Annotated in this window: 104 protein-coding genes, 1 other RNA gene and 2 pseudogenes (1 of these 107 running past the window's edge); 49 read left to right on the top strand and 58 right to left on the bottom strand. The window is 59.7% G+C overall.

Going from position 1 to position 112,628, the window contains the following annotated elements:
* Positions 1 to 68: 68 nt before the first annotated feature.
* From ACM6I5_RS22260 to ACM6I5_RS22270, 3 genes are all read right to left on the bottom strand, one after another.
* Complete coding sequence (locus ACM6I5_RS22260) at positions 69 to 707, bottom strand: peroxiredoxin (RefSeq protein WP_017341365.1); 639 nt, start codon at positions 705 to 707, stop codon at positions 69 to 71.
* 293 nt (positions 708 to 1,000) lie between these two features.
* Positions 1,001 to 2,368, bottom strand: coding sequence for an OprD family porin (locus ACM6I5_RS22265; protein ID WP_414884735.1), 1,368 nt, complete (start codon positions 2,366 to 2,368; stop codon positions 1,001 to 1,003).
* 375 nt (positions 2,369 to 2,743) lie between these two features.
* Complete coding sequence (locus ACM6I5_RS22270) at positions 2,744 to 4,096, bottom strand: OprD family porin (protein WP_414884737.1); 1,353 nt, start codon at positions 4,094 to 4,096, stop codon at positions 2,744 to 2,746.
* A 414-nt stretch (positions 4,097 to 4,510) separates the two neighbouring features.
* Between ACM6I5_RS22270 and tauA the strand changes: the two are divergent.
* Positions 4,511 to 4,763 (top strand): annotated as a pseudogene (tauA, locus tag ACM6I5_RS22275) (taurine ABC transporter substrate-binding protein); the annotation flags it as partial.
* Between the two features lie 154 nt (positions 4,764 to 4,917).
* Here tauA and argA read toward each other — a convergent pair.
* Positions 4,918 to 6,216 carry an amino-acid N-acetyltransferase gene (argA, locus tag ACM6I5_RS22280; protein WP_017341369.1) on the bottom strand — a complete coding sequence of 433 codons (1,299 nt, stop codon included), beginning with the start codon at positions 6,214 to 6,216 and terminating at the stop codon, positions 4,918 to 4,920.
* Between the two features lie 182 nt (positions 6,217 to 6,398).
* Positions 6,399 to 7,562 (bottom strand): acetylornithine deacetylase, encoded by a 1,164-nt coding sequence (gene argE / locus ACM6I5_RS22285; protein ID WP_017341370.1) that lies wholly within the window; start codon positions 7,560 to 7,562, stop codon positions 6,399 to 6,401.
* Between the two features lie 156 nt (positions 7,563 to 7,718).
* Here argE and ACM6I5_RS22290 point away from each other — a divergent pair, with 156 nt between their 5' ends.
* On the top strand, positions 7,719 to 9,086 hold the full coding sequence (locus tag ACM6I5_RS22290) for an inorganic triphosphatase (protein WP_017341371.1): 1,368 nt from the start codon (positions 7,719 to 7,721) through the stop codon (positions 9,084 to 9,086).
* Between the two features lie 113 nt (positions 9,087 to 9,199).
* Here the strand turns inward: ACM6I5_RS22290 and ACM6I5_RS22295 are convergent, their stop codons facing one another.
* The gene (locus tag ACM6I5_RS22295; protein ID WP_017341372.1) at positions 9,200 to 9,670 is read right to left on the bottom strand and encodes an Lrp/AsnC family transcriptional regulator; all 471 of its coding nucleotides are present in this window, start codon (positions 9,668 to 9,670) and stop codon (positions 9,200 to 9,202) included.
* 126 nt (positions 9,671 to 9,796) lie between these two features.
* On the opposite strand from ACM6I5_RS22295, the gene ACM6I5_RS22300 reads away from it, so the two are divergent.
* The 5 genes from ACM6I5_RS22300 to ACM6I5_RS22320 all read left to right on the top strand — a co-directional run bounded on the left by ACM6I5_RS22300 (position 9,797) and on the right by ACM6I5_RS22320 (position 13,883).
* Positions 9,797 to 10,135: a hypothetical protein gene (locus ACM6I5_RS22300; protein WP_017341373.1), complete on the top strand. Its 339-nt coding sequence runs from the start codon at positions 9,797 to 9,799 to the stop codon at positions 10,133 to 10,135.
* A gap of 90 nt (positions 10,136 to 10,225) precedes the next feature.
* Positions 10,226 to 12,010 (top strand): GspE/PulE family protein, encoded by a 1,785-nt coding sequence (locus ACM6I5_RS22305; protein WP_414884738.1) that lies wholly within the window; start codon positions 10,226 to 10,228, stop codon positions 12,008 to 12,010.
* A gap of 108 nt (positions 12,011 to 12,118) precedes the next feature.
* Positions 12,119 to 13,039 carry an SPFH domain-containing protein gene (locus ACM6I5_RS22310; protein ID WP_008150402.1) on the top strand — a complete coding sequence of 307 codons (921 nt, stop codon included), beginning with the start codon at positions 12,119 to 12,121 and terminating at the stop codon, positions 13,037 to 13,039.
* A gap of 8 nt (positions 13,040 to 13,047) precedes the next feature.
* The gene (locus tag ACM6I5_RS22315) at positions 13,048 to 13,497 is read left to right on the top strand and encodes an NfeD family protein (RefSeq protein WP_017341375.1); all 450 of its coding nucleotides are present in this window, start codon (positions 13,048 to 13,050) and stop codon (positions 13,495 to 13,497) included.
* A 68-nt stretch (positions 13,498 to 13,565) separates the two neighbouring features.
* Positions 13,566 to 13,883, top strand: coding sequence for a DUF2388 domain-containing protein (locus tag ACM6I5_RS22320; RefSeq protein ID WP_017341376.1), 318 nt, complete (start codon positions 13,566 to 13,568; stop codon positions 13,881 to 13,883).
* 78 nt (positions 13,884 to 13,961) lie between these two features.
* On the opposite strand, the gene gcvP is transcribed toward ACM6I5_RS22320, so the two are convergent.
* Positions 13,962 to 16,835 carry an aminomethyl-transferring glycine dehydrogenase gene (gene gcvP / locus ACM6I5_RS22325; protein WP_414884739.1) on the bottom strand — a complete coding sequence of 958 codons (2,874 nt, stop codon included), beginning with the start codon at positions 16,833 to 16,835 and terminating at the stop codon, positions 13,962 to 13,964.
* A gap of 426 nt (positions 16,836 to 17,261) precedes the next feature.
* Between gcvP and ACM6I5_RS22330 the strand changes: the two genes are divergently transcribed.
* Both ACM6I5_RS22330 and ACM6I5_RS22335 read left to right on the top strand, forming a co-directional pair.
* The gene (locus ACM6I5_RS22330; RefSeq protein WP_414884740.1) at positions 17,262 to 17,948 is read left to right on the top strand and encodes a hypothetical protein; all 687 of its coding nucleotides are present in this window, start codon (positions 17,262 to 17,264) and stop codon (positions 17,946 to 17,948) included.
* A 174-nt stretch (positions 17,949 to 18,122) separates the two neighbouring features.
* Positions 18,123 to 18,818: a hypothetical protein gene (locus ACM6I5_RS22335; RefSeq protein WP_414884741.1), complete on the top strand. Its 696-nt coding sequence runs from the start codon at positions 18,123 to 18,125 to the stop codon at positions 18,816 to 18,818.
* Between the two features lie 89 nt (positions 18,819 to 18,907).
* Here the strand turns inward: ACM6I5_RS22335 and gcvH are convergent, their stop codons facing one another.
* The 9 genes from gcvH to ACM6I5_RS22380 form a co-directional block, all read right to left on the bottom strand.
* On the bottom strand, positions 18,908 to 19,291 hold the full coding sequence (gcvH, locus tag ACM6I5_RS22340; protein ID WP_414884742.1) for a glycine cleavage system protein GcvH: 384 nt from the start codon (positions 19,289 to 19,291) through the stop codon (positions 18,908 to 18,910).
* Positions 19,292 to 19,341: 50 nt separating this feature from the next.
* Complete coding sequence (gene gcvT, locus ACM6I5_RS22345; RefSeq protein WP_017341379.1) at positions 19,342 to 20,424, bottom strand: glycine cleavage system aminomethyltransferase GcvT; 1,083 nt, start codon at positions 20,422 to 20,424, stop codon at positions 19,342 to 19,344.
* Positions 20,425 to 20,580: 156 nt separating this feature from the next.
* Positions 20,581 to 22,197: an ABC transporter permease gene (locus ACM6I5_RS22350; protein ID WP_414884743.1), complete on the bottom strand. Its 1,617-nt coding sequence runs from the start codon at positions 22,195 to 22,197 to the stop codon at positions 20,581 to 20,583.
* Between the two features lie 140 nt (positions 22,198 to 22,337).
* Entirely contained in the window at positions 22,338 to 23,342 is a 1,005-nt protein-coding gene (locus ACM6I5_RS22355) for an extracellular solute-binding protein (protein WP_017341381.1), read from the bottom strand.
* Positions 23,343 to 23,518: 176 nt separating this feature from the next.
* On the bottom strand, positions 23,519 to 24,736 hold the full coding sequence (locus ACM6I5_RS22360; RefSeq protein ID WP_193393011.1) for a 2-octaprenyl-3-methyl-6-methoxy-1,4-benzoquinol hydroxylase: 1,218 nt from the start codon (positions 24,734 to 24,736) through the stop codon (positions 23,519 to 23,521).
* Between the two features lie 9 nt (positions 24,737 to 24,745).
* A complete protein-coding gene (locus tag ACM6I5_RS22365) occupies positions 24,746 to 25,231 on the bottom strand; it encodes a DUF4442 domain-containing protein (RefSeq protein WP_017341383.1) in 486 nt (161 codons plus the stop codon).
* A complete protein-coding gene (gene ubiH, locus ACM6I5_RS22370; protein ID WP_414877921.1) occupies positions 25,224 to 26,411 on the bottom strand; it encodes a 2-octaprenyl-6-methoxyphenyl hydroxylase in 1,188 nt (395 codons plus the stop codon). The genes ACM6I5_RS22365 and ubiH overlap by 8 nt, the downstream gene beginning before the upstream one ends.
* Positions 26,408 to 27,742, bottom strand: a complete 1,335-nt coding sequence (gene pepP / locus ACM6I5_RS22375; RefSeq protein ID WP_017341385.1) for a Xaa-Pro aminopeptidase — start codon at positions 27,740 to 27,742, stop codon at positions 26,408 to 26,410. Before pepP ends, ubiH begins: the two co-directional genes overlap by 4 nt.
* Positions 27,743 to 27,769: 27 nt before the next feature.
* On the bottom strand, positions 27,770 to 28,330 hold the full coding sequence (locus tag ACM6I5_RS22380; protein ID WP_017341386.1) for a YecA family protein: 561 nt from the start codon (positions 28,328 to 28,330) through the stop codon (positions 27,770 to 27,772).
* 127 nt (positions 28,331 to 28,457) lie between these two features.
* On the opposite strand from ACM6I5_RS22380, the gene ACM6I5_RS22385 reads away from it, so the two are divergent.
* From ACM6I5_RS22385 to ACM6I5_RS22400, 4 genes are all read left to right on the top strand, one after another.
* Entirely contained in the window at positions 28,458 to 28,667 is a 210-nt protein-coding gene (locus ACM6I5_RS22385; protein ID WP_007942437.1) for a TIGR02449 family protein, read from the top strand.
* Positions 28,664 to 28,981, top strand: coding sequence for a cell division protein ZapA (locus ACM6I5_RS22390; protein WP_017341388.1), 318 nt, complete (start codon positions 28,664 to 28,666; stop codon positions 28,979 to 28,981). The genes ACM6I5_RS22385 and ACM6I5_RS22390 overlap by 4 nt, the downstream gene beginning before the upstream one ends.
* A 30-nt stretch (positions 28,982 to 29,011) precedes the next feature.
* Positions 29,012 to 29,190, top strand: a non-coding RNA gene (gene ssrS, locus ACM6I5_RS22395) — 6S RNA.
* Between the two features lie 85 nt (positions 29,191 to 29,275).
* Entirely contained in the window at positions 29,276 to 29,881 is a 606-nt protein-coding gene (locus tag ACM6I5_RS22400) for a 5-formyltetrahydrofolate cyclo-ligase (protein ID WP_017341389.1), read from the top strand.
* Between the two features lie 34 nt (positions 29,882 to 29,915).
* On the opposite strand, the gene ACM6I5_RS22405 is transcribed toward ACM6I5_RS22400, so the two are convergent.
* Positions 29,916 to 30,068, bottom strand: a complete 153-nt coding sequence (locus ACM6I5_RS22405; protein WP_017341390.1) for a hypothetical protein — start codon at positions 30,066 to 30,068, stop codon at positions 29,916 to 29,918.
* Positions 30,069 to 30,269: 201 nt separating this feature from the next.
* Here ACM6I5_RS22405 and ACM6I5_RS22410 point away from each other — a divergent pair, with 201 nt between their 5' ends.
* From ACM6I5_RS22410 to ACM6I5_RS22425, 4 genes are all read left to right on the top strand, one after another.
* Positions 30,270 to 30,719: an EVE domain-containing protein gene (locus tag ACM6I5_RS22410; RefSeq protein WP_414884744.1), complete on the top strand. Its 450-nt coding sequence runs from the start codon at positions 30,270 to 30,272 to the stop codon at positions 30,717 to 30,719.
* Between the two features lie 132 nt (positions 30,720 to 30,851).
* Positions 30,852 to 31,817 (top strand): HlyD family secretion protein, encoded by a 966-nt coding sequence (locus ACM6I5_RS22415; RefSeq protein ID WP_414884745.1) that lies wholly within the window; start codon positions 30,852 to 30,854, stop codon positions 31,815 to 31,817.
* Entirely contained in the window at positions 31,814 to 34,537 is a 2,724-nt protein-coding gene (gene rbbA / locus ACM6I5_RS22420) for a ribosome-associated ATPase/putative transporter RbbA (protein ID WP_414884746.1), read from the top strand. The genes ACM6I5_RS22415 and rbbA overlap by 4 nt, the downstream gene beginning before the upstream one ends.
* Positions 34,537 to 35,655 (top strand): ABC transporter permease, encoded by a 1,119-nt coding sequence (locus ACM6I5_RS22425; RefSeq protein ID WP_017341394.1) that lies wholly within the window; start codon positions 34,537 to 34,539, stop codon positions 35,653 to 35,655. The genes rbbA and ACM6I5_RS22425 overlap by 1 nt, the downstream gene beginning before the upstream one ends.
* A 61-nt stretch (positions 35,656 to 35,716) precedes the next feature.
* On the opposite strand, the gene ACM6I5_RS22430 is transcribed toward ACM6I5_RS22425, so the two are convergent.
* A complete protein-coding gene (locus ACM6I5_RS22430) occupies positions 35,717 to 36,124 on the bottom strand; it encodes a flagellar basal body-associated protein FliL (RefSeq protein WP_031319172.1) in 408 nt (135 codons plus the stop codon).
* 150 nt (positions 36,125 to 36,274) lie between these two features.
* Here ACM6I5_RS22430 and ACM6I5_RS22435 point away from each other — a divergent pair, with 150 nt between their 5' ends.
* Positions 36,275 to 37,252 carry an NADPH:quinone oxidoreductase family protein gene (locus tag ACM6I5_RS22435; protein WP_414884747.1) on the top strand — a complete coding sequence of 326 codons (978 nt, stop codon included), beginning with the start codon at positions 36,275 to 36,277 and terminating at the stop codon, positions 37,250 to 37,252.
* A gap of 96 nt (positions 37,253 to 37,348) precedes the next feature.
* On the opposite strand, the gene ACM6I5_RS22440 is transcribed toward ACM6I5_RS22435, so the two are convergent.
* Positions 37,349 to 37,963, bottom strand: coding sequence for an energy transducer TonB (locus ACM6I5_RS22440; RefSeq protein ID WP_414884748.1), 615 nt, complete (start codon positions 37,961 to 37,963; stop codon positions 37,349 to 37,351).
* A 329-nt stretch (positions 37,964 to 38,292) separates the two neighbouring features.
* Between ACM6I5_RS22440 and glpT the strand changes: the two genes are divergently transcribed.
* Positions 38,293 to 39,642, top strand: coding sequence for a glycerol-3-phosphate transporter (glpT, locus tag ACM6I5_RS22445; protein WP_017341398.1), 1,350 nt, complete (start codon positions 38,293 to 38,295; stop codon positions 39,640 to 39,642).
* On the opposite strand, the gene ACM6I5_RS22450 is transcribed toward glpT, so the two are convergent.
* The 7 genes from ACM6I5_RS22450 to ACM6I5_RS22480 all read right to left on the bottom strand — a co-directional run bounded on the left by ACM6I5_RS22450 (position 39,618) and on the right by ACM6I5_RS22480 (position 47,766).
* On the bottom strand, positions 39,618 to 40,286 hold the full coding sequence (locus ACM6I5_RS22450; protein WP_017341399.1) for a gamma-glutamylcyclotransferase: 669 nt from the start codon (positions 40,284 to 40,286) through the stop codon (positions 39,618 to 39,620). The genes glpT and ACM6I5_RS22450 overlap by 25 nt on opposite strands.
* A gap of 219 nt (positions 40,287 to 40,505) precedes the next feature.
* A complete protein-coding gene (locus tag ACM6I5_RS22455; RefSeq protein WP_017341400.1) occupies positions 40,506 to 41,474 on the bottom strand; it encodes a CDP-6-deoxy-delta-3,4-glucoseen reductase in 969 nt (322 codons plus the stop codon).
* The gene (ubiD, locus tag ACM6I5_RS22460) at positions 41,474 to 42,940 is read right to left on the bottom strand and encodes a 4-hydroxy-3-polyprenylbenzoate decarboxylase (RefSeq protein WP_017341401.1); all 1,467 of its coding nucleotides are present in this window, start codon (positions 42,938 to 42,940) and stop codon (positions 41,474 to 41,476) included. Before ubiD ends, ACM6I5_RS22455 begins: the two co-directional genes overlap by 1 nt.
* Before the next feature lie 61 nt (positions 42,941 to 43,001).
* Positions 43,002 to 44,957 carry an acyltransferase family protein gene (locus ACM6I5_RS22465; RefSeq protein ID WP_017341402.1) on the bottom strand — a complete coding sequence of 652 codons (1,956 nt, stop codon included), beginning with the start codon at positions 44,955 to 44,957 and terminating at the stop codon, positions 43,002 to 43,004.
* A 142-nt stretch (positions 44,958 to 45,099) separates the two neighbouring features.
* Positions 45,100 to 46,359 (bottom strand): transcription termination factor Rho, encoded by a 1,260-nt coding sequence (rho, locus tag ACM6I5_RS22470; RefSeq protein ID WP_007942421.1) that lies wholly within the window; start codon positions 46,357 to 46,359, stop codon positions 45,100 to 45,102.
* 249 nt (positions 46,360 to 46,608) lie between these two features.
* A complete protein-coding gene (trxA, locus tag ACM6I5_RS22475) occupies positions 46,609 to 46,938 on the bottom strand; it encodes a thioredoxin TrxA (RefSeq protein WP_003206727.1) in 330 nt (109 codons plus the stop codon).
* A 120-nt stretch (positions 46,939 to 47,058) separates the two neighbouring features.
* Positions 47,059 to 47,766 carry a FadR/GntR family transcriptional regulator gene (locus ACM6I5_RS22480; protein WP_017341403.1) on the bottom strand — a complete coding sequence of 236 codons (708 nt, stop codon included), beginning with the start codon at positions 47,764 to 47,766 and terminating at the stop codon, positions 47,059 to 47,061.
* A 255-nt stretch (positions 47,767 to 48,021) separates the two neighbouring features.
* On the opposite strand from ACM6I5_RS22480, the gene ACM6I5_RS22485 reads away from it, so the two are divergent.
* From ACM6I5_RS22485 to ppx, 5 genes are all read left to right on the top strand, one after another.
* Positions 48,022 to 48,807 carry a transporter substrate-binding domain-containing protein gene (locus ACM6I5_RS22485; protein ID WP_414884749.1) on the top strand — a complete coding sequence of 262 codons (786 nt, stop codon included), beginning with the start codon at positions 48,022 to 48,024 and terminating at the stop codon, positions 48,805 to 48,807.
* Positions 48,808 to 48,828: 21 nt separating this feature from the next.
* The gene (locus ACM6I5_RS22490) at positions 48,829 to 49,497 is read left to right on the top strand and encodes an amino acid ABC transporter permease (RefSeq protein WP_414884750.1); all 669 of its coding nucleotides are present in this window, start codon (positions 48,829 to 48,831) and stop codon (positions 49,495 to 49,497) included.
* A complete protein-coding gene (locus ACM6I5_RS22495) occupies positions 49,494 to 50,144 on the top strand; it encodes an amino acid ABC transporter permease (protein ID WP_414884751.1) in 651 nt (216 codons plus the stop codon). The genes ACM6I5_RS22490 and ACM6I5_RS22495 overlap by 4 nt, the downstream gene beginning before the upstream one ends.
* Entirely contained in the window at positions 50,131 to 50,868 is a 738-nt protein-coding gene (locus tag ACM6I5_RS22500; RefSeq protein WP_414884752.1) for an amino acid ABC transporter ATP-binding protein, read from the top strand. Before ACM6I5_RS22495 ends, ACM6I5_RS22500 begins: the two co-directional genes overlap by 14 nt.
* 164 nt (positions 50,869 to 51,032) lie before the next feature.
* Entirely contained in the window at positions 51,033 to 52,535 is a 1,503-nt protein-coding gene (gene ppx / locus ACM6I5_RS22505) for an exopolyphosphatase (protein WP_017341408.1), read from the top strand.
* Positions 52,536 to 52,631: 96 nt separating this feature from the next.
* On the opposite strand, the gene ppk1 is transcribed toward ppx, so the two are convergent.
* Together ppk1 and hemB are read right to left on the bottom strand one after the other, a co-directional pair.
* Complete coding sequence (ppk1, locus tag ACM6I5_RS22510; RefSeq protein WP_017341409.1) at positions 52,632 to 54,854, bottom strand: polyphosphate kinase 1; 2,223 nt, start codon at positions 54,852 to 54,854, stop codon at positions 52,632 to 52,634.
* Positions 54,855 to 54,872: 18 nt separating this feature from the next.
* Entirely contained in the window at positions 54,873 to 55,886 is a 1,014-nt protein-coding gene (gene hemB, locus ACM6I5_RS22515) for a porphobilinogen synthase (RefSeq protein WP_017341410.1), read from the bottom strand.
* A 208-nt stretch (positions 55,887 to 56,094) separates the two neighbouring features.
* Between hemB and ACM6I5_RS22520 the strand changes: the two genes are divergently transcribed.
* Complete coding sequence (locus tag ACM6I5_RS22520) at positions 56,095 to 56,727, top strand: DedA family protein (protein ID WP_414884753.1); 633 nt, start codon at positions 56,095 to 56,097, stop codon at positions 56,725 to 56,727.
* On the opposite strand, the gene ACM6I5_RS22525 is transcribed toward ACM6I5_RS22520, so the two are convergent.
* The gene (locus ACM6I5_RS22525; protein ID WP_414884754.1) at positions 56,708 to 57,943 is read right to left on the bottom strand and encodes a sterol desaturase family protein; all 1,236 of its coding nucleotides are present in this window, start codon (positions 57,941 to 57,943) and stop codon (positions 56,708 to 56,710) included. The genes ACM6I5_RS22520 and ACM6I5_RS22525 overlap by 20 nt on opposite strands.
* 115 nt (positions 57,944 to 58,058) lie before the next feature.
* Here ACM6I5_RS22525 and elbB point away from each other — a divergent pair, with 115 nt between their 5' ends.
* Entirely contained in the window at positions 58,059 to 58,727 is a 669-nt protein-coding gene (gene elbB / locus ACM6I5_RS22530; protein WP_017341413.1) for an isoprenoid biosynthesis glyoxalase ElbB, read from the top strand.
* Between the two features lie 108 nt (positions 58,728 to 58,835).
* Here elbB and ACM6I5_RS22535 read toward each other — a convergent pair whose 3' ends face one another.
* Positions 58,836 to 59,291: a YaiI/YqxD family protein gene (locus ACM6I5_RS22535; protein ID WP_414884755.1), complete on the bottom strand. Its 456-nt coding sequence runs from the start codon at positions 59,289 to 59,291 to the stop codon at positions 58,836 to 58,838.
* 105 nt (positions 59,292 to 59,396) lie between these two features.
* Positions 59,397 to 61,295, bottom strand: a complete 1,899-nt coding sequence (locus ACM6I5_RS22540) for an FTR1 family protein (protein WP_414884756.1) — start codon at positions 61,293 to 61,295, stop codon at positions 59,397 to 59,399.
* A gap of 313 nt (positions 61,296 to 61,608) precedes the next feature.
* Here ACM6I5_RS22540 and ACM6I5_RS22545 point away from each other — a divergent pair, with 313 nt between their 5' ends.
* The 4 genes from ACM6I5_RS22545 to ACM6I5_RS22560 are packed head-to-tail and all read left to right on the top strand — an operon-like array spanning position 61,609 to position 64,761.
* Positions 61,609 to 63,006, top strand: coding sequence for a COG3014 family protein (locus ACM6I5_RS22545; RefSeq protein WP_017341416.1), 1,398 nt, complete (start codon positions 61,609 to 61,611; stop codon positions 63,004 to 63,006).
* 15 nt (positions 63,007 to 63,021) lie between these two features.
* Complete coding sequence (locus ACM6I5_RS22550; RefSeq protein WP_017341417.1) at positions 63,022 to 63,393, top strand: YcfL family protein; 372 nt, start codon at positions 63,022 to 63,024, stop codon at positions 63,391 to 63,393.
* Positions 63,394 to 63,426: 33 nt separating this feature from the next.
* A complete protein-coding gene (gene lpoB, locus ACM6I5_RS22555) occupies positions 63,427 to 64,014 on the top strand; it encodes a penicillin-binding protein activator LpoB (protein ID WP_017341418.1) in 588 nt (195 codons plus the stop codon).
* A gap of 3 nt (positions 64,015 to 64,017) precedes the next feature.
* On the top strand, positions 64,018 to 64,761 hold the full coding sequence (locus ACM6I5_RS22560) for a penicillin-binding protein activator LpoB (protein WP_414884757.1): 744 nt from the start codon (positions 64,018 to 64,020) through the stop codon (positions 64,759 to 64,761).
* A 172-nt stretch (positions 64,762 to 64,933) separates the two neighbouring features.
* Here the strand turns inward: ACM6I5_RS22560 and rhtB are convergent, their stop codons facing one another.
* From rhtB to ACM6I5_RS22575, 3 genes are all read right to left on the bottom strand, one after another.
* Complete coding sequence (gene rhtB / locus ACM6I5_RS22565) at positions 64,934 to 65,566, bottom strand: homoserine/homoserine lactone efflux protein (RefSeq protein WP_017341420.1); 633 nt, start codon at positions 65,564 to 65,566, stop codon at positions 64,934 to 64,936.
* A 143-nt stretch (positions 65,567 to 65,709) separates the two neighbouring features.
* Positions 65,710 to 66,291 (bottom strand): mechanosensitive ion channel family protein, encoded by a 582-nt coding sequence (locus tag ACM6I5_RS22570; RefSeq protein WP_017341421.1) that lies wholly within the window; start codon positions 66,289 to 66,291, stop codon positions 65,710 to 65,712.
* Complete coding sequence (locus tag ACM6I5_RS22575) at positions 66,291 to 68,201, bottom strand: ATP-binding cassette domain-containing protein (protein WP_017341422.1); 1,911 nt, start codon at positions 68,199 to 68,201, stop codon at positions 66,291 to 66,293. Before ACM6I5_RS22575 ends, ACM6I5_RS22570 begins: the two co-directional genes overlap by 1 nt.
* Before the next feature lie 50 nt (positions 68,202 to 68,251).
* Between ACM6I5_RS22575 and ACM6I5_RS22580 the strand changes: the two genes are divergently transcribed.
* Positions 68,252 to 68,716, top strand: a complete 465-nt coding sequence (locus tag ACM6I5_RS22580; protein WP_414884758.1) for a TIGR02444 family protein — start codon at positions 68,252 to 68,254, stop codon at positions 68,714 to 68,716.
* Here the strand turns inward: ACM6I5_RS22580 and ACM6I5_RS22585 are convergent.
* On the bottom strand, positions 68,713 to 69,882 hold the full coding sequence (locus ACM6I5_RS22585) for an AlgP family protein (protein ID WP_414884759.1): 1,170 nt from the start codon (positions 69,880 to 69,882) through the stop codon (positions 68,713 to 68,715). The genes ACM6I5_RS22580 and ACM6I5_RS22585 overlap by 4 nt on opposite strands.
* Positions 69,883 to 70,074: 192 nt before the next feature.
* Between ACM6I5_RS22585 and ACM6I5_RS22590 the strand changes: the two genes are divergently transcribed.
* The gene (locus tag ACM6I5_RS22590) at positions 70,075 to 70,740 is read left to right on the top strand and encodes an FKBP-type peptidyl-prolyl cis-trans isomerase (RefSeq protein WP_414884760.1); all 666 of its coding nucleotides are present in this window, start codon (positions 70,075 to 70,077) and stop codon (positions 70,738 to 70,740) included.
* Between the two features lie 65 nt (positions 70,741 to 70,805).
* Here the strand turns inward: ACM6I5_RS22590 and ACM6I5_RS22595 are convergent, their stop codons facing one another.
* The 8 genes and pseudogenes from ACM6I5_RS22595 to ACM6I5_RS22630 form a co-directional block, all read right to left on the bottom strand.
* On the bottom strand, positions 70,806 to 71,264 hold the full coding sequence (locus ACM6I5_RS22595; RefSeq protein WP_007899333.1) for an Rsd/AlgQ family anti-sigma factor: 459 nt from the start codon (positions 71,262 to 71,264) through the stop codon (positions 70,806 to 70,808).
* A 178-nt stretch (positions 71,265 to 71,442) separates the two neighbouring features.
* Complete coding sequence (locus ACM6I5_RS22600) at positions 71,443 to 71,994, bottom strand: disulfide bond formation protein B (protein ID WP_414877939.1); 552 nt, start codon at positions 71,992 to 71,994, stop codon at positions 71,443 to 71,445.
* A 298-nt stretch (positions 71,995 to 72,292) separates the two neighbouring features.
* Entirely contained in the window at positions 72,293 to 73,531 is a 1,239-nt protein-coding gene (locus ACM6I5_RS22605; protein WP_414877940.1) for a heme biosynthesis protein HemY, read from the bottom strand.
* Positions 73,528 to 74,682 carry a uroporphyrinogen-III C-methyltransferase gene (locus ACM6I5_RS22610; RefSeq protein ID WP_017341428.1) on the bottom strand — a complete coding sequence of 385 codons (1,155 nt, stop codon included), beginning with the start codon at positions 74,680 to 74,682 and terminating at the stop codon, positions 73,528 to 73,530. Before ACM6I5_RS22610 ends, ACM6I5_RS22605 begins: the two co-directional genes overlap by 4 nt.
* A gap of 16 nt (positions 74,683 to 74,698) precedes the next feature.
* Positions 74,699 to 75,466 carry a uroporphyrinogen-III synthase gene (locus tag ACM6I5_RS22615; RefSeq protein ID WP_414884761.1) on the bottom strand — a complete coding sequence of 256 codons (768 nt, stop codon included), beginning with the start codon at positions 75,464 to 75,466 and terminating at the stop codon, positions 74,699 to 74,701.
* A complete protein-coding gene (gene hemC / locus ACM6I5_RS22620) occupies positions 75,463 to 76,404 on the bottom strand; it encodes a hydroxymethylbilane synthase (protein ID WP_414877941.1) in 942 nt (313 codons plus the stop codon). Before hemC ends, ACM6I5_RS22615 begins: the two co-directional genes overlap by 4 nt.
* 138 nt (positions 76,405 to 76,542) lie before the next feature.
* Positions 76,543 to 77,289, bottom strand: coding sequence for a LytR/AlgR family response regulator transcription factor (locus ACM6I5_RS22625; protein ID WP_017341431.1), 747 nt, complete (start codon positions 77,287 to 77,289; stop codon positions 76,543 to 76,545).
* Positions 77,286 to 77,492, bottom strand: a pseudogene (locus ACM6I5_RS22630) (sensor histidine kinase); the annotation flags it as partial. The pseudogene ACM6I5_RS22630 and the gene ACM6I5_RS22625, both read right to left, overlap by 4 nt.
* 244 nt (positions 77,493 to 77,736) lie before the next feature.
* Here ACM6I5_RS22630 and argH point away from each other — a divergent pair.
* Positions 77,737 to 79,131, top strand: coding sequence for an argininosuccinate lyase (argH, locus tag ACM6I5_RS22635; protein ID WP_017341432.1), 1,395 nt, complete (start codon positions 77,737 to 77,739; stop codon positions 79,129 to 79,131).
* 129 nt (positions 79,132 to 79,260) lie between these two features.
* Here the strand turns inward: argH and ACM6I5_RS22640 are convergent, their stop codons facing one another.
* Positions 79,261 to 79,920, bottom strand: a complete 660-nt coding sequence (locus tag ACM6I5_RS22640; RefSeq protein WP_414877942.1) for a glutathione S-transferase family protein — start codon at positions 79,918 to 79,920, stop codon at positions 79,261 to 79,263.
* Positions 79,921 to 80,045: 125 nt separating this feature from the next.
* On the opposite strand from ACM6I5_RS22640, the gene ACM6I5_RS22645 reads away from it, so the two are divergent.
* From ACM6I5_RS22645 to ACM6I5_RS22655, 3 genes are all read left to right on the top strand, one after another.
* A complete protein-coding gene (locus ACM6I5_RS22645; RefSeq protein WP_017341434.1) occupies positions 80,046 to 80,342 on the top strand; it encodes a hypothetical protein in 297 nt (98 codons plus the stop codon).
* Between the two features lie 350 nt (positions 80,343 to 80,692).
* Positions 80,693 to 80,938 (top strand): TIGR02647 family protein, encoded by a 246-nt coding sequence (locus ACM6I5_RS22650; RefSeq protein ID WP_017341435.1) that lies wholly within the window; start codon positions 80,693 to 80,695, stop codon positions 80,936 to 80,938.
* Between the two features lie 194 nt (positions 80,939 to 81,132).
* The gene (locus tag ACM6I5_RS22655; RefSeq protein ID WP_414884762.1) at positions 81,133 to 83,976 is read left to right on the top strand and encodes a class I adenylate cyclase; all 2,844 of its coding nucleotides are present in this window, start codon (positions 81,133 to 81,135) and stop codon (positions 83,974 to 83,976) included.
* A gap of 8 nt (positions 83,977 to 83,984) precedes the next feature.
* Here the strand turns inward: ACM6I5_RS22655 and rnk are convergent, their stop codons facing one another.
* The 3 genes from rnk to cyaY form a co-directional block, all read right to left on the bottom strand.
* Positions 83,985 to 84,395: a nucleoside diphosphate kinase regulator gene (gene rnk / locus ACM6I5_RS22660; RefSeq protein WP_017341437.1), complete on the bottom strand. Its 411-nt coding sequence runs from the start codon at positions 84,393 to 84,395 to the stop codon at positions 83,985 to 83,987.
* A gap of 276 nt (positions 84,396 to 84,671) precedes the next feature.
* Positions 84,672 to 84,890 (bottom strand): DUF1289 domain-containing protein, encoded by a 219-nt coding sequence (locus ACM6I5_RS22665; protein WP_017341438.1) that lies wholly within the window; start codon positions 84,888 to 84,890, stop codon positions 84,672 to 84,674.
* A 4-nt stretch (positions 84,891 to 84,894) separates the two neighbouring features.
* A complete protein-coding gene (gene cyaY, locus ACM6I5_RS22670) occupies positions 84,895 to 85,227 on the bottom strand; it encodes an iron donor protein CyaY (protein WP_017341439.1) in 333 nt (110 codons plus the stop codon).
* A gap of 369 nt (positions 85,228 to 85,596) precedes the next feature.
* Between cyaY and lptM the strand changes: the two genes are divergently transcribed.
* Genes lptM through ACM6I5_RS22700 form a run of 6 tightly spaced genes read left to right on the top strand, consistent with a single transcriptional unit; the run spans position 85,597 to position 90,205 of the window.
* Positions 85,597 to 85,770 carry an LPS translocon maturation chaperone LptM gene (gene lptM, locus ACM6I5_RS22675; protein WP_017341440.1) on the top strand — a complete coding sequence of 58 codons (174 nt, stop codon included), beginning with the start codon at positions 85,597 to 85,599 and terminating at the stop codon, positions 85,768 to 85,770.
* A 10-nt stretch (positions 85,771 to 85,780) separates the two neighbouring features.
* Positions 85,781 to 87,028, top strand: a complete 1,248-nt coding sequence (gene lysA, locus ACM6I5_RS22680; RefSeq protein WP_017341441.1) for a diaminopimelate decarboxylase — start codon at positions 85,781 to 85,783, stop codon at positions 87,026 to 87,028.
* 4 nt (positions 87,029 to 87,032) lie between these two features.
* The gene (gene dapF, locus ACM6I5_RS22685) at positions 87,033 to 87,863 is read left to right on the top strand and encodes a diaminopimelate epimerase (protein WP_017341442.1); all 831 of its coding nucleotides are present in this window, start codon (positions 87,033 to 87,035) and stop codon (positions 87,861 to 87,863) included.
* Positions 87,864 to 87,876: 13 nt separating this feature from the next.
* Complete coding sequence (locus ACM6I5_RS22690) at positions 87,877 to 88,602, top strand: DUF484 family protein (protein ID WP_017341443.1); 726 nt, start codon at positions 87,877 to 87,879, stop codon at positions 88,600 to 88,602.
* 2 nt (positions 88,603 to 88,604) lie between these two features.
* Positions 88,605 to 89,504 carry a tyrosine recombinase XerC gene (gene xerC / locus ACM6I5_RS22695; protein WP_414884763.1) on the top strand — a complete coding sequence of 300 codons (900 nt, stop codon included), beginning with the start codon at positions 88,605 to 88,607 and terminating at the stop codon, positions 89,502 to 89,504.
* A complete protein-coding gene (locus ACM6I5_RS22700; protein WP_017341445.1) occupies positions 89,501 to 90,205 on the top strand; it encodes an HAD family hydrolase in 705 nt (234 codons plus the stop codon). Before xerC ends, ACM6I5_RS22700 begins: the two co-directional genes overlap by 4 nt.
* 200 nt (positions 90,206 to 90,405) lie before the next feature.
* Here the strand turns inward: ACM6I5_RS22700 and sutA are convergent, their stop codons facing one another.
* From sutA to glnK, 4 genes are all read right to left on the bottom strand, one after another.
* The gene (gene sutA / locus ACM6I5_RS22705) at positions 90,406 to 90,726 is read right to left on the bottom strand and encodes a transcriptional regulator SutA (RefSeq protein ID WP_017341446.1); all 321 of its coding nucleotides are present in this window, start codon (positions 90,724 to 90,726) and stop codon (positions 90,406 to 90,408) included.
* A gap of 101 nt (positions 90,727 to 90,827) precedes the next feature.
* The gene (locus tag ACM6I5_RS22710) at positions 90,828 to 91,253 is read right to left on the bottom strand and encodes a secondary thiamine-phosphate synthase enzyme YjbQ (RefSeq protein WP_017341447.1); all 426 of its coding nucleotides are present in this window, start codon (positions 91,251 to 91,253) and stop codon (positions 90,828 to 90,830) included.
* Positions 91,254 to 91,466: 213 nt separating this feature from the next.
* Positions 91,467 to 92,804: an ammonium transporter gene (locus tag ACM6I5_RS22715; protein ID WP_017341448.1), complete on the bottom strand. Its 1,338-nt coding sequence runs from the start codon at positions 92,802 to 92,804 to the stop codon at positions 91,467 to 91,469.
* A 35-nt stretch (positions 92,805 to 92,839) separates the two neighbouring features.
* The gene (gene glnK, locus ACM6I5_RS22720; RefSeq protein ID WP_002555808.1) at positions 92,840 to 93,178 is read right to left on the bottom strand and encodes a P-II family nitrogen regulator; all 339 of its coding nucleotides are present in this window, start codon (positions 93,176 to 93,178) and stop codon (positions 92,840 to 92,842) included.
* 417 nt (positions 93,179 to 93,595) lie between these two features.
* Here glnK and ACM6I5_RS22725 point away from each other — a divergent pair, with 417 nt between their 5' ends.
* From ACM6I5_RS22725 to ACM6I5_RS22735, 3 genes are all read left to right on the top strand, one after another.
* Complete coding sequence (locus ACM6I5_RS22725) at positions 93,596 to 93,856, top strand: accessory factor UbiK family protein (protein ID WP_017341449.1); 261 nt, start codon at positions 93,596 to 93,598, stop codon at positions 93,854 to 93,856.
* A 421-nt stretch (positions 93,857 to 94,277) separates the two neighbouring features.
* On the top strand, positions 94,278 to 94,802 hold the full coding sequence (locus tag ACM6I5_RS22730) for a Bro-N domain-containing protein (protein ID WP_017341450.1): 525 nt from the start codon (positions 94,278 to 94,280) through the stop codon (positions 94,800 to 94,802).
* A gap of 270 nt (positions 94,803 to 95,072) precedes the next feature.
* On the top strand, positions 95,073 to 96,566 hold the full coding sequence (locus ACM6I5_RS22735) for a YifB family Mg chelatase-like AAA ATPase (RefSeq protein ID WP_017341451.1): 1,494 nt from the start codon (positions 95,073 to 95,075) through the stop codon (positions 96,564 to 96,566).
* A gap of 4 nt (positions 96,567 to 96,570) precedes the next feature.
* On the opposite strand, the gene ACM6I5_RS22740 is transcribed toward ACM6I5_RS22735, so the two are convergent.
* The 3 genes from ACM6I5_RS22740 to ACM6I5_RS22750 all read right to left on the bottom strand — a co-directional run bounded on the left by ACM6I5_RS22740 (position 96,571) and on the right by ACM6I5_RS22750 (position 101,112).
* The gene (locus tag ACM6I5_RS22740; RefSeq protein WP_414884764.1) at positions 96,571 to 97,785 is read right to left on the bottom strand and encodes an aldose 1-epimerase family protein; all 1,215 of its coding nucleotides are present in this window, start codon (positions 97,783 to 97,785) and stop codon (positions 96,571 to 96,573) included.
* A 248-nt stretch (positions 97,786 to 98,033) separates the two neighbouring features.
* On the bottom strand, positions 98,034 to 100,010 hold the full coding sequence (locus ACM6I5_RS22745; protein ID WP_017341453.1) for a methyl-accepting chemotaxis protein: 1,977 nt from the start codon (positions 100,008 to 100,010) through the stop codon (positions 98,034 to 98,036).
* 181 nt (positions 100,011 to 100,191) lie between these two features.
* Entirely contained in the window at positions 100,192 to 101,112 is a 921-nt protein-coding gene (locus ACM6I5_RS22750) for a LysR substrate-binding domain-containing protein (protein WP_414884765.1), read from the bottom strand.
* Between the two features lie 159 nt (positions 101,113 to 101,271).
* On the opposite strand from ACM6I5_RS22750, the gene ACM6I5_RS22755 reads away from it, so the two are divergent.
* Positions 101,272 to 102,669 carry a NorM family multidrug efflux MATE transporter gene (locus ACM6I5_RS22755; protein WP_414877948.1) on the top strand — a complete coding sequence of 466 codons (1,398 nt, stop codon included), beginning with the start codon at positions 101,272 to 101,274 and terminating at the stop codon, positions 102,667 to 102,669.
* Between the two features lie 60 nt (positions 102,670 to 102,729).
* Here the strand turns inward: ACM6I5_RS22755 and ACM6I5_RS22760 are convergent, their stop codons facing one another.
* On the bottom strand, positions 102,730 to 104,403 hold the full coding sequence (locus tag ACM6I5_RS22760; protein ID WP_017341456.1) for a putative bifunctional diguanylate cyclase/phosphodiesterase: 1,674 nt from the start codon (positions 104,401 to 104,403) through the stop codon (positions 102,730 to 102,732).
* A 265-nt stretch (positions 104,404 to 104,668) separates the two neighbouring features.
* Between ACM6I5_RS22760 and rep the strand changes: the two genes are divergently transcribed.
* Both rep and ACM6I5_RS22770 read left to right on the top strand, forming a co-directional pair.
* A complete protein-coding gene (rep, locus tag ACM6I5_RS22765; RefSeq protein ID WP_017341457.1) occupies positions 104,669 to 106,678 on the top strand; it encodes a DNA helicase Rep in 2,010 nt (669 codons plus the stop codon).
* Between the two features lie 70 nt (positions 106,679 to 106,748).
* Entirely contained in the window at positions 106,749 to 107,321 is a 573-nt protein-coding gene (locus ACM6I5_RS22770) for a xanthine phosphoribosyltransferase (protein ID WP_010465159.1), read from the top strand.
* Between the two features lie 125 nt (positions 107,322 to 107,446).
* Here ACM6I5_RS22770 and ACM6I5_RS22775 read toward each other — a convergent pair whose 3' ends face one another.
* Positions 107,447 to 108,595, bottom strand: coding sequence for a hypothetical protein (locus ACM6I5_RS22775; protein WP_414877949.1), 1,149 nt, complete (start codon positions 108,593 to 108,595; stop codon positions 107,447 to 107,449).
* A gap of 452 nt (positions 108,596 to 109,047) precedes the next feature.
* Between ACM6I5_RS22775 and ACM6I5_RS22780 the strand changes: the two genes are divergently transcribed.
* Complete coding sequence (locus tag ACM6I5_RS22780; RefSeq protein WP_017341461.1) at positions 109,048 to 109,971, top strand: hypothetical protein; 924 nt, start codon at positions 109,048 to 109,050, stop codon at positions 109,969 to 109,971.
* A 209-nt stretch (positions 109,972 to 110,180) separates the two neighbouring features.
* Here ACM6I5_RS22780 and ACM6I5_RS22785 read toward each other — a convergent pair whose 3' ends face one another.
* Positions 110,181 to 112,103, bottom strand: a complete 1,923-nt coding sequence (locus ACM6I5_RS22785; protein WP_017341462.1) for an acetyl-CoA hydrolase/transferase C-terminal domain-containing protein — start codon at positions 112,101 to 112,103, stop codon at positions 110,181 to 110,183.
* Between the two features lie 139 nt (positions 112,104 to 112,242).
* Positions 112,243 to 112,628, bottom strand: partial view of a c-type cytochrome gene (locus ACM6I5_RS22790; protein ID WP_017341466.1) — the 3' portion only. It continues 28 nt past the right edge of the window; 386 of the gene's 414 nt are visible here — the last part of the coding sequence; the start codon falls outside the window, past its right edge — the gene reads right to left on this strand; its stop codon occupies positions 112,243 to 112,245.

Genomic DNA, 112,628 nt, shown 5'->3' on the forward strand with positions numbered 1-112,628 from the left:
TAAAAAAGGCCGTCGAAACGGCCTGAAATCCCCTGTTGTTCGGATAACTTGAACCATGTGCTGAACGTTTACTTGTTCGGTTGCGGCGTCAGACGCAGGTACGGCTTCACCGCGCGATAGCCCTTGGGAAAGCGTTTCTTGATTTCGTCCGGGTCCTGCAGCGACGGCACGATCACCACTTCTTCACCGTCCTTCCAGTTGGCCGGGGTGGCCACCTTGTAGTTGTCGGTGAGTTGCAGCGAGTCGATCACCCGCAGGATTTCATGGAAGTTACGGCCGGTGCTGGCCGGGTAGGTGATGGTCAGCCGAACCTTTTTGTTCGGGTCGATCACGAACAGCGAACGCACGGTCAAAGTGTCGTTGGCGTTCGGGTGAATCAGGTCGTACAGGTCCGACACCTTGCGGTCAGCGTCGGCCAGGATCGGGAAGTTGACGGTCGTGTTCTGGGTTTCGTTGATGTCCTCGATCCACTTGTGGTGCGAGTCCACCGGGTCCACGGACAGCGCAATGGCCTTGACCCCGCGCTTGGCGAATTCATCCTTGAGCTTGGCGGTGAAGCCCAGCTCGGTGGTGCACACTGGGGTGAAGTCTGCCGGGTGGGAGAACAGCACGCCCCAACTATCGCCCAGCCATTCATGGAAACGGATGGTGCCGACGCTGGAATCCTGCTCGAAATCGGGGGCGATGTCGCCGAGTCTGATGCTCATGGTGGGCTCCTGATGAGTGTGATGTAGAACTCAACTGTAGCTCGTGTTGGGGATCATACAAAAAGAATATATATCTCGATTATTAGACCGAAAATGAATATTAAATAACTGTTCACTGGACCCGCCAATCCATCGCGACGACTATCGTTTCCAAGGTTCGAGAAGGCCTTGAGTTGCTGCAAAAGAGGGAAATCAGGGCGGGATTACGGGGGTGACCCCGCCCTGGAAACGCAAAAGCCCCGCCCGGCGTGATGCCGGGCGGGGCTTTTTTTTCAGCGGTTACGCGAGCGCTATTACAACAGCGGGATCGAGTAGCTGACGATCAGGCGGTTTTCGTCCTGGTCGCGTTGACCTGGGATGTCGTTGCGCCAGGTAGCGTTTTTCCACATCAGGCCCAGGTTTTTCAACGGGCCTTCCGGTACGACGTAACCAATGGTCAGGTCGCGTTCCCACTCGGAGCGGCCAGTAGCGTTGACGTTGACTTGGCGGGCGCCTACTTTACCGGAGGTGTCGATGTTATCGCCACGCAGGTAAACCACACCGGCGGTCAGGCCAGGAACGCCAACCTTGGCGAAGTCGTACGAGTAGCGAGCTTGCCATGTACGTTCACCGGCACGGGCGAACTTGGCGATCTGCATGTCAGTGGTGATGTAAGCCGACGAACCGTCACCCTGGTTAAGCCAAGGGAAGTCGCTGTTACCGTTGCTGACCTGGTAGCCACCACCGAAGGTATGACCTGAAACGGAGTACAGGAACAAGCCGCTGTACAGGTTGTTGTCAACCTTGCCTTTGGTGATGCCAGTGCCGTAGTCACCGGTGGTGTAGTAGGCAGAGTCATGGCCATTAGCGCCATCATCACGGCTGTTGAAGTAACGGAAGTCAGACTTCAACACACCCGGACCGATTGCCCAGTTGTGAACCAGACCCAGGAAGTGCTGCTTGTAGAAATCTTCCAGGTTGCCGTAGTAGTACTGGGCAGTCAGGTCTTTGGTGATTTTGTAGTCACCGCCACCATAGATGAACTTGTTGCTGTCCCGACCGGCTGCGGTGTGAGCGTTGGCACCCGCAATCGACAACTCTTCGTTGTTGCTGGAGTTACGGCCCTTGGCGTGCTCGATCTGACCACCAACCAGTGTCAGGTCCTTGATGTCGTTCGAAGTGATCTGGCCACCTTGGAAGGTTTGCGGCAGCATGCGACCGTCGTTGGTCACGATAACCGGCAGTTTTGGCTGCAGGGTGCCCAGCTTCAGTTCGGTCTGGGAGATCTTGGCTTTGGCAGTCAGCCCCAGGCTGGAGAAGTTATCAACCGCTTCGCCGTTGGATTTGCTTGGAAAAACAGTGCCGCCGTACGAAGTCGAAGTGGCACCGTTAGTACCGCCGCCCGAATCCAGACGCACGCCCAGCAGGCCGATAGCGTCGATACCGAAGCCGACAGTGCCTTGGGTATAACCGGAGGTGAAGCGCAGATCGAAGCCTTGGCCCCATTCTTCTTGCTTGTTCTGAGCCTTGGCAGCTTTGGTATCGCCGTCACGGTTATCGGTATTGATGTAGAAGTTACGCAGCCCCAATGTAGCCTTGCTGTCTTCGATGAAACCGGCGGCGCCTGCCTGCTGCGCCAAAACCCCTACGGCCACGGCCAGGGCCAAAGTGGACTTGTTCATTGTTTCGCTCCTCTCGTTTCTAATTTTTTCGGTCCTGAGTCGAATGCTCTGGATCCTGAAATGCGCGTGTGCCGCTGTCCGCGATCCGCACGCCACTCAACCGAAGGCTCTAAGTCAACGGTCTGACTGCGAAAAATGGGCCGGCATGGTAAACGGAAAAAACTCGATTCATTCTTTTTTAATGCCGTACGGGAATAAAAAACGGCATTTTGATCGCCAAGGGACACTAGTATCGGCCCCGACGGGATTCACTTTAGGGATTTATCTTAAAAGCTAAAAAGAATATTAAATTACTGATCAATGCCTAATTCGAATATGAAAAAAAACGCAAAAAAAAGCCCCGCCGACCGGCGAGGCTCTCTTGCAAAGCTTGTTTTACATGAAGCTGTAGGTGTAATTGAAGATCAGACGGGTCTGGTCTTGGGCAGCAATGCGTGACGAGTTCGAGGTCGCGTTCGGAGTGTCACCACGGTATGTGCCATGACGTAGTGTGGTGCCGAAACCTTTCAATGGACCCGTTTGAATCACGTAATCCACACGCAGGTCGCGCTCCCACTCGGTCAGGTCCTTACCCACGCCATTGGAAGCTTTGATGTTTTCGCCACGCAGATAGACGGCCGACGCCTTCAGGCCCGGAACCCCCAGAGAGGCGAAGTCATAAGTGTACTGACCGAAGGTGGTGTTTTCGCCAGCACGGACGAAGCCGTTGATCATCGAATCAGTGAACAGATAGAAGCTGGCGCCCGCCGCCCCTTCGTTGCGACCATTGCCATCGACCACGTTGCCCTGGTTCAGATAAACGAAACCGCCGTCGTCGCTGACACGCTGGTGACCGACCAGGAAAGCGTTGCCACCCAAGGTATAAGTGAACATGGCGCTCCAGGTCTTGTTATCGACCTCGCCTGGGTTCTTGGCGTATCCACCGTTATTGTTGAAGCGATAACCCACGTCACCGTTCTTGCCGTCGGAGCTGCTGTCAAAATAACGCAGGTCAGTCTTGAAGGACTGGTTGGCGCTGATCGGGTAGACGTGTACCAAGCCGAAGAAATTCTGCTTGTAGTAGTCTTCCAGATTCGCATGGTAATACTGCAGGGTCAGGTCTTTGGTGACCTTCCAGTCTGCACCGGCATAGCGGAATTGGTTGCTTTCCTGTACACCGCCACCCACCGCGAGACCCGTGGTGTTCGACGACGCGCGACCTTCAGCGTGCTCAAGCTGGCCTACGTTGAAAGTGAAGTTGTCGATTTCCTTCGAGGTGATGGTGCCACCCTCGAAAGTCTGTGGAAGCAGACGGCTGTCGTTCGCGACCAGGATCGGCATGTTGGGTTGCAGCGCACCACCCAGGTGGGCCTCGGTTTTCGAGAATCGCGCCTTGACGTTACCCGCTACGCGGCTCCATGGGTCGGATGCCGAGCCGTCGCTGTCGCTTGGGAAAAAGCTGTTGTTGTCCGGGTGATGACCGCGGCCGCCATCCAGATGGATGCCCACCAGCGCCTGAGCGTCAAAACCAAACCCAACTAAGCCTTGAGTGAAACCGGACAGGTAATCGAACTTGAAGCCTTGAGCGGTTTCTCGCTGATCGTTGGCAGTCCCTTCGCGGGTATCAGCGTTGTAATACATCGTCCGAGAACTGACGGAAGCCTTGCTGTCTTCGATGAAACCGGCGGCGCCTGCCTGCTGCGCCAAAACCCCTACGGCCACGGCCAAGGCCAAGGTGGACTTGTTCATTGTTAAGCTCCTCTCGTTTCTAATTCTTGTAGTCCTGGTCCTGAGTTCAAACGCTCGGGATCCTAGGATTGGCGATTAGCGCCAGACCGTGACCTACAAGTCAATCGTAACTATCTGTGTCTACGACCATGGTCTAACCCCCGTCAATTCGGTCCATGCGGGTTTATGACGTCGCCATAAACCTAAAAAGAAGTCTGTGCTTCTTTTTCATACCCTTTGGGAATGAGCTCACTGAAAAAACCCTTCCAAAACTAATTCCCAAAAGGTATTTAATTTTATTTTTTTAGATGAATTGGGTTTAAAAAAACCGCTTTCAATCTCATTTAAAGCAACGCCATGACGGCCAAGCGCGCACTATCCAGATCAATTGTTACAGTTTGTGTATCGGTATTATTTCTTTGAGTGCTCCAAACCAGCTGGACCGCTGATTCGGTACCGGTGCAGAAAATCGCCAAACTGACCGGTGCCAATACCGCCGATGTGCCGGAACTGCTGGCCGGTTCAGCTTTCCCGGATGCCAAGGCACAACAGACCACCGCGCTGCTGGACGGCGGCACGGCGAAGGCCATGGGTGAGACGGCGAAGTTCTTGAAGGAACAAGGGAAGGTTGAGACGGTGCTGCCAGATTACTCGCCGTATATTCAGCGCGAAATTCGTCGCCGGGTAACACACAAACCCTGTGGCGAGGGAGCTTGCTCCCGCTGGGGGCCGAAGGACACCCAAACCCGGCAACGCGATAAGTCAGACATAACGCGTTTGCCTGTTTTGGGGCTGCTGCGCAGCCCAGCGGGAGCAAGCTCCCTCGCCACAAAAGCCTGTGGTTACAGGGCTTTTTCGAAGATCTTCGAATTACGCTGATAGTTGTACAGCGACGCCCGCGCCGACGGCAGGCGCTCGACGCTGCTCGGCACGAAGCCACGCTCGCGGAACCAGTGGGCGGTCCGGGTGGTGAGGACGAACAGCGTCTTCAACCCCTGAGCCCGAGCGCGGGTTTCGATCCGCTCCAACAGCTCATCCCCACGGCCACCATGCCGGTACTCCGGGTTCACCGCCAGGCACGCCAGCTCCCCCGCATCCGAATCGGCAATCTGATACAGCGCCGCACACGCGATGATCATGCCTTCGCGCTCGACCACACTGAACTGCTCGATTTCGCGCTCCAGCACTTCGCGCGAACGACGCACCAGAATCCCCTGCTCTTCCAGGGGGCTGATCAGGTCCAGCAGACCGCCAACGTCTTCAATCGCGGCTTCACGCACGACTTCGAATTGTTCCTGCGCCACCAGCGTACCGCCACCGTCACGGGTGAACAGTTCGGTCAACAGTGCGCCGTCTTCGACGTAACTGACGATATGACTGCGCGCCACGCCGCCACGGCAAGCTTCAGCCGCAGCGTCCAGCAATTCGCCCTGATAGTTATTGCCCAGACGCTGCAAATGCGCCGGCACTTGCTGCGGACGCAGTTCACGCACCAGACGCCCGTTTTCATCGATCAAACCCAGGTCGGCACCGAACAGCAGCAGTTTATCGGCCCCCAGATCAATGGCCGCGCGGGTCGCCACGTCTTCACACGCGAGGTTGAAAATCTCACCGGTCGGCGAGTAACCCAACGGCGACAGCAACACGATGGAGCGCTCGTCCAGCAGGCGATTGATGCCTTTGCGGTCAACCCGGCGCACTTCGCCGGTGTGGTGATAGTCGACACCTTCGAGCACACCGATCGGCCGTGCGGTCACCAGGTTGCCGCTGGCCACCCGCAGGCGCGAGCCCTGCATCGGCGACGAAGCCATGTCCATCGACAGCCGTGCTTCGATGGCAATGCGCAGCTGGCCGACGGCATCGATCACGCACTCGAGGGTCGCCGCATCGGTGATGCGCATCCCGTGGTGGTAATGCGGGGTCAGGCCACGCGCGGCCAGGCGGGTTTCGATCTGCGGGCGGGAACCGTGAACCAGCACCAGTCGCACGCCGAGGCTGTGCAGCAGCACCAGGTCGTGGACGATATTGCCGAAGTTCGGGTGCTCCACCCCGTCGCCGGGCAGCATGACGACGAAGGTGCAATCGCGGTGGGCGTTGATGTAAGGCGAAGCGTGACGAAGCCAATTAACGTATTCGGGCATGAACCTGGGCCTGTAAATAAATAGCAGCCAAAAAATGGGCGAAACGGAAAACGCACAGCGGGCTGATGGTTATCGTCGGAACAGGCTTGGCGACACGCGCGCTCTCCTCATGAATACGGGTTGGGGCATTGGCAATTTATACCTGTAGGAGTTGCCGAAGGCTGCGCCTACAAGGGTCGCGCTCAAGCCATTGGCGCTTGAGCCGGTGTCAGGCAGTAATGTTCGATCAGTTGCCGTAATAGATGCACGGTAGGCTGCAAACGTGACATTTCGAGGTATTCCCCCGGTTGGTGCGCGCAGGCAATGTCGCCCGGGCCTAACACCACTGTTTCGCAGCCAAGACGCTGAAGATAAGGCGCTTCGGTGCCGAACGCCACTGCTTCGGCGCGATGACCCGTAAGCTTTTCCGCGACGCGCACCAATTCGGCGTCCTCGGCCTGCTCGAAGGGCGGCACTTCGGGGAACAGCGGCGCGTAATCGATCTTTACCTGATGCCGTTCGGCAACCGGGTTGAGTTTCTTCAGAATCTCCGCGCGCAGCATCTTGGGGTCCATGCCCGGCAGCGGACGCAGGTCGAATTCCAGCGAGCACTGGCCACAGATGCGGTTGGGGTTGTCCCCGCCATGGATGCAGCCGAAGTTCATGGTCGGCACCGGTACGCCGAACTGCGGATTACGGTATTCGCGCTGCCACAACAGGCGCAGCCCGCGCAGTTCGCCGATGGCATCGTGCATGGCTTCGAGAGCGCTATGACCGAGGCGCGGGTCCGAGGAATGGCCGCTCTGACCGAGGATGTCGATGCGCTCCATCATGATGCCTTTGTGCATGCGGATCGGTTTCAGTCCGGTCGGCTCGCCGATTACCGCCGCCCGGCCCAACGGGCGTCCTGCTTGAGCCAAGGCACGGGCACCGGACATCGAGCTTTCTTCATCGCAGGTGGCGAGGATCAGCAACGGCTGTTTGAACGGCTGGTCGAGCAAGGGCTGGACGGCTTCGATGGCCAGGGCGAAAAAGCCTTTCATGTCGCAACTGCCCAGACCGACCCAGCGGCCATCGACTTCGGTCAGTTTCAGCGGATCGGTCTGCCATAGCGCGCCATCGAACGGCACGGTATCGCTATGTCCGGCAAGCACCAGACCACCGGGGCCGGAACCGAAACTGGCCAGCAGATTGAATTTGCCGGGGCTGACCTGCTGGATATCGCAGGCAAACCCCAGGTCGCCGAGCCACGTCGCCAGCAAATCGATCACTGGACGGTTGGATTGATCGAGGCTGGCCTGGGTACAACTGACCGACGGCGTGGCAATCAGCGCAGCGAACTGATCTTTCATGGACGGCAAAGGCATCGCTGACTCCAACTCGCGAATTGAAGTCCATCATAGAACCATCCGGCGACAGGAATAAACCGTCGCGGCACCTAGGAACGTTCACTCCTGTACACTGCACGACCTTGGCAGCCACACATTCCCCCGGCTGCGCTCCCGATCCTGGATTTTCCGGCCATGCAGAAAGAAACCGAAATCAAACTCCGCGTCAGCCGCGAAACCCTCGCCGCCCTGCGCGAGCACCCGCTCCTGAAAAAACGCAACAAAAGTGGCTGGGAACGCCGTGAACTGATGAACCAGTACTTCGACACGCCTGAGCGTGACCTGGCCCGCGCCAAGGTTGCCCTGCGCCTGCGCCGCGATGGCGAAGAAGTGATCCAGACCCTCAAGACCCGTGGCCAGAGCGTCGCCGGTTTGTCCGAGCGTAACGAATACGACTGGAACCTGCCCAAAGCCAAGCTCGACGTGAAAAAACTCGATGGCGAATGCTGGCCTGAAGAGCTGGCCGAGCTGGACAAGAAAACCCTCAAGCCGATTTTCACCACCGATTTCGTCCGCGAACGCGCCGAAATCGCCTGGGGCCGTGGCAAGACCAAAGTGGTGATCGAAGCCGCGCTGGACCTGGGCCACGTCGTGGTCGGCAAGCAGAAAGAAGAAATCTGCGAACTGGAGCTGGAGCTACGCGAAGGCGAACCGGCCGCACTGCTGGAACTGGCCGCCGAACTGGCCGCGACCCTGGCCCTGATGCCGTGTGACATCAGCAAGGCCGAACGCGGTTATCGCTTGTACGACGCCAACAGCTATTCGTTGAGCCTGCCGGCGCCGCAGATCAGCGCCGAAATGCCGCTGGACGACGCGTTCGCCGCGTTGAGCTGGCACTTGCTGAGCAGCAGCCAGCGTCTGGCCGAGCAATATCGCTTCAACGGCCACTGGCGTCTGTTGCAGGACTGGGTCGAAAACCTTGCCGAATTGCGCGCCCTGCTGAGCAGCCTGGGCCAGGCCGCCCCGCGTCAGTCGACACACGACCTGCGCCTCGCACTGGATGCGTTGCTCGAAGACTGGCGCCCTCTGGTACAGGCCGGTCAGGACGACGAAGACGTGCGTAAAGCCGCGCCGGAGCAGTTCCTCGAAGAACTCGAAGACCCGCGCTGGGGCCTGTTCTCGCTGAATACCTCGCGCTGGTTGCTGGCCCGCACCTGGGCCGCCGATCGCAATGTTCGCGGCAATCGCCAGGGCGCTGCGCAATTGGGTAGCTGGCTGCCGCGCTTGCTGGGTGAAGAAGCGACCTCCCTGCAGTTGCAGCGTTACCAGCAGCAGCCGGAAGATCTGGCCGAGCAACTGCCGCGCATCGAGCGCATCCAGGCCTGGTTGCACCATGCCCGCAACGTGCTGGAGATCCCGGAAATGGATCGACTGTACGGCGAGCTGAAGCAGCTTGCGCAACTGGCCAACGAACCGATCACCGATGAATCGCTGGATGCGCGAAAGCAGCAGGCGATCGCGGTTTATCAGAACCGTGCCTGGAAGATGTTGCTGCGCATGTAAGTCCTTGTGGCGAGGGAGCTTGCTCCCGCTGGACTGCGCAGCAGGCCCATTTTCGGGGCCGCTCCGCTGCCCAGCGGGAGCAAGCTCCCTCGCCACAAAAACCCTCTGTCGAATCAGCGCAACACCGGCAAGCTGGTGGTCGACTTGATTTCCGACAACGCCACAATCGAGTTCACCTCCTGAATTCCCGGCACCATCGACAGCTTCTCAAAGAAAAACCGCTCATACGCCTCGATGTCCGCCGTCACGATCCGCAACAAGAAATCCACTGACCCCATCAGCACATAACACTCCAGCACTTCGGAAAAGCCGCGAATCGCCTCGGTGAACTCCGTAAAGTTCGAACGCCCATGTGCGTTGAGTTTGACCTCGGCAAAAATCTGCGTGTTGAGCCCGATCTTCTTCCGGTCCAGCAGCGTCACCTGACCGCGAATGATCCCCTCCTCCTTCATCCGCTGAATCCGCCGCCAGCAGGGCGACTGCGAAAGCCCTACCTGCTCGGCGATCTGCGCGCTGGAGAGCGAAGCGTCCTCTTGCAGCAACGCGAGAATCTTGCGGTCGTAGCCATCCAGTTCGCTTTGCATAGAAAAACCTGTAATCAATGTTTTGTTGAATCACATGATTCGATAGATCGCCAATAAGACCCATCATAGATAAGAAATACCCGGCATCGAATGTAAAAATTCCTCCAGTGATTTTGGAGACCGATCATGCCGCATCTCGAAGCCGTGAACACCCCGCCTACCCGCGCCGATGTCTGGAACGCCAGCAATGCCCACTGCCGCGTCCACTATCAATTGCTCGCCGAGGCAGAACCGGATCTGTTGTGCCGTGCGCTCAACCTGTTCGCGTTGCAATGCCTGACACCGCAACAGGTCAACGTGCAGCGCACGGACGATTGGCTGTCGCTCGACATCGTCATGGACGGGCTGAGCTGGCACCGTGCGCAAGTGATTGCGGAAAAATTACGTAACCTGATCAGCGTCTGTTCGGTTGAACTGCAAGCGGCTGATTTTGCGCGGGTTGAAGCGACTCAGGCGACGGGCTGAAAAAACCCGATACGGCTTCGTCGGGTAGTGGCCCAACGGTCAGCGGGTCCACGACTATCCTTTGCGAACTGTTGTTCACGAGGAGCCCGCATGTCCGTTCAACTCGCCATTCAGGACCGCTGGCTGGATCTCAATGATTTGCTGCGCGAGCTGGTCGCCCAGGGCTTTATCAGCCAGGATTCGGCCGAGCACGCGCTCAACGCCCGCCGCCGTCACGCCGCCAATGGCCAGCTGCACCCGCTGGAGTTCATCGCCAGCCAGCAGCTGGACGACCTCAGTCGTCCCGGCAAACACCTTGACCTGGAAAGCCTGACGCTGTGGTTGTCGCAGCAGGCCGGCCAGCCCTACTTGCGCATCGACCCGCTGAAAATCAACGTCGCGGCCATTACGCCGCTGATGTCCTACGCCTTCGCCCAGCGCCACAAGATTCTCGCGGTGTCCATTGATCGCGACGCCGTGACCGTGGCCAGCGCCCAGCCCTATGTCAAAGGCTGGGAAGCCGACCTGACCCACGTTCTGAAGTTGCCGATCAAACGGGTGGTGGCCAACCCGGTCGACATCCAGCGTTTCAGCGTAGAGTTTTTCCGCCTGGCCAAATCGGTCAGTGGCGCGACCAACAACGATCAACAGACCAGCACCCTGGGCAACTTCGAGCAACTGCTCAACCTCGGCGCCAGCGACCAGGAGCCGGACGCCAACGACGCGCACATCGTCAATATCGTCGACTGGTTGTTCCAGTACGCCTTCCAGCAGCGCGCCAGCGATATCCACATCGAACCCCGTCGCGAGCAAGGCACGGTGCGCTTTCGCATCGACGGTGTGTTGCACAACGTCTATCAGTTCCCGCCACAGGTGACCATGGCCATCGTTAGTCGGCTCAAGAGCCTGGGACGGATGAATGTCGCGGAAAAACGCAAACCCCAGGACGGTCGGGTGAAAACCAAGACGCCGGACGGTGGCGAAGTCGAGTTGCGGCTGTCGACGTTGCCAACGGCGTTTGGCGAAAAAATGGTCATGCGGATCTTCGATCCCGAAGTGCTGCTCAAGGACTTCGATCAGTTGGGCTTTTCCGCGGATGATCTGCGCCGCTGGCAGGACATGACGAGTCAGCCCAACGGCATCATTCTGGTGACCGGGCCGACCGGCTCGGGCAAGACCACCACGCTCTACACCACCTTGAAGAAACTGGCGACGCCGGAGGTCAACCTCTGCACCATCGAAGACCCGATCGAGATGGTCGAGCCGGCGTTCAACCAGATGCAGGTCCAGCACAACATCGAACTGACCTTTGCCGCCGGCGTGCGCGCGCTGATGCGGCAAGACCCCGACATCATCATGATCGGCGAGATCCGTGATCTCGAAACGGCTGAAATGGCGATCCAGGCCGCGCTCACCGGTCACCTGGTGCTCTCGACGCTGCACACCAACGACGCACCCAGCGCCATCAGCCGACTGCTGGAGCTCGGCGTGCCGCATTACCTGATCAAGGCCACGGTGCTCGGCGTCATGGCGCAGCGACTGGTCCGAACGTTGTGCCCGCACTGCAAGGCACCGCTGACGCTGAGTGAAGAAGACTGGCAAACCCTGACCAAACCCTGGCAGGCACCGCTGCCCGGCAATGCCCAGCGCGCCGTCGGTTGCCTGGAATGCCGCGACACCGGCTACCGCGGCCGCGCCGGGGTCTACGAAATCATGCAACTGACGGATGGCCTCAAAGCACTGATCAACCCCGACACCGATCTGCTGGCGATCCGGCGTCAGGCGTTCAAGGAAGGCATGCGCAGTCTGCGGCTGTCGGGCGCGCAAAAGGTAGCTGCAGGGTTGACGACAATCGAGGAGGTGCTGCGGGTGACACCGCAGAGTGAGCAGAAATGAAACCTTTTATGTCTCCTGATGATGCAAAGACCGACAAACGATTCTTATCCCCGAGCCGCGCCGTTACACTCCTGCGATCGCAACTTCAATGATCAACAGGGAATCGTTATGCAGATCGGTAGCGTGCTTTTACTTTTTGTCGGCCTGGTGGTCGCCATTCTGTTCATGGGCTTCAAGGTTGTGCCGCAGGGTTATCAATGGACGGTCGAGCGATTCGGCCGTTACACCAACACCCTCAAACCGGGCTTGAACATCATCATTCCAGTGATGGACCGTATCGGTCGCAAGATCAACGTCATGGAAAGCGTGCTGGACATTCCGCCTCAAGAGGTCATCACTGCGGACAACGCCACGGTGCAGATCGACGCCGTGTGCTTCTTCCAGGTGGTCAATACCGCCCAGGCGGCCTACGAGGTGAACAACCTCGAACACGCCATCCGCAACCTGCTGCAAACCAATATCCGGACCGTGCTCGGCTCCATGGAGCTGGACGCGATGCTCAGCCAGCGTGACGGGATCAACGAGAAACTGCTGCGCACCGTCGATGAAGCCACGGCGCCATGGGGCATCAAAATCACCCGGATCGAGATCAAGGACATCAGCCCGCCAGCAGACCTGATGGCGGCGATGTCGGGGCAGATGAAAGCCGAGCGGATCAAGCGTGCGCAAATTCTCGAAGCCGAAGGCCTGCGTGCCGCAGCGATTCTGACGGCCGAGGGCAAGAAACAGGCGCAGATCCTCGAGGCGGAAGGCGGTCGTCAGGCCGCGTTCCTCGAAGCCGAAGCCCGTGAGCGTCAGGCCGAAGCCGAAGCCCAGGCGACCAAAGTGGTGTCCGAAGCCATCGCCGGCGGCAACGTGCAAGCGGTCAACTATTTTGTCGCGCAGAAGTACATCGATGCGCTGGGCAAACTGGCCTCGGCCAACAACAGCAAAGTCATCCTGATGCCGCTGGAAGCCAGTTCGATGATTGGCGCGGTCGGCGGCATCGGCGAAATCGTCAAGGCCACGTTCGATAACAAGAAAGCCTGAGGCACGTTATGTGGGCATTCCTGCAGCATTTATCGTTCTGGGACTGGCTGGCATTGGGTACCGTGCTGCTGATTCTCGAAGTGTTTGGCGCTGGCGGCTATCTGCTGTGGATCGGCATGGCGGCCGCCGCTGTTGGCGTACTGACATTCGTAGCACCGGACATGTCCTGGGAACTGCAGTTTCTGCTGTTCGGCCTGCTCTCGATCGCTACCGCCCTGTATTGGTGGCGACGCCAGCGCAGCGCGGTGCGCCAGAGTGACGAGCCGAACCTCAACTTGCGTGGCCAGGAACTGATCGGCAAAACCTTTGTGGTGCATGAGTCGATTGTCGACGGGCGCGGAAAAATCAAAGTGGCTGATAGCGTGTGGATGGCCCGTGGCCCGGATGCCGTCATCGGGAGCCGTGTTCGGGTGACCGGACAGCAAGGCGCCATTTTGCTGGTGGAACCGGCTCAATGACCGGTGATGGAACTCGGCTGGGTACTTGGCAATCAAACGCCGTAGTTAACCCAGTGGAGTCACCCATCATGCGTTTCAAACTTGCTGTCGCTACCATCGCCGTGTTGTCCCTTCCAGTCGGTTCGGCGATGGCCGACAGCTTTTGGCGTAACGTCATCTCGTCCGGTGCAACCACCGGTTCGACTTACCTGACGTTCAAGGATCACAAGCTGATCATTGCCGCACAGGACGATGCCGGCAGTTTTGTTGCCAGTGACGGCGGCATCCGCGGCCCGTACCTGGAAGCCGCGATGCAAAAGGTTCGCGCCGACAACCCTGGCCTGCAGGCCACGGACATGGAACTGGCGAATGCGATCCTGGCAAAGAATGCCGTAGCGTCGGAATAAGTTTTACTGATGAACAAAAATGCCGCTCACATGAGCGGCATTTTTTTTGCCCCACAGGGTTACGTGTCTTGTGGTATTTCAGCGGTAATCATCCACGGGCACGCACGCGCAAAACAGGTTCCGATCCCCGTAAACGTTATCCACCCGATTCACCACCGGCCAATACTTGTGCGCCTTGGTGTGCGCGTCCGGTGTCACCGCTTGTTCGATACTGTACGGCCGCTCCCAAACCCCGGTGATGTCGGCCAGTGTGTGCGGCGACCGTTTCAGCGGGTTGTCCTCGGCCGGCCAGTTGCCATTCTGCACCTCGGTGATTTCTGCGCGAATGCTCAGCATCGCCCCGATAAAGCGGTCGAGTTCAGCCTTCGATTCACTTTCGGTCGGCTCGACCATCAAGGTCCCCGGCACCGGAAACGACATGGTCGGCGCATGGAAGCCATAGTCCATCAGACGCTTGGCCACGTCCTCTTCGCTGATGCCGGTCAGAGCCTTGAGCGGCCGCAGGTCGAGAATGCATTCGTGAGCCACCCGCTCGTTGCGCCCGGTGTAGAGCACCGGGAATGCACCGGACAAATGTTGCGCCAGGTAATTCGCCGCGAGGATCGCCACTTCGCTGGCGTCTGCCAGTTGCGGCCCCATCATGGCGATGTACATCCAGCTGATCGGCAGAATGCTCGCGCTGCCCCAGGGCGCCGCGCTGACTGCGCCGTTCTGCGGCAACGGACCGTCAATTGCCACCACCGGGTGATTGGCCACGAACGGCGCCAGGTGTGCCCGCACACCAATCGGCCCCATGCCAGGCCCGCCACCTCCGTGGGGAATACAGAAGGTCTTGTGCAGGTTCATGTGGGAAACGTCGGCACCAATGTCCGCCGGCCGCGCCAACCCGACTTGCGCATTGAGGTTAGCGCCATCCATGTACACCTGGCCGCCATGGCTGTGGATCACTTCACAGATCTCACTGATGCCTTCCTCATACACGCCGTGGGTCGAAGGATACGTCGCCATCAGGCAAGCGAGTTTGTCACCGGCAGCCGCCGCTTTTTCCTTCAGGTCATCGAGGTCGACGTTGCCCGCTTCATCGCACTCGACGATCACCACTCGCATCCCGGCCATTTGCGCCGAGGCAGGATTGGTCCCGTGGGCCGAGGACGGAATCAGGCAGATGTCCCGCGCACCTTGATGACGACTTTCGTGGTATTTGCGGATCGCCAGCAACCCGGCGTATTCGCCTTGCGCGCCGGAATTGGGCTGCATGCAGATCGCGTCGAAACCAGTGATCGCGCAGAGCCAGCGCTCCAGCTCTTCGATCATCAGTGCATAACCGACCGCCTGCTCTTTTGGCACGAACGGATGGAGATTGGCGAACTGCGGCCAGGTGATCGGGATCATCTCGCTGGTGGCATTGAGTTTCATGGTGCAGGAGCCCAGCGGGATCATGGACTGGTTGAGGGCAAGGTCCTTGTTTTCGAGCTGCTTGAGGTAACGCAGCATTTCGGTTTCGCTGTGATGTGCGCTGAATACCGGGTGACGCAGGTAAGGCGAGGATCGCTGCAGTTCGCCAGGGATGCCGGAAGGAAGCGTTTCAGCGTCCAGTTCGTCTACGTTGATCCCATGATCGGCGCCGAGGAACACATCGAACAGTTTGGCAACGGTGGACTCGTCGGACGTTTCGTCGAGGCTCAGACCCAGCTGACCGCGTCCGAGAATGCGCAAATTGATTTGCGCGGCCTGGGCGCTTTCGATGATCACCGTCTGAGTGCCGCCGACCTCCAGCGTAAGGGTGTCGAAAAAGTGCGTGTTGAGGCGGGATATGCCGTGGCGTTCCAGGCCCGCCGCGAGGATGCACGTCAATCGATGAACTCGCTGGGCAATACGTTTGAGCCCTTCCGGCCCGTGATAGACCGCATAGAAACTGGCGATATTGGCCAGCAGCACCTGGGCAGTGCAAATGTTCGAATTCGCCTTCTCCCGGCGAATGTGTTGCTCACGGGTTTGCAGGGCCATCCGTAATGCCGTGTTGCCGCGCGCGTCTTTCGAGACGCCGATAATCCGCCCGGGAATCGCCCGTTTGTATTCATCGCGACTGGCAAAAAACGCCGCGTGGGGCCCGCCGTAACCCATGGGCACACCAAACCGCTGGGACGAGCCGAACACCACGTCGGCACCCAACTCTCCCGGTGGCGTCAGCAACAACAGGCTCAGCAGATCGGTGGCGACGCAGGCCAGGGCTTGCTGGGCGTGCAGGTGATCGATCAACGGACGCAGGTCGCGAATCTCGCCGTGGGTGTCGGGATACTGCAGCAGCGCGCCGAATACCTGGTGCTGTTTCAAGTTATCCACAGTGTCGATGATCAGCTCGAAACCGAAACCTTCGGCACGGGTCTGCACCACGGAAATCGTCTGCGGATGACAATTTTCATCCACAAAAAACAGATTGCTCCTGGACTTGGCGACACGCTTGGCCAGGGCCATGGCTTCCGCCGCCGCCGTGGCTTCATCCAGCAGCGAGGCGTTGGCCAGCTCAAGGCCCGTCAGATCGATGGTCAGTTGCTGGAAATTCAGCAAGGCTTCGAGTCGGCCTTGGGCAATTTCCGGTTGATACGGTGTGTAAGCGGTGTACCAACCGGGATTTTCCAGCACGTTGCGCAGGATGACCGCCGGCGTGATCGTGCCGTGGTAACCCATGCCGATCAGGCTGGTCCAGACCTGGTTCTGCTCGGCGTAACCGCGCAACTTGGCCAGCGCGGCTTCTTCGTCGAGGGCGGGCGGCAGGTCGAGCGCCCGGTTCAGGCGTATCCCCGGCGGCACCGTCTGCTCGATCAGCTCGACGCGGCTACCGACGCCGAGGCTGTCGAGCATCGCCTGCTGCTCGGCGGCATCGGGCCCGAGGTGGCGGCGAAGGAAGGCATTGGGGTCGCGTAACTGGCTCAAGGACGGCAACTGGGACATGACGGGCTCTCTCTGGACTGGCGCTCAGCGTCGATGCAACACGGTCAAACCAGCATAGCTCCCCCTGCGCGGCGCGCGCGGCAAGGCGGCTTTGCACCGGAAAACTCGTTATGTATGGCATTGCATGCATTTCAGCAATATAGATAGTTGCTGATCGCTATTAACCATTATCTATTCGCCAAAAATAAAACCCTTAATAAACCTCCACTGAAACGACACCTGCAAATATGTGAAAAATCTGCATATATCAAAACATTAAACTTCCTGAAAAAACCAAACGCGATAGACAGAATCAAACAATAGCCAATAGATCTATAGAATAAAAATTCGCATGCTATGTTTGTTCAGGACTGGGCAACGGAACCAAAACGCCACTACCCAGTTACAACAACCCAAGCTACGCCTTATTCGAAATGGAGTTCAAAAATGAGCCAACAAATAATTCTGTACATTGAAGAAGAACAGCTGATTGCACAAAAGGAAAACAACTACAGTCTTTACCTAGCCAAAAAGGTAAATAATGACTTTACTGTTATCTGGCAATCAAAGGGCGCCGTGGCCACTGTCCGCAAGCCTAGCTATCAATATCGCAATACGTTCGATATCGATACGCCATCCTTCAACGTCAACTTCACGAACGATCCGGTACAACAAGGTGATGTTACCTTCACTTCCGGCGGGAAAAATCTGCCCATCAGTACCGGGCAAACAACAACACTGGATCAAAACGGTGTTTTTTCACCGGCCAAAAACGGCGGCGTTCCATCAGATGTTCTGATCTACAACCAACTGCAAGGTAATCCCCACGAGATACTGCTGGATTCCAATGGCAACAATATCTGGGTGAATCGCCAGAGCGGCATGAACATCGGCACCGCTACGCTGACACCAAAAAGCCAATACCAACTGTGGTTCGGAAACCTTCAGGAAACAGGCTCGCTGATTGCCCAAAACCTATCCAATGCCTATGTGGCAACCTTGAAGGATGGAGGCAGCATCACCCTCACCTATGACGACAGTGGCAACTGGGTGACTGGCGAACCGGCCAAACGCCTCAGCGACAAGGAAGTCGCGGCGCTGCTTGCCAGAGTGGAAAACAAAGTAGCGGCATAGCATGGGAGGCAACTCGAGCACGGTTTGCACAATGGACTGAAAGCAATTCGCCTTACCGTCGCCAGTCTTCAACGCGCAAACCTGTCTCAAAAAACCCTGTACATCCCGGATCTACAGGGTTTTTTATTTGACTGTACCAACGCTGTAGCAATATCGACCGAATGGAAATCAGCCATGAGTGACCAGCAAATCATTGTTTATATCGAAGAGGCACAATTGATCGCCCAAAAAATCAATAATTACAGCCTCTACCTTGCCAAAATGGTGAATAACAGTTTTTCCGCCATCTGGTTATCAAAGGGGCCCAAAGCCACAACAGGCCAGCCAAGCTATCAATACATGAACACCTTCGATATATCAAACCGTTCATTTATGGTTAATTTCACAAACACGCCAATACAAGAAGGTGATATTACCTTTACTTCCGGAGGTAAAAATCTGCCTATAAGCATGAGACAAAAAACAACACTCAATGAATACGGTGTGTTCAGCCCCGCTACAAATGGTGGTAATCCTGAAGATATTTTAATCAACAACCAATTACCCGCCAATCCTCGGGAAATCCTGCTGGATTCCGGAGGCTGCAGTGTCTGGGTTAATTGTTCAGGCGGCATGAGTATAGGTGCAACCACCATGACGCCCAAAAACCAGTTTCAACTATGGTTCGGCGCGGCGCAAGCGACGGGCTCTTTAATCCCGCCCAATGTATCCAACTTCTACGTCGTAACAGTAAATGACGGAGAAACCAAAACGATCACTTACACCGACAGCGGTGTGTGGGCTCCGGGTGAACCGGCAAAGCTACTGACACCCGAACAGATAACGGCACTTCACGCCAGGGTCAACAAAGCTGTTGCGATGGCGGAGTGAACGCTCAGACAACTTACTCATTCACTGCTTTAAACGAAAAACGCCGCGCTCTCCCATCAAGGGAGGCGCGGCGCTCTTTTCGGCAGTGCTTACTCGCCGATGGCGGCCTTGTAGCCCGCGGCATCAAGCAGCTTGTCCAGATCGCCAGCGTTACTTGGCTTGAGCTTGAAGATCCAGGCACCGTACGGGTCGGAGTTGAGCAGTTCCGGATTAGCGCTCAGTTCTTCGTTGACCGCAATCACTTCACCGGCAACCGGGGAATAGATGTCGGATGCGGCTTTAACCGATTCAACCACACCGGATTGATCACCGGCAGCGAAGACGGTTCCGACTTCGGTCAGCTCGACGAATACCACATCGCCCAAGGCTTCCTGAGCGTGATCGCTGATGCCCACGGTGACGGTGCCATCGGCTTCCAGACGGGCCCATTCGTGACTTTCGGCAAAACGCAGGTCGGCAGGGATATCGCTCATGTTCTGTGTCCTCAAGAAAATTGTCAGCGGTCTTTGCCCGCCAGAAAAGGTTAGATCAAGGTTTTGCCATGGCGTACGAAGGTCGGTTTGACCACTCGGACCGGGTACCATTTGCCACGGATTTCCACTTCAGCGCGGTCGGCAGTCGCCATCGGCACGCGCGCCAGTGCAATCGACTTGCTAAGCGTAGGAGAGAAACTACCACTGGTGATCTCCCCTTCGCCAACATTGGCGATGCGGACCACTTGATGAGCGCGCAAAACCCCGCGCTCCTCAAGGACCAGACCGACCAGTTTGTGTTGTACGCCGCCGGCGCGTTCGGCTTCCAGGGCAGCACGGCCGATGAACTGACGAGCGGCCGGCTCCCACGCAATGCTCCAGGCCATGTTCGAGGCCAGCGGCGAAACGTCTTGATGAATGTCCTGACCGTAGAGGTTCATGCCGGCTTCGACACGCAACGTATCCCGCGCCCCGAGCCCGATCGGCGAAATACCCGCGCCCACCAGATCGTTGAAGAAGCCCGGCGCCTGATCGGCCGGCAGAATGATTTCCAGCCCGTCTTCGCCGGTGTAACCGGTGCGCGCGATGAACCAGTCACCGTCAGGCTGACCTTCGAACGGCTTGAGTAGCTGGATCAGGTTGCCGCGAGACTGGGTGACCAGCTCAGAGATTTTGTGTCGGGCATGCGGGCCTTGTATGGCCAGCATCGCCAACTCCGAGCGCTCGATGAGCTGCACATCGAAGCCGACAAGATGAGCCTGCATCCACGCCAGGTCCTGATCGCGGGTAGAGGCGTTGACCACCAGGCGATACCCGTCATCGAGGCGGTAGACGATCATGTCGTCGACGATACCGCCGCGCTCATTGAGCATGGTGCTGTACAAGGCACGGCCGGGGCTGTGCAGGCGCTCGACGTCATTGGCCAGCAAATGCTGAAGCCAGGCCTTGGCCTGAGCGCCGCTGACATCGATCACGGTCATGTGGGATACATCGAAAACCCCGCAGTCGCGGCGCACCTGATGGTGTTCCTCGACCTGCGAGCCGTAATGCAGAGGCATATCCCAACCGCCAAAATCGACCATCTTCGCGCCGAGGGCGAGATGAAGGTCATACAGAGGCGTACGCTGTCCCATGGGTTTCTCCTTCCGGGCGTGGCGAGGGTGCGGGCCAGTGCTGCACGGGGTGAAAGCCTTGAATTAGAAGGCTTTCAGCCGATTTCAGCGACCGGGTCTGTAGGACGGACCGCACCGAATGCCGCGCATTGTAGCCTCAAGGTGTAGGACTGACACCTAGGTGTTTCGATGCGCCGAACGTCGAATCAATCCGATGACCGGTAATAACCCGACCAGAACCAGCGTCAACGCCGGCAACGACGCCCTCGCCCACTCGCCTTCGCTGGTCATTTCAAAGATGCGCACAGCCAGCGTGTCCCAGCCAAACGGGCGCATCAGCAAGGTCGCGGGCATTTCCTTGAGCACATCAACGAACACCAGCAGCGCAGCACTCAATGTGCCGGGCAGCAATAACGGCAGATACACTTTGAAAAACAGTCGTGGCCCACTGACCCCAAGGCTACGTGCCGCTTCGGGCAAAGATGGCCGTATTCGCGCCAAACTGCTTTCCAGCGGCCCATAGGCCACCGCAATGAAACGCACCAGATAGGCCAGCAACAAGGCCGACAGACTGCCCAGCAGCAAAGGTTTTCCGGCTCCGCCCAACCATCCCGACAGCGGAATCACCAGCTCGCGATCCAGATAACTGAAGGCCAGCATGATCGACACCGCCAGCACCGAACCCGGCAACGCATAGCCGAGGTTGGCCAGGCTGACACCGGAGCGAATCGCCCGGGTCGGCGCCAGGCGCCGGGCAAAGGCCAGCACCAGCGCAACGCTGACAGTGATCAACGCCGCCATGCCGCCCAGATACAGCGTATGAACAATGAGCCCGGCGTACCGCTCATCCAGGTCGAAGCGCCCGCGCTGCCAGAACCACACCACCAGTTGCAGCACCGGAATGACGAACGCGCAGGCAAACACCAGCCCACACCAACTCATCGCCGCCAACGCCTTGAAACCGCGCAGGTGATACAACGCCTTGACCCGCGGCCGCTCGTTGCTCGCCCGATTGGCACCCCGGGCACGGCGCTCGCCGTACAGCACGAGCATCACCACCAACAGCAACAGACTGGCCAATTGCGTGGCGGTGGAAAGGCTGAAAAAGCCATACCAGGTTTTGTAGATGGCGGTCGTGAAGGTGTCGAAATTGAACACCGACACGGCACCGAAATCCGCCAGGGTTTCCATCAGCGCCAACGCTACGCCAGCACCAATGGCGGGCCGCGCCATCGGCAGGGCGACTCGCCAGAACGCTTGCCACGGCGATTGCCCCAGGACTCGCGCCGCTTCCATCAAGCCTTTGCCCTGCGCGAGGAACGCGGTGCGTGCCAACAGGTAAACGTAGGGATAAAAGACCAGCACCAGAACGAGGATGACACCGCCCGTGGAACGCACTCGCGGCAATCGCACGCCGGTGCCGAACCATTCGCGCATCAGGGTTTGTACGGGACCGGCGAAATCCAGCAGGCCGACGAAAACGAAAGCCAGCACGTAGGCGGGAATGGCGAACGGCAGCATCAACGCCCAATCCAGCCACTTTCTGCCGGGAAACTCACAAAGGCTGGTGAGCCAGGCGAGACTGACGCCCAACAGCGTGACACCGACACCGACGCCGAACACCAGGGTCAGCGTGTTGCCCAGCAACCGCGGCATCTGGGTGTCCCAGAGGTGCGACCAGATTTGATGATCGATGGCTTGCCAGGACAGCAACAAAACGCTGAGGGGCAGCAGGACCAGCGCAGCGATGGCGAAGACCAGGGGATACCAGCGGCGTTGGGCGGGGTGGGCCAAGGAGGTCTCTCGCAGGGAAATCGTGAAGTGTAGGGAAAACGCAAAAAGATCGCAGCCTTCGGCAGCTCCTACATTGGGATGGTGTACACCCGGTAGGAGCTGCCGAAGACTGCGATCTTTTGCTCTTTAAAGCCGCAGACTCAGTTCCAGCCAGCTCGATCCATCAAGCGAATCGCTTCGGCCTGACGTTTGCCGGCGACTTCCACAGGCAACGTATCGGCGACGAACTTGCCCCAGGCGGCGACTTCCGCGGACGGCGGTACCGCAGGGTTGGCCGGGAATTCCTGGTTCACGTCGGCAAAGATCTTCTGCGCCTCAGGCGTGGTCATCCACTCCACCAGGGCTTTGGCGGCTTCCGGATGCGGCGCGTACTTGGTCAGGCCGATGCCGGACAGGTTCACATGCACGCCACGATCACCCTGATTCGGCCAGAACAGCTTCACCGCCAGATCGGGCTTCTGCTTGTGCAGACGGCCGTAGTAGTAGGTGTTGACGATGCCAACGTCGCATTGGCCGGCGTTGATTGCTTCCAACACCGCGACATCATCGGAGAATACGTCGGTGGACAGGTTGTTGACCCAGCCCTTGAGGATCTTTTCGGTTTTCTCGGCACCATGCACTTCGATCATGGTGGCAGTCAGGGACTGATTGTAGACCTTCTTCGCCGTACGCAGGCACAGGCGACCTTCCCAGTTCTTGTCGGCCAGACCTTCGTAAGTGCTCAACTCGCCCGGCTTCACCCGCTCCGTGGAGTAAGCGATGGTCCGCGCCCGCAGGCTCAGGCCGGTCCAGGCATGAGAAGCCGCGCGGTATTGCAGCGGAATGTTGGCGTCGATGGTTTTCGAGGTGAACGGTTGCAGGATGCCCATCTGCTCCGCTTGCCACAGGTTGCCGGCGTCGACGGTCAGCAGCAGGTCGGCGGTGGCATTCTCGCCCTCGGCCTTGATGCGCTGCATCAGCGGCGCTTCCTTGTCGGTGATGAACTTCACCTGCACACCGGTTTTCGCGGTGTAGGCATCGAACACCGGTTTGATCAGCTCGTCGATACGCGAGGAGTAAACCACCACCTCGTCAGCGGCCTGGGTGGCAGTGCTGCCGATCAGGGTCAGGGCGAGTGCGGTCAGTAGACGCTTCGGTGCCAACATGTGAGCGATCTCTCGATTGGAAAAGTAAGACCAAATGATAAGGACTCACATTTAGGTTCTCAATCGATCAGTTGGCGGAGAAGTTACCAGATGTTGCATGGCATGAGACATGGGATCGTTTTACCGGCCCCTTCGCGGGCAAGCCCGCGATGAGGCCATCAGCCGCAGTGAAAATCTCAAGCCTTGGCAAGTGCCGGCAAATCCCCGATCAACCCCAGCGCCTCACGCACAAACAACGCCTTGGCCTCCGGCATCTGGTCAATCATCTTCAACCCGGCATTACGCAGCCAGCGCACCGGCAACGGATCTGCCTGGAACAATCGCTCGAAGCCTTCCATCGCCGCCATCAACGCCAGATTGTGCGGCATGCGCCGACGCTCGTAGCGGCTCAGCACTTTTACGTCGGCCAACCGTTCGCCACGCTCTGCCGCTTGCAGCAGCACTTCGGCGAGCACGGCGGCATCGAGGAAACCGAGGTTCACGCCCTGCCCGGCCAACGGGTGAATGGTGTGCGCCGCATCGCCGATCAGCGCCAGGCCTTCAGCCACGTAGCGCTTTGCATGGCGCTGGCGCAGCGGCACGCACAGCCGTGGATCGGCGCTTAGAACCGAACCCAAACGACCCTCAAAGGCTTGCTCCAACTCGCGACAGAAACCTTCATCATCCAGCGCCATCAAGCGTTCGGCCTCACTCGGCGTGGTCGACCAGACGATCGAACACCAATCCTGCCGACCGTCCCGCTCCAGAGGCAGAAACGCCAATGGACCATGATCGGTGAACCGTTGCCAGGCCGTCATCTGGTGGGGTTGTGAGCTGCGCACGCTGGTGACGATTGCGTGGTGCAGATAATCCCACTCGCGCGTGGCCACGCCGGTCAGGCGCCGCACCGCCGAGTTGGCACCGTCCGCCGCGATCACCAAAGGCGCACGCAAGGTGCGACCATCGGCCAGGGTCAGCAGCCAGTCGTCACCGGAGCGGCGCATTTGTTCCAGACGCGCATTGGCCAGCATTCCCAGGTCGCAGTCGTGCAAGCGGTCGAGCAAAGCGTCCTGAACCACGCGGTTCTCGACGATATGCCCGAGCACCTCGGCGTGAACGCTGGAGGCCGAGAAGTGGATTTGCCCGGTGCCGCTGCCGTCCCAGACGTGCATGTCGGTGTAAGGACTGCTGCGCCGGCTGGCGATGCCATCCCAGACCCCCAGCCGTTCGAGAATCCGCTGGCTGGCGGCCGACAAGGCGCTCACTCGCGGCTCGAACGGCGCCTGCCCGTCGAAGGGTTTGACGCTCATCGGGCTGCCGTCCAGCAGCAGGACTTCCAGCCCGCTGTCCTGCAACGCCAGCGCCAGGGCGCTGCCGACCATTCCGGCCCCGACAATCAGCAGATCTGCGCGCATTTCCATGCTTTAAGCCTGTCTCGCTTGCGGCTTGAGCCGCACGTAAAGGGTTTTCCGGACACGGGCCACCAGGGTGCCGGCGCCGTCGTGGATATCGACCTGCAATTGCGGCAGGTATTTTTCGCCGTTCGCCGTTTGTTGGCGGATCTCGTCGAGCAAGGTTTCGTCGATCCTGAAACTGGCGAACACCGGACCTTTGCCCGGCGAGATGAAATCGATGTCCGCCGCTTTGTCCCAGACGATGAACCGACGGCCGAGGTTTTCCATCAACATCAACATATAGAACGGATCGACCATCGAATACAGGCTGCCACCGAACTGAGTGCCGACGTTATTGCGGTTGTACCAGCCCAACCCCATGGACACCTTGATGTCCCGGAAGTCATCGCTGATGTGCCGCACGCGGACCCCGGCGCCAAGGTACGGCGGGTAGAACGTCATGAACCAGCGCAACAATCGTGCCTTGCCGAACCGGCTCGTCAACCACTCAAGCATCGGGACGCGTACCCAGGCCCATGGCCTGCCGGGCGAACCAACGCTTGGCCGGTGGCAGCAGATCGAGGCCGAGCAGGCCGATGTTTCGGCCCAGCGAGACCAGCGGTTGAGTACTGCCGAACAACCGCGTGACCTGATCGGAAAATCCCACGGTCAGGTTTTGATCCAGACGCTGACGCTCGCGGTAAGCCTGCAAGGTCGCAAAGTCGCCGGGGGCTTTCTCGCTCGCGAGCAGCGCATCCGCCAACGCCTGCGCATCTCGCAGGGACAGGTTGAAACCCTGGCCGGCAATCGGGTGCAGGCTGTGAGCGGCGTTGCCGAGAATCGCCAGATGCGGACGCACCTGCTCTTCGGCTTCAATCAGTGTCAGCGGGTAAAGATGCCGCGCGCCGACCTGTTTCAAGGTGCCGAGGCGATAACCGAACACGCCCTGCAATTCGCTGAGGAAACTGCGTTCATCCAGGGCGGCCAGCCGTTGCGCGTCCATGCCCAGACGGGTCCAGACCAGGGCACAGCGGTTTTCCGGCAGCGGCAACAACGCCATCGGGCCATCGTCGGTGAAACGTTCGAAGGCCATGCCGTTGTGCGCTTCGCTCGGGGTGATGTTGGCGATCAGCGCACTCTGGTTGTACGGGCGTTGTTTGATACCAATCCCCAGTTGCTCGCGCAGGCCGGAACGGCCGCCATCCGCCAGCACCGCGAGGTCGCATTCCAGGGTGGTTTCATCATTGAGGGTCAGGCGATAGCCATCGGTCAGCGGCTCCATGCGCGTGACTTCCGCCGGGCAGCGCCAGGTGACCACGTCCTTGTCCAGACCTTGCCAGAGGCATTGGCCGAGCCAGGCGTTTTCCACCACATAGCCCAGCGCCGGCACGCCCTCTTCCATCGCCGACAATCGCGCGGTGGAGAAACGACCACGGTCGGAGACGTGGATCTGCTTGATCGGCTCCGCGCGGCGGGAGATTTCCTGCCACGCGCCCAACCGTTGATAAATCTGCTTGGCGCCGTAGGACAACGCCGAGGACCGGGCATCATAGCTCGGTTGGTAGGTGTGGCCGGGGGCAAACGGCTCGATCAGCACGATCTTCCAGCCGCGAGCCTTGGCCCCGGCCTGCAGCGCCAATGCCAGGCTCGCGCCGACCAGGCCGCCACCAATGATTGCAAGATTGATTCGACTCATGCCGCTTTTGTCCGCGCTTCAGCCATCAAGGCCTCGATCTCGGCGACCGTTTTCGGTACGCCGCTGGTCAGGATTTCACAGCCGGTTTTGGTGACCACGACGTCGTCCTCGATGCGCACGCCAATGCCGCGCCATTTCTTCGCTACGTTCTGGTTGTCCGGGGCAATGTAGATCCCCGGCTCCACGGTCAGCGCCATGCCGACTTCCAGCACGCGCCATTCGCCGCCGACCTTGTACTCGCCGACGTCATGCACATCCATGCCCAGCCAGTGGCCGGCGCGATGCATGTAAAACGCTTTATAGGCTTCGCTGGCGATCAACTCGTCGACGTCGCCCTGCAACAAACCCAGTTTCACCAGCCCGGCAGTGATGACTTTAACCGTGGCTTCGTGCGCCTGGTTCCAGTGTTTGTTCGGGGCGATTTCGGCAAATGCCGCTTCCTGGGAAGCCAGCACCAACTCGTAGATCGCCTTCTGTTCCGCGGAATACTTGCCGTTGACCGGCCAGGTGCGCGTAATGTCGCTGGCGTAGCAGTCGATCTCGCAACCGGCGTCGATCAGCACCAGATCGCCGTCCTTGAGCACCGCGTCGTTCTGCTGGTAATGCAGGATGCAGCTGTTGCGCCCGGCCGCGACGATCGAACCATAGGCCGGCATCTTCGCCCCGCCCTTGCGGAACTCGTAATCGAGCTCGGCTTCCAGACTGAACTCATGCAACCCGGCCCGGCAGGCCTGCATCGCACGGATATGCGCCTGAGCGGAAATCCGCGCGGCTTCGCGCATAACCTTCACTTCTGCCGCCGATTTATACAGACGCATGTCGTGCAGCAGATGATCCAGGGCAACGAATTCGTTCGGCGGCTGGGCGCCGAGGTGCGCCTTGGAGCGGATCACGTTGATCCAGTCCATCAGGTGCCGATCGAATTCCGGATTGCTGCCCATGGCCGAATACACCCGGTCGCGGCCTTCGATCAGGCCCGGCAGGATGTCGTCGATGTCGGTAATGGGGAAAGCATCATCAGCACCGAAGTCACGGATCGCGCCTTCCTGACCGGCGCGCAGGCCGTCCCAGAGTTCTCGCTCGACGTTGCGTTCACGGCAGAACAGCAGGTATTCGCCATGCTCACGACCCGGCATCAGCACGATAACGGCTTGCGGCTCGGGGAAACCGCTGAGGTACTGGAAGTCACTGTCCTGGCGGTAAACGTGCTCGACATCGCGATTGCGGATGGCAACCGCGGCGGCGGGCAAAATGGCGATGCTGTTGGGTTCCATCTGCGCCATCAAGGCCTTGCGGCGACGGCTGTATTCCGATTTCGGGATATGAATCATGGGCAGATGGCTTTTCCTGGCTCGCGATTAATGCAACGACGGTTTGGCGGCAGCCGGCGCGTCCGGCTTTTTGGTTTCGGAGAACAGCAGCAGCGGTGCGACGCGCAGGTACTCCATGACTTCCATGTAGTCGCTTTCGCCGTCGTCGGACTCTTCCAGCGCGTCTTGCACCTGGGCGATGGCCGCCAGATCCTGCAACACTTCGGTGGCCTCGGTGCTCAGCATGCTGCTGTCACGGCAGTTCAGGCCGAAACCGCTGAGGAAGCCCTGGCACCATTGGCCCAGTGCCGCGGCACGATCAGCCAGCGGCTCGTCATCGGTCGGCAGCAGCAGAACGACGGTCACGTCGTCGCCGGTGAGCTCGCCCTTGACCATCTCTTGCAGGCCGATCAAGGCATTGCGAACGTTGTCTTGCGGCTCGCCTTCTAGCAGCTCGGCGGCATCGACCAGCCAGCCTTCGGCATCGAAACCGGCACCGGCGCAGCTGCGGCCGAGCAGCAGGCCATGCAGTTCGGCAGGCGAGACGTTATGACCGCTGGAAGTCAGCAGGGTGGCGAAGGCTTTGTACGGGGAATTCTGAATGGGCATGGGCAGCTAGGCGCCAGACGGCGCTATGTCTAGAATGAAGGCCTTGTATCCTACATCGACAGACTCGCCAAGACTATTAAAGGCTGTCCGCCAGCTACCACCCATCAGATGAATCTCAGTGGACAAAATGGAAGACACCGACCTGCAAGCGCTGATGGCCAGACTCGAACTGCTAATTAGCCGAGTCGAGCAACTTAAGAGTCAAAACGGACTCCTACTAGCTCAGGAAAAGACCTGGCGCGAGGAACGCGCGCACCTCATTGAAAAAAACGAAATCGCGCGGCGTAAGGTCGAATCGATGATTTCGCGCCTCAAGGCCCTGGAGCAAGACTCATGAGTTCAAGCAATAGCGTTACCGTGCAGATCCTCGACAAAGAATACTCGATCATCTGCCCCCAGGAAGAGCGCAGCAATCTGGTGAGCGCTGCCCGTTACCTGGACGGCAAGATGCGTGAAATCCGTAGCAGCGGCAAAGTCATCGGCGCCGATCGCATCGCCGTGATGGCGGCGCTGAACATCACGCACGACCTTCTGCATAAGCAAGAAAGTCCGGATGTACAGGTCAGCGGCTCGACCCGTGAGCAGGTTCGCGACCTGCTGGATCGCGTCGATCTGGTGCTTGCCACCGATCCGGACGTCACCAAGGGCTGATTCGCCGGACCGCTTGGGTTATACTCGCAGCACTCCCTGGGGTGCTTGCCAGTTGACCACGTCCCTGAGCCGATTCGCACTACCCTGGAGGCTGCACGTTGGGCTGGTGTGCATGTCCGCTAGACGGAAAGCCTTAAAGCCTACTGCATCTTCCACCTTGAACTTTCGGGTTCAAGGGCTAAGTCAGCAGCGGTTCATCCGGGGAGCCTGATTCCAGTCCGATGCCGGTTCAATACCGGCATCGGCTTTTTTACGGGTACGCTTTGTGTACCCGCACTGCCGAAGCCAGAATCCATGACCGAACCTGCGCTGCTGCCCCGCCCGCAACTTCGACGCATGCTGCGCAAGGCCCGCCGCGCACTGACACCCAGTCAACAGCGCCAGGCCGCTCGCGGGCTGTACAAGCAATTGTCCCAGCAGCCGTTGTTTCGGCGCGCAAAACATATCTCCCTGTACCTGCCCACCGACGGTGAAATCGACCCGCGTCTGTTGCTGCGTGCCGCGCAACGTCGAGGCAAGGCGACTTATTTGCCGGTGCTCAGTGCCTGGCCGCGAACCAAAATGGTGTTCCAGCGAATTCGCCCCGGCGAAAAACTCAAGCCCAACCGTTTTCGCATTCTCGAACCCCGGCACAACCTCGCCCGGCAACGCAAAGTCTGGGCCCTCGACCTGGTGCTGTTGCCGTTGGTGGGATTCGACGATGTCGGCGGGCGACTCGGCATGGGTGGCGGTTTTTACGATCGAAGCCTGGCGTACCTGGCGCGACGGAAAAACTGGCGCAAGCCGACGCTGTTAGGGCTGGCCCATGAATGTCAGAAGGTCGAACGATTGGCTCAAGCGAGCTGGGATGTGCCGCTGCAAGGAACGGTGACGGACAAGGCCTGGTATTACGCAGGCTAGACGCCACTGGAATCAGCGGCGTCGAAAAGCAGGTTCAGCGCTTGAAGGCCGACGGCTGTTGTTGCTGCGCGATTTCAACCGGCGCATCGGTCTTGTTGTTCCACAGGCTTTGGGCATAGCCCGTGGTCACGACGCCAAGGCCGAACAAAATAACCAATATCCATAGTAAATCCGGTTTGCGTTTCATCGATTGCCCCCCAAAGGCACATCAACACGATGACAGCAGCGGTTTCCGTTGTAGGTGTAGGCCGTGCAGCAGCGTCAAGCTTAGAAGGCCGGCATTTTGCGACAACGTGAACCGACACGCAAACGCTGGCGTCAACCGACTGTCGGTTTGTCATAAAATTGCCCGACAACTTGCCCACCCGATTCGCAAGGAGCAAAAACCATGGCCTATTGGCTGATGAAATCCGAGCCCGACGAACTCTCGATCAAAGGTCTGGAGAGGCTTGGCAAAGCGCGCTGGGACGGGGTTCGCAACTACCAGGCGCGGAATTTTCTGAGGACCATGGCGGTCGGCGACGAGTTCTTCTTCTACCATTCCAGCTGCCCTGAGCCCGGGATTGCCGGGATCGGCAAGATTGTCGAAGCGGCCTATCCGGACCCGACCGCACTGGAGCCCGAGAGTCATTACTACGACCCGAAGGCCACCGCCGAGAAAAACGCCTGGAGTGCGATCGATGTGGCCCACGTCGAAACGTTCACGAACGTCCTGAAACTCGACTACCTGAAACAGCAAACCGCGCTGGCCGAGATGCCCCTGGTGCAGAAAGGTTCGCGGCTGTCAGTGATGCCAGTAACCGCCGAGCAATGGGCGGCGGTCCTCGATTTACGTTAAATAAGGCAGAACCACCCGGTCATTCTCTTTTCCCCGCCCAATAGGGTTAGGCTTGACCCTCAGTTGACTGGCATCAAATCGCCTTGGCGTTTGATCAGCCAGACTAGGACGTAACATACGCAGGATGCTCGCATGTCTACGCACAGCCGCTCTTCGATTTTTTTTGCCGGTTCTTTAATGGTTCTGCTCCTGGCCGCCGGCGGTTTTGGCTACTGGAAGTCGATGCATGACCGTCTGCCCGAAGGCCTGTATGTCGGCAACGGCCGCCTCGAAGCCACCGAAGTGCAGATCGCCAGCAAAACACCGGGGCGACTGGCCGAGGTGCTCGTCGACGAAGGCGACAAAGTCACCAAGGGCCAACTGCTGGCCCGGATGGACACTCGCACCCTTGAAGCCCAACGCCGCCAGGCGGAAGCAGAAGTGTTGCGCACCCGGGAAAACCTCGCCGCCGCACAAGCCAACGTGCAATTGCGCCTGAGCGAACAACTGCTCGCTCAACAGGAACTCAATCGCTCCCAGACGCTGTTCAAGCATGGTTTCGTCAGCGGTCAGATCATCGATCAACAGCAGGCGCGTATCGGCACTGGCAATGCCGCCGTCGCCGCCGCTCGCGCGCAAGAGTCCGCGGTGGGTGCGGCGATTGGCGCCGCTCAGGCACAAGTCGCACAGTTGACCAGCGAAATCGATGACAGCAGTTTGCGAGCCCCCATCGACGGGGTGATCCAGCTGCGCATGGCCGAGCCCGGCGAAGTATTGGGCGCCGGCGGGCGCGTATTGCTGCTGATCGACCCAAACGATCAATACATGAACCTCTACCTCCCGGCCTCCGTAACCGGGCGCTTGGCCGTTGGCGACGAAGCGCGGATTTTGCTCGATGCCCTGCCTGATCACCCATTGCCGGCAAAAATCAGCTTTGTGGCAGCCAAGTCGCAATTCACCCCTAAAGAAGTCGAGACTCGCGACGAGCGGCAAAAACTGGTATTCCGCGTCAAGTTACGCCTGACTGATCCCAGCGCCCTGCCCCAGGCCAAACCCGGCATGCCCGGTGCCGGCTATGTGCGCACCGCCTCTGTTGGCTGGCCGGCCAATCTGCAATGACCGAACTGGCGGTTCATGCGACCGGCATCAATCATCGCTACGGCAAACAACAGGCGCTGAGTGATATCGCGTTCAGCCTGCCCGCCGGGACCCGTTGCGGCCTGATCGGCCCCGATGGTGCCGGCAAATCGAGCCTGCTGGGGCTGATCGCCGGGGTGAAAACGCTGCAGCAAGGACAATTGGAGGTGCTCGGCGGCTCGATCCAGGATCGTCGCCATCGCAACACCCTCTATGCGCGCATCGCCTTCATGCCCCAAGGCTTGGGCGGCAACCTTTATCCAGAGCTGTCGATCAGCGAGAACATCCACTTTTTCGCTACCCTGTTTGGCCTGTCAAAAGCCGAATGCGATCAGCGCATGCGCAATCTGTTACTGGCTACCGACCTTCTGCGTTTTGCCGATCGCCCCGCCGGCAAACTGTCCGGCGGCATGAAGCAGAAGCTGGGCCTGTGTTGTGCGTTGATCCATGAGCCGGACCTGCTGATCCTCGACGAACCGACCACCGGCGTCGACCCCTTGTCCCGTCGACGTTTCTGGGAGTTGGTGGACGATGTGCGGCGTCAGCGGCCGCAACTGACACTGCTGGTCGCCACCGCGTACATGGAAGAGGCCGAGCAGTTTGAACATTGCCTGATGCTCGACGGCGGCAAGCTGATTGCCACGGGCTTGAGCAAGGAATTGGCGGCAGTCACCTCGAGCGGCAAACTCGACGAAGCCTTCACCCACTATCAGGGCGACAGTACCCACGACAATCAGCCCCTGGTAATTCCGCCTCGAACCGGCACCACCTCCGACATCGCCATCGAAGCCCACGATCTGACCCTGCGTTTCGGCGACTTCACGGCTGTAGACAACGTCAGCTTTGCCATCGGTCGCGGCGAAATTTTCGGCTTCCTCGGCTCCAATGGCTGCGGCAAGACCACCACCATGAAAGTCCTCACCGGGCTGATGCCCGCCAGTGAAGGCAGTGCCACGCTGCTGGGCAACCCGGTGAATGCCAAGGACCTGGCCACCCGCAAACGGGTCGGGTTCATGTCACAGAGTTTTTCGCTGTATGGCGAACTCAGCGTGCGGCAGAACCTGGATTTGCACGCACGGCTGTTCGATCTGCCAAAAACCGACAGCGCGCAACGCATTGACGAGCTGATCCAGCGCTTCAATCTGGGCAGTGTTTGCGATCAACAGTCCGGGGCGTTGCCTTTGGGCTTGCGCCAACGGCTGTCACTGGCGGTGGCGGTGCTGCATCGTCCGGAAGTATTGATCCTCGACGAACCGACTTCCGGCGTCGATCCGGCGGCACGGGACGACTTTTGGCGACTGCTGATCGAGCTGTCGCGCGAGCAAGGCGTGACGATTTTCCTCTCCACTCATTTCATGAACGAAGCCCAGCGTTGCGATCGCATCTCGCTGATGCACGCTGGCAAAGTGCTTGCCTGCGATACGCCAACAGCGCTTCAACAGCAGTACAAGGGCGAGACGCTGGAAGCTGGATTCGTCACGTGCCTGGAACAGGCCCAGGACACCCCCGAGCCTTCAAAACCTTCAGAGCCTGCGAATGCGCTCGCCATGCCGGCGCTGCCAACCAAGGATCGCGGTTTCAGCCCAGGACGCCTGTGGGCGGTGGCGAGTCGTGAAGGCAAGGAACTGCTGCGCGACAAAGTGCGGATGGCCTTCGCCCTGCTGGGGGCCATTTTCATGATGGTGATTTTCGGCTACGGCATTTCTCTGGACGTAGAGCAACTCGCCTTCGCCGTCTATGACCAGGATCAGACGCCACAAAGCCGCGCCTACCTGGAAGCCTTTCGCGGCTCTCGGTACTTCGACGAGCAGCCCCCCATCCGCGATGCCAAAGAGCTGCATCGCCGCCTGCAGCGCTCGGAAATCAAACTGGCGCTAGAGATTCCACCCGGTTTTGGCCGGGATCTGTACGCCGGGCGCCAACCGGCTGTGGCAGCCTGGCTCGATGGCGGCATGCCGTTTCGCGCCGAGACCAGCCGTAACTACGTCGAGGCGGTGCACCAGGCCAATATCGAACAACTGGCCGAACAGAGCAGCCCCGCGCGGAACCGGCCAGCCGCCGCCCGACTGGAAACCCGCTTCCGCTACAACCAGGACGTGGTCAGCGTCAACGCCATCGGCCCCGGGGTCATGGCGCTGATCCTGGCGTTCATCCCCGCCATGCTGACGGCGCTGGGCATCGTGCGCGAGAAGGAACTGGGGTCAATCACCAACTTCTATGCCACGCCGCTGACCCGGCTCGAATTTCTGCTGGGCAAACAGGCACCGTATCTGGCTGTCAGCCTGATCAACCTCGCGGTACTGGTCGCGATGAACCGATGGCTGTTCGGGGTGCCGTTCAAGGGCAGCTTCCTGACGCTGACCTTCGGCGGGCTTCTTTATGTGCTGGCGACAACCAGCATGGGCCTGTTGATCTCGGCATTCACCCGAACCCAGATCGCCGCCATTCTCGGCACCATGATCATCACCAGCCTGCCGACCATCCAGTTTTCCGGACTGATCGTGCCGCGCTCATCCCTCGAAGGCGCGGCGGCAGTAATGGGGATGCTGTTTCCAGCCGGTTACTTCCTCGACATCGCCGTCGGCACGTTTACCAAAGCGCTGGACCTGCGACAGTTATGGCCGCAATGCCTCGCATTGTTCGGGTTCTTCCTCGCATTCACCGGGCTCAGCCTGGTCATGCTGAAAAAGCAGGAGGTCTGATGCATAAGCTCGCGCACATCCTGCGCCTGGGTCTCAAGGAACTCACCAGCCTGCGGCATGACAGCGTCCTGCTCCTGTTCCTCTTTTACGCCTTTACGGTTGCGATCTACATGCCGGCGGCGGGCTCGGTGATCGGCGTGCATAACGCCAGCGTGGCCATCGTCGACGAAGATCACAGCCTGCTGTCGCGACAACTGACCCAAGCGCTGCAACCTCCGGAATTCCAACGCCCGGTCCCGCTGCCATATGAGCAACTGGACCAGGTCATGGACAGTGGCCAGTACACCTTTGTCATCAATGTACCGGCGAGTTTTCAGACGGATCTGCTGGCCGGTCGTCAACCCGCCGTGCAAGTCAACGTCGACGCCACCGCCATGAGTCAAGCGTTCATGGGCGCGGGCTACATAGGACGAATTTTCCAGCGCGAATTGTTGAATTACAGCGGCCAGAGCGATGTGGCGAGTAAAGCACCGGCGCTGCTGACCACTCGCGCGATGTTCAACACCAATCTGGAAGGCGGCTGGTTTCTGGCGGTGATCCAGATCGTCAACAACATCACCATCCTTGCCATCATCTTGACCGGCACCGCACTGCTGCGTGAACGCGAACACGGCACCCTCGACCATTTACTGGTGCTGCCGCTGACGGCACTTGAAATCATGCTGGCGAAAATCTGGAGCAACATGCTGGTGGTGGTGCTGTGCACCTGGCTGTCGCTGGAGGTCATTGTCAAAGGCGCGCTGGGCGTGCCGCTGGCCGGCTCCCTGAGCCTGTTTCTGCTGGTGACCGCGGTTTACCTGTTCGCCAGCACGGCACTGGGGATTTTTCTCGCGACCCTGGCTCGTTCAACGCCCCAATTCGGTCTGCTGGCGATTCCAGTGATCATCCCGATGTTGCTGCTGTCCGGTGGCAGCACGCCGCTGGACAGCATGCCGCAATGGCTGCAGTGGGTGATGCAGGGCTCGCCGTCGACGCATTTTGTCAGCCTGAGCGCCGCGATATTGTTTCGCGACGCCGGCATCACTGTCGTCTGGCCCGATTTGCTGGCGCTCACGGCCATCGGCCTGCTGTTTTTCGCGATTGCGCTGATGCGGTTTCGCAAGAGCCTGGCGTCCTGAGAGACCGTGTCGCCCCTATCGCGAGATGGCTCGCGAAGAGGCTTACCCGGATGGCAAGGACTTACTGAATGATGAGGTTGTTGAACAACAAATCCTCAACCACCGGCTTGCCGGTTTCATCGTTCATGATCTGCTGGGTCTGCTTCAACGCTTCCTGACGCAGCTTTTCCTTGGCCTCGACGTTGTTCATCGCCTCGGTCGTCTGCTGGGCAAACAGCGCCACCAGTTGATTACGAATCAGCGGCTCGTTGGCTTTCACCAGCTGGGTCGCTTCATCGCCCGTCACCCGCAGTGCCACATCAGCCTTGTAGACCTTGAGCTTCGGGGTGCCGTCCAGCCCATAGTTACCCACGAACGGAGGGCTCAGGGTGATGTAGTTAACCTTTGGGGCTGCACCTTCTTTGGCTTCTTCAGCCACTGCTGCCACAGGCAGAGACAGGGCCAGCAACAACATGATCCACGCTTTCACAATTCGCTCCTTATCCGGTTTGCGGCCTAGCATAACGACCCGCCACGCAAGCACAAGCTTATGGCTGACTATCAGGGCGGGGCATGCTCGTTGACCCGTCGACTCACACACCTACACTTATCGGCCATCACTCCCAAAGGAATAGCCCTGATGAAAGCCGTGCTGTGCAAAGCCTTCGGCCCTGCCGAATCGCTGGTGCTGGAAGAGGTCGCCAGCCCTGTCGCGAAGAAGAATGAAATCCTGCTGGAGGTGCACGCCGCCGGGGTGAATTTCCCGGACACGCTGATCATCGAGGGCAAATACCAGTTCAAGCCGCCCTTCCCGTTTTCCCCGGGTGGCGAAGCGGCCGGCGTGGTCAGCGCAGTGGGCGAGAAAGTCAGCCACCTGAAAGTCGGTGACCGGGTCATGGCGCTGACCGGTTGGGGCAGTTTCGCCGAGCAGGTCGCCGTTCCAGGCTACAACGTGCTGCCGATCCCGCCCTCCATGGACTTCAACACCGCCGCGGCTTTCAGCATGACGTACGGCACCTCGATGCACGCGCTCAAGCAACGCGGCAACCTGCAACCGGGTGAAACCCTGCTGGTGCTCGGTGCGTCCGGCGGTGTTGGCCTGGCCGCCGTGGAAATCGGCAAAGCCATGGGCGCCCGCGTGATCGCCGCCGCCAGCAGCGCCGAAAAGCTAGCGGTGGCCAAGGCTGCGGGCGCCGATGAACTGATCAACTACAGCGAAACCAGCCTCAAGGACGAAATCAAACGCCTGACCGACGGCCAGGGCGCCGACGTGATCTACGACCCGGTCGGTGGCGACCTGTTCGACCAGGCCATCCGCGCCATCGCCTGGAACGGCCGGTTATTGGTGGTCGGCTTCGCCAGCGGGCGCATTCCGGAATTTCCTGTGAACCTCGCACTGCTCAAGGGCGCTGCGGTGGTTGGCGTATTCTGGGGTTCGTTTGCTCAACGTCAGCCGCAGGACAACGCGGCGAACTTCCAGCAATTGTTTGGCTGGTTCGCCAAAGGCAAGCTGAAGCCGCTGGTGTCGCAGGTGTATCCGCTGAGCAATGCGGCGCAAGCGATCAATGATCTTGGCCAGCGCAAGGCGGTCGGGAAAGTGGTGGTGCAGGTTCGCTGAATCGTAGCAGGATGCAAAAAGGCCAGAACAACTGATGAGGTTGCTCTGGCCTTTTCGATACATGACTGGATAACAGACAGCGCTCCAGGTTTTCAATCAAAGCAACTCGCGAATTTCCTCCGGTAGAAAACGCACATACCGTGACGCCTGATGCGTATTACAACGCCGAATAATCGAAGGCACGCTCTTGTTGAGTTTAGCGATGAGCTCCAGACGTCTCGCCTCCGGCAATTGCGTAGGGGCAAGAGAGTGGGTCAGGTAACTGCGCGTCCAGCTGAACACCGGCATGTCCACCCACGAGTAGTCTGCAAGCCGCAGTGCTGCCTTGGCGACCTCACCACAACTCAACTTTTTCAACTCCTCGTTGGCATGAATCGGCATCTTGTCGTCCAGCCTGAACACCATCGGCGCGACCACCTGGATTTGCGCGGGTCGCTCGATGGAAACCTCCCAGGGCTTGTATCGCCATTGGCTCACCGCCGTTCGGGAGGCTTCGACAAGGTCGGGATGAGCGTCCTTTGAAGCCTCTACCTGATTCACCGATCCGTCGGCATGGACGGTAAAACTGACATTCAGCGCGCCGGTTATACCGCTTCGGGAAAGTGCTACAGGGTAAACCGGCTTGGGATTGTTCTCCGGAATCAGGAACACCTCGCCAGCCCTGACTTCGATGGACAAAACCAACAAAAGCACACACAAAAACCACCGCATAACTCCCACTCCTTCGCGACTGAAAAGCCAGATCTGGCAACCGCAGAAAGGTTAAGGCTCGATGATTTTTTACATAACGCCATGGCTTCCCCTTTAGACGCAGGACGTTTCCCAAAGCCCTGCCCTACTCCGGACAAAAGCACGTCATCAAGGATCGCCAGGTAACAATTCCCACAGCGCCCTTCATTTATACCTGAGCGACATGTTCGTAAAAGAACATGTGATCTCCAACATTTCCGCTGTTTCGTCGATGCGAACCAGTGCTATTTTCGGTAACGAAACTGTAACATTCGCATCCGCAGTCAAAACAAGAAAACTGGAGCTCTTGAATGTTTGCTTTCTTTCGTCCTGCCGCACATCAGGCTCCATTGCCTGAAGAAAAAATAGACAGCGCCTACCGACGTCATCGCTGGCAGATCTTCGCCGGCATCTTCATCGGCTACGCGGGTTACTACCTGCTGCGCAAAAACTTCTCCCTGGCCATGCCCTATCTGATCGAGGAGGGTTACACCCGCGGTGAGCTGGGCCTGGCGTTGTCGGCCATTGCTATCGCCTACGGCTTGTCCAAGTTCCTGATGGGCATTGTCTCCGACCGTTCCAACCCGCGTTTCTTCCTGCCATTCGGCTTGCTGGTTTCGGCCGGTGTGATGTTCATTTTCGGTTTCGCGCCCTGGGCCACGTCCAGCGTGACCATCATGTTCATCCTGCTGTTTATCAATGGCTGGGCGCAGGGCATGGGTTGGCCGCCGAGTGGACGGACCATGGTGCACTGGTGGTCGCAGAAGGAACGCGGTGGCGTGGTGTCGTTGTGGAACGTGGCGCATAACGTGGGCGGTGGCCTGATTGGTCCGCTGTTCCTGCTGGGTATGGGCCTGTTCAATGACTGGCACGCGGCGTTTTACGTGCCGGCTGCTGTGGCCATGGCCGTCGCGGTGTTTGCTTTCGCCACCATGCGTGACACGCCGCAATCGGTCGGCCTGCCACCGATCGAGAAGTACAAGAACGATTACCCGGAAGGCTACGACGCCAGTCACGAAGAAGAATTCAGCGCCAAGGAAATCTTCGTCAAATACGTGCTGCGCAACAAAATGCTCTGGTACATCGCAATGGCCAACGTCTTTGTCTACCTGCTGCGCTACGGCGTGCTGGACTGGGCACCGACCTACCTCAAGGAAGCCAAGGGCTTCAGCGTGGACAAAACCTCGTGGGCGTATTTCCTCTACGAGTGGGCAGGTATTCCCGGGACACTGTTGTGCGGCTGGATGTCGGACAAGATCTTCCGTGGCAACCGTGGCCTGACCGGCATGGTGTTCATGGCGCTGGTGACCGTGGCGACACTGGTCTATTGGCTCAACCCGGCCGGCAACCCGACGGTCGACATGATTGCGCTGATCTCGATCGGTTTCCTGATCTACGGTCCGGTGATGCTGATCGGCTTGCAAGCGCTGGAACTGGCACCGAAGAAGGCCGCTGGTACGGCTGCGGGCTTCACCGGTCTGTTCGGTTACCTGGGCGGTTCGGTCGCGGCCAGTGCAGCCATGGGCTACACCGTGGACCATTTCGGCTGGGACGGCGGTTTCGTCTTGCTGATTGGTGCGTGCCTGCTGGCGATGGCGTTCCTTGCGCCAACGTTGTGGCACAAGCAGATCGCCAGTCAGACCCGCGAAGCCATCGCCTGATCGCTTTTTGATTTGCAGCGCTTGAGCCGCGCCTCCAGATTCCGGTCTGGCATGGCGTGGCTACGCAGGGCGTTGGCGGTCTGCTCGACATAATCGCGAGTGGTGCCGTAACGCCCGCAAGCGTTTTCGAACACGTGGCTCAGTACGTGATCCGGCAAGTTGCCGGCGTAGCTGGGCAGGTGTCGCTCTAACACGAATCCCAATGCCTGAACCTGGCTTCCGTCTTCGAGACGGCAGTTGAGCCAGTGTGGGCGATAGGACGGGAATGGCATTTCGCGTTGCCATAATGCATACAGCGAAGCTTCGAGTTGCTCTTCAGGCAAACGATAAGCGAAGCCGCTGCAAGAGCCGCCGCGATCCAGGCCAAACACCAGCCCTGGCACTTCCGGCGTGCCGCGATGTTCGTGGGACCACAGATACAAACCGCGATGATAGCCATGCACCCGACCGCGAACGCGTTCAACTGCCGCGCATTCAGGGCGCCAGATCAGCGAGCCATAAGCGAACAGCCAGACCGGCCCACCCTTGTGGCGCGCCATGGTCGACTGCATCGAACTGAGCAATTGTTCGTGTGTAAGCTGCGGCCCCAGATCGAGCCGCGGAGGATAAGCCAGATTCATGAAAGCAGATTCAATGGCGCTCATGGCGAATAGCGTTCAGCTCCCCGCGGGTGATGATTACTTAATAGAACGCACCGCTGTAACAATAAGGCACATATGTTTTAAGGCAATTTAAGTGCCATGGCACAGTTTTAGATAATTGCCTCAATGACATATAACCTACCGGTATTTATACAAATTTATAAATACCGATCGGCTATATATGAAGTTATAACGATTGAACGCGCGGATCAATATCGCGATTCAAGCGCGCGGCGCGTACGCAAACACATCCGCACGCATCTGATGAGCATCCATCCCCGCTTCCACCAGCGCATCCAGCGTGCCGTAGACCATTGCCGGAGAACCGCTGGCGTAGACATGCAGCGCTTTCAAATCCGGGAAATCCTCACACACCGCCTCATGCAGCATCCCGCAGCGCCCCGGCCAGCCACATTGATCGCTGACGACTTTATGCAGGAACAGATTGGGCAGTTTCAGCCATTCATCCCAATGTTCGATCTCATAAAAGTCTTCGGGACGACGCACCCCCCAATACAGATGCACCGGATGCTTGAAGCCCGAAGCCCGGCAATGTTCGATCAGGCTGTGGATCTGGCCCATGCCCGTACCCGCAGCAATCAACACCAACGGCCCGTCCGGCAATTCCGCCAGGTGGGTATCACCGAACGGCATTTCGATCCGCACCATCGGATTGCGTTGCAGCTGTTCGATCAGGCTCAGCGCACTGCTTTCGCGCGCCAGTACATGGATTTCCAGATCGCGCCCGCTGTGGGGCGCCGAGGCCAGGGAGAAAGCGGACTTCTCGCCGCTTTCCCGCTCGATCATCAAATACTGACCGGCGTGATAACGCGGCGGCTTGCCCGCCGGTGCGCGCAGGCGCACGCGCCAGGTGTCGCCGCCGACGTCCCTGCACTCAATGACCTGACATGACAAGCTGCGCACCGGCAATTCTCCCTGCGCAAGCACGCCATCCCACAGCACGATGCAGTCTTCCAGCGGCTCTGCTATGCAAGTGTAGAACTCGCCATGGTCGCGCACATCGCCGGCCTGTTCGACCCGTCCTTCCACCAGCAGCGCGGCGCACACGTGGCAATTGCCGTTGCGGCAGCTTTGAGGGCATTCATAGCCCAGACGGCGTGCGCCATCGAGAATCCGCTCGCCGGGCAGAATCTCAAGCACCGCTCCGGAGGGCTGCAAGGTTACACGCATCAATCTATTCCTAACTGATTCCAGATGGCATCGATCCGCTGGGTCACGGCATCATCCTTGACGATCACCCGGCCCCACTCGCGCGTGGTTTCGCCCGGCCATTTATGCGTGGCATCGAGCCCCATTTTCGACCCCAGGCCGGAGACCGGCGAGGCGAAATCGAGGTAGTCGATCGGCGTGTTGTCGATCATCACCGTGTCGCGCTTGGGGTCCATGCGCGTGGTGATGGCCCAGATCACGTCGTTCCAGTCCCGTGCGTTGATATCGTCATCGGTGACAATAACGAACTTGGTGTACATGAACTGTCGCAAAAACGACCAGACACCGAGCATTACCCGCTTGGCATGGCCGGGATACGACTTCTTCATGGTCACGATGGCCATGCGGTACGAGCAACCTTCCGGCGGCAGGTAGAAATCGGTGATCTCCGGGAACTGCTTCTGCAGGATCGGCACGAACACTTCGTTCAGCGCCACGCCGAGGATCGCCGGTTCATCCGGCGGACGACCGGTGTAGGTGCTGTGGTAGATCGGTTTGATCCGATGGGTAATGCGCTCGACGGTGAACACCGGGAAGCTGTCGACTTCGTTGTAGTAGCCGGTGTGGTCGCCGTAGGGACCTTCGTCGGCCATTTCGCCGGGATGAATCACACCTTCGAGGATGATTTCGGCGGTGGCCGGCACTTGCAGGTCGTTGCCGCGGCACTTCACCAGTTCGGTGCGGTTGCCACGCAGCAGGCCGGCGAACGCGTATTCGGAGAGGCTGTCCGGCACCGGCGTTACGGCGCCGAGAATGGTCGCCGGGTCGGCGCCAAGCGCTACAGACACCGGGAACGGCTGGCCCGGATGCTTCTCGCACCACTCGCGGTAATCCAGCGCGCCGCCACGGTGACTCAGCCAACGCATGATGACCTTGTTACGGCCGATCACTTGCTGACGGTAGATGCCGAGGTTCTGGCGGTCCTTGTTCGGACCCTTGGTGACGGTCAGGCCCCAAGTGATCAGCGGGGCGACGTCGCCGGGCCAGCAGGTCTGCACCGGCAGCATCGCGAGATCGACGTCTTCGCCTTCGATGACCACTTCCTGGCACACCGCATCTTTGACGACCTTGGGCGCCATGGCGATGATCTTGCGGAAGATCGGCAGCTTGGACCAAGCGTCTTTCAGGCCTTTCGGTGGCTCGGGCTCCTTGAGGAACGCCAGAAGCTTGCCGATCTCGCGCAGTTCGCTCACCGCTTCGGCGCCCATGCCCATGGCCACCCGCTCGGGGGTGCCGAACAGGTTGCCCAGAACCGGGATGTCGTAGCCGGTGGGGTTCTCGAACAACAGCGCCGGGCCTTTGGCCCGTAGCGTGCGGTCGCAGACTTCCGTCATCTCCAGCACTGGAGAGACGGGAATCTGGATGCGTTTCAACTCTCCGCGCTGCTCAAGTTGCTGCACGAAATCCCGAAGGTCCTTGAATTTCATTGAAGATGCCACCCCGAAAATAGGCGTACATCCTACCTGCTCTGGCGTTAAAACAGCACGATCAATTGTGATTTGCACCCAGCAGCATCGGCGTAAACAGCGGACTCAGCCGGGCGCTGCCAGTGTCCGAGAGATGATCCTCATCCTTGTACTTCGAATGCCCATTGACCTCGATGCCGCAGACGTTGTCCGCACACATCAGTGGCGTTGGGTCAATGACGTGCACGCCGGGGTCGGCGGCGCTCATCGAATCGAACAAGCCGCCGAGAAAATGCTGGCGAGCCAGGTGCTCATCGAGCGGGCGCCCAAGTCCGTCGGCCGAACGCCCGATCCGGGCAAGACTCGTCAGCCGGCTGATGGCGCCCTTGCGCTGCAGCGGCACTTCCTTGAACAGCCAGACTTGCGCGCCCGTAGCCCTGATCGCCGCCACCCGCGCTTCGATCGCCGAAGCCATGCGCGCCTCAGCCTGAGCCGTATTGTCGCGGGAGTTAAGCAAGACCTTTTTGTCGCCGTCTTCACGACCGTAAACGTAAAGACTCCAGTTGGATGCCAGCACCACGTCCTTGATCTGCAGGCGACGAACCTGCTCCATGGTCTGTTCGTTGAAGTCCTTGCAGCGCTGGCGCGGGTCATCGCTGAGGACCGGCGGACAGGCGCTCATGCTGTAAAGCCACACCGGGCGACCCTCGCGCCTGGCGCCACTTTCAATGGCCGGCATCAACGCCGCGGCATGGCTATCGCCCCAGACCAGTCGGGTGGCCGGGACCTCCTGATTGCCACCGAGCAGACAGGCCTTGTCGAACGTCTTGTCCTTGGTCACCAGCATGCATTTCATCTGCCCGGCGCGCCATTCCCTGGCCTGCGCATATTCCAGCGCTTTGCCGCTCAGACGCTGGGGGAAACCCTCCTGCGAACGCACGACGGAGCCCGTCACCGCGAGGACAGCCATCGCCATCAAGCCGCCGACCAGCACGGGTTTGCGTCCGGCCAGCAGGCGTTTATCACGGAACGGCAGCTCGACGAAGCGCCAGCTCAACCAGGCCAGACCCAGCGCCAGCAGTATCCAGCCTGCGGCCTCCCAGGGCTGAATACCGTCGATCGAAATGGCATTGGCATAGACGTAGACCGGCCAATGCCACAGATAGAAAGAATAGGAGAGCAAACCGATCCAGACGAACACGCGAGCACTCAACAGCTGGCCGGCCCAGGTCGAACCCTGCCCGCCCGACCAGATCAGCGCGGTGGCACCTAGTACCGGCAACAACGCTGCCCAGCCTGGAAACACCGTCCCCCGGTCAAACGTGAACACCGCCAGTAGAACAGCCGCCAACCCGGCAGCACCCACAGACTGAGCGAGCCAGGGTCGAACAGCGTGTTTGCGCGCAGGCAGGACCGCGAGCATCGCGCCGCATAACAACTCCCAGGCACGCGTTGGCAGCGAAAAGAAAGTGAAGTCGGGTTTACGATCGATATATGCGATGTTCAGCCCGAAGGAGATCAACAGCACAGCAAACAGCATCCAGCGCCAATGGCGAACATGGCGCATCAACAACACCATCAACAGCGGAAAGAAGATGTAGTACTGCTCCTCAACGGCCAGGGACCAGGTATGAAGCAACGGCTTCAAATCCGACGCCGGCTGGAAGTAACCGTCTTCGCGCATGAACAGAATGTTTGAAATGAACAGCGCCTGATAACGCACCGTCCTCCCCAGCTCGGAGAAGTCCTTGGCGGTCAGCAATAACCAGCCCAGTGCCAGTGTGACCAACAGCACCACGCTCAGCGCCGGAATGATGCGTCGTGCACGGCGCGCCCAGAAATCGACGAAGCTGAAACGCTGCGCACTGATCTCACGGAACAGGATGCTGGTAATCAGGAACCCGGAAATGACAAAGAAAACATCAACGCCAACGAAGCCACCGCTGAACGTGCTGAAACCGAAGTGAAAGAGCACGACCGGAATAACGGCCAGAGCCCGCAAGCCGTCAATGTCACGGCGACTGCCAAATGTATGCATAACGTCCCTTGTCGTATCCGATACAAAACCGATTCGAAAGGGACATCGCGGCGAGGTGAAAGTTATCAATCAAGACACAAATCTCATGCACAAAAAAAAAGCGCCCTGTTCGGGGCGCTCCTTTTTTGCAGCGGACTGCGTGTTACTTGCGTTTCATCGACAGGAAGAACTCGTCGTTGGTCTTGGTCGTTTTCAGCTTGTCGACCAGGAACTCGATGGCGGCGATTTCGTCCATCGGGTGCAGCAGCTTGCGCAGGATCCACATGCGCTGCAACTCGTCGTCGGCGGTCAGCAACTCTTCGCGGCGGGTGCCGGAACGGTTGATGTTGATGGCCGGGAAGACGCGTTTTTCAGCGATACGACGATCCAGCGGCAGTTCCATGTTGCCCGTGCCTTTGAATTCTTCGTAGATCACTTCGTCCATCTTCGAACCGGTTTCAACCAGTGCGGTGGCGATGATGGTCAGCGAACCGCCTTCTTCGATGTTCCGCGCAGCGCCGAAGAAACGTTTCGGTTTCTCCAGGGCATGGGCATCGACACCACCGGTGAGGACTTTGCCGGAGCTCGGGATCACGGTGTTGTAGGCGCGAGCCAGACGGGTGATGGAGTCGAGCAGGATCACTACGTCTTTCTTGTGTTCGACCAGGCGCTTGGCCTTCTCGATCACCATTTCGGCAACCTGCACGTGGCGGGTCGGCGGCTCGTCGAACGTCGAGGCAACCACTTCGCCGCGCACGGTGCGCTGCATTTCGGTCACTTCTTCCGGACGTTCGTCGATCAGCAACACGATCAGGTGAACTTCAGGGTTGTTACGTGCGATGTTCGCCGCGATGTTCTGCAGCATGATCGTTTTACCGGCTTTCGGCGGCGCAACGATCAGACCGCGCTGGCCTTTGCCGATCGGGGCGCACAGGTCGATGACACGACCGGTCAAGTCTTCGGTGGAACCGTTGCCGGCTTCCATCTTCATGCGCACGGTCGGGAACAGCGGGGTCAGGTTCTCGAAGAGAATCTTGTTTTTCGCGTTCTCGGGACGATCGTAGTTGATCGTGTCGACCTTGAGCAGCGCGAAATAACGCTCGCCTTCCTTCGGAGGGCGGATCTTGCCAACGATGGTGTCACCGGTGCGCAAGTTGAAGCGGCGGATCTGGCTTGGCGAGACGTAGATATCGTCCGGGCCGGCGAGATAGGAAGCGTCAGCGGAGCGCAGGAAGCCGAAGCCGTCCTGGAGAATCTCCAGCACGCCATCACCGGAGATTTCCTCGCCGCTTTTAGCGTGCTTTTTGAGCAGGGAGAAAATCACGTCCTGCTTGCGCGAACGGGCCATATTTTCTATGCCCATCTGTTCGGCCAATTCGAGCAGTTCGGTAATCGGCTTTTGCTTGAGTTCAGTCAGATTCATATAGGAATGACGTAATCATTTATGGAGGGGGGGAAATTAAGCTTTTGGCTTAATGAGGCCGCGCCGCAGAGAAGGCGACAGGATCGCGTACTTATTCGAAAAGGAGTGCGTCGGCGACGGCTAGCAGGGGGCAATGGAGAAACCAGTGCGGGGCCGAATGTACCACCTGAGTTTCGGAGCGTCTAGCCCTCAATAACGAAAAAGCCCCGCAATATGCGGGGCCTTTTTTCGGACACTTTACAGCGACGCTTAGATGTTGGCGTCGAGGAAAGCCGCCAGTTGCGACTTCGACAGTGCGCCGACCTTGGTCGCTTCAACGTTGCCGTTCTTGAACAGCATCAGGGTCGGAATGCCACGCACGCCATGCTTGGCCGGGGTTTCCTGGTTTTCGTCGATGTTCAGTTTGGCAACGGTCAGCTTGCCTTTGTAGGTTTCAGCAATCTCGTCCAGAACAGGAGCGATCATTTTGCAAGGGCCGCACCATTCAGCCCAGTAGTCGACCAGTACAGCGCCTTCGGCCTTGAGTACGTCGGCCTCGAAGCTAGCGTCGCTAACGTGTTTGATAAGATCGCTGCTCATGGAAGTCTCCAGGTTGTAAGCAAAAAAACGTGGCCCATCATAGCCGCCCTTCCTTCGTTCAGGAAGGTGCAGATGATTGAGTCTCGCTATGGTGGTGCATGAGTTTGGGTATAGCTCAAGTCAGGACGTGGCGGGAGCAACGAAGGCAATCCCGGTGCGCAGGGCGGCGTTGCGCACATGTTCGTGCATGGCCTTCTGCGCCGCGCCGGACGAGCGCCGGGCCAGCGCGCGGAGTATTTTACGATGCTCCTGCCAGGTTTCCATGGCTCGCTCTGCCCGGATGAACGGTAGCTTCTGGCTCTCCAGAAAGATGTCGGCGCTGGCGCTGAGAATGCTCAGCATCGCCTGATTGCCGCTGGCCAGCAGGATGCGCCGGTGGAATTCGAAGTCCAGGCGTGCCGCCGCCTCAAAATCGCCCACCTTCAATTCATTGCGCATCGCAGCGACGTTGTCCTCCAAAGCATCGAGCTCATCGGTGCTCAACGTCACGGCAGCCAGCCCGGCGGCAAAACCTTCAAGGGCATAGCGCAACTGGAAGATGTCCAGCGGCGAAGCCTGGGCCGCGAACGGCCAGCCCGGCGTCGCATCGAATCGCGGCAATTCCACCGGTGCCTGCACGAACACGCCCTTGCCCGGCTGAATGCTGATCACACCCAACGCACTCAATGACGACAACGCCTCGCGCAACGACGCCCGACTCACCCCCAACTGCACCGCCAGATCACGTTGCGAGGGCAAGGCATCCCCCGGCCCGAATCCTTGCTCGGCGATCAATTTGCGGATGGCTTGCAGCGCCACTTCAGGTACGGCTCGGGAGATCGAGTTCATGGTTTTCAGACGAACCAGGCGAATGAGCGGCTAGTTTTAAAGCTATTCGCGGCGCCCGGCAAGTCGTGCCCCACCGGGGTTCGGCGATGACCAACGATGCGCTATCGGAGTGCGAAACGCGGCGCGACTGTTCAGACCAGTAAGACCGTACAACGCCAGCAAAACCGTGGCTTCGCACCGCTAAACCCCGATGTTGGCATGGCCCGTGCTCTGTCGATCCGCAGAAATCATTCCTCGCCGATCCGGAGATTTGCCATGACCCTGCGTTACAGCGCCCTCCTCGCTTCCCTGTTTGCCAGCCTGATGCTGAGCCAGATGCCCGCCCACGCCGACGGCCTGGACGATGTGGTCAAGCGCGGCGTCCTCAAGGTGGCCGTGCCTCAGGACTTCCCGCCGTTCGGCTCGGTCGGTCCGGACATGAAACCCCGCGGCCTCGATATCGACACCGCGAAACTGCTGGCCGACCAGCTACAGGTCAAACTTGAGCTGACGCCGGTCAACAGCACCAACCGCATCCCGTTCCTCACCACCGGCAAAGTCGACCTGGTGATTTCCAGCCTCGGCAAGAACCCCGAGCGCGAGAAAGTCATCGATTTTTCCAGCGCCTATGCGCCGTTCTACCTCGCGGTGTTCGGTCCGCCGGACGCCGATATCAAAAGCCTGGACGACCTCAAGGGCAAAACCGTCAGCGTCACCCGTGGCGCCATCGAAGACATCGAGCTGACCAAGGTTGCCCCCGAAGGCGTGACCATCAAGCGCTTCGAGGACAACAACTCGACCATCGCCGCCTACCTCGCCGGCCAGGTCGACCTGATCGCCAGCGGCAACGTGGTGATGGTGGCGATCAGCGAGAAAAACCCGAAACGCGTGCCGGCACTGAAAGTGAAGCTCAAGGATTCGCCGGTCTACGTGGGTGTGAACAAGAACGAGCCGGCGTTGCTGGGCAAGGTCAACCAGATCCTCGCCACTGCCAAGACCGACGGCGCGCTGGAAAAGAATTCACAGACCTGGCTCAAAGAGCCGCTGCCGGCCGATCTCTGATCGTCGCTCGGGAGACTCGATATGTCTTATCAGTTCGACTTCATACCGGTGGTGCAAAACACTGACCTGCTGTTGCGCGGTGCGCTGTTCACCCTTGAACTGACGGCCATCGGCGCGGTGCTCGGCGTGGGCCTGGGCATCGTCGGGGCGCTGGTGCGGGCCTGGAACATCCGCCCGTTCTCGGCGATTTTCGGGGTCTACGTCGAGTTGATCCGCAACACGCCGTTTCTGGTGCAGCTGTTTTTCATCTTCTTCGGTTTGCCATCGCTGGGCGTGCAGATTTCCGAATGGCAGGCCGCGGTGCTGGCCATGGTGGTCAACCTCGGGGCTTATTCCACCGAGATCATCCGCGCTGGCATTCAAGCGATTCCCCGTGGGCAACTGGAAGCCGCTGCAGCGTTGGCGATGACCCGGCTCGAAGCCTTCCGCCACGTGATCCTGCTGCCAGCGCTGGGCAAAGTGTGGCCGGCGCTGAGCAGCCAGGTCATCATCGTCATGCTCGGCTCGGCGGTCTGCTCGCAGATCGCCACCGAAGAACTGAGTTTTGCCGCCAACTTCATTCAGTCGCGCAACTTCCGCGCCTTTGAAACCTATGCCCTGACCACATTGCTTTACCTGTGCATGGCGCTGCTGATCCGTCAGTTACTGAACTGGATCGGCCGTCGCTACATAGCAAGGAGCGGCCAATGAGCGATTTCACCTTCTGGGACATCGTGCGCAACCTGCTCACAGGCCTGCAATGGACGCTGGCGCTGTCGCTGGTGGCGTTTATCGGCGGCGGGTTGATCGGCTTGCTGATCATGGTCATGCGCATCTCAAAGAAAGCCCTGCCGCGCAGTTTCGCCCGCACCTACATCGAGCTGTTTCAGGGCACGCCGCTGTTGATGCAGCTGTTTCTGGTGTTCTTCGGTGTGGCATTGGCCGGCCTGGAGATTTCGCCGTGGATGGCAGCGGCGATAGCCCTGACGTTGTTCACCAGCGCTTACCTGGCGGAGATCTGGCGCGGTTGCGTCGAGTCGATCCCCCACGGTCAGTGGGAAGCCTCGTCAAGCCTGGCACTCAACCCGCTGGAGCAACTGCGCTACGTGATCCTGCCGCAAGCCTTGCGCATCGCCGTGGCGCCAACCGTGGGTTTCTCGGTGCAAGTGGTCAAAGGCACCGCCGTGACCTCGATCATCGGCTTCACCGAGCTGACCAAGACCGGCGGCATGCTCGCCAACGCAACCTTCGAACCGTTCATGGTCTACGGCCTCGTGGCCCTCGGTTACTTCCTGCTCTGCTACCCCTTGTCCCTCAGTGCGCGCTACCTGGAAAGGAGACTGCATGCCTCTACTTAGAATTTCCGCCCTGCATAAATATTACGGCGACCACCATGTGCTCAAAGGCATCGACCTGAGCGTCGAGGAAGGCCAGGTGGTGGCGATCATCGGCCGCAGCGGCTCGGGCAAATCGACGTTGCTGCGCACGTTGAATGGCCTGGAGTCGATCAACGACGGGGTCATCGAAGTCGATGGCGAATACCTCGATGCCGCCCGCGCCGACCTGCGCAGCCTGCGGCAGAAAGTCGGGATGGTGTTTCAGCAGTTCAACCTGTTCCCGCACCTGACCGTGGGCGAAAACGTGATGCTCGCGCCCCAGGTGGTGCAGAAAGTGCCCAAGGCCAGAGCGGCTGAGTTGGCGCGGGAGATGCTGGAACGGGTCGGGCTCGGCGAGAAGTTTGATGCCTTCCCGGATCGGCTGTCCGGTGGGCAACAACAGCGCGTGGCGATTGCCCGTGCGCTGGCGATGTCACCCAAGGTGTTGCTGTGTGACGAGATCACCTCGGCGCTGGACCCGGAATTGGTCAATGAGGTGCTGAGCGTGGTTCGGCAATTGGCCAAAGAGGGTATGACGCTGATCATGGTCACCCATGAAATGCGCTTTGCCCGGGAGGTTGGGGATAAGTTGGTGTTCATGCATCTGGGGAAGGTGCATGAGGTCGGGGATCCGAAGATTCTGTTCGCGAATCCGCAGACGGCGGAGCTGGCGAATTTCATTGGTACTGTGGAATCGACAGCCTGAAAGCTCTTTAAGGTCTGTGATGGCCTCATCGCGGGCTTGCCCGCGATTGACCGCGCTGCGGTCATCTACAGGGTTGCGCAGGATCAAGGGTTTGAACACTGCGCGTTGGCGTCAGCGTTTGATCGTGGCACGATGTCTGGGTTATCGACCGAGACCCCCTGACCATGCCGCAATCCCAAGCCAAGAATCTGTCCCTGATCGCCGCAATCGACCTGGGCTCCAACAGCTTTCACATGGTCGTGGCCAAGGCCCAGAACGGCGAAATCCGTATTCTCGAGCGTCTCGGGGAGAAGGTCCAGCTGGCCGCGGGCATCGACGAAGAGCGCCAGCTCAGTGAAGAATCCATGCAGCGCGGGCTCGATTGCCTCAAGCGCTTCGCCCAACTGATCAACGGTATGCCCCAGGGCGCCGTGCGGATCGTCGGCACCAACGCCCTGCGTGAAGCCCGCAACCGCAACGAATTCATACACCGCGCCGAAGAAATCCTCGGTCACCCGGTAGAAGTCATCTCCGGCCGTGAAGAAGCGCGCCTGATCTACCTCGGTGTGTCCCACACCCTCGCCGACACCCCGGGCAAGCGCCTGGTGGCCGACATCGGCGGCGGCAGTACTGAATTCATCATCGGCCAGCGCTTCGAACCGCTGCTGCGCGAAAGCCTGCAAATGGGTTGCGTCAGCTACACCCAGCGCTATTTCAAGGACGGCAAGATCACCCCGGCCCGCTACGCCCAGGCGTACACGGCGGCGCGGCTGGAGATCATGAGCATTGAACACGCCCTGCACCGCCTGACCTGGGATGAAGCCATCGGCTCCTCGGGCACCATCCGCGCCATCGGCCTGGCGCTGAAGGCCGGCGGTCATGGCTCGGGCGAGGTCAACGCCCAGGGCCTGGCCTGGCTCAAGCGCAAGCTGATCAAACTCGGCGACGTCGAGAAAATCGACTTCGAGGGCATCAAGCCTGACCGCCGGGCGATTTTCCCGGCCGGCCTGGCCATTCTCGAAGCAATCTTCGATGCCCTCGAACTCCAGCGCATGGACCACTGTGAAGGCGCCCTGCGCGAAGGCGTGCTCTATGACCTGCTGGGCCGTCATCATCATGAAGACGTCCGTGAGCGCACGCTCAGCTCGCTGATGGAGCGTTACCACGTCGATCTGGAGCAAGCGGCGCGGGTCGAGCGCAAGGCGCTGCATGCCTTCGATCAGGTGGCCGAGGATTGGGACCTGGATGACGGCGTCTGGCGCGAGTTGCTGGGCTGGGCCGCCAAGGTCCATGAAGTGGGCCTGGACATCGCTCACTATCAGTATCACAAACACGGTTCGTACCTGATCGAGCACTCGGACCTTGCCGGGTTCTCCCGCGAAGACCAACTGATGCTCGCGCTACTGGTGCGTGGCCACCGCCGCAATATTCCCAAGGACCGGTTTGCCGATTTTGGCGACGATGGCATCAAGCTGATTCGCCTGTGCGTACTGCTGCGCTTTGCGATCCTGTTCCATCACATCCGCGGCACCCAGGAAATGCCTCAGGTGGTGTTGCACGCCAATGGCCACAGTCTGGATGTGCAGTTCCCGGAGAACTGGCTGGACGAAAACCAGCTGACCCAGGCCGACTTCGCCCTGGAAGCGGAGTGGCTGACGCGGGTCGGTTTCACCCTGAACGTCCGCTAAAAACCCGGAGCGAACACAATCCCTCGCCACAGGCATCTCGCTACAAACAAAAATGGCGATCCGCAGGGATCGCCATTTTTTATGCAGCGTGCAGGGTCAACGCACAGCCAGAATCGGACTGCCCAAGCGCTCCAGCAACGTGGCCTGCGCACTGCGCGGGTTCTGGTTGCCGGTTGGCGTGTTGCGGATGTAACGACCGTCCGCCTGCAGGCTCCAGCTGTGAGTATTGTCGGTCAGGTAAAGCTCCAGCTCTTTCTTGACCCGCATGATCAGCTTCTTGCCTTCCACCGGGAAGCAAGTCTCGACGCGCTTGTCGAGGTTGCGCTCCATCCAGTCGGCACTGGACAGGAACATCTGCTCGTCACCGCCATTCAAGAAGTAGAAGACTCGCGTGTGCTCCAGGAAGCGACCGATGATCGAGCGCACGTGGATGTTGTGCGAAACCCCGGCGATGCCCGGACGCAGGCAGCACATGCCACGCACCACCAGATCGATGCGCACGCCTGACTGGCTGGCCTTGTACAACGCACGGATGATCTTCGGATCGGTCAGCGAGTTGAACTTGGCGATGATATGCGCCGGTTTGCCATCGAGGGCGAACTGAGTCTCACGGGCAATCATGTCGAGCATGCCCTTCTTCAACGTGAACGGCGCGTGCAGCAGCTTCTTCATGCGCAGGGTCTTGCCCATGCCGATCAGCTGGCTGAACAGTTTGCCGACGTCTTCGCACAAGGCGTCATCGGAGGTCAGCAAGCTGTAGTCGGTGTACAAACGGGCGTTGGCGGCGTGGTAGTTACCCGTACCCAAGTGGGCGTAACGCACAATCTCGCCGGCCTCGCGACGCAGGATCAGCATCATCTTGGCGTGGGTCTTGAAGCCGACCACGCCGTAGATCACCACCGCACCGGCCGCCTGCAGACGGCTGGCCAGTTGCAGGTTGGACTCTTCGTCGAACCGCGCACGCAATTCGATCACCGCAGTGACTTCCTTGCCGTTACGCGCCGCATCCACCAGCGCATCAACGATTTCCGAGTTGGCGCCGGAGCGGTACAGCGTCTGACGGACCGCCAGTACATGCGGGTCCTTGGCAGCCTGGCGCAGCAAATCGACGACAGGCGTAAACGACTCGAACGGGTGCAGCAGCAAGATATCCTGCTTGCTGATCACGCTGAAAATGTTCTCGCTGTTCTGCAGCAGTTTCGGGATCTGCGGCGTGAACGGCAGGTATTGCAGCTCGCGCTGACTGTCGAGGCCGGTGATGCTGAACAGACGGGTCAGGTTGACCGGGCCGTTGACCTGGTACAACTCGGTCTCGTGCAGGTTGAACTGCTTGAGCAAGTAATCGGACAGGTGTTTCGGGCAGGTATCGGCCACTTCCAGGCGTACCGCGTCACCGTAGCGACGGGAGAACAGTTCGCCGCGCAGGGCGCGGGCCAGGTCTTCCACGTCTTCGGTGTCGACGGCCAGGTCGGCGTTTCGGGTCAGGCGGAACTGGTAGCAGCCCTTGACCTTCATGCCCTGGAACAGGTCATCGGCGTGCGCGTGGATCATCGACGACAGGAATACATAGTTGTCGCCAGGGCCGCCGACTTCTTCCGGGACCTTGATGATGCGAGGCAACAGACGCGGCGCCGGGATGATCGCCAGACCGGAATCGCGACCGAAGGCGTCGATGCCTTCGAGCTCGACGATAAAGTTCAGGCTCTTGTTCACCAGCAACGGGAACGGGTGCGTCGGGTCGAGGCCGATCGGGGTGATGATCGGCGCGATCTCGTCGCGGAAATAACGGCGAACCCAGGTCTTGAGCTTGGTGGTCCAGTAACGGCGACGGATGAAGCGGACCTGATGTTTCTCCAGTTCCGGCAACAGAATGTCGTTGAGGATCGCGTACTGGCGGTCTACGTAGCCGTGCACCAGTTCGCTGATCCGGGCCAGGGCCTGGTGCGGTTGCAGACCATCGGCGCCGGCCTGTTCACGGGCGAAGGTAATCTGCTTCTTGAGGCCGGCCACACGAATTTCGAAGAACTCGTCCAGGTTGCTGGAGAAAATCAGCAGGAACTTCAGCCGCTCCAGCAACGGGTAGGACTCATCCAGCGCCTGTTCCAGCACGCGGATATTGAACTGCAGTTGCGAAAGCTCGCGATGGATGTACAGGCTGCTGTCATCCAGGCCTGGAACGACAATCGCTGGCGCCGCCGGCGCGGTTTCGACCACCACCGCGGGCGGAGCAGGCTCCAGCACCGGCGGGGTTTCGGCGATCTGCTCCACCACAGGTTGAGCCTCTTGTACTGCAACTTCAGTGAGTCCTTCGGTATTCATCGAATGTTCCTGGGAGGGCTATTTTTGCTCTCGTAACAGTTGAGCAGCACGAACGGCAAAGTAAGTCAGGATGCCATCAGCGCCTGCACGTTTAAAAGCGGTCAGGGATTCGAGGATAACCCCTTCGCTCAACCAGCCATTCTGGATCGCCGCCATGTGCATGGCGTATTCACCGCTGACCTGATAGACAAAGGTCGGCACTTTGAATTCTTCCTTGACCCGGTAAAGGATGTCCAGGTACGGCATGCCTGGCTTGACCATGACCATGTCCGCGCCTTCTGACAAGTCCGCCGCCACTTCGTGCAGGGCTTCGTTGCTGTTGGCCGGGTCCATCTGATAGGAGGCCTTGTTGGCCTTGCCCAGGTTCAGCGCCGACCCCACCGCATCGCGGAACGGGCCGTAATAGGCGCTGGCGTACTTCGCCGAATAGGCCATGATCCGCACGTTGACGTGATCGGCCAGTTCAAGGGCTTCGCGGATCGCCTGGATGCGACCGTCCATCATGTCCGACGGGGCCACCACCTGAGCGCCGGCTTCGGCGTGGGACAGGGCCTGCCTGACCAGCGCATCGACGGTGATGTCGTTCTGCACATAGCCTTCTTCGTCGAGGATGCCGTCCTGACCGTGGGTGGTGAACGGGTCCAGCGCGACGTCGGTGATCACGCCCAGTTCAGGGAACTGCGCACGCAGCGCGCGGGTGGCGCGCTGGGCAATGCCCTCGGGATTCCAGGCTTCGGCAGCGTCCAGCGACTTGAGTTCGGGCGGCGTGACCGGGAACAGCGCCACGGCCGGAATGCCCAGCTCGACCCACTTGGCCGCTTCTTCCAGCAACAGGTCGATGGTCAGGCGTTCAACGCCAGGCATCGAGGCCACCGCTTCACGACGGTTTTCACCCTCGAGCACGAACACCGGCAGGATCAGGTCATCGACGGTCAGGACGTTTTCACGTACCAGTCGACGCGAAAAATCATCACGTCGGTTACGACGCAGACGGGTTCCTGGGAACAAACGGTTGGCGGGGGTAAAGCTCACGGCAGACTCCTGAGCCCGCGCTAACGGGCGAGCGTGACAGTTATAAGCGGCCATTATGACCAACGTATTACAGTTATGTGCACCCCTGTGACAGGTAGTCGCATTCCATTGTCCTTGTAGGAAATGTTCACGTCGAGACACATTTGGACACTTTCATGAATGTGCACGAAGGGTTAGGCTGCGCGTTCATTTCGCCAGCACCCAGACAATGCTCCAACAACTTCTGCATGACTTCGGCTACTTTGCCCTTTTTCTCGGCACGTTCTTCGAAGGCGAAACCATTCTGGTGCTCGCGGGCTTCCTCGCGTTCCGTGGATACATGGACATCAACCTGGTGGTGGTCGTGGCTTTTTTCGGCAGCTATGCCGGCGATCAGCTGTGGTACTTCCTGGGACGCAAGCACGGCCGCAAGCTGCTGGCGCGCAAGCCACGCTGGCAGTTGATGGGTGATCGGGCGCTGGAGCACATCCGCAGGCATCCGGACATCTGGGTGCTGAGCTTCCGCTTTGTCTACGGTTTGCGCACGGTGATGCCGGTGGCGATCGGCCTGTCAGGCTATCCGCCAGGACGTTACTTGCTGCTGAACGGGATTGGTGCCGCGATCTGGGCAAGCGCCCTGGCCGCCGCCGCCTATCACTTCGGCGCGGTGCTCGAAGGCATGCTGGGCAGCGTCAAGAAGTACGAGCTATGGGTGCTCGGCGCCCTGCTGGTGCTGGGCGTCGTGCTGTGGTTGCGCCGACGCTTCAAGAACGCCCGTCTGGCGAAGCAGGTCTACGCCGACGAGCAGGCCTTGAAAGCCGAACAGGCCAAGGCCGCCGAGGTCAAGACGCCAATCGAGTGATGCGGTTTCTGCAACAGTAGAGACCGATCCCGCTGAGCAGGCTGTAACTCAGCAGGCCGACCCAGCCCACCGCGCTGGCCGGCCACAACCCCACCAGCGGCGCCAGCCACACCACCGGCACATTCGATGCCAGGCGCAGCAGCTCCAGCTTCAACGCCCACGGGCGATTCTCCAGGGCCACGCCCAACGTAAACAAACCCAAGGCCACCGCACTCCAGCCGAGCACCAATGCGGAGGTCGGCAGATGCGGCTCGAAGTTCATCAAGTAGCTGCCCAGCGCGATGTAGACGCAGAACTGCAACAGGACGTAAACCTGCTGACGCCCATCCAGCGGTACTTCGAATTTGCGAAACTGACTCAGATCCGGTTTGTTCATCGGGTACTTTTGCGCCACGTCCGCCGGGCGCCAACCGGTGCGCATGAACCAGATCCGCAGCTTGTCCCAGGTGCTTTCAGCCCGCCGCGCGTCCTCCCAGAGCTGCGCGTAAAACTGCACGTTTGCCCATAACGGATTCCAGCTCGCCAGTGGCGTGGTCACGCCGAAAATCACCGGCTCGTTGTCGTCTTCTTCCTGGAACGAGCCAAACAGACGGTCCCAAATAATGAACACCCCGCCGTAGTTGCGATCCATGTAGAGAGCGTTCTGTGCATGGTGGGCCCGATGATTGGAAGGTGTGACGAAGAACCACTCGAACCAGCCGAGCTTGGGAATGTGCCGCGTATGCACCCAGAATTGGTACAGCAGATTCAACGCGGCGACGCTGATGAACACCAGCAGCGGCACGCCGAGCACGGCCATCGGCAGGTAGAAAATCCAGCTCAGCAGAAACCCGGTACTGGTCTGGCGCAACGCTGTGGAGAGGTTGTAGTCCTCGCTCTGGTGATGCACCGAATGCGCTGCCCAGAGGATATTGCGTTCGTGACCCATGCGATGCAGCCAGTAGTAGCAGAAGTCATAGAGGACAAAGGCAAACACCCAGACCCAGACACTGTCGGCCGAGAGCTCGAACAGTGCCAGGTGCTTGAGGGCAAATGCGTACGTCACCAGCCCCACACCCTTGGTCAACAGGCCCGTCGTGGTGGACAGCACGCCGGTGCTGATGCTGTTGATCGCGTCGGCCACCCGATAATTGCTCACCCCGCGCCAGCGGTCGGCCAGCAGTTCGACGGCAATCAGCACAAAGAAGAACGGCACCGCATACAGAATGAAGTCCATGACGCGCCCTGATCGGAATCTTGAGGACAGATCCTATGTTTAGCCGCGAATTAACCCTATGGCAACGAGTGACAAATTAGTGGACATTTAACGCCATGAATCTGGAGAAAAACCCATGAGCAAAAAAATTGCAGTGATCCTTTCCGGCTGTGGCGTCTACGACGGCGCCGAGATCCACGAGAGTGTGATCACCCTCCTGCGCCTGGACCAGCGTGGCGCTCAGGTGCAGTGCTTTGCCCCCAACATCGCACAGCTGCATGTGATCAACCACCTGACTGGCGAAGAGATGCCCGAATCACGCAATGTGCTGGTGGAGTCGGCGCGGATCGCCCGGGGCAATATCAAGGATCTCCGTGAAGCCGACGTCGAAGACTTCGACGCGCTGATCGTGCCCGGTGGTTTTGGCGCGGCGAAGAACCTGTCGAACTTCGCGATCGAAGGCGCCGGCTGCACCGTTCAACCGGAAGTCCTGGCGCTGGCTGAAGCGTTTGCCGAAGCAGGTAAACCGGTCGGGCTGATCTGCATCTCCCCGGCGCTGGCCGCGAAGATCTATGGGCCGGGCGTGACCTGTACCATCGGCAACGATACCGACACTGCCGCTGCGATGAACAAGATGGGCGCGACCCACACGGACTGCGCGGTGACTGACATCGTTGAAGACAAGGCCCGCAAACTGGTGAGCACGCCGGCGTACATGCTGGCGCAATCGATCAGCGAAGCCGCGTCCGGCATCAACAAACTGGTCGACCGCGTCCTCGAACTGACCCACGAAAACGACGCCTGACGGATGGCATAAGGAGCTTTTGTGGCGAGGGAGCTTGCTCCCGCTCGTTTTGGGGCTGCTTCGCACCCCAGCGGGAGCAAGCTCCCTCGCCACAGGAACAGGGTCCGTTCAGGGATTGCGCGTTAGCCGCGTAAGAATCCGGTCCAGCGCATTGGCAAACGCCTGCTTCTCCCGCTCGCCAAACGGTGCCGGCCCGCCGCTCATCTGCCCCTGTTCACGCAAGTCGGTGAACAGGTTGCGCACCGCCAGCCGATCACCCATGTTCTGCGCGTCGAACTCCTTGCCCCGCGGGTCCAGCGCTGCAACGCCTTTTTTCACTAGCCGGTCGGCCAGTGGCACATCGCTGCAGATCACCAGCTCGCCGGGCACCGCGTGCTCCACCAGATAGTCGTCCGCCGCATCCGGGCCACTCGGCACCACAATCAGCTTCACCAGCGCCAACCCAGGCTTGATCTGCGGCTGCCCCGCCACCAGCACCACTTCGAACTGACGCTTGAGGGCGAACTTAACCACCAGATCCTTGGCCGCCCGAGGGCAGGCGTCGGCATCGATCCACACACGCATTGGGTTTGACCTCTCCAAAAAAATCGCGAGCAGGCTCGCTCCCACAGGTTATACGCCATCCTGTGGGAGCGAGCCTGCTCGCGATTGTGAGCGCAGCGAATGCTTTCAAGAAACAGACACCCGCCGCTTCTCCGCCATCCAGCTACGCCCATACAACACAATGATCGCAATGATCGCCACCGCCTGAGCACTCAGCGAATACGCATCAGCATGGATGCCCAGCCAGTCGAACTCAAAGAACGGCACCGGCCGCGTGCCGAAGATCCCGGCTTCCTGCAATGCCTTCACACCGTGACCGGCAAACACCACCGACAGTGCGCACAGCAACCCGGCATTGATGCTGAAGAACAGCGACAGCGGCAGTTTCGCCGAGCCCCGCAGGATCACCCACGCCAGGCCCACCAGCAGCACCAGCGCCGTGGCACCGCCAGCCAATACCGCGTTATGCCCTGCTGGTCCCGCCTGCAACCACAAGGTCTCGTAGAACAGGATTACCTCAAACAACTCGCGATACACCGAGAAAAACGCCAGCGTCGCAAAGCCGAAACGCCCGCCGCCGCCCACCAGGCTGCTCTTGATGTAATCCTGCCAGGCCGCTGCGTGGCGACGGTCGTGCATCCACACGCCGAGCCAGAGCACCATAACCGCGGCGAACAACGCCGTCGCGCCTTCCAGCAATTCACGCTGCGAGCCGCTGACGTCGATCACAAACGCCGCCAGCGCCCATGTTGCCAGACCGGCCACCAGCGCCAGGCCCCAACCGACGTTGACACTGCGCACCGCCGATTGCTGGCCAGTGTTGCGCAGGAACGCAAGGATCGCCGCCAGCACCAGAATCGCTTCCAGACCTTCGCGCAACAGAATCAGCAGACCGGAAATGTAGCTCAGGGACCAGCTCAAACCATCACTGCCGAGCAGGCTGGCAGATTCTTTCAACCTGGCTTTGGCCGCGTCCAGACGTTTCTGGACCTCGGCCACCGACAAGCCGTCCTGCAACGACTGACGGTAAGCCATCAGGGATTTTTCAGTGTCTTTGCGCACGTTGGCGTCGACATTGTCCAGGGAGCTTTCGACCAGCTCGAAACCTTCCAGGTACGCCGCTACCGACAGGTCATAGGCCTGATCGTGATCGCCGGCGCGATAGGCCGCGACGCTTTTGTCCAGTGTTGCAGCGGTGTAGTCGAGCAATTGCGCCGGGCCACGCTTGACCTGCGGCGGTTGCGAACGCTGGGCGCGGAAGGTCGCTGCCGCTTGCGGGCCCTCGGCGGCCAGCACTTCCGCCGGGGTCTGACGGGCGAGGTCGGCGATGTTGTAGGTTTTTTCGGATGTTGCCGCGGCCGGATCGGCACTGAAACTGGCGATATAGGTGGCGAGGTCCCAACGCTGACGGTCGTCCAGCTGATCGGCGAAGGCTGGCATGTCGGTGCCTTCCACGCCCATCCCCAAGGTGTTGTAGATCGCGTAGAGGCTCAATCGGTCCTGGCGCGCGACATCGCGCAGATTGGCCGGCGGCGGCGTCAGACCGACACCGGCCGGGCCATCGCCGGCCCCGGCATCGCCATGGCAGACCGAACAATGCTGGGCGTACAGCGGCGCGCCCCGGGTCGGGTCCGGCGTAATGATCGGCGCCTGACTGACTTCATAAGCCACGGCCAGCTTCGCTCCCAGCTGCCGAGCCTGCCGGGCGACGTCTGCGCCGTCCTGACGAGCGGCGATGGCGCTGTGCAGCGTGCTGACGCCCTGCTCCAACCCAGCCTTTTCCGCTTTGTCCGGCATGGCGGCGATCAAGCCTTGCAACGCCTTGGTAAATTCCAGTTGCTCGCGGTACTCGGATTCATTGATGACCTTGCCCGCTTGTACCGATTGCGGGTAGTCCGCACCGATGTAATCGAGCAAATGCAGCGCTTGCGGCGCGCCTTCCACGGTGTCGGCCAGCAGATGGGAACTGCACAAGGCAAACAGTGGCAACACCAGCCAGGCCAGGAAACGGGACGGGGCAGTCATGAATGAATCTCAATTGGAAATACGAAGTAACACATTGTTCACTTCGAATGACTTTCGCTCAAGCTTTGTTGTGTGAAACGCCGCATGAAGCCTCGATTTTCGTCGCTGCCCGATGATGGCACTTTCTATAAAAACGCAACTAAAAAGCCATTACGTAGCCACCATCCCTGTTTATAATGCCGCGCCTGCAATTGATCGACATGGCACTCAAGCTCCTCTGCTCATGAGGAATTGGCAGGACGCCCGTCTGCGCCGATAGGTCTCAACAGCCCGACCAGCAAGCACGGCTGCATACATTCAGGGAAGAAGTACTATGGCCTCCCGCGCCTTAACCTTGATCGCGCTCAGCGCTGTCACTTTGCTCTCCGGCTGTTCGGCATTCCGCAACTACGACTCGGAACTCGCACAAACCAACCAGCAGCTGGCTTCCGGCAATGTCGACGCCGCGCTGACCCTGCTGGAAAAGAACAACACCGGCGAAGACAAGGACCTGCTGTATTACTTCGAGAAAGGTGAACTGCTGCGCGCCAAGGGCGACTTGTCCGGCAGCCAGAACGCCTGGACCAGCGCCGATACGGTGGTCGGCCAGTGGGAAGACGCGGTCAAGCTGGATACCGGCAAGTACCTCGCTCAGTTCGGCAGCTTCCTGGTGAACGACAAGGTCCGTCGCTACGAAGGCTACGACTACGAAAAAGTCATGCTGACCACGCAAATGGCCCTGAACCTGCTGGCCGTGAATGACTTCGACGGCGCGCGCACTGCGATCAAGAAAACCCACGAACGTGAAGCGGTGATCGCCGACCTGCGCGACAAGGAATACCTCAAGAGCGAAGAGGAAGCCGAGAAAGAAGGCATCAAGACCGAATACAAGGACCTGCAGGGTTACCCGGTCGCCAGCCTCGATGCGCCGGAAGTGGTCGGCCTGAAAAACAGCTACCAGAGTGCGTTCAGCCATTACCTGGCCGGCTTCGTCTATGAAGCCCTGGGTGAAAAAGACCTGGCCGCGCCGGGTTATCGCAAAGCGGCCGAACTGCGCCCGAACACCCCACTGCTGGAACAGGCACTGAAAGACCTCGACAAGAAAAACGCCAAGGACGAGGACAGCGACATCCTGATCGTCGTGCAAAGCGGTCTGGCGCCAGCCCGGGATTCGATCCGCGTGCCCCTGCCTCTGCCGATCAGCGGCAATGTGGTGATCACCCCGCTGTCGTTCCCGATCATCAAGCCTGATACCTCCACCGCCACGCTCGCCCAGATCGGCGTGGACGGCCAGCAGCTCAACCTGACGCAACTCAACAGCATCACCGCCATGTCCCGCCGCGCGCTGCGTGACGACATGCCGGGCATCATCGTGCGCACCACCGTACGCGCCGTAACCAAAGGCATCGCGCAGAAGAAAATCAACGAAACCAACCCGCTCGCGGGCCTGGCGGTCGGTATCACTTCAGCCGTGCTCGAGGGTGCCGATACCCGTACGTGGCGCACGCTGCCGGACAACACCCAGGTGGTGCGCCTGCGCCTGAAGAAAGGCGAGCACCAGGTCACGCTGCCAAGTGCGGTCGGCGGTTCGGTGGTCAAGGTCACCGTCGATCAACGCTATCAGGTCATCAGCCTGCGTGCCGTGGGCAACCAGGTGTTTGCCAGCGGCCTGGCGGCTCACGTCGTCTCGAGCAGCACCCCGACGGCTGTGGCCAGCCTCAAACAACCTTAAGAACGGAGTCTTTACATGCGTTTCAAACTCATCGCTGTCGTCGCCCTGGCCTTGCTGGCCGGTTGCGCCACACCGCCGCCACCTGAGCCAGGCAGCGCCGCCAGCAAAGTCGTGGCCATGGGCAAGTTGAAGAACATTGTGGTGGGCGCCATGCGCGTCGCCCGGGAAAACGGCTTCATGACGGTCAATGTGCAGCTGAGCAACACCAGCTTCAACAACAAGACCTTCTACTACCGCTTTGCCTGGCTCGGCCCAGAAGGCTTCCCGATTGCCGAAGAAGAAACCTGGAAAAGCCAGATGATGTACGGCGAGCAGACCAGTTTCATCCAGGCCATCGCGCCCACCGCCAAAGCCGTGGATTTCCGCCTCGAAATCAAAACGCCTTAACACCCTATTCGATCAGTTTTAGAGAGCATTCCCATGTTTGCACGTTTTTCGTTCATCGCCGTTATCGCCCTGCTGGCCAGCGGTTGCGCCAATACCTCGCCTACCCTGGGCAGCAAAAACATCAGCTACGGCGACACCAAGGCCGTGGAAACCGTGACCAACGAGTTCGGCTCCACCGACCTGCAGATGATTGCCGAGTCCATGACCCGCTCCCTGGCACAGTCCGGCATTCTGCAAGGTCGTCCGGTGGTTCAGGTCTACGACGTGAAGAACAAGACCAGCGAATACATCGACACCCGTGAAATCACCACCAGCATCAAGACCCAGCTGATGAAGTCCGGCACCGCCCGTTTCGCCAGCGACAACACCGCGATGCAAAGCCAGGTTGACCAGCTGAAGCTGCAAAACCAGAGCGGCCTGTACAAGAAAGCCACTGTGGCCAAGACCGGCAACATGATCGCCGCCAAATACCGTCTTGAAGGTTCGATCAGCTCCATCGTCAAGCGCAGCAGCGACTACAAGGACGTCTTCTACAAATTCAGCCTGCAATTGATCGACGTTGAAAGCGGTCTGGCCGAGTGGATGGACGAGAAAGAGATCCGCAAGACCACGGAGCGTTAATCGATGCGCGCATGGATTGGCATGATGGCCCTGGCTTGTGCGTTCAGCGCGCAGGCGGCCCCGAAAGTCGCGGTAACGGACCTGGCGTATCAGGAGCGAGTGGAACAATACATCCACATCGTTTCGGCCCAGAGCAATCACCGCGAGAGTTACTACAGCGCCAGCGGTTCTTCGAGCTACAACGAAATCGAGGCCACCTACAGCTACATCGAGCAAGGTGAATTGCGTAAATTCACCGGAGACATCAAGGGCGAGATATTGCGCACCGGCATGTTTCAGCTGGTGCAAGGCACGCCGTATACCGCCTCGTCCAAGGGTGATGTCTATGACGTGATCAAACGGATCAAGGCCGGCAACTTCAAGGGTGCCGACTATGTGCTGTTCGGCACCGTGTCGGACATTGACTTCACGCGCGACGTGACCGAGCTGGCCAACACCGACAGCCATTCGGCCGTGTTGGGCCTGACCCTGGTGGCGGACTTCAGCCTGATCAACACCCGGACTTTTGAAATCACCTCGGCGTTCACAGCGATGGGCGAAGGTCAGGACACCAAACTGGTGAATGGCCGGGACATCAAGGTTTCGCTGAACCGCCCACGGGTGGTTCGTGACGTGTCCAAGGCGCTGGGTGAAGACGTGGCCGCGCAGTTGAGCCAACAACTCGGTGGCGGTGGTTACGAGCAGCCGGGGCAAGCCCCGTTGCGCAACAACTTGCCACGGGATACGGCGCCGGTGATTTTGCGCTGAATCCCGGCTGCCCCAGTGTGGCGAGGGAGCTTGCTCCCGCTGGGCTGCGAAGCGGTCCCAACCTCATGCAAGCGCTTCGCACTTGAGCACGAGCAAGCTCGCTCGCCGCAATGGGTTCGCGACAAACTAAAAAGGCGACCTCGTGAGGTCGCCTTTTTTGTGGTTGCGAGCTTTAAACCGCGGCTTTGCGCAGCGTCGCCATGAACGCCGCCGCGCCAATAAACAGCCCGGCAAAGGTGCGGTTCATGCGTTTTTGCTGCTTGGGCGTGCGCAACAAGCGCAGCACCTTGGACGCCAACCCGGTGTAACCGGCCATGACAATCAGATCCACACAGACCATGGTCACGCCGATGATCAGGTACTGAGCCAGCAGCGGCGCATGCGGGTCAATGAACTGCGGCAATACCGCGAGCATGAACACCAGGGCCTTGGGGTTGCTGATGTTGACCAGAAAACCGCGGAACACCAGCGCCATCGGCTTGCCGATCTGGCGCACGGCCGCGTCGTCACTCATGTCGCTCGGCAGCGCGCGCCATTGCTTGATCGCAAGATAAACCAGGTACGCCACGCCGAACCATTTGATCGCATAAAACGCAGTGGCCGATGCCGTGAGAATCGCGCCAACACCGGCACCGACAATCGCGATCTGCACCGCCAGGCCCAATTGCAGGCCCAGGGCATTCCAGTAACCGCGCCAGAAACCGTATTGCAGACCGCTGGACATCGACGCAATGGCGCCGGCACCGGGAGACAGGCTGATCACCCAGCAGGCGGCAAAAAACGCCAGCCATGTTTGAAGCTCCATCGCACACCTCGACTCAGACTCGTGACAGACGTCTAAGCTAATGCGGCTTGGGGCCGATGACTACCGATTTTTTTTGCAGGATAGTGCGGCTGCCGACCAGCGTCTTATGACTCGCGCAGGCGATGCGCCAGGCAGCGGACGCCTTACTTTTCGAAACCGCCGGACGAGAACACGTCCGTACCACGCCAGCGTCGAACCGAGCGCTGGAAGAACAGGCTATTAGGCACCTGCACCATCGCGCTGCCGGTGCCGAGCTCTTCCGCTTCGATCAACGTGGTGTAGAGCAGATTGATCGCCACCACCCGGCCTTTGACGCCAGGCTTGTCAGTGGTGTCCACCAACTCGACCACGTCACCGATACGGAACGGCCCGACGGTAAAAATCAGGATCGCGCAGAGCAGATTGGAGAGCACGCTCCACATGGCGAAAAACGCCACTGCGGCCACCGCAACGAAACCGGACAACGCGGTCCAGAGCACTGTGGCCGACACGCCCAGGCGCTCCAGCACGAAAATCAGCGCGCTGCCCATAATCAGCCAGCGCAGACCGCCGCGCAGCGGCATCAAGAACTGCGGCGGAAAGGGGTAGCGCTCGCCCAATCGAGTCAGGCATTTAGCGACGACGCGCTGAGCGATATAACCGGCCAGCAGGATCAGCAGGATTTGTACGACCAGCCAGATCGGCTCGACCCACATCGCCGGCAACGGTAGCTTGAAGGCTTCCATCAGGACAGCGCCTCCAGCTCCGCCTGCATGCTTTCGAGCAATTCCAGCGCTTCCATCCAGGCTTCTTCCAGCTCGGCTTCGCGCACCTTCAGCCTGGCTTGCTCAGCCAGCAGATCACGCAGGTCGTTCTTGCGCGCAGGTTCGTAAATGTCGCTGTCGCCGAGGCGGGTGTCGATCGTCGCCAGTTTCTCGTGCAGCTTGCCCAGCTCGGCTTCGAGCTTGTCAGCCTCGCGCTTGTGCGGCGCCAGTTGCTGACGCAATGCGGCGGCGGCCTGACGCTGGGCTTTCTTGTCAGTCTTGTCCGGATTGACTGGCGTATTGCTGACCGGGGCATTGCGCTGACGATAATCGACCAGCCAGCGGGCGTAGTCTTCCAGGTCACCGTCAAACTCCTCGACCTTGCCGTCCGCCACCAGATAGAAGTTGTCGGTGGTGCTTTTGAGCAAATGGCGATCGTGGGAGACCACCAGCACTGCACCACTGAACTCCTGCAGGGCCATGGTCAGCGCCAGGCGCATTTCCAGGTCCAGGTGGTTGGTCGGCTCGTCGAGCAGCAGCAGGTTCGGTCGCTCCCAGGCGATCAACGCCAGGGCCAGGCGAGCTTTCTCGCCACCGGAGAAATTCAGCACCGGCTCGTCGATACGCGCACCGCGGAAGTCGAAGCCGCCGAGGAAGTCGCGCAGGGTCTGTTCGCGCTCCGTCGGCGCCAGGCGCTGCAAGTGCAGCAACGGGCTGGCCTTCGAGTCCAGGGAATCAAGCTGATGCTGGGCGAAGTAACCGACGACGGTGTTTTCGCCGCGGGTCAGTCGACCGGCCAGCGGCGAGAGTTCACCGGCGAGGTTTTTGATCAGGGTCGATTTACCGGCGCCGTTGGGGCCAAGCAAACCGATGCGCGCGCCAGGGGTCAATTGCAGCTTGACCTTCTCCAGCACGGCTTTGTCGCCGTAGCCCAGACGGGCATCGGACAGGTCGATCAGCGGGCTGGAAATCTTCGTTGACTCGCGGAAGACGAAGTCGAACGGCGAATCGACGTGAGCAGCGGACAACTCTTCCATCCGCTCCAGCGCCTTGATCCGGCTCTGGGCCTGGCGGGCCTTGGTCGCCTGGGCCTTGAAGCGGGCGATGTAGCTTTCCATGTGCGCACGTTGCGCTTGCTGCTTCTCGTAGGCCTGCTGTTGCTGGGCCAGACGCTCGGCGCGGGCACGCTCGAAAGCGCTGTAACCACCGCGATACAGGGTGATCTTGCGTTGATCGACGTGGGCCACGTGATCGACCACGGCGTCGAGGAAGTCCCGGTCGTGGGAAATCAGCAGCAAGGTACCGGGATAGCTTTTCAGCCATTCTTCGAGCCAGATGATGGCGTCGAGGTCCAAGTGGTTGGTCGGTTCGTCGAGCAGCAACAGGTCCGAGGGGCACATCAACGCCTGCGCCAGGTTCAGACGCATCCGCCAGCCACCAGAGAAATCTCCTACCTGGCGATCCATCTGCTCGTTGGTGAACCCCAGGCCGGCCAGCAGCTTGCGGGCGCGGGCATCGGCGGTGTAACCGTCGGCGCTGTCGAGTTCCGAGTGCAGGCGGGCCTGAGCGGCACCGTCATGGGCCGCTTCGGCGGCGGCGAGGTCACGTTGCACCTCGCGCAGGCGCAGGTCGCCATCGAGCACGTAGTCGACCGCCAGGCGTTCGAGCGTCTCGATTTCCTGGCGCATGTGGGCGATGCGCCAGTCGGCCGGCAGGAAGCAGTCACCCGAGTCCGGGTGCAGCTCGCCCCGAATCAAGGCGAACAGGCTCGATTTGCCGGCGCCGTTGGCACCGATGAGGCCGGCTTTGTGGCCGGCGTGCAGGGTCAGCTCGGCGTCTTCTAGCAGACGTTGCGGGCCACGCTGTAAAGTCAGGTTCTGAAGTCGAATCATAATGGCGGCGGAGTCTACCAGCTTCGCTCGCAACTGGCGCGAGTAGCACTATGTCCTCTGACCTGTGGAGCTTTTCCCTTGGCACTTACGCCCGTCCCGGCGTTGAAGCCGCGTGCCTGACTTTGCAGTCGGCGGGGGTGAATGTGTGCCTGTTGTTGTGTGGCCTGTGGCTCGGACAGCGCGGAGTCGCCTGCAACGGGCAACGATTGCAGCAACTGCGAAACGTGGCCGAACCTTGGGACACGGAAGTCGTTCGACCGCTGCGCGCCTTGCGCCTGCAATGGAAAGCCATCGCGACTGAAGATGCCGAACTGGATGCGTTACGCGAACAAGTGAAAGTGCTGGAGCTGGAAGCCGAACGGCATCTGTTGTTGCGACTGGAGCGATCGGCGCAAAGTTGGCCGCAGGATGAGGCGACCGATTTATCGGCCTGGCTGGAGGGTGTGGCGGCGGACGCCGCACACCTGGGCCGCGACGCGCTGCATCAGCTGCGCGCCGCGGTAACCGGCACTTAGGAAGCGCTGGTTGGGGTGGTGCTGGTGCTCGACGGCGCTACTGGCGTTGGCGCAGTGGTGGCTGTCGAGGTAGAGGCTGCTGGTGCAGGAGCGGCCGAAGCGGATGGCGCTGGCGTCGCTGGTTTGGCAGCAGGAGCCGGGGTTGGCTTGGCAACGGCGGCCGGTTTTTTCACGGCTGGTTTGGCAGCGGCTGGTTTTGCGGCTGTCGCTGGTTTGGCGGCGGCTGGCTTGGCAGCAGCAGTTTTTACAGCTGGTTTTGCAGCTGGTTTTGCCGCCGGTTTAGCGGCTGGCTTGGCAGCGGTTTTTGCCGCTACTGGTTTTGCGGCAGGCTTGGCAGCAGGTTTCGCAGCGGCGGTTTTGGCGGCTGGTTTGGCAGCTGTCGTTTTCGCCGTAGCAGGTTTGGCAGCAGCGGTTCTTGCAGCCGGTTTAGCGGCCGCGGTTTTCGCCGCAGCAGGTTTGGCAGCGGCGGTTCTTGCAGCCGGTTTAGCCGCCGCAGTTTTCGCTGCAGCAGGTTTTACCGCCGCGGTTCTTGCAGCCGGTTTAGCGGCTGCTGTTTTGGCAGTGGCTGGCTTGGCGGCAGGTTTGGCAGCGGCTGTTTTCGCTGCCGGTTTTGCAGCGCTGGCAGCGACCGTTTTTTTCGCAGCCGGTTTAGCGGCGGTTTTTGCTGCGGCTTTCACCGGAGCCTTTGCAGCAGGCTTGGCCGGTGCCTTTGCAGCAGCCGGTTTGGCCGCGGCTTTCTTGGCAGGGGCCGCAGCAGGCTTGGCCGAACGCAGGGACAACGCCTTGCCGACAGCCTCTTGTACACGACCGACGCCCTGGGCCAGTTTCAGGCTTTCTTGAGCATCGCGCTTGAGTTGCAGAATGTAGGTGCGGGTCTCGGACTGACGATCCTTGAGGGAGTCGAGCAAGTCTTCGAGTTGCTTCACTCCGTCCTTCGCCTTGGCTTGTGCCTTGGCCTTGCCGGCCGCCGCAGCGTCCTGCAATTTGGTGCGGGATTTGTGCAATTTCTCCTGCGCTTTTCCGCGCTGCTTTTCCAGTTTGGCGAGCAATTTTTCAGCATCAGCCAAGGCTTGTGAACAAGCGGTTTCCAAATGCTCGAGCAAGCTGCCCGAGAGTTGTTGGAGTAAGTGCAACGGGGTATTTACAGGCTTCTTGGTGGCCGACATGGTTTACCTCCTGGCTGACGTGGGTGCGGCTCATACTAGACCTCTGCTGCTACCGCCGCTAGGGCATGTTGACAGTATCGAAAGCGCTGCGTTGCAACGGATCGAAAATCTTCCGGGCTTGCGTAAAACAAGTTCACTGTCGCACGCATTCACACTGGCATAATCTGCCGCATCTCAGGTCGGAGAGTGCCGATGTCGCGCTACCTTTTTTTATCGCTGTGCATGTTTTTTTCCGTGGCTCAGGCCGCCGAAAAAACCACCGGAAATGAAGCTCACGATCTCGCGTACAGCCTGGGCGCAAGCCTCGGTGAGCGTCTGCGCCAGGAGGTTCCCGATCTGCAACTTCAGGCACTGGTCGAAGGATTGCAGCAAGCCTATCGAGGCAAACCGCTGGCCCTGAAAGACGAGCAGATCGAACAGATTCTGGCCGAGCATGAAGCGCAGGTTGCCTTGCAACAGAGTGAGCCGCAGAGCGAAGTCGCCCTCGAAAAAGAAAAACGTTTTCTCGCGGAAGAAAAAGCCAAACCCGGTGTTCGTGAACTGGCCGATGGAGTATTGCTGACGGAGTTGGTGCCAGGCACCGGCGCGAAAGCCGGCCCGAATGGCAAGGTCCAGGTCCTGTACATCGGTCGACTTCCCGACGGCACCGTGTTCGATCAGAACAGTCAGCCGCAGTGGTTCAGTCTCGACAGTGTGATCAGCGGATGGCGCAGCGCCATGCAAAACATGCCGGTCGGTGCGAAGTGGCGGTTGGTGATTCCATCGGCACAGGCTTATGGCGCCGACGGTGCCGGCGACTTGATCGATCCATTCACGCCGCTGGTATTCGAAGTCGAATTGCGCGGGGCCACCGGCTGAACAGCGCAAACGAAAAACGGCGCGCATAAGCGCACCGTTTTTTTGAGGGTGTTACCGGAAGGGGTTCAGGCTTGAACCGAATCCTCTTCCTTGTGAGCCGTGTGCAGCACCTCGATCAGGCAGTCTTCCAGTTCGAAGCGTTCGTGCAACAGGCCACCCAGCTCCTTGAATTTCTCTGCCACGCACTTGCCTGCATCGCACAGGTCGTTGAACGCAAGCAGCTTCTCGGTGATGACGTCGATACGCGGGTAGATCGTCTCGGCCAACTCGAGGCCGCGAGTGTCGCCAAACGCCTTGGCTTCGCCCGTCAGCTGTTCGTAGATCTCGAAGTGCCCGGCAGACACGTAATCGACCAGCACGCCGCAGAATTCCTGCAATGGCTTGCGGTTCTCGCCCAGAGCTTCAGGCTTGGCGCCGAGAGCATCATAGGCCCGAACCAGTTCGTGACGCTCCTGCAACCAGCGATCGATCAGCAGATGCACTCCACCCCAGCGTTCCTGAGCATTCTGACAACTTTCGAGCATGGTGATCTCTCTTCCCTTGTGGGTCATGCTGCCCTACACCTGTCGCACACTTGAAGATCAAGAATCGGCCAGGCAGAGCGTCATTCGAGCAACATAATTCCAATGACACGTGCGGGCCAGATTATGCCCGCGCGACTGTGGCTTCAAGGTACGCAGGAGATAAAGTTCATACAAGTGTTTAATCGCCCGCCAGCGCGGGGTGCGACGACTCGCCGCTGAGCGGTCGCCGGCAGGCGATCCAGACAACGCGTAGCAACTGCTGAATACTGAGAATTGTCATCGCGACAAAGAACAACAGGCTCCACTCCGGCAAGCTCAGGTCGAACAGCGTCCATGAAATCCGTGCACAGTCGGCAGTGCCGTTGAACATTTGCTGCACAACATAAACCCAGGGATTGCTTGCGAACAGATCGGCCAGATCCGGCGAACACGTTGACAGCTGTTGCAGCGGGTCGCCTTGCAGCAACACCTGGCGCCACGCCGTCACTGTTCCCGCCAGGCTGCACAGCAAACCCAGCAGCCAATACAGGGAAGAACCCAAACGGCCGGGCCCATGCACCGAAGCCATCAGGCAGACACCCGTGAGTAACGCCAGACACATCCGCTGCAACAGGCACATGCCGCACGGCTGGAGGCCGACCGCATATTCCAGGTAATAGGAAACGCCCAAGGCCAGGGCGTCGGCAACGAAAACCATGAAAAACAAGGAGCGTGAGCAGGCCAACGACATGGCTTTTCCGTACCAGTAGAGACAAGTGGTTACGGTAGAGGAAAGCGCGCCAGCCTTACAAGACGGGTCAGCAGGGACACTTCAACAGAAGTGTAGGGAATTCCCGACAGAGTTGAGAGGATCAGATGTAGTCCTCTGTAGGACTTTGTTACCAACCGACCAGGACTGTAAGAATTAACGTCTTTTTGGCGAGGGAGCTTGCTCCCGTTCGATTGCGCAGCCATGGTAAATCAAAGGGTTGCTTCGCAATCAGGCGGGAACAAGCTGCCTCGCCACAGGCTTCAACAGCGGTTAGCTTTTAGACGGCTGCAGGCACCGGCAACGGCGCTGCCAACAAACGCTCATCCAGCAAGCCAAGGCCTTCCTGGAACAACTGATTGCTGCGCTCGGTGTCACCCAGTTGTGCCAGCAATCGCGCCAGCTCCGCACAGGCTTCCGGGTTGCGCTGCACGCGCAGGCTGCTTTCCAGATAGTCCCGGGCCTTGCCCCACAGACTGTTTTGCAAACACAGGCGACCCAGGGTCAGCAACAGACTCGGGTCGGCCGGATGGTTCTTCAGCCAGCCCTCGGCGGTTTGCAGCTGACGGGCTGGATCACTGCCGCGAACCAGTCCGTAAAGGCGGGCCAGATGGCTGTCGTAGTTGCGCTTGAGCGCCGTTCGCAAGACCTCTTCGGCCTCGATCTGGGCGCCGATTTGCCGAAGCTGCTCGGCATACGCCAACACCAGTTGCGGTTCCTGGCGCTGTGCCGAAGTGAGTTGCTGCCAGGCGCGGTTGAGCGATTGCAATCCGACGGTTCCGTCTTCTTCGCGGTGCGCCGCCAGGGACAGGTTTTCCCCCCAGGCCCGGCGTTCCAGTTCGGCCAGCTCGGCCGGCGGCAGGACCTTGTCCTTGCGCAGCTCCGGCAGCAGGCGAATAACGGCCGACCAATCACCGCGCTGTTGATGCAAACGCTGCAACTGGCGCAAGGTCTGGACGTTATGAGGATGACGCTCATGCATCGCCTGCAAGGTCACCAGGGCGCCATCGGTGTCGCCGCGATCGGTCTGCAGTTGAGCGTGACTCAAGGCGATCGCCAACTCGGCCTGGGGCTGGCGCTCCAGCGCACGCTCCAGCAAGTTGTCGCTTTCCTCGTAGTGGCCTTGCTCGTTGGCAGCGCGAGCAGCGCCGAGGTAGTAAAGCAGTGGCTGGCGCTCGGCTTCGGCGGCGCGATGCAAATGACGCTGCGCGCTGGCCCAGCGACCTTCGGCCAAGTCCAGCTGACCGTGTTCGATCGCCACTTGCACCCGACGGCTGCGGTTGCGCCGCGACCAGGGATTGACCACGCCACTGGACGTCATGACCAGTTCGATCAACGCCTTGATGCCCCAGAATACCAGCCACAACACCGCCACCAGGGCCAGGGTTGCCCACAGGCTCGATTCGAAACGGAAGCTCTTGTAAGCGATCAGCACGTAGCCGGAATGCTCGGCAATCGCCAACCCCAAAGCGGCGGCAGCGGCGATGACCAGAAACACGATCACATAGAGGCGCTTCATGGCGTGGCCTCCGGCAGAGTGTTTGCGGCAGGCTTGGCCATGGGTTTGATCGAATCCTCGGCGTTGACATTACGTCGCTCGAGATAGCCCTGAACCGCGCTCAGCGTGGCGGTCAGATCCGGCGTGACCACGGTAACCGGCTGCTTGCTCAGTTCGCCAACCTGCTCGAGCATCACTTTGCTCTGCGGGTTGTCCGGATTGAAGTTGCCTTTGAGCACGTCCCGCGCTTCGGCCAACGCCTGGGTGTAAACCGCAGCCTGACCGTTGAGTGCCGCCCACTGCGCCTGCTCCAGCGCCAGGCTCAGGGCCAGACGCACCTGGCTCAGGCTTTGCCCTGCCAGCAATGGACGTACATTTTTGTCAGCGTTGAAATCGATGCGGATGTAACGCGAGATCTGATCCCACCACTGCGCCCAGCGACTGGCGCCGTCGCCATCGGCGGTCAGGCCCAGCAGGGATTCGCCGCGGTCCTTGTACTCGGGTGCGAGCTCGGTGAGGTTGATGACTTGATCGCGCAGCGCCCCCAGGCGCAGGAAAAGGCCAGTGCGATCCGGCTGTTCGGTGCTGCGCAAGGCGACCAGGGTTTTCGCCACTTGCTCGCGAGCGGCAAAGGAACCCGGGTCGTTCTGTTCACGAAGAATTTCGTCGGCGCCCTGCACCAGGGCCTGAGCGCTGCTGATGTCCTGCAACGCCGAAAGTCGCAGGCTGGCCAGGCGCAGCAAGTGTTCGGCCTCGGCCAGACGCCAGTCCTTGCGGCTCGCGCCGAGGACGGTTTCCAGACGTTGATTCAAACGTTGCTGATCGCCTTGCAGTTGAATCACCAGACGGCTTCGAGCGTCCAGTTCTTCGGCGGCTGGCATTTGCTCAAGGCGCGCACTCAGGCGCTGCTCATTCAGCTTCAGGCTTTGCGCCTGATCGTTCAACGCCTGCACCTGGCTCAACTGCTGCTGCGTATTGGCTTGCAGGTGACGCACCTGCCAGACACCCCAACCGCCCACCGCCACACCGGCGGCGCCCAACAGCAACGCGACTATTGCCAGCCCATTGCCTCGGCGCTGCTCGGCAGCAGGTGGCGCAGTTTCAACCGGAGTTTCAACCGGCGCATCAAGCACTGGCTTCACGTCATCTTTAGGCAAGGCTGTTTCGTTCACGTATCCATCCTTTGCATTAGAGAACGGGTTCGGGATGCTCCCGTAACGCCGTCAGCAAAGCCGCGGCACTGGCGCCACGACAATCCACAACTGTTTGGGCTCCGGCGGCACGTGCCAGCTCGGCAACCCTGGGGCTTGGAACAAACAACGGCAACCGCGCCAATTGCGGCCAGGCAGCGCCGGCCAATCGATGCAGGTGCTCAAAACCCTGTCCACTGCTGACCACCAGTCCGTTCAAGCGTTCCGCCTTGATCCGCTCTGGCAGTACTGCTGGCGGGTATTGCGGCAGATCGCGGCGGTACAGCTCCAGATACTCGACACTAGCACCAAGCTCGCGCAAACGCTCAGCAAGCAACTCGCGCCCGCCCTCTCCGCGCATGATCAATACCCGTGGATCGGGCGGTGCGACAGCCTCGCGCAACGACGCAAGTTCCAGCAAGGCTTCGCTGTCATCACCCTCGGCCGGAAAACTCACGTCCAATCCGTGGTCATCGAGAATCCGTGCAGTCGCGGCGCCCACGCTGAACCACTTCTGGCGTGGTGGTTGCGGCCAGTATTGACTGACCAGCTCCACCGCGATTCTGGCGGCCGGCTTGCTGACCACGATTACCGCGCAGTACCGATCCAGATGCTGAATCACCTCGCGCATTGTGTCAGAGGCAGGAATCGGTTCAATTTCCAAAAGCGGCAAACTGCTGCTGGAAATCCCCGCTTCGGCCAAAATCTCGCTCAGCGCCGCCGACTCATCCGCGGGACGCGTCAGCAGCAGGCGCCAGCCCGTCACTCGTGACCTGCCTCGCCGTAGACCGCTTTCAGAATGTCATTGGCGCCCTGGTTCAGCAGGTCTTCGGCCACTTGCACACCCAAGGCCTCGGCATCGCTGCGCGGAGCACGGGCCTCGGCGCTGAGCAGCAGGCCGCCGCTAGGATCGCCCACCAGACCGCGCAACCAGATCTGCTCGCCTTCCAGCACGGCGTAACAGGCGATCGGCACCTGACAGCCGCCATTCAAATGTTTGTTGAGCGCACGTTCGGCCGTCACGCGGGCGGCGGTGTCCTGATGGTGCAGCGGTGCCAGCAAAGCGTGGATTTCGCTGTCGACGGAGCGGCATTCGATGCCGACAGCACCCTGGCCACCGGCCGGCAGGCTGTCATCGACGCTGATGGCAGAGGTGATTCGATCTTCGAAGCCCAGGCGAATCAGGCCGGCAGCCGCGAGAATGATGGCGTCGTATTCACCGGCATCAAGCTTGGCCAGACGCGTGTTGACGTTGCCGCGCAGGAAACGGATTTCCAGGTCCGGGCGACGGGTCAACAACTGGGCCTGACGGCGCAGGCTGGAGGTGCCGACAATGCTGCCTTGCGGCAGTTCGTCCAGGCTGGCGTAGGTATTGGAGACGAATGCATCACGCGGGTCTTCTCGCTCGCAGATGCAAAACAGGCCGAGGCCTTCGGGGAAGTCCATCGGCACGTCTTTCATCGAATGCACGGCGATGTCGGCTTCGTTCTCCAGAAGAGCCGTTTCCAGTTCCTTGACGAACAGACCCTTGCCGCCGATTTTCGACAGCGGTGAGTCCAGCAGTTTGTCGCCACGACTGACCATGGGCACCAGCGTCACGAGCAGACCCGGATGGGCCGCTTCAAGACGGGCTTTGACGTATTCGGCCTGCCACAGGGCGAGAGCACTTTTGCGGGTGGCGATGCGGATTTCGCGAGAGGACATGGATCAATCCGTACTGAATAGATACGGCGGATAATAACAGCTCAGCCAAATCCACTTTGACTTGTATCAGGTATTGCCTGGCCTCCCTGGCCCCGGATGTCCGGCAATCGGGTGATAAATTCGCCTGAGGATGGCGAATTAAAGCTGTTGCATCATTTTGCGCACGCCGGCCACATGACGCCGGCTGACGATCAGGGCGTCGCCGTTCAGGCCTTTGAGGAACAGCTGAAAGTGTCCCAGAGGCGTGCGTTGCAGGCGCTCGATGCGTTCGCGGGCGACCAGTGCGTTGCGGTGGATGCGCACGAATCGGTCACCGAATTCATCTTCAAGGGCCTTGAGCGGTTCATCCAGCAGCACTTCGCCGCCTTCATGGCGCAAAGTCACGTATTTATGGTCGGCAATAAAGTAGACCACCTGACCCAACGGGATCAGCTCAATACCCTTGCGGGTACGCGCGCTGATATGGCTGCGAGGGCCGCTACCGGTTTCGGCGGCGGGACGGGTCAAAGCCGCAAGCTGGACACGATTGGGCCGCTCGGCTTTTTTCAATGCTTCATGCAATTGTTCTGTACGCACAGGTTTCACCAGATAGCCTACGGCGCTGGCCTGTAAGGCTTCCACGGCAAATTCATCGGGCCCTGTGCAAAACACCACGGCTGGCGGGGTTTCACGTTCGCATAACCGTGCAGCCACTTGCAGGCCGTCGAGGCCTGGCATGCGGATATCGAGCAACACGATATCCGGCTTGTGGCTGTCGATCAGTGCCAACGCTTCTTCGCCGTTCGTGGCGCTGGGCTCCAGGACACTGTATCCCTCGAGTTCGCCGACCATTCGGCTCAGGCGCTCGCGGGCAAGGGGTTCGTCATCAACGATCAGGACATTCATATTGCGCTGGATTCCTGCGTGAGTCTCGCACAAGGATAGCGTAGACAAGTGGAGTGACGTCCGTCACCGCGATCCACGCTAAGACTAGCGCGAGGGCCAAAAAGTGCCGCCCGTCCGACCGCTAAATTTTTATTTGCCGGGCAATCGGCGGTTGGCGAGGCATCGCCGTAGGGTTTGCTGATACACAATACGAACACCCCCTCTGCTTATAGTCCGCTGCAGCGCCGAGAAGTGCGCTGATCCTACTGTCCAACTGTAGACGGTTGCCGGGACGTTATTACTCAATTGAAAAATATCGTTGCGCAATTCCGGTCAGGCTGGCTTCGAGCATAGGCCGGGACATGAGAAAAAAACGTATCGACCAGTGTCAGCGACAGGATTGGCAACCCTGTTATTATCCGCGACAGCTTTCAACGCCATCTTTCTTCAGCCGATACGAGCGAATTCATGAGCACTGACAAGACCAATCAGTCCTGGGGCGGCCGCTTCAGTGAACCCGTCGACGCCTTCGTCGCCCGCTTCACCGCCTCCGTCACCTTCGACCAGCGCCTGTATCGCCACGACATCATGGGCTCGATCGCCCACGCCACCATGCTGGCCAAGGTCGGCGTGCTGACCGATGCCGAGCGCGACAGCATCACCGATGGCCTGAAGACCATCCAGGGTGAAATCGAGGCCGGCCAGTTCGACTGGCGCATCGACCTCGAAGACGTGCACATGAACATCGAGGCGCGCCTGACCGACCGCATCGGCGTGACCGGTAAAAAGCTGCACACCGGCCGCAGCCGTAACGACCAGGTCGCCACCGACATCCGCCTGTGGCTGCGTGACGAGATCGACCTGATCCTGGCGGAAATCACCCGCCTGCAAAAAGGCTTGCTGGAACAGGCCGAGCGCGAAGCCGGCAGCATCATGCCGGGCTTCACCCACCTGCAGACCGCACAGCCGGTGACATTCGGTCACCACATGCTGGCCTGGTTCGAAATGCTCAGCCGCGACTACGAGCGCTTGGTCGACTGCCGCAAGCGCACCAACCGCATGCCTTTGGGCAGCGCCGCACTGGCGGGCACCACTTACCCGATCGACCGCGAGTACACCGCGCAACTGCTGGGCTTCGATGCCGTGGGCGGCAACTCGCTGGACAACGTGTCCGATCGTGACTTCGCCATCGAGTTCTGCTCGGCCGCGAGCATCGCGATGATGCACTTGTCGCGTTTCTCCGAAGAGCTGGTGCTGTGGACCAGCGCGCAGTTCCAGTTCATCGATTTGCCAGACCGCTTCTGCACCGGCAGCTCGATCATGCCGCAAAAGAAAAACCCGGACGTGCCGGAACTGGTGCGTGGCAAGACCGGCCGCGTCTTCGGCGCGCTGATGGGCCTGCTGACCCTGATGAAAGGCCAGCCACTGGCCTACAACAAGGACAACCAGGAAGACAAGGAGCCGCTGTTCGACGCCGCCGACACCTTGCGCGACTCGCTGCGGGCTTTTGCCGACATGATCCCGGCGATCAAACCCAAGCACGCGATGATGCGCGAAGCGGCCCTGCGCGGTTTCTCCACCGCCACCGACCTGGCCGACTACCTGGTGCGTCGTGGCCTGCCGTTCCGTGATTGCCACGAGATCGTTGGACATGCCGTGAAGTACGGCGTGGAAAGCGGCAAGGACCTGGCGGAAATGAGCCTGGAAGAACTGCGCAAGTTCAGCGACCAGATCGATCAGGACGTGTTCGCCGTGCTGACGCTGGAAGGTTCGGTGAACGCCCGTGACCATATCGGCGGGACTGCGCCAGCGCAGGTCAAGAAGGCTGTGGCTCGCGGTCAGGCGTTGCTCGCCAGCCGTTAAGCCGCCAAAAGCTTCGCGAGCAAGCCCGCTCCCACACTGGGTCTCTGGTGTTCACAAATCATGTGTTCACCATCAATCCAGTGTGGGAGCGGGCTTGCTCGCGAAAGCGACCTGAAGGACGCTACAAATCTACTTCTTGGACGCGACCATCGCCATGAACGCGGGCATCGCCGCTTCCTTGTCCGCTGCAATCCGCTGCACGTTCGGGTTCTGCTCCAAACGCTCCAGCAGTGCCCGGGCCGCTGGCATTTCAGCCAACAAATCCAGGTCGAACAGCTTCTTCGCTACCGCACAGGCCAGCGGCACGCTGTACAGAAAGTACAGATCTGCAATGCTCAGGCTGTCGCCCGCGACATAAGGGGCAAACTTGCCGTGCCGTCCCAGCGAGGCAAAACCCAGCAGCAACTCGGCCTTGGTCTTGTCCTTGATCGCGTCCGGCACCTTCATGCCGAAGAATGCTTCGCCATAACAGGCGCGCCCCGGCAACTCGATGTACAGCTCGATTTCCTTGGCCAGTGCCAGGACCTGCGCCCGCTCGAAGGGATCGCCCGGCAGCAGCGGCGTACCTTTCTGGCTCTGCTCGATGTATTCGAGAATCACCGCGGTTTCATTGATGAAACCTTGCTCGACACCCAGCACCGGGACCTTGCCGCGCGGACTGATTGCCAATGCCTCGGGGCTCGTGCCCGCATAAAACGGTACTTCTTCGAACGGCAGACCTTTCTCCAGCAACGCCAGTTTCACCATGTTGTAGTAGTTACTGACGGAAAATCCATAAAGCTTGAGCATTACAAAGCCTCCAGGCCGTGCGGGGTGGGCAGTGCCTGCTTTATAGAACGCCAGGGCGTATCTTGCCAGCAGCATCATGGCGCTGAATGCAGGTAAACTGACCGCCTTTCCTTGAGGAGCCTGCCATGAGCGAGCCAACCCCCGACAACAACCAGGACGATATCGACGAAGAAGAATTCGCCGAAAACACCCTGGTCGAAGCCATCGAAAACCAGATCGAAAGCGACAATCCGCCTGCCGCCAAGGCCACCTTCAACAAGTTGACCCTGGTGGGTTACGAACGTGAAGAAATCCTCAACCTGATGGCCCACGTTCTGGCGGTGGAAATCGACGCGATCCTCGAAGAAGACCGCGCATTCAACACCGAATGGTACGAAGCGGCTCTGCGTGCCCTGCCAGAATTGCCGCCGGAAAAGAAGTAACCCTTCATTGCCGGATGGGGCTTTTGTGGCCAGGGAGCTTGCTCCCGCTGGATCGCGCAGCGGCCCCAAAAGCTTTACGGCTGCTACACAGCCGAGCGGGAGCAAGCTCCCTCGCCACAGTTAAGCCCCCCTCAGCAAGCTTCCCCTCAGCAACACCCCACACAATTTGTCACCCATCATTCCTGCCTTCCTCCAGCCCCTGACTACACTGGTACGCACCCCGCTGCCGCACCACCCGCCGGGGAATGCCTCCCAAGGTGAAAAACCCTGTCGCGAGCACTGGACATGCCGCACGAGTGGGATCACCTTAGGGGCGCTGTCGTCCAATTCCTAGAAAGTCTGGAGTCCTTATGTCGCTTACCCCTGAGCTGGTTGCCGAACTGGAAATCCTCGCACTCTTCAACCTGGACAGTTCCCAGGAAGGTTTGAAAATTCATCAGACCGCTGCCCCGAAAGCCATTGCTGCCGCTCAACGCCTCTTCGCAAAAGAACTGATCGACCAGCCTGATGGCGGTTATCTGACCAGCCTGGGTCGAGACGCCGCGCAAAACATACAAACCGTCCTGACCATTCTGAGCGTCCCGGAAACCGCCTGAGCACCACCGCATCGCCCACGGAAACCCCTGCTACGGGATTTCCGCGGGCACACTTCGTTGCATGCCGTCGCCCAGCGATAAAAATCTGACGTCAAAAAACAAAATCCGCTTAAACGTCCCGCGACCGAGGCGCTAAACTGCCCTTCATTCTGAGACCTCCCACGTCCGAGCCCTGCGAGCCGGTTTGAGCTGACATGACCCGCACCCATGAAATCCGCCCTGATCTGGACGAGGGGATCGACCGCAAGGTTCTCGGCCAGCTGCGCGCACGCTTTTTAAAACTCAACGAGGGCCGCATGGCCCGCGCCATGGAAGGGCTGTCGACCCGCCAGCAAGGGGTGTTGACCCTGCTGCCGCTGTTTTTCCACGTCAATCATCCGTTGTTGCCGGGTTACGTTTCGGGCAGCACGCCCGCCGGGCTATCGAACTTCGAGCCCGACGCCAATGCCCTCGCCGAAGCCCAACGCCTGACCCGATCGTTTTCCTACAAGCCGCGTCACGGCAGCAATCCGCCGCGACCGATTCACGGCCTGTTTCTGATGGGCAGCCTCGGCACCCTCGCCCAGGCCGATCAGAGCGACATGGACGTCTGGGTCTGTCACGCACCGGACTTGAGCGAAAGCGAACTCAACGAGCTGCGTAAAAAATGCCAGTTGCTGGAAACCTGGGCCGCGAGCCAGGGCGCCGAAGCGCATTTCTTCCTGATCGACCCGGCGCGCTTCGTGCTCGGCGAGCGGGACAATCAACTGAGTTCGGAAGACTGCGGCACCACCCAGCACTACCTGCTGCTGGACGAGTTCTATCGCACCGCCATCTGGCTGGCCGGACGCACGCCGATCTGGTGGCTGGTGCCGGTTTACGAAGAGGCCGCCTACGACCGCTACACCCACGCGTTGCTCTCCAAGCGGTTTATCCGCGCGGACGAAACCCTTGATCTGGGACATCTGGCGTACATCCCCCCCGGCGAATTCATCGGTGCAGGACTCTGGCAGTTGTTCAAGGGTATCGAGTCCCCCTACAAGTCGGTGCTCAAGCTGTTGCTGACCGAGGTCTACGCCAGCGAACACCCCAGGGTTCAGTGCCTGAGCCTGCGATTCAAGCAAGCTGTGTTCGCCAATCGGCTCGACCTCGACGAGCTGGATCCGTACGTCGTGGTCTACCGGCGCATCGAGGAATACCTCACTGCCCGTGGTGAACCGGAGCGTCTGGAGCTGGTGCGCCGTGCGCTGTACCTGAAGGTCAACCGCAAACTCACCGGCAGCAGTCGCACCCAGAGCTGGCAGCGTTCGTTGCTTGAACGCCTGGCCCACGAGTGGCACTGGGATCATCGTCAACTGGCCCTGCTCGACAGCCGCAGTCAGTGGAAAGTCCGCCAGGTCAGCACTGAGCGCCGGGCGTTGGTCAACGAACTGAATTACAGCTACCGCTTCCTGACCGAGTTCGCCCGCAGCGAACAAACCGTCAGCCTGATCAACAAGCGCGACCTCAACGTGCTGGGCCGGCGCCTGTACGCGGCGTTCGAGCGCAAGGCGGACAAGGTCGAATTTATCAACCCCGGCATCGCCCCGGACCTGGCCGAAGACACACTGACCCTGGTGCACGCGCCCAACAAGAAAGAATCGGGGCAAGCCCAGTGGGGCTTGTACAACGGCAGCCTGACCGCCCACGAGTGGGAGCACTTCGCGCCGATCAAGCGCAGCCGTCAATTGCTGGAACTGCTGACCTGGTGCCATCGCAACGGCGTCATCGACAGCAGCACCCGACTGGCGTTGCATCCCGGCGAGAGCGACCTGAGCGAGTTCGAACTGTTCAACCTGCTCGGCAGCCTGCAACAGAGCATCGCCCTGCCGCTGCCCACCGTCGCCGAAGAACCCTTGTTGCGCGCCAGCGTGCCGACCGAGGTACTGATTCTGGTGAACGTCGGTGTTGACCCGCTCAAGCATCACCGCGACCTGAACATTCTGATGACCACCGAGCGCACCGACTCCCTGAGTTACGCCGGGGTTCGGGAAAACCTGGTACTGACCCTCGATCAGGTCACGCTCAACAGCTGGAATGAAGTGCTGGTCAATCGCTTTGACGGCCCTCACGCCCTGCTCGACTGCCTGCGCGATTACCTCAATAACCTGCCAAGCGGACCGCGACAGCCAAAATTGCGCGTGCGTTGCTTCTGCCATAACCGCGCGCAATTTATCGCGCAGCGGGTCGAAGAAGTGATCGACACCGCGCAGAACCTGCTGCTGAGCAAACTCAATCATCGCTACCTGATTCAGGTCCAGCAGCATTACCACGTGCTGGAACTGGTGCCAGGGCAGGTCAATCACGTCGCCCTCGCCACCCTGCCGGCACTGTTCGATTACCTGGGCGAAGAACTGGCAAGCTACAGCCCGCTGCACCTGGACCCGATGGCGCTGGAAGATCAGGACCTGGCGCTGATTCTGCCCATGGGCCAGCCAGACTGTATTCAGGTGTTCTACCGGATTCACGACAACCAGGCCGATCTGTACGTGATGGATGAATTCAACGCCTTGTGGCAGCAGCGTTTGCCCTATCACGACGAACAAAGCCTGCTCGTGCCGTTGCAACGCTTCCTGCAATCGATCCAGTACCGGCGCGATGCCTTGCTGCCGATGGACGCTGCCCAGCCATTGAGCCTGGACACGCTGTATTACCAACTATTGCCATCCGGCCCTGGGCGAGCCCGCCGGGTCGAGCCCAAAACCCCGCCGCAAACCCCGGTCAACAAACCGTTCTACGACGTGCAGGCAATCGTCGGCAAAGCCGCACCGGGCGAAGTGCACGTCACGTTGTATTGCAATCAGCGGGAATTTTCAGAGCTGGAGCATGGCGAGCAACTGTTCAGTGTGGTCGCCCGGGAAATTGTCGAACAGCGCCGCGAGACCGAACGCTATCGCTGCTACATCACCGACCTGGACCTCTCGGGCCTGCTCGGTGATGGTCAGAGTTCAAGCAATTTGTATTTGCGCTACAAGGCCGATCTGGAGCGCGCACTGAACGACGCGCTCGAGTTGGTCTGAAGAAAAGCTTATTCCGGGAAGTCGCCGCCATGGGCGGGCTGCGATTCGACTGCCAGCAGGGTCAGTTTCAGAGTCTTGCCGCCAGGTGCCGGCCAGTCGATGTGCTGGCCGACCTTCAGGCCCAGCAGTGCGCTGCCGACAGGCGCCAGAATGGAGATCTTGCCTTCGTCAGCGTTGGCATCCTTTGGATACACCAACGTCAGGTGATAGTCCTTGCCGCTGCTTTCTTCACGGCAATGCACACGGGAATTCATGGTCACGACATCGGCGGGCACTTCATCGTGACCGACCAGCGTATCGGCGCGATCCAGTTCGGTTTGCAGCGCGATAACGCCCGGCAGCGTGTCGTCCAGGCTGTCGATCAGGCGTTCCAGACGCTGAACGTCCAGACGAGTAAGGGTGATGGAAGGTGCGGTCATGATAGAGGCAGACTCCTTTCTTCTGCACAGAAAAAGCAAAACCCCGCCAGAAAAAGGCGGGGTTTTCACGAACCTCGATGGGTTGAGGCGTTTCTGGACACTATCACAGCTCAAAAAATATACAAGTGAGGGGCGACCACAGCCCGGCGCAGACTTTGGGAGAGGAGGCTTACGTGTGGCGAGGGAGCTTGCTCCCGTTCGGCTGCGCAGCAGTCGTAAGCTTTCCGGGGCAGCTTCGCAGCCCAGCGGGAGCAAGCTCCCTCGCCACAAAAGCCCTTATGCCAGGGCTTTGCGCTGAACGGCCTGCGCGCAGATGACTCGCCGACGATCATCATCCGCCGAGCGCCATTCGCGGATGTCTTCGACATGGCGAAAACACCCCAGGCAGACCTTCTGTTCATCCAGCCGACACACGCCGCTGCACGGCGAGGGCACCGCCGGGCTGACATTGCTGTAAAGCGGCTTTGGCGGACGAGCGGGGGCAGGCTCAGTCACGATCTCACAGACCTTCGAAATCGAATTCAGCGCCGGCCTGTTGCTTGACGATGCGCTCAAGCATCTCGCCGAGCTGCTCTTCGCTCTTGTCGCACATCCAGCGCTCGCTCTCTTCGTCGTAGTCGAAGTGGAAGCCACCCGATACCGCCGCCAGCCACAGCTGACGCAGGGGCTCCTGGCGGCTGAAGATCAACTGGCTGCCGTTTTCGAACTTGACGGTGAGCACACCGGCCGAGCTCTCCAGATCGATATCCAGGTCGCTCTCATCGAAAATATCCTCCAGCGATTGCTGGGTAGCATCGACCAGATCGTGGAAACGGGCTTCGGTCAAACTCATTGCGGCAACCTCAAAAAGTGTCTGTTCACGCTCAAGCGCCGCAAGATACGGGCGAGCCCCAGTGATTGCAAAGAATAACGACCCAGCACCGATTTAGGTACATCAAACACCGCCCCTGTGGGAGCGGGCCTGTGGTGAGGGGATTTATCCCCGTTCGACTGCGCAGCAGTCGCAAGCACTCCCGATTAGCGAACTGCTGGGGCTGCTGCGCAACCCAACGGGGATAAATCCCCTCACCACAAAGGTTCGCTCCCACAGGGATTGCACCTAACTGGCCAAGCCCCGCCGGACGGGAGCCCGGTCGCATAGGCAAGCTGCCGGGTGGCCGGTATACTCCGGCGCAATTAACGCATTTTCAAGGATTTCGCCATGAAGCGCCTGATCTCTTCCCTTGCTGCGCTCGTCGCGGTTGCCTGTCTTGTGTCGGCCTGTGGTCAAAAAGGCCCGCTGTACCTGCCCGACGAAAACCAGGACCCGGCCGAGCAGGCGCAGTCCTCGCAAAAGCAGCCGTCGAAGGCACACAAGCACGACGTCTACCAATAAGGGAACCGCCATGGACGCTTTTAACTACCGTGACGGTGAGCTGTTCGCGGAAGGGGTTGCCCTGTCCGCCATCGCCGAACGCTTTGGCACACCGACCTACGTCTACTCCCGCGCCCACATCGAAGCCCAGTACCTGGCGTTCGCCGATGCGCTGGCCGGCATGCCGCACCTGGTCTGCTTCGCGGTCAAGGCCAACTCCAACCTGGGTGTCCTGAATGTCCTGGCGCGTCTGGGCGCCGGTTTTGACATCGTCTCCCGTGGCGAGCTGGAACGCGTTCTGGCCGCCGGCGGCAGCCCCGACAAGATCGTGTTCTCCGGTGTCGGCAAGACCCGTGACGACATGCGCCGCGCCCTGGAAGTCGGCGTGCACTGCTTCAACGTCGAATCCACCGACGAGCTGGAGCGCCTGCAAGTGGTCGCCGCCGAGCTGGGCGTTCGCGCCCCGATCTCGCTGCGCGTGAACCCGGACGTCGATGCTGGCACCCACCCGTACATTTCCACCGGTCTCAAAGAGAACAAGTTCGGCATCGCCATTGCCGACGCCGAAGACGTGTACATCCGCGCCGCGCAACTGCCGAACCTGGAAGTGGTCGGCGTCGATTGCCACATCGGTTCGCAACTGACCACCCTGCCGCCATTCATCGACGCCCTCGACCGCCTGCTGGGCCTGGTCGACCGCCTCGGCGATTGCGGCATTTACCTGCGCCACATCGATCTCGGTGGTGGTTTGGGCGTGCGTTATCGCGATGAAGAGCCGCCACTGGCTGCCGACTACATCAAAGCCGTGCGCGAGCGTCTCGACGGCCGCGACCTGGCGCTGGTGTTCGAACCGGGCCGCTTCATCGTCGCCAATGCTGGCGTGCTGCTGACCCAGGTCGAGTACCTCAAGCACACCGAACACAAAGATTTCGCCATCGTCGACGCGGCCATGAACGACCTGATCCGTCCGGCGCTGTATCAAGCCTGGATGGACGTCACCGCCGTGCGCCCCCGTCAAACCGCAGCACGTGCCTATGACATCGTCGGGCCGATCTGCGAGACCGGCGACTTCCTGGCCAAGGATCGTGAGCTGGCCCTGGAAGAAGGCGACCTGCTGGCCGTGCATTCGGCCGGTGCTTATGGGTTTGTCATGAGTTCCAACTACAACACCCGCGGCCGTGCCGCCGAAGTGTTGGTGGACGGTGATCAGGCAGTTGAAGTGCGTCGCCGTGAGACGGTAGCCGAGTTGTTTGCTGGCGAAAGCCTGCTGCCGGAGTAAAACCATGCTGCTGCGTTTTACCAAGATGCACGGCCTGGGCAATGACTTCATGGTCCTCGACCTGGTCAGCCAGCACGCGCACATCCTGCCCAAGCATGCCAAGCAATGGGGCGACCGGCACACCGGCATCGGTTTCGACCAGTTGCTGATCGTCGAAGCGCCGAGCAACCCTGACGTGGATTTCCGCTATCGGATCTTCAACTCCGACGGCTCCGAAGTGGAACAGTGCGGAAACGGTGCGCGCTGTTTCGCCCGTTTTGTGCTCGACAAGCGCCTGACCGCAAAACGGCAGATTCGCGTCGAAACCAAAAGTGGCATTATCGAGCTGGATATCCGCAGCGACGGCCAGATCAGCGTCGACATGGGCGCACCGCGCCTGGTGCCGGCCGACATACCGTTCGTTGCCGACAGTCAGGCGCTGAGCTACTCGCTCGACGTCGACGGCGCAGCCGTTGAACTGGCCGCCGTGTCGATGGGCAACCCGCATGCGGTGTTGCGCGTCACGGATATCAACAACGCACCGGTGCATGAACTGGGGCCGAAAATCGAACATCACCCGCGCTTTCCTGCGCGGGTCAATGTCGGTTTTCTCCAGGTCATCGACCGGAACCGCGCGCAGTTGCGCGTCTGGGAACGCGGCGCCGGGGAAACCCAGGCCTGCGGCACCGGCGCTTGTGCTGCTGCGGTGGCCGCGATCAGCCAGGGGTGGATGGATTCGCCGCTATTGATCGACCTGCCCGGCGGGCGTCTGTCCATTGAATGGGCAGGCCCAGGCCAACCGGTGTTGATGACCGGCCCGGCAGTCCGTGTTTACGAAGGACAAGTACGTCTTTGAGTGAGTCAAACCCATGACCGACAAGCCCCAGGTTCCCGCCCGACAGCCCGACGAATCCCCTTCCGAAAGCCTTGAGGCGGCGGCGATTGCCGCGTACCTGGAGGCTCATCCGGACTTCTTCGTCGAGCACGAAGAACTACTCCCGGCCATGCGCATTCCGCACCAGCGTGGCGACACCATCTCGCTGGTCGAGCGCCAGATGACCATCCTGCGCGATCGCAACATCGAATTGCGCCATCGCCTCTCGCACTTGATGGACGTGGCCCGCGACAACGACCGCCTGTTCGACAAGACACGCCGCCTGATTCTCGCTTTGATGGACGCCAGCAGCCTGGAAGACGTGGTGATCAGCGTCGAAGACAGCCTGCGCCAGGACTTTCAGGTGCCTTTTGTCAGCCTGATCCTGCTGGGTGACAACCCGATGCCGGTCGGCCGCTGGGTGACCCACGCCGATGCGCAAACCGCCATTGGTGGTTTGCTCTCGGAAGACAAAAGTGTCAGCGGCAGCCTGCGCGAGCATGAACTGGACTTCCTGTTCGGTGAAGAGCAGCGCAAGCAGATTGGCTCCACCGCCGTCGTCGCCATCAGCCATCAAGGCATCCACGGCGTGCTGGCCATCGCCAGCCGTGATCCGCAGCACTACAAAAGCTCGGTGGGCACGCTGTTCCTGAGCTACATCGCCGAAGTCATGGGCCGCGTGCTGCCACGGGTCAACAACTCCCTTCGCTCGGTACGCTGATCGTGGAACGGCAACTGGACGCTTACTGCGATCACTTGCGCAGTGAGCGGCAGGTGTCGCCCCACACGCTGTACGCCTATCGCCGCGACCTCGACAAGGTGCTGGGCTGGTGCGTCAAACAGAACATCGACAGCTGGGCCACCCTGGATATTCAGCGCTTGCGCAGCCTGATCGCTCGCTTGCATTCCCAGGGTCAATCGTCGCGCAGCCTTGCGCGCCTGCTCTCGGCCGTGCGCGGGCTCTATCAATATCTGAATCGCGAAGGCCTGTGCGATCACGATCCGGCCAACGGTCTGGCGCCGCCGAAAGGCGAACGACGGCTGCCGAAGACCCTCGACACTGACCGCGCCCTGCAACTGCTTGAAGGTGCGGTGGAGGATGATTTCCTGGCGCGCAGGGATCAGGCGATCCTGGAGTTGTTCTACTCCTCCGGCTTGCGCCTGTCGGAGCTGACAGGACTCAATCTCGATCAACTGGACCTGGCTGACGGCATGGTCCAGGTGCTCGGCAAAGGCAGCAAGACCCGACTGTTGCCGGTGGGTAAAAAGGCCCGCGAAGCACTGGAGTTGTGGTTGCCATTGCGCGCCATGACCAATCCGGCAGATGACGCGGTGTTTGTCAGCCAGCAAGGTCGGCGCCTCGGTCCTCGGGCCATTCAGGTGCGAGTCAAGGCCGCTGGCGAGCGCGAGCTGGGGCAGAACCTGCACCCGCACATGCTGCGACATTCTTTCGCCAGTCACTTACTGGAATCTTCGCAAGACCTGCGAGCCGTGCAGGAATTGCTCGGCCATTCGGACATCAAGACCACCCAGATCTACACCCACCTGGACTTCCAGCACCTGGCGACGGTCTACGACAGTGCCCATCCACGGGCCAAACGCATTAAGGGCGATGATTCATGACGATCCAATTGATCACCTTCGACCTCGACGACACCCTGTGGGACACCGCCCCGGTGATCGTCAGCGCCGAAGCCATCCTGCGTGAATGGCTGACCGAACATGCACCGAATCTGGGCGCGGTGCCGGTGGAGCATTTGTGGACGATTCGCGAGCGCATCCTCAGCAGCGAACCGGGACTCAAACATCGCATCAGCGCGTTGCGTCGGCGAGTACTGTTCCATGCGCTGGAAGAGGCCGGCTATGACCATGGCCAGGCGTCCGACCTGGCTGATCAGAGTTTTGAAGTGTTTCTGCATGCGCGGCACCAGCTCGAAGTATTCCCCGACGTGGAGCCGACTCTGGAGGTTCTGGCCAAACACTACGCGCTGGGCGTGGTCACCAACGGCAATGCCGATGTGCGCCGGTTGGGGCTGGCGGATTACTTCAAGTTTGCGTTGTGCGCCGAAGACATCGGCATCGCCAAACCGGATGCGCGACTGTTTCATGAAGCGTTGCAGCGTGGCGGCGCGACCGCGCAAACGGCGGTGCATATTGGCGATCATCCGGGTGATGACATTGCCGGGGCGCAGCAGGCGGGGTTGCGGGCGATCTGGTTTAACCCGCAAGGCAAATTGTGGGAAGCGCAGAAGTCGCCGGATGCCGAGATTCGCAGCCTGACCGAATTGCCGGCGTTGCTGGCGCGGTGGAACGCCCAACACTGATCCTGAAAACACCACAAAACCCTGTGGGAGCGAGCCTGCTCGCGATGAGGACTTAACATTCAAAATAGATAGTGGCTGACACACCGCCATCGCGAGCAGGCTTGCTCCCACAAGGGATTGCATCGCCCCGAAAATTTTATCCCTCCCATGAAAAAGCCCGCAGCGACGGCGGGCTTTTTCAGCAAGCAGGAAGCAAGCGCTTAGATAGGCCGGCTGCCGTACTTGTTGTCAGGCTTCTTGGGAGGATCGGCGACCACATTGGCCTCCACTTCCTGCACCTTGCCGCCCTTGGCCAGGAACTCTTCCATGGCTTTGGCCAGGGCATCGCGCTCCTTGTTTTTTGCTTCGACGCTCGGCAGCTCATCGACCGATACCGCAGCCTTGGCCTTGCCTTTGGCGGTCGGAACGGGCGCTTCCCCGCCGTCGTCTTCAACGACGTCGTCGGTCGCAGCTTCCAGGCCTTCCTCGGTTTCGTCGTCGCCTACTTCGAGGTCGTCGTTTTCCAGATCATCGTCGCTCATGTTCTACCTCATGACTTGCGAAAAGCAGATTAGTTATAGCCCAGCTTCACCGTCTGTCGACAGCCGCTGGAAAAATTCGATAACCACTGGTGACCAGCGGTTCATGCCTCTTCACCGTGCAAGGTGGCGAGGACTTTACGGGCACCGCCAAAATCACGGTGCTCGCCCAGATAAACGCCTTGCCAGGTCCCCAACGCCAGTCGGCCTGCCGAAACCGGCAAACTGAGCTGACAGCCAAGCACGCTGGCCTTGAAGTGCGCCGGGAGGTCGTCCAGGCCTTCGTCGTTATGCTCATAGCCGTCTGTTCCTTGTGGGATCAGACGATTGAAAAATCGTTCGAAGTCGCGACGTACCGCCGGATCGGCGTTCTCGTTGATGGTCAACGACGCCGAGGTATGCTGCAGCCACAAATGCAACAGACCGACCCGGCACGCCTTGATTTCAGGCAGGCCGGCGAGTAACTCGTCCGTTACCAGATGAAAGCCCCGGGGCCTCGCCCGCAGGGTAATCAGAGTCTGTTGCCACATACAGTTCTCCGCACGTTCGGGGCGCATTCTAGCGCGCTCTGGGAAAAAACAAAGGCCCTAATATTCCTTCAATCATGTAAGCCATTGGCCGCAGAAAAACGCCCGTCGTAAACGCCCTTAAACGTGTACGAAAAAACCTTTCAGCAGGTCCTTCACTGACAAATCCCAGACAAAAAAATGCCCGGCAAGCCGGGCAAATTTTTATGCGCGTGCTTACAAGTTGTAGCCGCGTTCGTTGTGGAGTGCCAGATCGATACCGACGGCCTCTTCTTCTTCGGTGATACGCAGCCCCATGACGGCGTCCAGCACCTTGAGAATGATGTAAGTGACGATCGCGGTGTAGATCACCGTGAAGCCCACGCCTTTGCACTGAATCCAGACTTGTGCGGCGATGTCGGTAACGGTGCCGAAGCCACCCAGCGACGGTGCAGCGAACACACCAGTCAGGATCGCGCCGAGGATACCGCCGATACCGTGCACACCGAAGGCGTCCAGGGAATCGTCATAGCCGAGCTTGCGTTTCAGGGTGGTGGCGCAGAAGAAGCACACCACGCCCGCTGCCAGGCCGATCACCAGCGCGCCCATCGGGCCCACGGTGCCAGCGGCTGGCGTGATGGCGACCAGACCGGCCACAACACCCGACGCGATACCCAGTGCGCTTGGTTTGCCGTGGGTGACCCACTCGGCGAACATCCAGCCCAGTGCGGCGGCGGCCGTTGCGATCTGAGTCACCAGCATCGCCATGCCGGCCGTGCCGTTGGCTGCTGCAGCGGAACCGGCGTTGAAGCCGAACCAGCCGACCCACAGCATCGCCGCGCCCATCAGGGTGTAACCGAGGTTATGCGGTGCCATCGGGGTGGTCGGGAAGCCTTTACGCTTGCCGAGCACGATGCACGCCACCAGACCGGCCACACCGGCGTTGATGTGCACCACGGTGCCGCCGGCGAAGTCCAGCACGCCCCAGTCCCACATCAGGCCGCCGTTGCCGGACCAGACCATGTGCGCGATCGGTGCATACACCAGGGTGAACCAGATGCCCATGAAGATCAGCATCGCGGAGAATTTCATCCGCTCGGCGAAGGCACCGACGATCAGCGCCGGGGTAATGATGGCGAAAGTCATCTGGAAGGTGATGAACACCGCCTCAGGGAACAGCGCCGCAGGACCGGTCAGGCTGGCTGGCGTGACACCGGCGAGGAAAGCCTTGCCCATGCCGCCGAAGAACGAGTTGAAATTGACGACGCCCTGTTCCATGCCGGTGGTATCGAACGCGATGCTGTAGCCATAAATGACCCACAGAATGCTGATCAGACCGGTAATGGCGAAGCACTGCATCATCACGGAAAGAATGTTTTTGGAACGAACCATGCCGCCGTAGAACAGCGCGAGGCCGGGAATGGTCATGAACAGCACGAGGGCTGTCGAGGTCAGCATCCAGGCGGTATCGCCGGAATTGAGGACTGGGGCCGCCACTTCGTCTGCCGCCAAAGCAAGGCTGGGCATTACGAGGGACAACAGGGCTCCTAGCCCTGCGAATTTACGCAGAGTCATATTGTTTTCTCCTGGGGCGTTGGGTTTGTGGCGGCTTAGATTGCGTCGGTATCGGTTTCGCCGGTACGGATGCGAATCGCCTGTTCCAGATTGACCACGAAGATCTTGCCGTCACCGATCTTGCCGGTGTTGGCCGCCTTGGTTATCGCCTCGATAACCCGGTCCAGATCCTTGTCGTCAATGGCGACATCGATCTTCACCTTAGGCAGGAAATCGACCACGTATTCCGCGCCGCGATACAGCTCGGTGTGACCCTTCTGCCGACCGAAGCCTTTGACTTCAGTAACGGTAATGCCCTGCACGCCGATCTCGGACAACGACTCGCGCACGTCGTCCAACTTGAACGGCTTGATGATGGCAGTGACTAGCTTCATGAAAACTCTCTCCCGAATTGGTGGACTTGCCCCAGGAAAACAAACCCGACTCAAGTCTAAGCGCAGTGCCTGGCTTTGTAACGCATCGTCGGCCTTACCTGCCCGTCCGACGCCAGCTAACCGCTCCGCACGAAACACTTCCCCGTTCCGCTTGGCGCACTGCATTCGTCACAGCGACTGCATCAGTGCATGGGTTACTACCGACTAAGCAGAAAGCTTGCCATCTCGCCAAAAACCCCTGATATCAAGCGCTTGCCTGCCACGGTGGCTTGCTGCGCGCGATTGCACGACGCGTAACGCACAACAACAGTGCGGTGCCGTCCGTCCGCATGCGCGAAAAGCGTGCATCCCTGCGGTCGGGATTGACTATAGACACTGCGTGATACACTGCCCGCCATTGTTTTCAGGACATTTCCCATGCTCGCGCCCAAAGACTTCCTCGACGCCCTGACCGGCACCGCCTCCCGCCTCTTCAGCGGCGACACCCCACTGCCGAAAAGCGAAATCGAAAGCCAGTTCAAGGCGTTGTTGCAGAGTGGCTTCAGCAAACTGGATCTGGTGAGCCGGGAAGAGTTCGATAGCCAGATGGTCGTGCTGGCACGGACCCGGGCACGGCTGGAAAGCCTCGAAGCGAAGGTTGCGGAGCTGGAAGCGAAGCTGAGTCCGCCTGCCGAATAACCCTGCTGACAACGCAGCCCCCTGTGGGAGCGAGCCTGCTCGCGATTAGAGTCACCTCGGTCTACAAGCCTTCCCACACTGGCCAGACCAACCCTGTAGGACCTGTCAAAGGCTGCAATCTTCTGATCTGCCGCCCCCGCCACCATCTCGGCAACGTCCTACAAAGATCACCACCGCCGTCCGATAGCGCCGTGAAGCCCAGGCTCCTAAGCTCATTCTCAGCTGAATATTCAGCACTGGGTTTGGCGACCTGGAAGCTTAAGGCGTACGACGACCATCTCTCGAGTCATGGCGGCTGTGCGTGGGAGACCTTCGGGTCTGCCGGGTTCCTTTTGCTCCGGTTCGCCAACCCGCGTACAGCTGCCACCCAATTGTTTGGCGACGATTGACGGCAGCCTCTTTAGCAAAAGGAGCTGTATTAATGAGTTGCGATAACGCTTATCTAGTCCCTCACGTCTTCACCCGCCACAAACTCCACCTCCACGCGCTTTTGATCGAAAACCAGCCGTGGTTCAGCGCCCGAGACCTGGGCCGTCTGCTTCGCCTTTACCTCGACGAACGCGCCGTCCGAAAACTCGATCCCGATCAACATCAATCCGCGCGAGTCGTCATTCACGGCATCCTCGAAAACACCCTGCTGATCAGCGAATCCGGCGTCTACGCCCTGCTCGTCTACCACTACTGCCCCGAATACCGAGGCCTGCGTGAATGGCTGACCCACGACGTAGTGCCAGCCCTCAGAGATGCCCAACAACCGACGTCAACCGAACGCCCGATTCTGAGCCTGCTGAACTGGCCGGAAATGTCACTGAGTTTGCTGCACTGGAATAACCAGCCGTGGATTCGGCTGCAGGATGTTCCGCTGATGATGACGGAGCGGGAGCAGGCAAGACACCCGGTGGGATCGTGGTGGAAGCGAGCTTCACGAGTATTGCAGTCGCTTTGAGTTTCCGACTACTTGAATCGGCCATCAAACATGCATAACTTCAACGCACGCGAGTGTATCCACTGAGGGTACGCAGGCCTTGGCCTCACCAAAGCCTGCAATCGAAAAACCGTCTCCTCAAGACGGTTTTTTTTCGCCCGCGATTCAGACCAAACCATTCGCAACATCCTGCGAAAATTTGGCGCCTGCGCCGCCACGCTAAATCACCACCTCCCGACTACCCTTCAAAAACCCGCAGGAAGCGGACCCCGTAAAGCTCAAGGAACGACCATGTCCCTCTCCATCGTCCACAGCCGCGCCCAGATTGGCGTGGATGCGCCCGCCGTCACCGTCGAAGTTCATCTGGCTAACGGTTTGCCATCACTGACCATGGTCGGTCTGCCCGAAGCAGCAGTGAAGGAAAGCAAGGATCGAGTACGTAGCGCGATCATCAATTCAGGCCTGCAGTTTCCGGCGCGGCGCATCACGTTGAATCTGGCGCCTGCGGATTTGCCCAAGGACGGCGGGCGGTTCGATCTGGCGATTGCCTTGGGGATTCTGTCGGCCAGCGTGCAGGTGCCGACGTTGACGCTGGACGATGTGGAATGCCTGGGGGAGCTGGCACTGTCCGGCGCGGTGCGTGCGGTGAGAGGTGTGTTGCCGGCGGCACTGGCTGCGCGCAAGGCTGGACGCTCGTTGATGGTGCCTCGGGCGAATGCCGAGGAAGCCTGCCTGGCGTCGGGGCTGAAAGTCATTGCGGTGGATCATTTGCTGGAGGCGGTCGCGCATTTCAACGGTCACACACCCGTCGAGCCTTACGTCTCCAACGGTCTGCTCTACGCCAGCAAACCCTACCCCGACTTGAATGAAGTGCAAGGCCAACTCTCAGCCAAGCGCGCTTTGCTGATTGCAGCGGCCGGGGCTCATAACTTGCTGTTCAGCGGCCCGCCGGGGACCGGGAAAACGCTGTTGGCAAGTCGGTTGCCGGGGCTGTTGCCGCCATTGGCGGAAAACGAGGCGCTGGAGGTCGCAGCCATTCAATCAGTCACCAGTTGCGTCCCTTTAAGTCACTGGCCACAGCGACCGTTCCGCCAGCCCCATCACTCAGCCTCCGGGCCGGCGCTGGTGGGCGGTGGTTCGAAACCACAACCCGGCGAGATCACCCTCGCCCACCATGGCGTACTGTTTCTCGACGAACTGCCGGAGTTTGATCGCAAGGTGCTGGAGGTTTTGAGAGAACCGCTGGAATCCGGGCATATCGTGATTTCCCGGGCGAAGGATCGCGTGCGGTTTCCCGCACGCTTTCAATTGGTGGCCGCGATGAATCCGTGCCCCTGTGGATATCTCGGCGAGCCGAGTGGTCGCTGTTCCTGCACGCCTGACATGGTTCAACGCTACCGCAACAAACTCTCCGGGCCGCTGCTGGATCGGATCGATCTGCACTTGACGGTCGCCCGTGAGGCCACGGCTTTGAATCCCGCAATCAAACCCGGTGACGACACCCTGACCGCCGCCGTTCTGGTTGCCGACGCAAGGGAGCGGCAACACAAACGCCAGGGTTGCGCCAACGCGTTCCTTGATCTGCCGGGCTTGCGCATGCATTGCAAGTTATCCACAACCGACGAAACCTGGCTGGAAACAGCGTGTGAACGGCTGACCTTGTCGCTGAGGTCAGCCCATCGATTGCTCAAGGTTGCGCGCACCCTGGCGGATCTTGAACACGTCGATCGCATCACCCGTGAACATCTGGCTGAAGCGTTGCAGTACCGGCCAACCACCCACTGAAGCTCTACTCTTTGGTGAGATCCACTAACGGCGCCTGCCTCACCTCAGTCTCCCGACCACCCTGAATCTCGGTGACCCGCTTCAGCGCGTTATCCACAGCGCTCTTGTCCGCCAGCAAGCTGTAGTTGATCCGGAATTGCCTGTGTTCTTTTGGCGCAATTGTCGGCACTAAACCGAGTGGCCGCTGATACCGACGGTTGTAGGAAAAACTTGTCCCTGGCTCCAGCCCGGTGACGTAGCCCTGGCCTTGGGTATCGGTGTTTTTCCACAGGGAAAACACGGGCAGCGTTTGAGTGTTGAAACCGACCGAAACGCCCAGGCTGCCTGCCTTGTTATGCAGTACCGTCAGCGTATCGCCCTTGGCGTCGGCATACGGCACGACGTTGTACACCGTCTCGTCGTAATCCTTGGTTGCCGCGCGATAGGTCTGCCAGTCCGGCAGTTCCGCTTTCGCTTTGTCGTTGAACGGCGACACTTGTTTCACCGGCGCGGCGAAGCGGGCGCCCTGCTCGAGAAACGGGGTGCTGAAGTTACTGTGGTACAGCGCCTGGTATTCCTTCGGGTAGTCGCCGTTGTTGGTCAGGGTGTCATTGAGGCTGAAGCTCGCACTGCCAGGTTCGGTGACCAGTTCGGTCGCGACAGAGAAGTCGACTTTCTTGAACGCCTGCTCTTTCAACTCGCCGCGCAGGCTGATGGCGTACGGCGGTTTTTCGTCAATGTGCAGGGTGACTTTGCTGGCCGGGATGTTGGCAGCGCGACCATGCAGGGTCAATAATTCGCCGTTGTCCATCCCGGGGTGGCCGACCCACTCGTAGCCGCAGCGGGTGACCAGCTCGTTGAAGCCTTCCAGCCAGCCCAATCCACCACGACCGTTGAGTTCGATGAAGGATGGATTGACCACTTCCTTGACCGGCGAATCCCAGCCCATGCGCACATTACCGACCGAGGCCTGCAGGACGTTCATCCCGCGGGTCGGCACCACTGAAAGCTTCATCGTGCCGTTATCGATGTCGACAATGCTGACCCCCTCCTGCCGCCCACCGTGCAGAGTTCGCAGGGTGACGGAAAAGGGTTTGTCGGTTTTCACCCCGAGTTGCTGGCTGGTGATTTGCCAGTTCTGGGCAGCCTTGTCGGTGTCGAGAAGGACGTAATCCCAGGCCATCGCATGGGACGCGGCAGAGAACGCACTGAGGGCGACGATGAGTTTGAGCGGAGTCATGGCGGGAGCCTTTATTGGAGTTGTGCCATTTTTATAGACTTGCTGAAACGTTTCATCAAGTTAAAAAGTGCAGACAAAGCCAAGAAGACCGCTTGGAGATAAATGATTCGCGAATGTGCGGCAAATCGAAAAGGGGGTCGATCCTTTCGCGAGCAAGCCCACACATTAGGTCGCAGGTGAACACAGCATTTGTGAACACCTGAGGTCAACTGTGGGAGCCTGCTCGCGAAGGCTATTTCAAAGGCGCCTCAACGAAACCGGTCAACCTCTTGGCGCAAATCAGCCGCCAGCTTCTCCAGTTCCTTGGCAGTCACCGCCAGGTTCGACACCACTTCCCGCTGCTCACTGTTCGCCAACGCAATGCTTTGCAGGTTGCTGCTGAGCAATGTCGCGGTGCTGCTCTGCTCCTGGGTCGCCGTGGTGATCGCCGCGAACTGCTGGCCAGCCGAGCGACTTTGCTCATCGATTCGCGCCAGGGCCGACGCGACGTTGGCGTTGCGCGACAGGCCTTCCTGCATCAGCACATTGCCCTGTTCCATGGTGCTGATAGCGTTGCCGGTTTCCTGCTGGATGCTTTGGATCATCCCGGAAATCTCATCGGTGGCCTGGCGAGTACGCGATGCCAGGTTGCGCACCTCGTCAGCCACCACCGCAAATCCACGCCCCTGTTCACCGGCACGCGCCGCTTCGATGGCGGCGTTGAGCGCCAGCAAGTTGGTTTGCTCGGCAATCGAAGTGATCACCCCGACAATCCCGCCGATTTCCTGAGAGCGCTGACCCAGGGTGTTGATCACCGTGGCGGTGCTGTTCAGTGCGCCGGCAATTTGCTCCAGGGACGAGGACGCTTCATCCATCGATGTACGCCCAATCTGGGTTTGTTGTGCGTTTTCCTGAGCCAGACGTTGAGTGCTGCCCATGTTGTCGGCGATGTTCAGCGAGGTGGCGCTGAATTCTTCCACGGCGCCGGCCATGCTGGTGATTTCGCCCGACTGCTGTTCCATGCCTTCATAGGCGCCACCCGACAGACCCGACAGCGCCTGGGCACGACTGTTGACCTCTTGCGAGGCCTTGCGGATGTGCTCGACCATTGTCGACAGCGCCTGGCTCATCTGGTTGAAGGCGCGGGCCAGTTGACCGATTTCGTCGTTGCTCGACACGTTCAAGCGCACGCTCAGATCACCGGCGCCCAAGGCTTCGGCCTGACGCACCAGATCACCCAGCGGTGCGAGCTTACTGCGCAGCAACCAGACAGCCGAGCCCACGGCGATCAACATCGCCAGCAGACTGCCAATCGCCAATTGAATGCCCACGGCCCAGGTCACAGCACGGATTTCACTTTTCGGCATGCTCGCCACGACCGACCACGGCCCGCCTTCAAAGGGCACGGCAATGCTGTAGAAGTCTTCGGACGTGTCGCTCCAGAACTCACCTTTACCCGGCGTCTTGGCCAGGCTGTTGATCGACTTGACCGCTTGCTCCGGTGCTTGCACACCCGCGATTGGCACCAGCCATTTGTTCTGCTCATCGAGCAGCGCCAAAGAGCCGGTCTGCCCGATGCGGAAGCGTGTGAGGTTGGCGAACTGCGCGTTCTGAGCGTCGGTGTAATCGAATCCTACGTACAACACGGCAATGACCTTACCGCTGCTGTCGCGCACGGGGGTGTACTGCGACATGTAGAAGCGTTCGAACAGCAACGCCCGACCTACATAATTCTGCCCCGCCAGCAAACGTGCATAAGCCGGGTTCGCGTGATCGAGCAAGGTGCCGATGGCGCGGCTGCCGTCCTGTTTAGTGACGTTCGTACTGACTCGAATGAATTCATCACCGCTGCGCACGAACACGGTCGCAACGCCCGCGGTCATTTGCTTGAACTCGTCTACTTCCTTGAAGTTGTTATTCAGCACTTCGCTGCCCAGGTGCAGGCCCGGGGTCTGCGTGCCCGCCACGGCCACCGGCTCGTCCGGGTGCACGCTCAGGCCTGCGCTGAAGCGCTTCTCGAACAGGCCGGCCAGGCGCTGGGTACTTTCACGCAACGTACCGTGAAACGTACTCAGCTGGTCGGCCAGCAAGCGGGCTTCGCTGGCCAGGTGCTCTTCGCGGGTAGCGAGGTTGGCCGAGTCCAGCGAGCGCAAGGCAAACACGGTGCTGCCGCTGATGACAATCGCCAGAATAACGGCGAGCGCAAGACCAAGCTGTGAGGCAATCCGGGCACGAGGTTGAGACATGACAGCTCCTGGCCAAGTGACCGGATCGTCATTGATCGGCTGCTCGGCAAATTTTCTAATAATGGGAATTGCATCGAACCTGCACGAAGGTTCCATCTGCAGATTTTCGGCGGCAAACCTGAATACTTGAGTAATAAGCGAGGATATGGCTCAAAGCCTCTATCTCGCCGGCTCTAACGATTCAGCTCAGGTGCTCGACATCCGGCAGTTTCATCGCCTGGGCTTCGCCTTGGAGGAAATCGCTGAGACGGCGCAAACGTTCACCTCCGGGACGTGTTTTCGGCCAGACGAGGTAATAATGCTCACCGCTGGCGACGGCAGTCGGCCACGGCAAACTCAGACGGCCCTGCGCCACATCCTCCGCCACCATCAAAAGATCGCCCATCGACACGCCATAACCCCGGGCGGCGGCAATCATCCCCAGCTCAAGCGTATCGAACACCTGCCCGCCCTTGAGCGACACCTGTTCGGTCAGCCCCATGCGCTCCAGCCAGTTGCGCCAGTCACGCCGGTCAGGCGTCGGGTGCAGCAGTTCGGCATTGGCCAGGCGTTCGACATTCCAAGGTTGATCCTTCAGAAGATTCGGTGCGCCCACCGGAATCAGCTCCTCGGGGAACAGGAAACTCGCCTCCCAGTCCGGTGGAAAATGTCCGTTGCTGAGGATCACGGCACAGTCGAACGGCTCGTGGTTGAAGTCCACCGAGTCGACGTCCATCCAGGCGCTGGTCAATTGCACCTCGTTGCCCGGTTGCAGATGGCGGAAACGGCTGAGCCGCGCCAGCAGCCAGCGCATCGTCAGGGTGGATGGGGCTTTCATGCGCAGGATGTCATCTTCGGCGCGCAAGGTATTGCAGGCGCGTTCGAGTGCCGTGAAGCCTTCGCGGATGCCCGGCAGGATCAGCCGCGCCGACTCGGTCAGTTGCAGATTGCGACCGCTGCGGTGAAACAGCCGACAGGCAAAGTGCTCTTCGAGCGTACGAATGTGTCGACTGACCGCACTCTGCGTAATCGACAACTCTTCGGCCGCACGGGTAAACGAGCTATGCCGCGCCGCCGCTTCGAATGCACGAAGGGCATACAAGGGAGGAAGACGACGAGACATGCGGAAAGCTCCTATAGCGCAATGGCGTCAACTTATCAGAATCTCCGCAGGATGAGTTTTAATCATGCCATCCATCCTTTTTATCCCTTTGTGCAAACCCCGCAGAGCGCCGAGAATCGACGCTTTCCCTGTTCTCTTTGAGCGTCGAGCGTGATGACCATGCAGCATCCAGCGCGTATTGAACTCTGGGCCATCCTGCGGCTGGCGGGGCCGTTGATTGCCTCGCAGTTGGCGCACATGTTGATGGTCCTCACTGACACCTTGATGATGGCGCGACTGAGCCCCGAAGCACTGGCTGGCGGCGGACTCGGCGCGGCGACGTATTCGTTTGTGTCGATTTTTTGCATCGGCGTGATCGCGGCGGTCGGCACCCTGGTGGCGATCCGTCAGGGCGCGGGCGATATCGTCGGGGCGGCGCGACTGACCCAGGCCGGCCTGTGGCTGGCGTGGTTGATGGCGTTGGTCGCCGGTTTGCTGCTGTGGAATCTCAAACCGGTGCTGCTGATGTTCGGCCAGACTGAAACCAACGTTCAGGCAGCCGGGCAATTCCTGTTGATCCTGCCGTTCGCCCTGCCCGGCTACCTGAGTTTCATGGCCCTGCGCGGTTTCACCAGCGCTATCGGCCGGGCGACGCCGGTGATGGTCATCAGCCTCGGCGGCACGGTGGCCAACTTCGTGCTCAATTATGCGTTGATCACCGGGATGTTCGGCCTGCCGAAAATGGGCCTGGTGGGCATAGGTCTGGTCACGGCGATTGTGGCCAACCTGATGGCCGTGGCGTTGGCGCTGCATATTCGGCGGCACCCGGCGTACGACGCGTATCCCTTGCGCCAGGGTCTTTCGCGGCCAAACCGGCAGTACTTGAAAGAGCTGTGGCGTCTCGGCCTGCCGATTGGTGGCACTTACGCGGTGGAAGTCGGGCTGTTTGCCTTCGCGGCGCTGTGCATGGGCACCATGGGCAGTACGCAACTGGGCGCGCATCAAATCGCGCTGCAGATCGTCTCGGTGGCGTTCATGATTCCGGCGGGGCTTTCCTATGCGATCACCATGCGCATCGGCCAGCATTACGGCGCCGGGCAGCTGTTGGATGCGCGACTGGCCGGACGGGTCGGGATCGCGTTTGGCGCGGCCGCAATGCTCGGCTTCGCGATGGTCTTCTGGCTGCTACCCAATCAGTTGATTGGCCTGTTCCTGGACCACAACGATCCGGCCTTCCGTCCCGTCATCGAACTGGCTGTGAGCCTGCTGGCGGTGGCGGCGTGGTTCGAGCTGTTTGACGGTACGCAAACCATCGCCATGGGCTGCATACGTGGGCTCAAGGACGCCAAGACCACGTTCCTGGTCGGGCTGGGTTGCTATTGGTTGATTGGCGCGCCTGCCGCCTGGTGGATGGCCTTCCATTTGAACTGGGGACCGACGGGCGTCTGGTGGGGGTTGGCGCTGGGCCTGGCGTGCGCGGCGGTGAGCCTGACGCTGGCGTTTGAGTGGAAGATGAAGCGGATGATTCGGCGGGAGCCAACACCTCAGGAAGGCTTCCGGATGGCTCAACCTGACTGAAATCCGCTGTGGGAGCTTTTGTCGCGAGGGCGCTTTCTCCCTCGCCACAAAAGCTGCGTGTTAAACCACGCCTTCCAGCGCCGGCTGCTGATTGCTGCCGAAACTCAAGTAATCCACCAGCTCCGCCAACGGCAACGGCTTGCTGATCAGATACCCTTGCACCTGATCACAGCCAAACCCGCGCAACAGGTCCAGCTGCTCCGGCGTTTCCACGCCCTCGGCAACCACTTCAAGATTGAGGTTGTGCGCCAGATTGATCATGGCATGCACCAGTTTGCGATTCTCTTCGCGCCCCTCCATCCCACCGACAAAACTCTTGTCGACCTTCAGCAAGGCAATCGGCAGGCTGTTGAGGTGCACGAACGACGAAAAGCCGGTGCCAAAGTCGTCGAGCGAGAACCGCACGCCCAGACGCCCGAGGGCATCCATGGTCTGCTTCACCAGATCGCTACGACGCATGACCGCCGTTTCGGTCAGTTCGAATTCCAGCCATTGCGCCTCGACGCCGCGCTCGGCAATCAGCCGGCTCAGGGTCGAAAGCAACTGGCTGTCCTGAAACTGCCGGAACGACAGATTGATCGCCATGTGCAACGCCGGCAGACCCAGCTCGCGCAGCGCCTGCATGTCGCGCAGCGCGCGGGAAATCACCCAGTAACCGAGCGGCACGATCAAACCGCTTTGCTCGGCCAGAGGCACGAATTCGCTCGGCGGCAGCAAGCCACGTTCAGCGTGACGCCAGCGCACCAGGGCTTCGAGGCCGACAATCTGGCCGTCTTCGAGGTTCAAGCGTGGCTGGTAATGCAGTTCCAGCTCATCGCGACGCAACGCCCGACGCAGCTCGCTTTCGAGGTCGGCCATGCTGCGGGCATTGCGATTGATGCGTTCGTTGAAGATGTGAAAGGTGCAGCCTTGAGTGCTCTTGGCCTGCTGCATGGCGATGTGCGCGTGCCACATCAACGGATCGGCGCCGGCCTGGGCGCGGGCGTGGGCGATGCCCAGACTGGAACCGATCAACAGGCTTTCGCCGTCGACCCAATAGGGCTCTGCCAGTGCCTCGGTGATTCGTTCGGCCATCCACTCGGCGCGTTGCGGCGCGCGGCGGGTGTCGATCAGCAGGGCGAACTCATCGCTGCCCAGCCGCGCCAGTTGATCGCTCGCCTCGAGCTGGCTTTTCAGCCGCGCGACCACTTGCAGAATCAACCGGTCGCCAGCCTGATGGCCGAGGGCGTCGTTGGCGTGGCGGAAGTTGTCGAGGTCGAGGTGACCTAAGGCCAGGCCGCGGCCTTCGTTTTCTGCCAGTCGCGCGGCCAGCAGGGTCTGGAAACCCTGGCGATTGGCGATGCCGGTCAGCGGGTCCTGTTCGGCGAGGCGCTGCAGGGTGTTTTCCAGCACGCCGCGCTCGCGCACATGGCGCAGGCAACGGCGCAGCATGCCGGGGTCGAGATGCTCACGCACCAACCAGTCGCTCACGCCATCGGGCGGCAACAGCGGCTCGTGCTCGAGCAGCAACACCGTCGGCAAATTGCAACGGCCCGGCGCCGGCTGAAGGGCCGGGATCGTCAACAACACCGCGCTGCGGTTGTCATCGAACAGAGTGCTGACCGATTCCCAGCTTGGAGCGCTGATGAGCACGGCCGAGCTCCCCATCGGAGCCAGACACTCGCGCAACAACGCTGCCCACGCTGGCTCTTCGGCCAGTAGCAGCAAACGCAAGGGTTCGACAGGCGTAGACAAGCTAGCTCCCTAGACTCTGCAATGATGTAGGCGGCGGGCATTATGCCGTGCCGATAACCAATGACCAAATGACATCAGTTATCAAACGATACCTTTGTATCCGGAATTACGAACATTAGACGCAAATTCACCGCGCATCCTGCGTGAAAGTAACAAAACCGGCAAATATAGATAGCGTGTTGCGTCACAAGTCGGAGAGAGCAGCACAATTCGCTGAGCCTGTTAAAATGCCGGCCCATTTCGTGACTGACTCCTGAATTTACGTATGTCCCGACTCAATCCCCGGCAGCAAGAAGCCGTGAGCTACGTCGGCGGCCCTCTTTTGGTGCTCGCCGGCGCGGGCTCCGGCAAGACCAGCGTGATCACGCGCAAGATCGCGCACTTGATCCAGAACTGCGGCATCCGCGCCCAGTACATCGTCGCCATGACCTTTACCAACAAGGCCGCGCGCGAGATGAAGGAACGGGTCGGCACCCTGCTCAAGGGCGGCGAAGGCCGTGGCCTGACCGTGTGCACTTTCCACAACCTTGGCCTGAACATCATCCGCAAGGAACACGTGCGGCTGGGCTACAAACCGGGCTTCTCGATTTTCGACGAGACCGACGTCAAAGCCCTGATGACCGACATCATGCAGAAGGAATACGCGGGCGACGACGGCGTCGACGAGATCAAGAACATGATCGGCTCGTGGAAAAACGACCTGATCCTGCCGGCCGAAGCCCTGGAAAACGCACGCAACCCCAAGGAGCAGACCGCCGCCATCGTCTACACCCACTATCAGCGCACGCTCAAGGCGTTCAACGCGGTGGACTTCGACGACCTGATCCTGCTGCCGGTGAAACTGTTCCAGGAACACGCCGACATCCTCGAAAAGTGGCAAAACAAGGTTCGCTACCTGCTGGTGGACGAATACCAGGACACCAACGCCAGCCAGTATTTGCTGGTGAAATTGCTGATCGGCACGCGCAACCAGTTCACCGTGGTGGGCGACGACGACCAGTCGATCTATGCCTGGCGCGGCGCCCGCCCGGAAAACCTGATGCTGCTCAAGGACGATTACCCGTCCCTGAAAGTGGTGATGCTGGAGCAGAACTACCGCTCCACCAGCCGCATCCTGCGTTGCGCCAACGTGCTGATCTCGAACAACCCGCACGAATTCGAAAAGCAGTTGTGGAGCGAGATGGGCCACGGCGACGAGATCCGCGTGATCCGCTGCCGCAACGAAGACGCCGAAGCCGAGCGCGTGGCCGTGGAGCTGCTGACCCTGCACTTGCGTACCGACCGGCCCTACAGCGATTTCGCGATTCTGTATCGCGGTAACTACCAGGCCAAGCTGATCGAGCTGAAGCTGCAGCATCACCAGATTCCGTATCGGTTGTCGGGCGGCAACAGCTTTTTCGGACGTCAGGAAGTGAAAGACCTGATGGCCTACTTCCGCCTGATCGTGAACCCGGATGACGACAACGCCTTCCTGCGGGTGATCAACGTCCCACGCCGGGAGATCGGTTCGACCACCCTGGAAAAGCTCGGCAACTACGCCACCGAAAGAAAAATCTCGATGTACGCCGCCACCGACGAAATCGGCCTGGGCGAGCATCTGGACACGCGTTTCACCGATCGCCTGTCGCGCTTCAAGCGTTTCATGGACAAGGTCCGCGAGCAGTGCGCCGGCGAAGACCCGATCTCGGCGCTGCGCAGCATGGTCATGGACATCGACTACGAGAACTGGTTGCGCACCAACAGCTCCAGCGACAAGGCCGCCGACTACCGCATGGGTAACGTCTGGTTCCTGATCGAGGCGTTGAAAAACACCCTGGAGAAAGACGAAGAAGGTGAGATGACCGTCGAGGACGCCATCGGCAAACTCGTCCTGCGCGACATGCTGGAACGTCAGCAGGAAGAGGAAGACGGCGCCGAAGGCGTGCAGATGATGACCTTGCATGCCTCCAAGGGTCTGGAATTCCCTTACGTGTTCATCATGGGCATGGAAGAGGAAATCCTCCCGCACCGCTCCAGCATCGAAGCCGACACCATCGAAGAAGAACGCCGCTTGGCCTACGTGGGGATTACCCGCGCACGTCAGACGCTAGCCTTCACCTTCGCCGCCAAGCGCAAGCAATACGGCGAAATCATCGACTGCGCACCGAGCCGTTTCCTTGATGAATTGCCGCCGGACGACCTGGCTTGGGAAGGCACCGATGACACGCCGGTTGAAGTCAAAGCCGTTCGCGGCAATACCGCATTGGCGGATATACGGGCGATGTTAAAGCGCTAGAATTGAGCACTTTTCAACCAAACACTTTTTGACAAGCTAGGCGCACACAGCGCCAGTAGAGGAATGCTTCATGGAAGCACTGCACCAGAAAATTCGCGAACAAGGCATCGTGCTTTCCGATCAGGTCCTGAAGGTCGACGCCTTTTTGAACCACCAGATCGACCCGGCGCTGATGAAGCTGATCGGCGACGAGTTCGCTGCGCTGTTCAAGGACTCGGGCATCACCAAGATCGTCACCATCGAAGCTTCGGGCATTGCCCCGGCGATCATGACCGGCCTGAACCTGGGCGTACCGGTGATTTTCGCCCGCAAGCATCAGTCCCTGACCCTGACCGAAAACCTGCTGTCGGCGACCGTTTACTCGTTCACCAAGCAGACCGAAAGCACAGTGGCGATCTCCCCGCGCCACCTGACCAGCAGCGATCGCGTGTTGATCATCGATGACTTCCTGGCCAACGGTAAGGCGTCCCAGGCGCTGATCTCGATCATCAAACAGGCCGGCGCGACCGTGGCGGGCTTGGGGATCGTGATTGAGAAGTCGTTCCAGGGTGGGCGTGCGGAACTGGATGCGCAGGGTTATCGGGTTGAGTCGCTGGCTCGCGTTCAGTCGCTGGCGGGCGGTGTCGTGACCTTCATCGAATAACCCGCTACACCGCATTTCCCCTGTGGGAGCGAGCTTGCTCGCGATGAGGCCATAAAGCCCAACAGCAATGTTGGCTAGCAGGCTCGCTCCCGCGGCGATTGAGTGGTTACTCGGGCAATTAGATTTCAAGCCTTTGGAAGATCCATTCGATAACCCGCCCCCGGCGCCCCTTCATGCATCGCTGCCTGAATGTCCGCATACAAGGCATTCGCCTCAGCGGTAGTGATTGATCGCGAACAATCACGCAGCACCACTCGCAGGAGTACATTCTCCTGGCCCGGTAGCAGCCCTAGGCGCTTGATTGCTTGTGCGGGTAAATCCGAGAACGCCCAGCGTCCCTTGACCTGCATCTCCTCGATCCAGTCAGAGCAGTCACCAGCCGCCTGCAACATCCTCTCGGTCAGCACCTCTTCGCTTAACCCCGGCGTAACCGCCAACGAGATGTCACGAGCAATCGACGGCAAACGCGATACTGCCGTCCATGGCTTCAGATCATGCATCTGCGCCTGCACTCGCACGTTCTGATCGCGTAGCAAGCGAATATCCGGGATGCCCTTGCGCAGCATTGTCAGGCGATCCAGCCCCATCCCCAGCGCCAGCCCCCCATGACGCAGCGGGTCTATTTTCAAGCGCTCCAACAAAGATCTCGCAATACGACCGCACTCCAACACTTCAACTGGAGCACAGTCATTCAACACATTTACTTCAATTCCGCCCTCCGTGTAGTGATGCGGACTATTGCTGTAGACCCAAGGTTTATCGGGAACGGCGGACTTGAGAATATCGCTGACCAGGCGCAACAGATGTTCATGCGTCGACATATCCGGATCACCCAGCACCCAAATATCCATTTGATGCGGTTCTGCGCAATGCCAACGATCCCGACTATCGCGACGGAAAGTAATACCCGGTGCGGCCAGCAAAATAGTCTGCCCCGGTTGCCGCACTTGCGCCGCTCGCTGAAGCGCTGCCGGAATCTGACTGGTGGTTTGCGTTCGCAACAGCGAGCACTCATCGACCCAACGGGTGTGTTCACTCCCGAGCGTGACTTCTGTCGGATCATAGCCGAGCAAACCGTAATTTTCTTCAGCAGACACAATACGCGGCCCAGTCTGTAACTGTGCTTTAGGCCAGCCTTTTTCAGCGAGTCCTTCCAGGACTTCATGCAGCAGCAGCCGGACGGCGTGATTGGGATTGTTTGTTTCGGTTAGATCAACTAGCAATAAGGCCTGATGGACAGACGTATCTGACAGATATTTCTTTGATGCGCGCACTATATAATCCTCTATCTACAGTTAATATCGAGCCAGAAAACGAAGCCCATAAATAAAGCTAACTACACAAACTCACCCACAACAACATAAAAAATTAAAATATCAAACTTTCAGAATAAGACTACAGATGCGCCCCACACAAATAACCGCATCACATCCTCCGAGAGTCGTGACAGATGAATATATTCTAAAAAATGCCTAGCAAGACACTTAACGCACCCAAAAAATCCTGTATTAATTAGTCCACTCCCAAGCAGCTCGGGGAGCAAACTAAAAATTGAAAAAGGATGATCATATGAAAAATGAAAAAGTCGTCAAAGAAAAGCTTAACCGGATCACTTCTGGCCCGGATAATTTTGGGTGGGCACCGTTGGCCTGGGCTCACACTGAGTAAATGATACCAATGCGCGGTAAGTGTTCTTTCCGCGCATTGGAAAAACCAGGAGAATTTTATGTCACCAACGAATATGATATCGACACTCTTCGGCCGTGAAGAATTATTAATTATTTCGGACTCAAATGACTTCCTCAGAGAGTGTGCGTTGCAAGGATTCAACACAGCCAATATTTTTGAGCTAAAGAAACTACCAAGAAACAGTATTGTTTTTTCTTTTAGCAATGACGCCGCAAAAATGACGTTTGACCTAGCAAAAAATACAGAAAGCAAAAGAAGCGTTTTCTGCGCAACTCAAGTGTTCGAACCCACTGTAGCTACTGCGCTTTATAGCCTTAAGCTTTTGCTGAGTAGCAATTTTGAACATGCCTTATGCACACAGCGATCTGTGTTAAACATGCTCAATTCACATGATTTCTTTTTTCTTTCTGGTAACGACGCCGACGCGCAGGTCTCCATTTTTCCGCACGCCCAGCCTTACGCACTACTTGCCGAAGACGTGTCTCACGATTTTGTTCAGTCCGTAGCAGAATTTTTCGAAGTTCATTACGCACACATGAACCCACAAGAGCCCTGCCCATTTTCTTTTACCGGAACATTAAAAATCGCGGGTATATTGACAGTGCTCAGAAAACCTAACCCGACCCTACCAGAGGGCCTAAAAACTTCACTTAATTGGCTGAGCAATCGAATTTCGAAAGAAGGTGCAGTGTTATCAATTAAAGACAACACCATCATCTCACTAAAAATAAAAAATGAAGAGCAAATAAAGCTTTTAGATCTTGCGGCTGGTGCTCGAGGACTTAAGCTGACGGAGTTTGCCATCGGGGTAAACGAGGCTATCTCATCGAATATCGATTACAAAACAAACTCACAAATGAATGAAGGCATCAGTGGAGTTCACTTAGCTATTGGTGATGGGTCTTCCGGTTATCACATAGACTTCCTTAGTCCATCTGTGAACGTAAGCCCAATACACTAGCTAATTAAGTGGTATCCCACGAAAGTAAAAATACCTGTTCTATTCCTCCTGTCTCAAAAATGTGGCCGGCGGCGTCGTGACCTTCATCAAGTAATCTGCCACACCGCATTTCCCCTGCTGGCGATGGCGTCGTGTCAGTCAAAATCTTCATGACCGACAGACAGCCATCGCCAGCAGGCTGGCTCCCACAGTTGGTTTTGCGTTGCGTGTTATGGCGCGGTGGCCTTCAGGCCGGTGAGCAGCAGGCGCTGGAACAAATCCTCTTTCAACCCCTCCGGGTTGGTCAGTTGCATCCGCTCCAGATGCTCGGGAAAGGATTCAGGCTCTGGCGCATCCAGAGCGGCCTTGCCCAACTCCAGAATCTCCGTCAGCTTGAACTTGCTCTTCAGCCAGTTGAGCGCCCGCAACAAGTCCCGCTCCTCCCCAGTGAAATCACACCCCAGCGGATACTCCGGAAACAACTGCGGATGCCGCGCCTGAATCGCCTGTAGACGCTCTGGCCTGTTGTCGGCAAAACGCGGATCAATGCGGAAATTTTTCGGCAATTTACCTACGTCCTGCGCCTGTTCGATCAACCCCGACTGGAAGCGTGAATCGCTGATGTTGAGCAACGCCTCGATCACCGCCGCATCGGTCTTGCCGCGCAAATCGGCGATGCCGTATTCGGTGACGACGATGTCGCGCAGATGCCGCGGGATCGTGCAATGGCCGTACTGCCAGACGATGTTGGAACTGACCTCCCCGCCTGCCTCGCGCCAGCTTCGCAGCAACAGAATGGAGCGCGCGCCCTCCAGCGCATGGCCCTGGGCGACAAAGTTGTACTGCCCGCCGACGCCGCTGAGTACCCGCCCGTCTTCGAGCTGATCGGCCACACCGGCGCCAAGCAACGTCATGGTAAACACGGTGTTGATGAATCGCGCATCCAGGCGTTGCAAGCGTTTGAGTTCTTCCTGACCGTAAAGCTCGTTGATGTAGCTGATGCGGGTCATGTTGAATTCGAGCCGCTTGCTTTGCGGCAACTCACGAAGGCGCTCATAGAAACTGCGTGGCCCGAGGAAAAATCCGCCGTGCACCGAAATGCCGTCGATCTGCGCAGCCTCGTCCAGGGTGCCGGCATTGGCCTGTTGCTGAGTGGGCACGTCCGGGTAGACCTTGCGCCGCACGATCCCGGCATCGGCCAGCACCAGCAAGCCGTTGACGAACATTTCGCTGCAACCGTAAAGGCCCTTGGCGAAGGGCTCGATTCCGCCTTCACGGTCGATCAACTGCGCCCACTGGCTGAGATTCACGTCCGCCAGCAGCGCTTTGTAACCCTCGTTGTCAGCCTGTCGCGCCAGCAACGCAGCTGTCAGCGCGTCGCCCATGGCACCGATGCCGATCTGCAAAGTGCCGCCATCGCGCACCAGCGTGCTGGCGTGCAGGCCGATGAAGTGATCCTGGAAACCCACCGGCATGTTCGGCGTCGAGAAAAGCGTGGTGGTGTCCTTCTCATCGATCAGCAGGTCGAAGGCATCGATACCGATTTCCGCATCACCGGGCATATACGGCAAGTCGTTGTGCACCTGGCCCACGAGCAGGATCGTCTCCCCCGCTGCCCGGCGTTTCTCGATCATCGGGAACAGATCGAGGGTGATGTCCGGGTTACAACTCAGGCTGAGGCGATCGGGATGCTCGCTGTGACTGGCCACCAGTTGCGCGACCAGGTTCAAACCGGCGGCATTGATGTCCCGCGCGGCGTGGCTGTAGTTGCTGCTGACGTAATCCTGCTGAGCGGATGCGCTATGCAGCAGGCTGCCGGGCTGCATGAAAAATTGATGAACGTGGATGTTGGGCGGCAGGTTGTCCTTGTGCAGGCCCGCGAGGAAATCCAGTTCCGGATAGTCACCAAACACCCTTTCGATGAAGGGTTCAAGGAAGCGCTTTTGCAAACCGTCGCCCAAGGAAGGACGGCCCAGGCACAGCGCGGTGTAGATCGTCAGCTGCCGCTCGGGCAGTTGCGCCACGCGTTGATACAGCGCGTTGACGAAGTGGTTGGGTTTGCCCAGGCCGAGGGGCAGGCCCATGTGGATGTGCGCCGGCAACCGTGCCAACACATCATCGACCGCCTGTTCGATAGAACACAACTGCACCATCTGATCCTCCCTTACATTCCGTGAATTGGGGTTGGACCGATCGTGCCGTGTCTTTGCTGCAATGAACAGCCTCGTGCGGCAAATCGCAGGCACAAAAAAGCCGCTCGAAAGCGGCTTTTTCGCGAAAGATGCAGGCGTATTACAGGCCGGACATCTCTTTGATTGCGCCTTTCAGCTCGTCGTCGGTGCAGTCGGCGCAGGTGCCTTTAGGCGGCATCGAATTGATACCGGTGATGGCTTTGGCCAGGATGCCGTCGAGGCCGCCCTGGTGATCGGCGCGCTCTTTCCAGGCCGCTTTGTCGCCGATTTTCGGCGCGCCCAGCAGGCCAGTACCGTGGCAAGCATTGCAATGCTTGGCAATCACGTCTTTAGGTGCCTTGGCACCGCCGCCTCCGCCAGCAGAGGCAGCCACTTCCATCCCCTTGCACTCTTTACCCTGAACGCAAACCTGGCCGACTGGCTCAAGGCGTTTGGCAATATCGTCGCTGGTCGCAGCTTGAGCGCTGACAGCCCATAGGGCCAATA

This window comes from Pseudomonas sp. IT-P171 (genome assembly GCF_949767765.1).
In the GTDB taxonomy this organism is placed as follows: domain Bacteria; phylum Pseudomonadota; class Gammaproteobacteria; order Pseudomonadales; family Pseudomonadaceae; genus Aquipseudomonas; species Aquipseudomonas fluorescens_B.

Excerpts from the sequence above, each read along its gene's own strand:
- ACM6I5_RS22715 (WP_017341448.1), bottom strand. The coding sequence starts at position 92,804 with ATGACTCTGCGTAAATTCGCAGGGCTAGGAGCCCTGTTGTCCCTCGTA.
- ubiH (WP_414877921.1), bottom strand. The coding sequence starts at position 26,411 with ATGAGTCGAATCAATCTTGCAATCATTGGTGGCGGCCTGGTCGGCGCG.
- gcvH (WP_414884742.1), bottom strand. The coding sequence starts at position 19,291 with ATGAGCGATATCCCTGCCGACCTGCGTTTTGCCGAAAGTCACGAATGG.
- ACM6I5_RS22545 (WP_017341416.1), top strand. The coding sequence starts at position 61,609 with ATGGCCTCCCGCGCCTTAACCTTGATCGCGCTCAGCGCTGTCACTTTG.
- ppk1 (WP_017341409.1), bottom strand. The coding sequence starts at position 54,854 with ATGAATACCGAAGGACTCACTGAAGTTGCAGTACAAGAGGCTCAACCT.
- dapF (WP_017341442.1), top strand. The coding sequence starts at position 87,033 with ATGCTGCTGCGTTTTACCAAGATGCACGGCCTGGGCAATGACTTCATG.
- ACM6I5_RS22595 (WP_007899333.1), bottom strand. The coding sequence starts at position 71,264 with ATGCTCGAAAGTTGTCAGAATGCTCAGGAACGCTGGGGTGGAGTGCAT.
- ACM6I5_RS22710 (WP_017341447.1), bottom strand. The coding sequence starts at position 91,253 with ATGTGGCAACAGACTCTGATTACCCTGCGGGCGAGGCCCCGGGGCTTT.
- ACM6I5_RS22655 (WP_414884762.1), top strand. The coding sequence starts at position 81,133 with ATGACCCGCACCCATGAAATCCGCCCTGATCTGGACGAGGGGATCGAC.
- ACM6I5_RS22320 (WP_017341376.1), top strand. The coding sequence starts at position 13,566 with ATGCGTTTCAAACTTGCTGTCGCTACCATCGCCGTGTTGTCCCTTCCA.
- ACM6I5_RS22770 (WP_010465159.1), top strand. The coding sequence starts at position 106,749 with ATGGAAGCACTGCACCAGAAAATTCGCGAACAAGGCATCGTGCTTTCC.
- ACM6I5_RS22290 (WP_017341371.1), top strand. The coding sequence starts at position 7,719 with ATGCAGAAAGAAACCGAAATCAAACTCCGCGTCAGCCGCGAAACCCTC.
- ACM6I5_RS22750 (WP_414884765.1), bottom strand. The coding sequence starts at position 101,112 with ATGTCTCGTCGTCTTCCTCCCTTGTATGCCCTTCGTGCATTCGAAGCG.
- ppx (WP_017341408.1), top strand. The coding sequence starts at position 51,033 with ATGCCGCAATCCCAAGCCAAGAATCTGTCCCTGATCGCCGCAATCGAC.
- cyaY (WP_017341439.1), bottom strand. The coding sequence starts at position 85,227 with ATGAGTTTGACCGAAGCCCGTTTCCACGATCTGGTCGATGCTACCCAG.
- ACM6I5_RS22745 (WP_017341453.1), bottom strand. The coding sequence starts at position 100,010 with ATGTCTCAACCTCGTGCCCGGATTGCCTCACAGCTTGGTCTTGCGCTC.
- lpoB (WP_017341418.1), top strand. The coding sequence starts at position 63,427 with ATGTTTGCACGTTTTTCGTTCATCGCCGTTATCGCCCTGCTGGCCAGC.
- ACM6I5_RS22500 (WP_414884752.1), top strand. The coding sequence starts at position 50,131 with ATGCCTCTACTTAGAATTTCCGCCCTGCATAAATATTACGGCGACCAC.
- ubiD (WP_017341401.1), bottom strand. The coding sequence starts at position 42,940 with ATGAAATTCAAGGACCTTCGGGATTTCGTGCAGCAACTTGAGCAGCGC.
- gcvP (WP_414884739.1), bottom strand. The coding sequence starts at position 16,835 with ATGTCCCAGTTGCCGTCCTTGAGCCAGTTACGCGACCCCAATGCCTTC.
- rhtB (WP_017341420.1), bottom strand. The coding sequence starts at position 65,566 with ATGGAGCTTCAAACATGGCTGGCGTTTTTTGCCGCCTGCTGGGTGATC.
- ACM6I5_RS22600 (WP_414877939.1), bottom strand. The coding sequence starts at position 71,994 with ATGTCGTTGGCCTGCTCACGCTCCTTGTTTTTCATGGTTTTCGTTGCC.
- ACM6I5_RS22690 (WP_017341443.1), top strand. The coding sequence starts at position 87,877 with ATGACCGACAAGCCCCAGGTTCCCGCCCGACAGCCCGACGAATCCCCT.
- ACM6I5_RS22700 (WP_017341445.1), top strand. The coding sequence starts at position 89,501 with ATGACGATCCAATTGATCACCTTCGACCTCGACGACACCCTGTGGGAC.
- ACM6I5_RS22730 (WP_017341450.1), top strand. The coding sequence starts at position 94,278 with ATGAGTTGCGATAACGCTTATCTAGTCCCTCACGTCTTCACCCGCCAC.
- ACM6I5_RS22425 (WP_017341394.1), top strand. The coding sequence starts at position 34,537 with ATGCATAAGCTCGCGCACATCCTGCGCCTGGGTCTCAAGGAACTCACC.
- glnK (WP_002555808.1), bottom strand. The coding sequence starts at position 93,178 with ATGAAGCTAGTCACTGCCATCATCAAGCCGTTCAAGTTGGACGACGTG.
- pepP (WP_017341385.1), bottom strand. The coding sequence starts at position 27,742 with ATGATTCATATCCCGAAATCGGAATACAGCCGTCGCCGCAAGGCCTTG.
- ACM6I5_RS22270 (WP_414884737.1), bottom strand. The coding sequence starts at position 4,096 with ATGAACAAGTCCACCTTGGCCTTGGCCGTGGCCGTAGGGGTTTTGGCG.
- sutA (WP_017341446.1), bottom strand. The coding sequence starts at position 90,726 with ATGAGCGACGATGATCTGGAAAACGACGACCTCGAAGTAGGCGACGAC.
- ACM6I5_RS22550 (WP_017341417.1), top strand. The coding sequence starts at position 63,022 with ATGCGTTTCAAACTCATCGCTGTCGTCGCCCTGGCCTTGCTGGCCGGT.
- ACM6I5_RS22725 (WP_017341449.1), top strand. The coding sequence starts at position 93,596 with ATGCTCGCGCCCAAAGACTTCCTCGACGCCCTGACCGGCACCGCCTCC.
- ACM6I5_RS22405 (WP_017341390.1), bottom strand. The coding sequence starts at position 30,068 with ATGAAACGCAAACCGGATTTACTATGGATATTGGTTATTTTGTTCGGC.
- ACM6I5_RS22580 (WP_414884758.1), top strand. The coding sequence starts at position 68,252 with ATGTCCTCTGACCTGTGGAGCTTTTCCCTTGGCACTTACGCCCGTCCC.
- ACM6I5_RS22490 (WP_414884750.1), top strand. The coding sequence starts at position 48,829 with ATGTCTTATCAGTTCGACTTCATACCGGTGGTGCAAAACACTGACCTG.
- argH (WP_017341432.1), top strand. The coding sequence starts at position 77,737 with ATGAGCACTGACAAGACCAATCAGTCCTGGGGCGGCCGCTTCAGTGAA.
- ACM6I5_RS22355 (WP_017341381.1), bottom strand. The coding sequence starts at position 23,342 with ATGTTGGCACCGAAGCGTCTACTGACCGCACTCGCCCTGACCCTGATC.
- trxA (WP_003206727.1), bottom strand. The coding sequence starts at position 46,938 with ATGAGCAGCGATCTTATCAAACACGTTAGCGACGCTAGCTTCGAGGCC.
- rho (WP_007942421.1), bottom strand. The coding sequence starts at position 46,359 with ATGAATCTGACTGAACTCAAGCAAAAGCCGATTACCGAACTGCTCGAA.
- ACM6I5_RS22435 (WP_414884747.1), top strand. The coding sequence starts at position 36,275 with ATGAAAGCCGTGCTGTGCAAAGCCTTCGGCCCTGCCGAATCGCTGGTG.
- ACM6I5_RS22455 (WP_017341400.1), bottom strand. The coding sequence starts at position 41,474 with ATGCGTGTAACCTTGCAGCCCTCCGGAGCGGTGCTTGAGATTCTGCCC.
- rep (WP_017341457.1), top strand. The coding sequence starts at position 104,669 with ATGTCCCGACTCAATCCCCGGCAGCAAGAAGCCGTGAGCTACGTCGGC.
- ACM6I5_RS22380 (WP_017341386.1), bottom strand. The coding sequence starts at position 28,330 with ATGCCCATTCAGAATTCCCCGTACAAAGCCTTCGCCACCCTGCTGACT.
- ACM6I5_RS22400 (WP_017341389.1), top strand. The coding sequence starts at position 29,276 with ATGACCGAACCTGCGCTGCTGCCCCGCCCGCAACTTCGACGCATGCTG.
- ACM6I5_RS22360 (WP_193393011.1), bottom strand. The coding sequence starts at position 24,736 with ATGCGCGCAGATCTGCTGATTGTCGGGGCCGGAATGGTCGGCAGCGCC.
- ACM6I5_RS22365 (WP_017341383.1), bottom strand. The coding sequence starts at position 25,231 with ATGCTTGAGTGGTTGACGAGCCGGTTCGGCAAGGCACGATTGTTGCGC.
- argA (WP_017341369.1), bottom strand. The coding sequence starts at position 6,216 with ATGCCCGAATACGTTAATTGGCTTCGTCACGCTTCGCCTTACATCAAC.
- ACM6I5_RS22315 (WP_017341375.1), top strand. The coding sequence starts at position 13,048 with ATGTGGGCATTCCTGCAGCATTTATCGTTCTGGGACTGGCTGGCATTG.
- ACM6I5_RS22560 (WP_414884757.1), top strand. The coding sequence starts at position 64,018 with ATGCGCGCATGGATTGGCATGATGGCCCTGGCTTGTGCGTTCAGCGCG.
- ACM6I5_RS22260 (WP_017341365.1), bottom strand. The coding sequence starts at position 707 with ATGAGCATCAGACTCGGCGACATCGCCCCCGATTTCGAGCAGGATTCC.
- ACM6I5_RS22590 (WP_414884760.1), top strand. The coding sequence starts at position 70,075 with ATGTCGCGCTACCTTTTTTTATCGCTGTGCATGTTTTTTTCCGTGGCT.
- lysA (WP_017341441.1), top strand. The coding sequence starts at position 85,781 with ATGGACGCTTTTAACTACCGTGACGGTGAGCTGTTCGCGGAAGGGGTT.
- ACM6I5_RS22440 (WP_414884748.1), bottom strand. The coding sequence starts at position 37,963 with ATGCGGTGGTTTTTGTGTGTGCTTTTGTTGGTTTTGTCCATCGAAGTC.
- ACM6I5_RS22585 (WP_414884759.1), bottom strand. The coding sequence starts at position 69,882 with ATGTCGGCCACCAAGAAGCCTGTAAATACCCCGTTGCACTTACTCCAA.
- ACM6I5_RS22785 (WP_017341462.1), bottom strand. The coding sequence starts at position 112,103 with ATGGTGCAGTTGTGTTCTATCGAACAGGCGGTCGATGATGTGTTGGCA.
- ACM6I5_RS22735 (WP_017341451.1), top strand. The coding sequence starts at position 95,073 with ATGTCCCTCTCCATCGTCCACAGCCGCGCCCAGATTGGCGTGGATGCG.
- ACM6I5_RS22265 (WP_414884735.1), bottom strand. The coding sequence starts at position 2,368 with ATGAACAAGTCCACTTTGGCCCTGGCCGTGGCCGTAGGGGTTTTGGCG.
- ACM6I5_RS22780 (WP_017341461.1), top strand. The coding sequence starts at position 109,048 with ATGTCACCAACGAATATGATATCGACACTCTTCGGCCGTGAAGAATTA.
- ACM6I5_RS22385 (WP_007942437.1), top strand. The coding sequence starts at position 28,458 with ATGGAAGACACCGACCTGCAAGCGCTGATGGCCAGACTCGAACTGCTA.
- ACM6I5_RS22390 (WP_017341388.1), top strand. The coding sequence starts at position 28,664 with ATGAGTTCAAGCAATAGCGTTACCGTGCAGATCCTCGACAAAGAATAC.
- rbbA (WP_414884746.1), top strand. The coding sequence starts at position 31,814 with ATGACCGAACTGGCGGTTCATGCGACCGGCATCAATCATCGCTACGGC.
- ACM6I5_RS22415 (WP_414884745.1), top strand. The coding sequence starts at position 30,852 with ATGTCTACGCACAGCCGCTCTTCGATTTTTTTTGCCGGTTCTTTAATG.
- ACM6I5_RS22650 (WP_017341435.1), top strand. The coding sequence starts at position 80,693 with ATGTCGCTTACCCCTGAGCTGGTTGCCGAACTGGAAATCCTCGCACTC.
- ACM6I5_RS22570 (WP_017341421.1), bottom strand. The coding sequence starts at position 66,291 with ATGGAAGCCTTCAAGCTACCGTTGCCGGCGATGTGGGTCGAGCCGATC.
- ACM6I5_RS22640 (WP_414877942.1), bottom strand. The coding sequence starts at position 79,920 with ATGCTCAAGCTTTATGGATTTTCCGTCAGTAACTACTACAACATGGTG.
- elbB (WP_017341413.1), top strand. The coding sequence starts at position 58,059 with ATGAGCAAAAAAATTGCAGTGATCCTTTCCGGCTGTGGCGTCTACGAC.
- ACM6I5_RS22310 (WP_008150402.1), top strand. The coding sequence starts at position 12,119 with ATGCAGATCGGTAGCGTGCTTTTACTTTTTGTCGGCCTGGTGGTCGCC.
- ACM6I5_RS22755 (WP_414877948.1), top strand. The coding sequence starts at position 101,272 with ATGCAGCATCCAGCGCGTATTGAACTCTGGGCCATCCTGCGGCTGGCG.
- ACM6I5_RS22520 (WP_414884753.1), top strand. The coding sequence starts at position 56,095 with ATGCTCCAACAACTTCTGCATGACTTCGGCTACTTTGCCCTTTTTCTC.
- ACM6I5_RS22540 (WP_414884756.1), bottom strand. The coding sequence starts at position 61,295 with ATGACTGCCCCGTCCCGTTTCCTGGCCTGGCTGGTGTTGCCACTGTTT.
- ACM6I5_RS22480 (WP_017341403.1), bottom strand. The coding sequence starts at position 47,766 with ATGAACTCGATCTCCCGAGCCGTACCTGAAGTGGCGCTGCAAGCCATC.
- ACM6I5_RS22605 (WP_414877940.1), bottom strand. The coding sequence starts at position 73,531 with ATGAAGCGCCTCTATGTGATCGTGTTTCTGGTCATCGCCGCTGCCGCC.
- ACM6I5_RS22335 (WP_414884741.1), top strand. The coding sequence starts at position 18,123 with ATGAGTGACCAGCAAATCATTGTTTATATCGAAGAGGCACAATTGATC.
- ACM6I5_RS22625 (WP_017341431.1), bottom strand. The coding sequence starts at position 77,289 with ATGAATGTCCTGATCGTTGATGACGAACCCCTTGCCCGCGAGCGCCTG.
- ACM6I5_RS22495 (WP_414884751.1), top strand. The coding sequence starts at position 49,494 with ATGAGCGATTTCACCTTCTGGGACATCGTGCGCAACCTGCTCACAGGC.
- glpT (WP_017341398.1), top strand. The coding sequence starts at position 38,293 with ATGTTTGCTTTCTTTCGTCCTGCCGCACATCAGGCTCCATTGCCTGAA.
- hemC (WP_414877941.1), bottom strand. The coding sequence starts at position 76,404 with ATGTCCTCTCGCGAAATCCGCATCGCCACCCGCAAAAGTGCTCTCGCC.
- ACM6I5_RS22410 (WP_414884744.1), top strand. The coding sequence starts at position 30,270 with ATGGCCTATTGGCTGATGAAATCCGAGCCCGACGAACTCTCGATCAAA.
- ACM6I5_RS22535 (WP_414884755.1), bottom strand. The coding sequence starts at position 59,291 with ATGCGTGTGTGGATCGATGCCGACGCCTGCCCTCGGGCGGCCAAGGAT.
- ACM6I5_RS22645 (WP_017341434.1), top strand. The coding sequence starts at position 80,046 with ATGAGCGAGCCAACCCCCGACAACAACCAGGACGATATCGACGAAGAA.
- ACM6I5_RS22485 (WP_414884749.1), top strand. The coding sequence starts at position 48,022 with ATGACCCTGCGTTACAGCGCCCTCCTCGCTTCCCTGTTTGCCAGCCTG.
- ACM6I5_RS22525 (WP_414884754.1), bottom strand. The coding sequence starts at position 57,943 with ATGGACTTCATTCTGTATGCGGTGCCGTTCTTCTTTGTGCTGATTGCC.
- lptM (WP_017341440.1), top strand. The coding sequence starts at position 85,597 with ATGAAGCGCCTGATCTCTTCCCTTGCTGCGCTCGTCGCGGTTGCCTGT.
- ACM6I5_RS22575 (WP_017341422.1), bottom strand. The coding sequence starts at position 68,201 with ATGATTCGACTTCAGAACCTGACTTTACAGCGTGGCCCGCAACGTCTG.
- ACM6I5_RS22330 (WP_414884740.1), top strand. The coding sequence starts at position 17,262 with ATGAGCCAACAAATAATTCTGTACATTGAAGAAGAACAGCTGATTGCA.
- rnk (WP_017341437.1), bottom strand. The coding sequence starts at position 84,395 with ATGACCGCACCTTCCATCACCCTTACTCGTCTGGACGTTCAGCGTCTG.
- ACM6I5_RS22300 (WP_017341373.1), top strand. The coding sequence starts at position 9,797 with ATGCCGCATCTCGAAGCCGTGAACACCCCGCCTACCCGCGCCGATGTC.
- gcvT (WP_017341379.1), bottom strand. The coding sequence starts at position 20,424 with ATGGGACAGCGTACGCCTCTGTATGACCTTCATCTCGCCCTCGGCGCG.
- ACM6I5_RS22740 (WP_414884764.1), bottom strand. The coding sequence starts at position 97,785 with ATGACTCCGCTCAAACTCATCGTCGCCCTCAGTGCGTTCTCTGCCGCG.
- ACM6I5_RS22465 (WP_017341402.1), bottom strand. The coding sequence starts at position 44,957 with ATGCATACATTTGGCAGTCGCCGTGACATTGACGGCTTGCGGGCTCTG.
- ACM6I5_RS22305 (WP_414884738.1), top strand. The coding sequence starts at position 10,226 with ATGTCCGTTCAACTCGCCATTCAGGACCGCTGGCTGGATCTCAATGAT.
- ACM6I5_RS22450 (WP_017341399.1), bottom strand. The coding sequence starts at position 40,286 with ATGAGCGCCATTGAATCTGCTTTCATGAATCTGGCTTATCCTCCGCGG.
- ACM6I5_RS22295 (WP_017341372.1), bottom strand. The coding sequence starts at position 9,670 with ATGCAAAGCGAACTGGATGGCTACGACCGCAAGATTCTCGCGTTGCTG.
- argE (WP_017341370.1), bottom strand. The coding sequence starts at position 7,562 with ATGCCTTTGCCGTCCATGAAAGATCAGTTCGCTGCGCTGATTGCCACG.